This window comes from uncultured Aquimarina sp., assembly GCF_947492115.1.
In the GTDB taxonomy this organism is placed as follows: domain Bacteria; phylum Bacteroidota; class Bacteroidia; order Flavobacteriales; family Flavobacteriaceae; genus Aquimarina.
This window is the reverse complement of record NZ_CANLMM010000010.1, coordinates 1-115,343: the sequence shown is the minus strand read 5'-3', so window position 1 is coordinate 115,343 and position 115,343 is coordinate 1. Positions and strand designations below refer to the sequence as shown.

Annotated in this window: 109 protein-coding genes (1 of these 109 running past the window's edge); 70 read left to right on the top strand and 39 right to left on the bottom strand. The window is 32.8% G+C overall.

Features of this window, described 5'->3' with window-relative positions:
* A protein-coding gene (locus Q1A73_RS22035) for a helicase HerA-like domain-containing protein (RefSeq protein ID WP_299610232.1) crosses the window boundary here: on the bottom strand, positions 1-563 show its beginning. Its footprint begins 973 nt before the window's first position; only the first 563 of its 1,536 coding nucleotides appear in the window; the start codon lies at positions 561-563; the stop codon falls past the left edge of the window.
* A 154-nt stretch (positions 564-717) separates the two neighbouring features.
* Here Q1A73_RS22035 and Q1A73_RS22030 point away from each other — a divergent pair, with 154 nt between their 5' ends.
* Both Q1A73_RS22030 and Q1A73_RS22025 read left to right on the top strand, forming a co-directional pair.
* On the top strand, positions 718-1,173 hold the full coding sequence (locus Q1A73_RS22030) for a RidA family protein (protein WP_299610229.1): 456 nt from the start codon (positions 718-720) through the stop codon (positions 1,171-1,173).
* A gap of 141 nt (positions 1,174-1,314) precedes the next feature.
* Entirely contained in the window at positions 1,315-1,944 is a 630-nt protein-coding gene (locus tag Q1A73_RS22025) for a 7-carboxy-7-deazaguanine synthase QueE (protein ID WP_299610228.1), read from the top strand.
* 1,375 nt (positions 1,945-3,319) lie between these two features.
* Here the strand turns inward: Q1A73_RS22025 and Q1A73_RS22020 are convergent.
* Entirely contained in the window at positions 3,320-3,853 is a 534-nt protein-coding gene (locus Q1A73_RS22020) for a DUF2911 domain-containing protein (RefSeq protein ID WP_299610225.1), read from the bottom strand.
* Between the two features lie 258 nt (positions 3,854-4,111).
* Here Q1A73_RS22020 and asnB point away from each other — a divergent pair, with 258 nt between their 5' ends.
* The gene (asnB, locus tag Q1A73_RS22015; RefSeq protein ID WP_299610223.1) at positions 4,112-5,797 is read left to right on the top strand and encodes an asparagine synthase B; all 1,686 of its coding nucleotides are present in this window, start codon (positions 4,112-4,114) and stop codon (positions 5,795-5,797) included.
* Between the two features lie 121 nt (positions 5,798-5,918).
* On the opposite strand, the gene Q1A73_RS22010 is transcribed toward asnB, so the two are convergent.
* Positions 5,919-7,100, bottom strand: coding sequence for a M12 family metallopeptidase (locus tag Q1A73_RS22010; protein WP_299610221.1), 1,182 nt, complete (start codon positions 7,098-7,100; stop codon positions 5,919-5,921).
* 491 nt (positions 7,101-7,591) lie between these two features.
* On the opposite strand from Q1A73_RS22010, the gene gyrB reads away from it, so the two are divergent.
* Positions 7,592-9,532: a DNA topoisomerase (ATP-hydrolyzing) subunit B gene (gene gyrB, locus Q1A73_RS22005; protein WP_299610219.1), complete on the top strand. Its 1,941-nt coding sequence runs from the start codon at positions 7,592-7,594 to the stop codon at positions 9,530-9,532.
* Positions 9,533-9,923: 391 nt separating this feature from the next.
* On the opposite strand, the gene Q1A73_RS22000 is transcribed toward gyrB, so the two are convergent.
* Complete coding sequence (locus Q1A73_RS22000) at positions 9,924-10,238, bottom strand: hypothetical protein (protein ID WP_299610218.1); 315 nt, start codon at positions 10,236-10,238, stop codon at positions 9,924-9,926.
* A 346-nt stretch (positions 10,239-10,584) separates the two neighbouring features.
* Between Q1A73_RS22000 and Q1A73_RS21995 the strand changes: the two genes are divergently transcribed.
* From Q1A73_RS21995 to mdh, 3 genes are all read left to right on the top strand, one after another.
* Complete coding sequence (locus Q1A73_RS21995; protein WP_299610216.1) at positions 10,585-11,376, top strand: LytTR family DNA-binding domain-containing protein; 792 nt, start codon at positions 10,585-10,587, stop codon at positions 11,374-11,376.
* 287 nt (positions 11,377-11,663) lie between these two features.
* Positions 11,664-12,665 carry a DUF6588 family protein gene (locus Q1A73_RS21990; protein ID WP_299610215.1) on the top strand — a complete coding sequence of 334 codons (1,002 nt, stop codon included), beginning with the start codon at positions 11,664-11,666 and terminating at the stop codon, positions 12,663-12,665.
* Between the two features lie 108 nt (positions 12,666-12,773).
* Positions 12,774-13,700, top strand: coding sequence for a malate dehydrogenase (gene mdh / locus Q1A73_RS21985; protein ID WP_299610214.1), 927 nt, complete (start codon positions 12,774-12,776; stop codon positions 13,698-13,700).
* Positions 13,701-13,761: 61 nt separating this feature from the next.
* Here mdh and Q1A73_RS21980 read toward each other — a convergent pair whose 3' ends face one another.
* Entirely contained in the window at positions 13,762-14,256 is a 495-nt protein-coding gene (locus Q1A73_RS21980; RefSeq protein ID WP_299610212.1) for a TlpA disulfide reductase family protein, read from the bottom strand.
* 152 nt (positions 14,257-14,408) lie between these two features.
* On the opposite strand from Q1A73_RS21980, the gene Q1A73_RS21975 reads away from it, so the two are divergent.
* The 3 genes from Q1A73_RS21975 to Q1A73_RS21965 all read left to right on the top strand — a co-directional run bounded on the left by Q1A73_RS21975 (position 14,409) and on the right by Q1A73_RS21965 (position 22,397).
* The gene (locus Q1A73_RS21975) at positions 14,409-15,026 is read left to right on the top strand and encodes a hypothetical protein (RefSeq protein ID WP_299610211.1); all 618 of its coding nucleotides are present in this window, start codon (positions 14,409-14,411) and stop codon (positions 15,024-15,026) included.
* A gap of 198 nt (positions 15,027-15,224) precedes the next feature.
* The gene (secDF, locus tag Q1A73_RS21970; protein WP_299610209.1) at positions 15,225-18,275 is read left to right on the top strand and encodes a protein translocase subunit SecDF; all 3,051 of its coding nucleotides are present in this window, start codon (positions 15,225-15,227) and stop codon (positions 18,273-18,275) included.
* 435 nt (positions 18,276-18,710) lie between these two features.
* Positions 18,711-22,397 (top strand): starch-binding protein, encoded by a 3,687-nt coding sequence (locus Q1A73_RS21965; RefSeq protein ID WP_299610208.1) that lies wholly within the window; start codon positions 18,711-18,713, stop codon positions 22,395-22,397.
* Positions 22,398-22,477: 80 nt separating this feature from the next.
* Here Q1A73_RS21965 and Q1A73_RS21960 read toward each other — a convergent pair whose 3' ends face one another.
* The 10 genes from Q1A73_RS21960 to Q1A73_RS21915 form a co-directional block, all read right to left on the bottom strand.
* The gene (locus Q1A73_RS21960; RefSeq protein WP_299610206.1) at positions 22,478-22,972 is read right to left on the bottom strand and encodes a DUF192 domain-containing protein; all 495 of its coding nucleotides are present in this window, start codon (positions 22,970-22,972) and stop codon (positions 22,478-22,480) included.
* Between the two features lie 113 nt (positions 22,973-23,085).
* Positions 23,086-25,908: an MSEP-CTERM sorting domain-containing protein gene (locus tag Q1A73_RS21955; RefSeq protein ID WP_299610205.1), complete on the bottom strand. Its 2,823-nt coding sequence runs from the start codon at positions 25,906-25,908 to the stop codon at positions 23,086-23,088.
* Positions 25,892-26,425, bottom strand: a complete 534-nt coding sequence (xrtK, locus tag Q1A73_RS21950) for an exosortase K (RefSeq protein ID WP_299610203.1) — start codon at positions 26,423-26,425, stop codon at positions 25,892-25,894. The genes Q1A73_RS21955 and xrtK overlap by 17 nt, the downstream gene beginning before the upstream one ends.
* Before the next feature lie 22 nt (positions 26,426-26,447).
* Positions 26,448-27,806 carry a cell envelope integrity protein CreD gene (creD, locus tag Q1A73_RS21945; RefSeq protein ID WP_299610202.1) on the bottom strand — a complete coding sequence of 453 codons (1,359 nt, stop codon included), beginning with the start codon at positions 27,804-27,806 and terminating at the stop codon, positions 26,448-26,450.
* Positions 27,807-27,834: 28 nt separating this feature from the next.
* Positions 27,835-28,488, bottom strand: a complete 654-nt coding sequence (locus Q1A73_RS21940) for a DUF1361 domain-containing protein (RefSeq protein WP_299610200.1) — start codon at positions 28,486-28,488, stop codon at positions 27,835-27,837.
* The gene (locus tag Q1A73_RS21935; protein WP_299610199.1) at positions 28,485-28,802 is read right to left on the bottom strand and encodes a hypothetical protein; all 318 of its coding nucleotides are present in this window, start codon (positions 28,800-28,802) and stop codon (positions 28,485-28,487) included. Before Q1A73_RS21935 ends, Q1A73_RS21940 begins: the two co-directional genes overlap by 4 nt.
* Positions 28,799-29,260: a hypothetical protein gene (locus tag Q1A73_RS21930; RefSeq protein WP_299610197.1), complete on the bottom strand. Its 462-nt coding sequence runs from the start codon at positions 29,258-29,260 to the stop codon at positions 28,799-28,801. Before Q1A73_RS21930 ends, Q1A73_RS21935 begins: the two co-directional genes overlap by 4 nt.
* A 56-nt stretch (positions 29,261-29,316) precedes the next feature.
* Positions 29,317-29,610: a transcriptional regulator gene (locus Q1A73_RS21925; protein ID WP_299610195.1), complete on the bottom strand. Its 294-nt coding sequence runs from the start codon at positions 29,608-29,610 to the stop codon at positions 29,317-29,319.
* A gap of 45 nt (positions 29,611-29,655) precedes the next feature.
* On the bottom strand, positions 29,656-30,261 hold the full coding sequence (locus Q1A73_RS21920; RefSeq protein ID WP_299610194.1) for a hypothetical protein: 606 nt from the start codon (positions 30,259-30,261) through the stop codon (positions 29,656-29,658).
* Positions 30,262-30,331: 70 nt separating this feature from the next.
* Positions 30,332-31,816 carry a carboxypeptidase-like regulatory domain-containing protein gene (locus Q1A73_RS21915; RefSeq protein WP_299610192.1) on the bottom strand — a complete coding sequence of 495 codons (1,485 nt, stop codon included), beginning with the start codon at positions 31,814-31,816 and terminating at the stop codon, positions 30,332-30,334.
* Between the two features lie 60 nt (positions 31,817-31,876).
* Between Q1A73_RS21915 and Q1A73_RS21910 the strand changes: the two genes are divergently transcribed.
* A complete protein-coding gene (locus Q1A73_RS21910; RefSeq protein WP_299610191.1) occupies positions 31,877-32,239 on the top strand; it encodes a DUF1801 domain-containing protein in 363 nt (120 codons plus the stop codon).
* Here Q1A73_RS21910 and kdsA read toward each other — a convergent pair.
* Complete coding sequence (gene kdsA / locus Q1A73_RS21905; protein ID WP_299610189.1) at positions 32,226-33,044, bottom strand: 3-deoxy-8-phosphooctulonate synthase; 819 nt, start codon at positions 33,042-33,044, stop codon at positions 32,226-32,228. The genes Q1A73_RS21910 and kdsA overlap by 14 nt on opposite strands.
* Before the next feature lie 320 nt (positions 33,045-33,364).
* Here kdsA and typA point away from each other — a divergent pair, with 320 nt between their 5' ends.
* Together typA and Q1A73_RS21890 are read left to right on the top strand one after the other, a co-directional pair.
* Positions 33,365-35,164: a translational GTPase TypA gene (gene typA, locus Q1A73_RS21900; protein WP_299610188.1), complete on the top strand. Its 1,800-nt coding sequence runs from the start codon at positions 33,365-33,367 to the stop codon at positions 35,162-35,164.
* Positions 35,165-35,853: 689 nt separating this feature from the next.
* Positions 35,854-36,786: a GNAT family N-acetyltransferase gene (locus Q1A73_RS21890; protein WP_299610185.1), complete on the top strand. Its 933-nt coding sequence runs from the start codon at positions 35,854-35,856 to the stop codon at positions 36,784-36,786.
* 50 nt (positions 36,787-36,836) lie between these two features.
* Here Q1A73_RS21890 and Q1A73_RS21885 read toward each other — a convergent pair whose 3' ends face one another.
* Positions 36,837-37,985 (bottom strand): glycosyltransferase, encoded by a 1,149-nt coding sequence (locus tag Q1A73_RS21885; protein WP_299610184.1) that lies wholly within the window; start codon positions 37,983-37,985, stop codon positions 36,837-36,839.
* A 178-nt stretch (positions 37,986-38,163) separates the two neighbouring features.
* Between Q1A73_RS21885 and Q1A73_RS21880 the strand changes: the two genes are divergently transcribed.
* The 4 genes from Q1A73_RS21880 to Q1A73_RS21865 are packed head-to-tail and all read left to right on the top strand — an operon-like array spanning position 38,164 to position 42,103.
* Positions 38,164-39,285: a DegT/DnrJ/EryC1/StrS family aminotransferase gene (locus Q1A73_RS21880; RefSeq protein WP_299610182.1), complete on the top strand. Its 1,122-nt coding sequence runs from the start codon at positions 38,164-38,166 to the stop codon at positions 39,283-39,285.
* A gap of 1 nt (position 39,286) precedes the next feature.
* The gene (locus Q1A73_RS21875; protein ID WP_299610181.1) at positions 39,287-40,576 is read left to right on the top strand and encodes an O-antigen translocase; all 1,290 of its coding nucleotides are present in this window, start codon (positions 39,287-39,289) and stop codon (positions 40,574-40,576) included.
* Positions 40,554-41,690 (top strand): glycosyltransferase, encoded by a 1,137-nt coding sequence (locus tag Q1A73_RS21870; RefSeq protein WP_299610180.1) that lies wholly within the window; start codon positions 40,554-40,556, stop codon positions 41,688-41,690. Before Q1A73_RS21875 ends, Q1A73_RS21870 begins: the two co-directional genes overlap by 23 nt.
* Complete coding sequence (locus Q1A73_RS21865) at positions 41,660-42,103, top strand: FdtA/QdtA family cupin domain-containing protein (protein WP_299610178.1); 444 nt, start codon at positions 41,660-41,662, stop codon at positions 42,101-42,103. Before Q1A73_RS21870 ends, Q1A73_RS21865 begins: the two co-directional genes overlap by 31 nt.
* Here the strand turns inward: Q1A73_RS21865 and Q1A73_RS21860 are convergent.
* Entirely contained in the window at positions 42,086-43,036 is a 951-nt protein-coding gene (locus Q1A73_RS21860; RefSeq protein ID WP_299610176.1) for a glycosyltransferase family 2 protein, read from the bottom strand. The two genes, Q1A73_RS21865 and Q1A73_RS21860, sit on opposite strands and share 18 nt — an antisense overlap.
* Complete coding sequence (locus tag Q1A73_RS21855; protein ID WP_299610174.1) at positions 43,036-43,914, bottom strand: glycosyltransferase; 879 nt, start codon at positions 43,912-43,914, stop codon at positions 43,036-43,038. The genes Q1A73_RS21860 and Q1A73_RS21855 overlap by 1 nt, the downstream gene beginning before the upstream one ends.
* A gap of 59 nt (positions 43,915-43,973) precedes the next feature.
* Here Q1A73_RS21855 and Q1A73_RS21850 point away from each other — a divergent pair, with 59 nt between their 5' ends.
* The gene (locus Q1A73_RS21850; protein WP_299610172.1) at positions 43,974-44,804 is read left to right on the top strand and encodes a 2OG-Fe(II) oxygenase; all 831 of its coding nucleotides are present in this window, start codon (positions 43,974-43,976) and stop codon (positions 44,802-44,804) included.
* 14 nt (positions 44,805-44,818) lie between these two features.
* Here the strand turns inward: Q1A73_RS21850 and Q1A73_RS21845 are convergent, their stop codons facing one another.
* From Q1A73_RS21845 to Q1A73_RS21835, 3 genes are read right to left on the bottom strand one after another with little or no spacing between them, the layout of a single operon-like run.
* A complete protein-coding gene (locus Q1A73_RS21845; RefSeq protein WP_299610170.1) occupies positions 44,819-45,790 on the bottom strand; it encodes a class I SAM-dependent methyltransferase in 972 nt (323 codons plus the stop codon).
* The gene (locus Q1A73_RS21840) at positions 45,790-46,533 is read right to left on the bottom strand and encodes a class I SAM-dependent methyltransferase (protein ID WP_299610169.1); all 744 of its coding nucleotides are present in this window, start codon (positions 46,531-46,533) and stop codon (positions 45,790-45,792) included. Before Q1A73_RS21840 ends, Q1A73_RS21845 begins: the two co-directional genes overlap by 1 nt.
* Positions 46,534-46,536: 3 nt before the next feature.
* On the bottom strand, positions 46,537-47,220 hold the full coding sequence (locus tag Q1A73_RS21835; RefSeq protein WP_299610167.1) for an ATP-binding cassette domain-containing protein: 684 nt from the start codon (positions 47,218-47,220) through the stop codon (positions 46,537-46,539).
* Between the two features lie 132 nt (positions 47,221-47,352).
* Between Q1A73_RS21835 and Q1A73_RS21830 the strand changes: the two genes are divergently transcribed.
* The 41 genes from Q1A73_RS21830 (at position 47,353) to Q1A73_RS21630 (ending at position 88,610) form a co-directional block, all read left to right on the top strand.
* Complete coding sequence (locus tag Q1A73_RS21830; RefSeq protein WP_299610165.1) at positions 47,353-48,774, top strand: MBOAT family O-acyltransferase; 1,422 nt, start codon at positions 47,353-47,355, stop codon at positions 48,772-48,774.
* A gap of 2 nt (positions 48,775-48,776) precedes the next feature.
* The gene (locus Q1A73_RS21825) at positions 48,777-49,706 is read left to right on the top strand and encodes a hypothetical protein (RefSeq protein WP_299610163.1); all 930 of its coding nucleotides are present in this window, start codon (positions 48,777-48,779) and stop codon (positions 49,704-49,706) included.
* A 179-nt stretch (positions 49,707-49,885) separates the two neighbouring features.
* Entirely contained in the window at positions 49,886-52,903 is a 3,018-nt protein-coding gene (locus Q1A73_RS21820; protein ID WP_299610161.1) for a tetratricopeptide repeat protein, read from the top strand.
* Positions 52,904-52,930: 27 nt separating this feature from the next.
* Positions 52,931-54,676, top strand: coding sequence for a TonB-dependent receptor (locus Q1A73_RS21815; RefSeq protein ID WP_299610159.1), 1,746 nt, complete (start codon positions 52,931-52,933; stop codon positions 54,674-54,676).
* A gap of 82 nt (positions 54,677-54,758) precedes the next feature.
* Complete coding sequence (locus Q1A73_RS21810) at positions 54,759-55,577, top strand: M23 family metallopeptidase (protein WP_299610158.1); 819 nt, start codon at positions 54,759-54,761, stop codon at positions 55,575-55,577.
* Between the two features lie 13 nt (positions 55,578-55,590).
* A complete protein-coding gene (locus Q1A73_RS21805; protein WP_299610156.1) occupies positions 55,591-56,280 on the top strand; it encodes a hypothetical protein in 690 nt (229 codons plus the stop codon).
* A 171-nt stretch (positions 56,281-56,451) separates the two neighbouring features.
* Complete coding sequence (locus tag Q1A73_RS21800) at positions 56,452-56,988, top strand: SRPBCC family protein (protein ID WP_299610154.1); 537 nt, start codon at positions 56,452-56,454, stop codon at positions 56,986-56,988.
* 208 nt (positions 56,989-57,196) lie between these two features.
* Positions 57,197-58,222, top strand: coding sequence for a sensor histidine kinase (locus Q1A73_RS21795; protein WP_299610152.1), 1,026 nt, complete (start codon positions 57,197-57,199; stop codon positions 58,220-58,222).
* Between the two features lie 60 nt (positions 58,223-58,282).
* The gene (locus Q1A73_RS21790; protein WP_299610150.1) at positions 58,283-58,981 is read left to right on the top strand and encodes a response regulator transcription factor; all 699 of its coding nucleotides are present in this window, start codon (positions 58,283-58,285) and stop codon (positions 58,979-58,981) included.
* A gap of 452 nt (positions 58,982-59,433) precedes the next feature.
* A complete protein-coding gene (locus Q1A73_RS21785; RefSeq protein WP_299610148.1) occupies positions 59,434-60,078 on the top strand; it encodes a hypothetical protein in 645 nt (214 codons plus the stop codon).
* 29 nt (positions 60,079-60,107) lie between these two features.
* Positions 60,108-60,512, top strand: a complete 405-nt coding sequence (locus tag Q1A73_RS21780) for a DUF6326 family protein (protein WP_299610143.1) — start codon at positions 60,108-60,110, stop codon at positions 60,510-60,512.
* A gap of 352 nt (positions 60,513-60,864) precedes the next feature.
* Positions 60,865-61,458: a hypothetical protein gene (locus tag Q1A73_RS21775; RefSeq protein WP_299610140.1), complete on the top strand. Its 594-nt coding sequence runs from the start codon at positions 60,865-60,867 to the stop codon at positions 61,456-61,458.
* Positions 61,459-62,194: 736 nt separating this feature from the next.
* Positions 62,195-63,925, top strand: a complete 1,731-nt coding sequence (locus tag Q1A73_RS21770) for an AIPR family protein (RefSeq protein WP_299610137.1) — start codon at positions 62,195-62,197, stop codon at positions 63,923-63,925.
* Between the two features lie 221 nt (positions 63,926-64,146).
* Positions 64,147-65,517 (top strand): dGTP triphosphohydrolase, encoded by a 1,371-nt coding sequence (gene dgt / locus Q1A73_RS21765; RefSeq protein ID WP_299610134.1) that lies wholly within the window; start codon positions 64,147-64,149, stop codon positions 65,515-65,517.
* A gap of 115 nt (positions 65,518-65,632) precedes the next feature.
* The gene (locus tag Q1A73_RS21760; protein WP_299610131.1) at positions 65,633-66,079 is read left to right on the top strand and encodes a GNAT family N-acetyltransferase; all 447 of its coding nucleotides are present in this window, start codon (positions 65,633-65,635) and stop codon (positions 66,077-66,079) included.
* Between the two features lie 161 nt (positions 66,080-66,240).
* Positions 66,241-68,331 (top strand): type VI secretion system tube protein TssD, encoded by a 2,091-nt coding sequence (gene tssD, locus Q1A73_RS21755; protein WP_299610128.1) that lies wholly within the window; start codon positions 66,241-66,243, stop codon positions 68,329-68,331.
* Positions 68,332-68,408: 77 nt separating this feature from the next.
* Entirely contained in the window at positions 68,409-69,020 is a 612-nt protein-coding gene (locus tag Q1A73_RS21750; protein WP_299610126.1) for a hypothetical protein, read from the top strand.
* 262 nt (positions 69,021-69,282) lie between these two features.
* Positions 69,283-69,819: a Crp/Fnr family transcriptional regulator gene (locus Q1A73_RS21745; protein ID WP_299610123.1), complete on the top strand. Its 537-nt coding sequence runs from the start codon at positions 69,283-69,285 to the stop codon at positions 69,817-69,819.
* 56 nt (positions 69,820-69,875) lie between these two features.
* Positions 69,876-70,445 carry a DinB family protein gene (locus tag Q1A73_RS21740; protein WP_299610121.1) on the top strand — a complete coding sequence of 190 codons (570 nt, stop codon included), beginning with the start codon at positions 69,876-69,878 and terminating at the stop codon, positions 70,443-70,445.
* 471 nt (positions 70,446-70,916) lie between these two features.
* Positions 70,917-71,369, top strand: coding sequence for a nuclear transport factor 2 family protein (locus Q1A73_RS21735; RefSeq protein ID WP_299610118.1), 453 nt, complete (start codon positions 70,917-70,919; stop codon positions 71,367-71,369).
* Positions 71,370-71,629: 260 nt separating this feature from the next.
* A complete protein-coding gene (locus tag Q1A73_RS21730) occupies positions 71,630-72,082 on the top strand; it encodes a GNAT family N-acetyltransferase (protein ID WP_299610115.1) in 453 nt (150 codons plus the stop codon).
* Positions 72,083-72,215: 133 nt separating this feature from the next.
* Positions 72,216-73,052, top strand: a complete 837-nt coding sequence (locus Q1A73_RS21725) for a LytTR family DNA-binding domain-containing protein (protein ID WP_299610112.1) — start codon at positions 72,216-72,218, stop codon at positions 73,050-73,052.
* A 133-nt stretch (positions 73,053-73,185) separates the two neighbouring features.
* Positions 73,186-73,839, top strand: a complete 654-nt coding sequence (locus Q1A73_RS21720; RefSeq protein ID WP_299610109.1) for a CPBP family intramembrane glutamic endopeptidase — start codon at positions 73,186-73,188, stop codon at positions 73,837-73,839.
* Between the two features lie 131 nt (positions 73,840-73,970).
* Complete coding sequence (locus Q1A73_RS21715) at positions 73,971-74,564, top strand: Crp/Fnr family transcriptional regulator (RefSeq protein ID WP_299610106.1); 594 nt, start codon at positions 73,971-73,973, stop codon at positions 74,562-74,564.
* Positions 74,565-74,617: 53 nt separating this feature from the next.
* The gene (locus Q1A73_RS21710; protein ID WP_299610103.1) at positions 74,618-75,262 is read left to right on the top strand and encodes a hypothetical protein; all 645 of its coding nucleotides are present in this window, start codon (positions 74,618-74,620) and stop codon (positions 75,260-75,262) included.
* A 22-nt stretch (positions 75,263-75,284) separates the two neighbouring features.
* Complete coding sequence (locus Q1A73_RS21705) at positions 75,285-75,737, top strand: DoxX family protein (RefSeq protein WP_299610102.1); 453 nt, start codon at positions 75,285-75,287, stop codon at positions 75,735-75,737.
* 5 nt (positions 75,738-75,742) lie between these two features.
* Positions 75,743-76,288 carry an NAD(P)H-dependent oxidoreductase gene (locus Q1A73_RS21700; protein WP_299610100.1) on the top strand — a complete coding sequence of 182 codons (546 nt, stop codon included), beginning with the start codon at positions 75,743-75,745 and terminating at the stop codon, positions 76,286-76,288.
* Positions 76,289-76,466: 178 nt separating this feature from the next.
* Positions 76,467-76,895: a hypothetical protein gene (locus tag Q1A73_RS21695; RefSeq protein WP_299610098.1), complete on the top strand. Its 429-nt coding sequence runs from the start codon at positions 76,467-76,469 to the stop codon at positions 76,893-76,895.
* A gap of 28 nt (positions 76,896-76,923) precedes the next feature.
* Complete coding sequence (locus Q1A73_RS21690) at positions 76,924-77,406, top strand: MepB family protein (RefSeq protein WP_299610096.1); 483 nt, start codon at positions 76,924-76,926, stop codon at positions 77,404-77,406.
* A gap of 212 nt (positions 77,407-77,618) precedes the next feature.
* On the top strand, positions 77,619-78,143 hold the full coding sequence (locus Q1A73_RS21685; protein WP_299610095.1) for a hypothetical protein: 525 nt from the start codon (positions 77,619-77,621) through the stop codon (positions 78,141-78,143).
* A gap of 80 nt (positions 78,144-78,223) precedes the next feature.
* Positions 78,224-78,817: a TlpA disulfide reductase family protein gene (locus Q1A73_RS21680; RefSeq protein ID WP_299610092.1), complete on the top strand. Its 594-nt coding sequence runs from the start codon at positions 78,224-78,226 to the stop codon at positions 78,815-78,817.
* A gap of 64 nt (positions 78,818-78,881) precedes the next feature.
* Complete coding sequence (locus tag Q1A73_RS21675) at positions 78,882-79,325, top strand: acetyltransferase (protein ID WP_299610089.1); 444 nt, start codon at positions 78,882-78,884, stop codon at positions 79,323-79,325.
* A 64-nt stretch (positions 79,326-79,389) separates the two neighbouring features.
* Entirely contained in the window at positions 79,390-80,028 is a 639-nt protein-coding gene (locus Q1A73_RS21670) for an alpha/beta hydrolase (protein WP_299610087.1), read from the top strand.
* A 117-nt stretch (positions 80,029-80,145) separates the two neighbouring features.
* Complete coding sequence (locus Q1A73_RS21665; protein ID WP_299610085.1) at positions 80,146-80,718, top strand: hypothetical protein; 573 nt, start codon at positions 80,146-80,148, stop codon at positions 80,716-80,718.
* Positions 80,719-80,961: 243 nt separating this feature from the next.
* Positions 80,962-81,912, top strand: a complete 951-nt coding sequence (locus tag Q1A73_RS21660; RefSeq protein ID WP_299610082.1) for an SDR family oxidoreductase — start codon at positions 80,962-80,964, stop codon at positions 81,910-81,912.
* A 10-nt stretch (positions 81,913-81,922) separates the two neighbouring features.
* Complete coding sequence (locus Q1A73_RS21655; protein WP_299610080.1) at positions 81,923-82,435, top strand: hypothetical protein; 513 nt, start codon at positions 81,923-81,925, stop codon at positions 82,433-82,435.
* A gap of 7 nt (positions 82,436-82,442) precedes the next feature.
* Complete coding sequence (locus Q1A73_RS21650) at positions 82,443-83,354, top strand: response regulator transcription factor (protein ID WP_299610077.1); 912 nt, start codon at positions 82,443-82,445, stop codon at positions 83,352-83,354.
* Between the two features lie 86 nt (positions 83,355-83,440).
* The gene (locus Q1A73_RS21645; RefSeq protein WP_299610075.1) at positions 83,441-85,864 is read left to right on the top strand and encodes a penicillin acylase family protein; all 2,424 of its coding nucleotides are present in this window, start codon (positions 83,441-83,443) and stop codon (positions 85,862-85,864) included.
* The gene (locus Q1A73_RS21640; protein WP_299610073.1) at positions 85,857-86,210 is read left to right on the top strand and encodes a hypothetical protein; all 354 of its coding nucleotides are present in this window, start codon (positions 85,857-85,859) and stop codon (positions 86,208-86,210) included. The genes Q1A73_RS21645 and Q1A73_RS21640 overlap by 8 nt, the downstream gene beginning before the upstream one ends.
* A 136-nt stretch (positions 86,211-86,346) precedes the next feature.
* Positions 86,347-86,829 carry a hypothetical protein gene (locus Q1A73_RS21635; RefSeq protein ID WP_299610070.1) on the top strand — a complete coding sequence of 161 codons (483 nt, stop codon included), beginning with the start codon at positions 86,347-86,349 and terminating at the stop codon, positions 86,827-86,829.
* Between the two features lie 155 nt (positions 86,830-86,984).
* Complete coding sequence (locus Q1A73_RS21630) at positions 86,985-88,610, top strand: amidohydrolase (RefSeq protein WP_299610068.1); 1,626 nt, start codon at positions 86,985-86,987, stop codon at positions 88,608-88,610.
* 22 nt (positions 88,611-88,632) lie between these two features.
* On the opposite strand, the gene Q1A73_RS21625 is transcribed toward Q1A73_RS21630, so the two are convergent.
* Together Q1A73_RS21625 and Q1A73_RS21620 are read right to left on the bottom strand one after the other, a co-directional pair.
* A complete protein-coding gene (locus tag Q1A73_RS21625) occupies positions 88,633-89,316 on the bottom strand; it encodes a glyoxalase (RefSeq protein ID WP_299610066.1) in 684 nt (227 codons plus the stop codon).
* Between the two features lie 73 nt (positions 89,317-89,389).
* Entirely contained in the window at positions 89,390-90,160 is a 771-nt protein-coding gene (locus tag Q1A73_RS21620; protein WP_299610064.1) for a hypothetical protein, read from the bottom strand.
* 42 nt (positions 90,161-90,202) lie between these two features.
* On the opposite strand from Q1A73_RS21620, the gene Q1A73_RS21615 reads away from it, so the two are divergent.
* A complete protein-coding gene (locus Q1A73_RS21615) occupies positions 90,203-90,733 on the top strand; it encodes a DUF2059 domain-containing protein (protein WP_299610061.1) in 531 nt (176 codons plus the stop codon).
* Here the strand turns inward: Q1A73_RS21615 and Q1A73_RS21610 are convergent.
* Positions 90,711-91,433, bottom strand: a complete 723-nt coding sequence (locus Q1A73_RS21610) for a class I SAM-dependent methyltransferase (RefSeq protein ID WP_299610059.1) — start codon at positions 91,431-91,433, stop codon at positions 90,711-90,713. The two genes, Q1A73_RS21615 and Q1A73_RS21610, sit on opposite strands and share 23 nt — an antisense overlap.
* A 52-nt stretch (positions 91,434-91,485) precedes the next feature.
* Here Q1A73_RS21610 and Q1A73_RS21605 point away from each other — a divergent pair, with 52 nt between their 5' ends.
* Entirely contained in the window at positions 91,486-92,004 is a 519-nt protein-coding gene (locus tag Q1A73_RS21605) for a YkgJ family cysteine cluster protein (protein WP_299610056.1), read from the top strand.
* Positions 92,005-92,026: 22 nt separating this feature from the next.
* On the opposite strand, the gene Q1A73_RS21600 is transcribed toward Q1A73_RS21605, so the two are convergent.
* The 14 genes from Q1A73_RS21600 to Q1A73_RS21535 form a co-directional block, all read right to left on the bottom strand.
* Positions 92,027-92,503 carry a hypothetical protein gene (locus tag Q1A73_RS21600; protein ID WP_299610055.1) on the bottom strand — a complete coding sequence of 159 codons (477 nt, stop codon included), beginning with the start codon at positions 92,501-92,503 and terminating at the stop codon, positions 92,027-92,029.
* Positions 92,504-92,505: 2 nt separating this feature from the next.
* The gene (locus Q1A73_RS21595; protein ID WP_299610054.1) at positions 92,506-93,150 is read right to left on the bottom strand and encodes a hypothetical protein; all 645 of its coding nucleotides are present in this window, start codon (positions 93,148-93,150) and stop codon (positions 92,506-92,508) included.
* A gap of 50 nt (positions 93,151-93,200) precedes the next feature.
* Positions 93,201-94,070 (bottom strand): hypothetical protein, encoded by an 870-nt coding sequence (locus Q1A73_RS21590; RefSeq protein WP_299610052.1) that lies wholly within the window; start codon positions 94,068-94,070, stop codon positions 93,201-93,203.
* 2 nt (positions 94,071-94,072) lie between these two features.
* Positions 94,073-94,660: a hypothetical protein gene (locus Q1A73_RS21585; protein ID WP_299610049.1), complete on the bottom strand. Its 588-nt coding sequence runs from the start codon at positions 94,658-94,660 to the stop codon at positions 94,073-94,075.
* Positions 94,661-94,849: 189 nt separating this feature from the next.
* Complete coding sequence (locus Q1A73_RS21580; protein WP_299610046.1) at positions 94,850-95,950, bottom strand: DUF6620 family protein; 1,101 nt, start codon at positions 95,948-95,950, stop codon at positions 94,850-94,852.
* Positions 95,951-95,978: 28 nt separating this feature from the next.
* Entirely contained in the window at positions 95,979-97,028 is a 1,050-nt protein-coding gene (locus Q1A73_RS21575; protein ID WP_299610043.1) for an SPFH domain-containing protein, read from the bottom strand.
* A 20-nt stretch (positions 97,029-97,048) separates the two neighbouring features.
* Entirely contained in the window at positions 97,049-97,816 is a 768-nt protein-coding gene (locus Q1A73_RS21570; RefSeq protein WP_299610041.1) for a hypothetical protein, read from the bottom strand.
* Between the two features lie 25 nt (positions 97,817-97,841).
* The gene (locus tag Q1A73_RS21565; protein WP_299610039.1) at positions 97,842-98,042 is read right to left on the bottom strand and encodes a hypothetical protein; all 201 of its coding nucleotides are present in this window, start codon (positions 98,040-98,042) and stop codon (positions 97,842-97,844) included.
* Between the two features lie 127 nt (positions 98,043-98,169).
* Positions 98,170-98,859: a Lipl32 family lipoprotein gene (locus Q1A73_RS21560; RefSeq protein ID WP_299610036.1), complete on the bottom strand. Its 690-nt coding sequence runs from the start codon at positions 98,857-98,859 to the stop codon at positions 98,170-98,172.
* Between the two features lie 32 nt (positions 98,860-98,891).
* Positions 98,892-99,233: a zinc-ribbon domain-containing protein gene (locus Q1A73_RS21555; RefSeq protein WP_299610033.1), complete on the bottom strand. Its 342-nt coding sequence runs from the start codon at positions 99,231-99,233 to the stop codon at positions 98,892-98,894.
* A 124-nt stretch (positions 99,234-99,357) separates the two neighbouring features.
* Complete coding sequence (locus Q1A73_RS21550) at positions 99,358-99,780, bottom strand: hypothetical protein (protein ID WP_299610031.1); 423 nt, start codon at positions 99,778-99,780, stop codon at positions 99,358-99,360.
* A 293-nt stretch (positions 99,781-100,073) separates the two neighbouring features.
* On the bottom strand, positions 100,074-100,718 hold the full coding sequence (locus tag Q1A73_RS21545; RefSeq protein WP_299610029.1) for a response regulator transcription factor: 645 nt from the start codon (positions 100,716-100,718) through the stop codon (positions 100,074-100,076).
* Positions 100,693-102,909 carry an ATP-binding protein gene (locus tag Q1A73_RS21540; RefSeq protein WP_299610027.1) on the bottom strand — a complete coding sequence of 739 codons (2,217 nt, stop codon included), beginning with the start codon at positions 102,907-102,909 and terminating at the stop codon, positions 100,693-100,695. The genes Q1A73_RS21545 and Q1A73_RS21540 overlap by 26 nt, the downstream gene beginning before the upstream one ends.
* Positions 102,910-103,033: 124 nt before the next feature.
* Positions 103,034-104,368, bottom strand: coding sequence for a DUF1343 domain-containing protein (locus Q1A73_RS21535; protein WP_299610024.1), 1,335 nt, complete (start codon positions 104,366-104,368; stop codon positions 103,034-103,036).
* Between the two features lie 8 nt (positions 104,369-104,376).
* On the opposite strand from Q1A73_RS21535, the gene Q1A73_RS21530 reads away from it, so the two are divergent.
* The 9 genes from Q1A73_RS21530 (at position 104,377) to Q1A73_RS21490 (ending at position 115,106) form a co-directional block, all read left to right on the top strand.
* Positions 104,377-105,618 carry an FtsX-like permease family protein gene (locus Q1A73_RS21530; RefSeq protein WP_299610021.1) on the top strand — a complete coding sequence of 414 codons (1,242 nt, stop codon included), beginning with the start codon at positions 104,377-104,379 and terminating at the stop codon, positions 105,616-105,618.
* Between the two features lie 98 nt (positions 105,619-105,716).
* Positions 105,717-107,078: a pyridoxal-phosphate dependent enzyme gene (locus Q1A73_RS21525; protein WP_299610018.1), complete on the top strand. Its 1,362-nt coding sequence runs from the start codon at positions 105,717-105,719 to the stop codon at positions 107,076-107,078.
* A gap of 160 nt (positions 107,079-107,238) precedes the next feature.
* Complete coding sequence (locus Q1A73_RS21520) at positions 107,239-108,219, top strand: AraC family transcriptional regulator (protein WP_299610015.1); 981 nt, start codon at positions 107,239-107,241, stop codon at positions 108,217-108,219.
* A gap of 480 nt (positions 108,220-108,699) precedes the next feature.
* A complete protein-coding gene (locus Q1A73_RS21515; RefSeq protein WP_299610013.1) occupies positions 108,700-109,986 on the top strand; it encodes a DUF2851 family protein in 1,287 nt (428 codons plus the stop codon).
* 23 nt (positions 109,987-110,009) lie between these two features.
* Positions 110,010-110,231, top strand: coding sequence for a PspC domain-containing protein (locus tag Q1A73_RS21510; protein WP_299610011.1), 222 nt, complete (start codon positions 110,010-110,012; stop codon positions 110,229-110,231).
* A 2-nt stretch (positions 110,232-110,233) separates the two neighbouring features.
* Entirely contained in the window at positions 110,234-111,241 is a 1,008-nt protein-coding gene (locus Q1A73_RS21505) for a potassium channel protein (protein ID WP_299610009.1), read from the top strand.
* Positions 111,242-111,340: 99 nt separating this feature from the next.
* The gene (locus Q1A73_RS21500) at positions 111,341-112,942 is read left to right on the top strand and encodes an alanine/glycine:cation symporter family protein (protein WP_299610006.1); all 1,602 of its coding nucleotides are present in this window, start codon (positions 111,341-111,343) and stop codon (positions 112,940-112,942) included.
* A gap of 103 nt (positions 112,943-113,045) precedes the next feature.
* Positions 113,046-113,825: a helix-hairpin-helix domain-containing protein gene (locus tag Q1A73_RS21495; protein WP_299610003.1), complete on the top strand. Its 780-nt coding sequence runs from the start codon at positions 113,046-113,048 to the stop codon at positions 113,823-113,825.
* A gap of 117 nt (positions 113,826-113,942) precedes the next feature.
* Positions 113,943-115,106, top strand: a complete 1,164-nt coding sequence (locus Q1A73_RS21490) for an acyl-CoA dehydrogenase family protein (protein WP_299610001.1) — start codon at positions 113,943-113,945, stop codon at positions 115,104-115,106.
* The last annotated feature ends 237 nt before the right edge of the window (positions 115,107-115,343 follow it).

Here is a 115,343-nt window from a genome sequence, read left to right as displayed (position 1 = left end):
CCTTCTCCAGTAGCATATTGTAATACTTTTTTTAAATCTTTCAGATCTAACAGTGGTAATTTATTATCATCACAATATTTAAATATTATCGAGATAATACCTGCTTGGGTTTCTGTTACATCAAGAATTCTAGAAAATAAAACCGGACCAAATTCACTAACCGTTGCACGTAGTCTAACTCCATCTTGTTCTGATAAACTAAGAATCTCCACAGGAAAATTCTTAGCTTCAAATGGGATTCCTATTTTTTCATGGCGTTCATCAATTTTAGGATGTCCAGGACTAGCAGCAGCCAAACCACTTAGGTCTCCTTTTATATCCATTAGAAGAACTGGAATACCTTGTTCACTAAGGTTTTCTGCTAATACCTGAAGCGTTTTTGTTTTACCAGTACCTGTTGCACCTGCAATTAATCCATGACGGTTTAGCGTCTTAAGAGGAATTTTAACATGTGCATTCGTTACTGTTTCTCCATTATGCATAGCCGCTCCTAAGGCGATAAAATCTCCTTTGGTAGTATACCCCTTAGTTATATGATCAAGGAATTCTTGATTAGTACTCATAGTTGATGTAAATTTTGATAAAAATAGGAATCTTACTTCTTCTATCGAAATGAATGTAGTTTTGTTTAGGTAAATTTATAATTTTTAAATTAATAAGAAGAAGTGAAGAAAATTATAGTTTTCTTTATCTAGAAAATTTCAAATGTTTAAAACAATGAAAAGGATATATTTTTTTGTGATGCTTATTTCGATGATGTTTAGTTGTGGTAAAAACCAAAGTTCTAATACATCTGTTATTTTCCATAAAACTCATGAGCCAAAGAAGTCAAATGCGCCATTTTCTGATGCAGTACAAGTTGGTAATTTATTTTTTCTTTCTGGTCAAGTTGGAATGGATCATACTACTCGAAAATTAGTAAGTGGTGGAATTAAGGCAGAAACAAAACAAACTTTAGAGAATATTAAAGCTGTACTGGCGCATCATGATATGGAGATGAATGATGTGGTAAAATGTACAGTGATTCTTTCTGATATCGCTGATTTTAGTGCTTTTAATGAAGTGTATAAGACATATTTTCCGCAAAAGCCAGCAAGAACTACATTTGCTGCAAAGGGATTGGCTGTAGGTGCTAAAATTGAAATTGAATGTATTGCTACAAAATCTGAATAAATACTTACATCATTTCATATGCGAAATGGTATTAATTCAGATTCCATAATTAAGGAACAGGTTTTATGAAGAAAAACACACTAAATTCGAATGTTGGATAGGGTGTGTCATTCATAATTTATTAGCTACCTTTGCAGCCTTATGCAAAAAAGTGTGGAAAAATTGGTGAATGAGGGTAAAATGCTTCCATTAATGGAAGAGTTTTATACCATACAAGGAGAAGGGTATCATAAAGGTACTGCAGCTTATTTTGTACGAATAGGTGGTTGTGACGTAGGATGTCATTGGTGTGATGTGAAAGAAAGCTGGAATGCAGAGTTACATCCTCCTACAGAAACAGACGTAATTGTAGAGAACGCTGTTAAATATAGCGATGTTGTAGTGGTTACTGGTGGAGAACCACTTACTTGGGATATGACTTTACTTACAAAAGGCTTAAAAGATAAAGGAGCGAAAACGCATATAGAAACTTCAGGTGCTTATCCACTTACTGGAGATTGGGATTGGATATGTCTTTCTCCGAAAAAGGTAAAACTCCCAACACAAGATATTTATCCAAAAGCAGACGAATTAAAATGCATCGTTTATAATAAGAGTGATTTTGCCTTTGCAGAAGAACAAGCCAAGCACGTTTCAGCAGAATGTGTATTGTATTTGCAACCAGAATGGAGTGTACGTGACAAAGTAATTCCAATGATAGTCGATTATGTGATGGAGAATCCTAAGTGGAAGGTTTCGCTACAAACCCATAAATACCTAAATATTCCTTAATTGACTTATTACTTTTACGGTTTTTGACGTTTTTATCGGGTTGAAACTTCTTGATTTTTAAGTAAGTAAGGTTTTTCCGTAAAAATGTAAGAATTTACCCATTGAAAAAAGTAAGAAAAAGTAAGAAAAAACTTTCTTTTGTTTTTTTGTTGTCCTTTTGGTAACAGTTTTTTAACCTATATACATATTATTTTAACTAAAAGTTTAGCGATACCATATTTATTTTTTGATTTTCCTGAAAGTAGTTCTTAATTTTATATAAGTATTTTAAAAACAATATTTTATGAAAAACTTATACTCTATTTTTGGGCTCGATTTTAAAATTGTAATAGATTTTATGAGAGATTTACCTAGTGCTTCTCGATATGCAATGAGAAGATAATAACAAGTTATACTTCGTTTTTAACCATAAGTAAAAGATTACATTATTTTGTAATCTTTTTTTTATGTCTACAAGATGCAAAATTAAGCTTTTGTGAATAGCGTATTTGTTTTGCACCAAGAATAATTCGCTTTTTAGTGATTAAATATTTTCTTTTTAGTAGGTTAGCATTAATTAGGGTGTGGTTTTTAGGGGGATAACCCCCTGAAGACTGTTTGTTTTTTGTAAGTAAAAACGTCAAGTACATTTAGAGTTTTTGTGCTTTTTTGTTCTTTTGGCGATTATAATTATGTTTATAGCTAAAACTTAGATTTTGATATGTTAAAATTTTCATGCCAAGGAGTTTTGCAAGCTATCTTTGTATAAGAAATTAAAAATCAGATTATTATGACAAAATTTTACAATATATTTTCAATAGATTTTAGTGCAATAAGAACATTTTTAAAAGAATTGCCAGCAGCAAGCAGTAATGCAATACACAGGTAGAGGTATTCTAGGTGTAATTTCTAATTAATTGATTTGAGTAAAAAGAAATTATTCTTTAATTGATTCGTAAGTGTATGGGAAGAGGCTTTGTTAAAAAGTAAGATAAATGCCTTTAGAACTTCAAATTAAGTAGGAAAGAAAATACTTGTATAATTGGAAAAATGCGTTGTTAATCGGTAATTTTTTACCAAATATCTAAAAGTACTTACATTTTTTGTTAAAATTGTTGATTTAGAACCTTTTAGATAGTATCTTGTATCGTAATAAATTGGAAATATTATGGGGCTATTTTACACTAAATTCAGATTAACATTTAGGGTTGTCATGGACTTCCTTAAAGAATTACCAGGAGCGTCTAGTCACGCTATACATCGGTAAAAGATTTTTAAACTTATAATCCTTATTATGGTATATATTCATTGAAGATAAGAGATTATTAGGGAAAGATAAAAACGAGATTAATTACTATAATTAATCTCGTTTTTGTTTTATTTCCAATCCGAGGAATTAATTATAAAAAGGAACTTCTACTCTTGTAGTTTCCCATCCTAATACCATATGGTATCCTTTATCTACTTTTTTAAACGCTATTGAAAAAGCTTCTAGTTCATCTCCTGTTCCTGCTGGAACTTTAATTCTAGCTACATCTTTGCCTTCATCATAAGAATAAGCTCCCCATACATCCAAGTCAGAGTTTAATATAATAGTCCACTCTTTTTCACCTGGGATAGTGAATAAAGAATATGTTCCTGCTTTTACAGTTTTTTCTCCTAGTTTCATGTCCTTGAAAAGTTTGATTTCGGTAGCTTCATCAGCTCCTGTTCTCCACACTTTTCCATATGCAACTTTTTCTCCAAGCATCGTTCTTCCTTTTTTCTGAGGTCTACTGTAGATTACTTTAACGTCGGGTTTGGCATTTCTATCCGTTTTAGCATAAGAAATATCGGTTGGACTTTTTTGTAACCCAGCAAATTTCTGAGCATTCATGCTAGTAACAGTTCCTATAAAAAGTAGGATAGCAAATAAGAGTGATTTTTTCATAATTTGTGATTTTATTTTTATAATCGTCGTAAAGATAGAAGCGAACATACATATGAAATGTTAATCACCTCATTAAAGTTCTGTTAAAAGAGAAAATAACAACTTGATACTTTTATTAGCTTTTATTATAAAAAATATTTCATTTTGATAAATAAAAATACTTTTATGTTTTTATTTGAAACTAAAAGAATCTTTTCTGTTTAAATATTGTAACTATTACTTCATCTTTGACTTCTCAATTAATAGAAAAAGAAAGATATGTGTGGAATAGTTTGCGCTTTTGAATTAAAAGAAAAGGCTGAGGTTTTAAGACCACAGCTATTAGAGATGTCAAAAAAAATACGTCATAGAGGACCGGATTGGAGTGGTATCTACTCTGATCAAAAGGCAATTTTGGCTCATGAAAGATTAGCTATAGTGGATCCAGTTTCTGGAAAGCAACCTCTTTTTAGTGAAGATAAAAAATTGGTTCTTGCAGCAAATGGAGAAATTTATAATCATCGTGAAATTCGTAAACAGTTTGATGGTACATATAATTTCCAAACAGAATCCGATTGCGAGGTAATATTAGCTTTATACAAAGAAAAGGGTGTTGAGTTCTTAGATGATTTAAATGGAATCTTTGCTTTTGCGTTATATGATGCGGAAAAAGATTCGTATTTAATTGCGCGAGATCATATGGGTATCATTCCTTTATATATGGGATGGGATCAAAATGGGACTTTTTATGTAGCTTCCGAATTAAAAGCGTTGGAAGGTGTTTGTACCAAAATCGAGTTGTTTCCACCGGGTCATTATTTAGATGGTACAACCGGAGAACTTACAAAATGGTACATTCGTGACTGGTCTGAATATGATGCAGTAAAGGATAATCAAACTAGTATTGATGAGGTTAGAGATGCTTTAGAAGCAGCTGTGCACAGACAATTAATGTCTGATGTTCCTTATGGAGTATTGTTGTCAGGAGGGTTAGATTCTTCAGTTACTTCGGCGATAGCCAAAAAATATTCAGAAAAGAGGGTTGAATCTGGTGATACTAAAGAAGCCTGGTGGCCACAATTGCATTCTTTTTCAGTTGGTTTAGAAGGTTCTCCAGATCTGGCAGCAGCACAAAAGGTAGCCGATCATATTGGTACTATACATCATGAGATCAAGTTTACTATTCAGGAAGGTTTAGATGCAATCAAAGATGTGATCTATAATCTAGAGACCTATGATATTACTACTGTTAGAGCATCTACACCTATGTATTTAATGGCAAGAGTTATTAAGTCGATGGGAGTGAAGATGGTACTTTCTGGTGAAGGTGCAGATGAGATTTTTGGGGGATATTTATATTTCCACAAAGCTCCTAATGCTCAGGAATTTCATGAAGAGACTGTACGGAAATTAAGTAAACTGCATATGTATGATTGTCTAAGAGCTAACAAATCGCTTGCAGCTTGGGGTATCGAAGGAAGGGTGCCTTTCTTAGATAAAGAGTTCATGGATGTAGCGATGAGAATCAATCCACAAGATAAGATGATTAATGGAGAGCGAATGGAAAAGTGGGTAATTCGTAAGGCTTTCGAATCTTACTTGCCAGAAAGTGTAGCTTGGAGACAGAAAGAACAATTTTCTGATGGAGTAGGATATAGTTGGATAGATACACTAAAAGAAGTGGTAGAAAGAGAAGTGACTGATGAACAAATGGCGAATGCTCATTTTAGATTTCCAATTCAAACACCACAAAACAAAGAAGAGTTTTATTACAGATCTATTTTTGAAGGTCATTTTCCAAGTGATGCAGCTGCATTAAGTGTTCCACAAGAACCTTCTGTGGCATGCAGTACGAAAATCGCTTTGGAGTGGGATGAAGCTTTCAAGAATATGAACGACCCAAGTGGAAGAGCGGTAGCAAATGTGCACGACGATGCTTACCTAATGGATGAGGTCGTTCAATAAATAATAATCAAGAAATTTAAGAGTTTCAGCTTGAGTCGCTGAAAGTTGAGTTAATTGAGATGTAAAACCCCAAGAATATTGCATTCTTGGGGTTTTTGTTATGTATAGTGCGTGGTTTTAATTAATTACCGCATCTTCCTTGGTTAGACCATCTCCTATTATCTTGTAAAAGATATAAGTAACCGTTATACGTAACTTGATCACCAGGGGAATAGCTTCTATTACCGCTATAAGGGTCTACACCTTCACAAATATCTGCAGGTTGAGAAGTTCCACATTCTCCTAATCGATTCCATGAGTAAAAATCTCTTTCATATAAGAAACCTTGGTAAGTAACTTTATCTCCAACACTATATCTAATATTTGGAGACCATTCGTCTATACCATCGCAGATGTCATTTTCGTTTCCATCACCATCTCCATCGCCGCCGTCACCGCCATCTCCGTCACCAGAAGGGTATGCTTCATTTGTTCCTGAAATATCTCCAGCGGATAATTCTGCTCGTCTTCTTGGGTGTGTAGTGCCATCTAATTGTACTATGGTTGGCTGACCATTTTTACTAAAAGTGTAAGCTCCGTACATCATAGTAGATTTGATGTCGAACTCTCCAAGGTTCAAGGAGTTTTCATTCTTTCTAAATTGACTTTCTGCTCCATCTTGTATGTTTTCAAACAGTATTCTTACATAATTGTCTCTGTCTGATCTGGTTTGTTCATGAATGTATCCCAGAGTATGACCGATTTCATGGATCATTACAACTTCGCTAGTTCCTGTACCAATATTTATTCTTCCTCTATTTCCGTTTACTCCTAAATTAGCGCTTCCACAGTTACAAGACTGTCCATTATTTATGATAGTAACGTAATAGCTTTCATTAGTACGTTCTTTAAACCGAATATTGGTTTTTGTAGACCATTCTCTCATCGAGTTTAGAGTTACTTGTATCTGATTGTTGGTAAGGCTATTGTCTAAAACGTAAATAATGGTGTTGTTTGGCCATTTTTGTACACCTCTGTAAAAGCCTAACTTTTCATCTAAATCTTCATTGGGTTCTGGATTAGAGTTGTAGCCGACTTTTTGATCAGTTAATTGTCTCGATTCATAAATGATATCTCCACTTAAAAAAGTACCATTTTTTAGATCTTCTACGATAACAACATCATCATTAAAGAATTTTTTTACGACTTCAGTTTCTTGACTACTCGTGATTTCGTCAAAACTTTCGTTTGTACAAGAACTTGCTAAGATTCCAAGACCTATGAAAGCAGCTCTTCCTAAATTGATTAATTGTTTTGTTTTCATTTTAATAAAAGTTGAGTGTGTAGTTATTTTAAAATTATTTGTAGCATTTTGCTATAGCACTTAACGTTACAGAGAGTTTATATTGTAGTAAACAAGGTCGATTTGAAGTGTGTTTTAGTATTCGTAGGTAGTGAATGAGAAATCGTATAAGTTTGCTGAATTTTCTCTTTGTTTTTTTATAAAATCAGCAATTTAAGATTTAATTTTTCTAAGTTTGGAGATGTTGTTTTTTTACAATAAAAAGGAATTAAAATGTTTATTTACAGAGTTTTGTGTTGAATGGTGTGTTAATTGATCAATTATTAATTTAATCTTAAATCCATTTTAAGGCTATTTTTAACGCTTTTAAGAGGTTTTTTGTTTTTTCTGGTCTTGTTCTTAACTAATTGTTGATAACTCTTTAAATCATACTTTCTAAAACGCTTTGAACATTTGACTGTTTTTTTATCTTTGTTTGTTGACCAAAAAATTGTAATTAATATAGCTGATTTATGAGCGAAGAAGCAAAGAAAAATAATTATTCAGCCGATAGTATTCAGGCATTAGAAGGAATGGAGCACGTGAGGATGCGTCCATCGATGTATATAGGTGATGTTGGCGTAAGAGGTTTGCACCATTTGGTATATGAAGTAGTAGATAATTCCATCGATGAAGCACTAGCAGGTCATTGTGATGCTATCGATGTTACTATAAACGAAGATAATTCTATAACGACCAAAGATAATGGTCGTGGTATTCCAGTCGGAATTCATAAAAAAGAAGGAGTTTCTGCATTAGAAGTGGTAATGACCAAAATTGGTGCAGGAGGTAAATTTGATAAAGACTCCTATAAAGTATCAGGAGGTTTGCATGGAGTAGGGGTTTCCTGTGTGAATGCACTTTCTGATCATTTACATGCGATTGTACATAAGGATGGTAAAATATGGGAACAAGAATATGAGAGAGGAAAGCCATTATATCCCGTAAAGTCTACAGGTGATACTGATTTTAACGGTACTATAGTAACCTTTAAGCCGGATGCTACTATTTTTCAGCAGACCTTAGAATACAATTATGATACTTTAGCGAGTCGTATGCGAGAATTGGCATATCTTAATAAAGGAATTACGATCAATCTTACAGATAAACGCCATACAGATGATGATGGTAATTTTGTGTCTGAAACTTTTCATTCAGAAGAGGGATTAAAAGAATTTGTAAAATTCTTAGACGGAAGTCGTAATGCTATTATTGGTGATGTCATTTCTATGGAAGGTGAAAAGAATGATATTCCTGTAGAAGTTGCTATGATCTATAACGATTCCTATGCTGAAAACCTTCACTCTTATGTAAATAATATTAATACGCATGAAGGAGGTACACATCTTTCTGGATTTAGAAGAGGATTAACTTCTACATTAAAGAAATATGCAGATGCTTCTGGAATGCTGGATAAGCTAAAGTTTGAGGTAGCTGGTGACGATTTTAGGGAAGGTTTAACTGCAATTGTTTCTGTAAAAGTAGCAGAGCCTCAATTTGAAGGACAAACAAAAACGAAACTTGGAAACAGAGAGGTTACTTCGGCCGTTTCTCAGGCGGTATCTGAAATGTTAGAAAATTATTTGGAAGAACATCCAAATGATGCTAAGACGATCGTTCAGAAAGTAATTTTAGCTGCTCAAGCAAGACACGCTGCTAAAAAGGCGCGTGAAATGGTGCAGCGTAAAACCGTAATGAGTATCGGAGGGCTTCCTGGTAAGCTTTCTGATTGTTCGGAGCAAGATCCTGCGTTATGTGAAGTGTTCCTTGTGGAGGGTGATTCTGCAGGTGGAACTGCTAAACAAGGTCGTGATAGAATGTTTCAGGCGATATTACCATTAAGAGGTAAAATCCTGAATGTAGAAAAGGCAATGCATCACAAAGTATTCGAAAATGAAGAGATTAAGAATATTTTTACAGCATTAGGTGTTACTATCGGAACAGAAGAGGACAGTAAAGCACTTAACCTGTCGAAGCTTCGTTATCACAAAATTGTAATTATGTGTGATGCGGATGTCGATGGTAGTCACATTTCTACACTGATTCTAACATTCTTTTTCCGCTACATGAAAGAATTGATAGAAGCAGGACATATTTATATAGCAGCACCACCTCTATATTTGGTGAAGAAAGGTGCTAAAAAGCAATATGCTTGGAATGATGATCAACGTGATCGAATTGTTAAAGAGTTTGGTGATAATACTAAGATTCAGCGATATAAGGGTCTTGGAGAGATGAATGCAGAACAGCTTTGGGACACTACTATGAATCCTGAGTATAGAACAATGCGTCAAGTAACTATAGATAATTTAACAGAGGCAGATAGAATATTTTCTATGCTAATGGGGGATGAAGTTCCACCAAGAAGAGAATTTATCGAGAAAAATGCAGTATACGCAAACATTGATGCCTAATATAAATATTGCTAAATAATTTAGAACGAAATCCGTTATACCACGTATAGCGGATTTTTTAATTTCCTTAAGGGAATTGGTAATGATAATTCTGTTGCGGTTTGTGAAAATTTAATTGAGAATAGAAAAGCGTAGGAATTATAGTTGTCATGGATTTGCATTGTGGTTGTAATAACCAAGTGCATCAATATTGATTTAAGTGTTTTGAAATGTATAAAATAAAGTAACTTTCGTAGAAAGGGATGCTAAAACTAAAGCGTGATTATGTGATAAATTGAAATGGAGCTAATTCTAAATATTTTACTGAATATTTATTTTATAAAAAACGCGACTAGGGATACTTTAATTTTCTCCATAGTCGCGGTTTTAAGCTAACTTCGTCTTAAATAGCTTATTCGCAATCGAAGAATGGCTTTAAGAAATCAGGAATAACGTCACAAATATCAAGGTCTCCGTCTCCATTATTCCCGGAAGAGCTACAGCTTGAAGATACACTAGTCCCACAATCCTCTAATCTAAGTAGTACAACTCCATTTTGATTTTTGACAATTAAAGTGGATTCTCCATTTACAGAAGTAACACTAGTGCTGATACTGGTAGCATCTTCAAAAGTGTAAGTTCCACAATCTGTTGTTACTGTACATGTAGCTTGTGCAGACAAAGTAAGTAAGAAAGCGGCAATTAAGGTGAAAAATTTAGTTTTCATGATTTTAAGTTTTAAAAGTTTATTTAATTAAGACGATATAAAGGTATTTTAATCATGCTCCTCTTTTAGGGGGTAATTGACGAATGTCCTATTTCAGTTCATTTATTAATTAATCTAATTCATTTGTTAGAATAATTGATCTATAATTTTACCGAAGATCTGTCTTTTAGCCAGTAAATACATGTCTAACAAGTTGTTATTCGTAAGAAGTTCATACAATGAAAAAAGAATTATTTTTTCTTGTCTTTGAAAAAAAAACTTTAGGTGATTTGATGATATATAGTTTAGTTCTAAAATATTAGGCAATAAAAAGAGACAAGAGTTGTTTTAGCTTTACTTTATCTTTATGCAAAAAAAAAGAGATGTTATTATGTTAAAAATCAGGACTATTATTGTAGATGATGAGAATAACAGTTTAGAGGCATTGAATATATTGTTACTTAAATTCTGTCCAGAAGTTGCTATTATTGGGAAAGCAGAAAATCTAAAAAAAGCAAAAAAGTTAATAGATATAAAAAAACCAGACCTAGTTTTTTTAGACATTCATATAAGAGATGACACTATTTTTACTTTGCTAGATAGTTTAAAAGAAATTGATTTTGAAATCATTTTTGTAACTGGTGATGAGGGGTTCGCTCTAAAAGCATTTAGTCTTAAAGCAACTGACTATTTATTAAAACCTGTATCAATATCTGGTTTACAAGATGCAATTAGGAGAATACAAGAAAAAATAATATATAATCGATCGATTTCTGATTTAGCAAATGATCAGGTTGATCAAAACGTAAATAAAGGTGCTCCAAAAATAGCATTTCCTATTCAAAACGGCTTTAGGTTAGTAGAACCACACGAAATTACCCATTTGATTGCAGATGGTAGCTATACTAATATTCATTGTACTAATTTAAATACTTTATTGGTGAGCAGAAACCTGAAGCATTATGAAGTGAAATTAAAAAAATATGGCTTTTTTAGAGTACATCCTTCAGTGCTAATAAATTTGAGATATCTAAGAGAGATCAATCGACAGGATGGTGGATTTTTGATAATGGATAATAATAAAACATTACCAGTATCCAATTATAGGCGTAAAGAACTAGAAGATTGGATTAAAGGAGATAAAAGTATAAATCAATAAGGGTTTTATATTTTGAGTCAGGAGTTTGTTTTAAGATTGGGTATAATCCGAAAGGAAGTTAATATTTATATATTTTATTATATCAACAGGTATATGAAAATAATCAGATAGTATTTGCTAAATAATTTAGAACGAAATCCGTTATACCATGTATAGCGGATTTTTTTATATATTGTTGCGCCTATTAAAACCCAAATCTAAAGAAATGAACATGCCAGACTTCCATATTTTTAAATGTTTGGTTCTGTTAATTTTATCGGATTATAGAAAACCATAGATACAAACAGATGAAAAAAACTTTACTCTTTTGTTTAATGCTTGTGCTCAAAGTATCTTATGCACAAACTAATGTCGATCAATTACTAGAACTTGGTATACAAAATGCACAGCGCTTTAGTACCGACTATTTTGCTCCAGGAGGAGAGGTATTAGTTAATAGTATGTCTAATGGTTGGTATAAGAGTGCACAGGTTAAAAAACTATGGCGTTTCGAAGTAGGTTTTGTGGGTAATTTGTCTTTTGTGAGAGAAGAAAAACAATCGTTTATTCTAAATACGGCAGAATATGATGGAGTAGCATTTCGAGAAGGGCCGGCGAGTCAGGAGGTAGTCAATGCTTTTGGAGGGAATCGTGGAGACATTGTTGTGGTATTAAATCAAGGACAATTAGCGCAAGTAGAAGTAACGCTTCCAGACGGAATTGGGGGGCAAGAAGTAAATATTGCGCCTACAGGTTTTTTGCAAGGTTCTATTGGAGTTTCTAGAAGTACAGAAGTAAAAGCAAGATTCTTACCAAAAATAGCTGTTAGAGAAAATACAGAAGTATTTCTATATGGATTAGCGGTACAACATGAATTTACAGATTGGATTTTTTCTTGGAAAAGGCTTCCTTTTAGATTCTCTGGACTCGTAGGGTATACCAATGTCAGAGGGTTTTATGATTTTGCTGCAGATAGTGAAACAGAAGGTAATGATCAAGAAATTAGATTAAAATCAAATTCGTGGTTGGTTAGTGGAATTATTTCTACCAAATTTTCCAAAGTTAATCTCTATGGAGGTTTTGGTTTTTATACAGGTAATAGTACTGCCGATGTCTTAGGGTCTTATGAGGTGCAAAGTGGTCCATTAGCATCACAAACTGTTGTTGATCCAATTTCTGTAGACAATAAAACTTCAGGACTAAAAGCAACGCTAGGAGTAAATGTGAAATTAGGTTTCTTTAGAGCTAATTTGGATTACACATTACAGAACTATCAAAACCTTTCTATAGGTATGAATTTTGGTTGGTAATTTAACTAAGAATTCACAAACAAAATCGTTAAAGAATTCGTATTTTCGCGCTGATATTGAAGAAATTCAATACACTAGGATAATATTAATCAAAATTATATTAAAATAATGAAAGTTACAGTAGTAGGAGCTGGTGCAGTAGGCGCAAGTTGTGCAGAGTATATTGCCATAAAGAATTTTGCTTCAGAAGTAGTGTTGTTAGATATCAAAGAAGGATATGCAGAAGGTAAAGCAATGGACTTGATGCAAACCGCTTCTTTAAATGGGTTTGATACTAAAATAACAGGAACTACAAATGATTACTCTAAAACTGCAGGAAGTGATATTGCTGTAATAACTTCTGGAATTCCTCGTAAACCAGGAATGACTAGAGAAGAGTTAATAGGTATTAATGCAGGAATTGTAAAATCAGTTTCTTCTAGTTTAATTGAGCATTCTCCAAATGCTATTATCATTGTAGTAAGTAATCCTATGGATACGATGACGTATCTTGTACATAAAACTACTGATCTTCCTAAAAACAAAATTATAGGTATGGGTGGTGCTTTAGATAGCGCACGTTTTAAGTATCGATTAGCAGAAGCATTAGAAGCGCCTATTTCTGATGTAGACGGAATGGTAATCGGAGGTCATAGTGATAAAGGAATGGTTCCTCTTACAAGATTAGCTACAAGAAATAGTGTGCCAGTTTCAGAGTTTATTTCTGAAGAGCGTTTAGAGAAAGTAGCAGCAGATACTAAGGTTGGTGGAGCTACGCTTACCGGATTGTTAGGAACTTCTGCTTGGTATGCTCCTGGAGCGGCAGTATCTGGTTTGGTACAGGCAATTGCTTGTGATCAGAAAAAGATTTTTCCGTGTTCAGCATTGTTAGAAGGAGAATATGGATTAAATGATCTTTGTATCGGTGCGCCTGTAGTATTGGGTAGAAATGGAATCGAAAAAATCGTAGAGATCGAGCTTAATGATGCTGAAAAGGCAAAACTTGCAGAAAGTGCAGAAGGAGTTAAAAAGACAAATGGATTGTTAGAGTTATAATCTGTTTTAATCGAATATATTAGGAAAGAGCTACTGTCTTAAATAGTAGCTCTTTCTTTTTTTATAAATGTTTATCTAAAAGTTTTTCCAAATTTCCTGATGAAGGTAAAGGACAATTATCAGATAATAATTCTCCATTTTTATCAACGAGGAAGAATTTAGGGATTGACCAAGTAGTGGTAGTTTTATCTCCAGAAGTTTTGGTTTCACTTATAAATTCAACAAGAGGACTGTTTGGAGGAACCCAGAAATGTTTCTTTTTTGATTGTTTTTTTGATATGTATTGGTGCCATCTTTCTTTTTTGAAATCTAATGAAATATAGATGACATCTAGATTAGAACCGTATTTCTTTTTAATCTCCTCCAAAAAGGGAGTCTCGGCGATACAAGGTTTGCACCAAGTGGCCCATAAATCTATGATAGTAAGTTTATTTAATTGACTATTCAGAGAGGAGGTTTTCTTGTCTGTATCAGAAACTTCAAAATCAGGAAATTGTTTTTGGGAATAAGAGCCTAAAAAAGAAAGAAAGAGTATGAATGTTAAGAGGCTTTTCATAAGGATTAGATAAATATGATTATATCCAAATATATAAAATTGCAATAATTAATTACGAGAACGAATGGTTTAATTAAGAGGTTGATAAAGATGCTTCCTATTTATTAAAAATACACTAGACTCAAAGTTTTAATTTTTCTATATTTGCGACCATGAAGAAAGAATGGTACTTCGGAATGTTAATTTCAGCTTTTGCGTTACTAGTAGTAATGCAAGGGCAAACTGTCGTGCCTAATCAAGAGATTGTTCTTGACTTTAGAAATGTTACTGTATCGTCACAAGAAGCTGAAAATGCAGTAAAAACTGTAAAAAAACAGTTAGCATCTATTGGTGTAAAAAACACCCGAATATCCAATGAACTTCATAACGGTAAACTAAGAATTTCTTATTACAGCGATGCCGATGTAGAAAGCATACAGCAAATACTTGCAGAGAATCATATTTCTTGGAATCATATTCTTTTTGATAAAAACGGTTCTAATGATTCTAAAATTCCTTTTGATAAAGAATCTTCAGACTATCACGTAGCTGTTTATAAAATTCAGAAAAGTACCGATAACGATTCGGGTTTTAGTGGGATTCACGTTTTAGAATTAGAACAAAAACAGGATAGAGCTTCTGGTGTTTCTTATAGTTTTGTGAATGAAAACGCTGATGAGGCGATCAACCGATTTATACAATTAGCACAGAAAGTACATAGTGCGATTGCTATCGCAATAGATAATACTTCTCATAAAATTCCAGAGGTAAGAGCAGGACCTATTTCTTAGTTTAGAAATACACTGTTTATCGAATTTCTAAAAAAATAGAAAATAGCTAAATAGTAGATTTTGATACTACACTAGTAGCTAAAACCTAATAACTAAGTCATATTCAGACCTAGTTGAATTACATTTTTAATATACTAACAATTGTCAATCATAGAAGAATGTTCGAAACATTTGGTGGGTTGACTAAAATAAACCACAATGCAAAATAAAGGACTTGTTAGAGTGTTTGCGATTATATTTGGATTGGTATGTCTTTACCAGTTATCGTTTACATATTTAACATACACAAAAGAAAAAGAAGCTGAAGTTTTTGCGATAAATAAGTATCCAGAAACAGTAGAGAATTACTCTAAACTTAGAGAAACAGCTCAAAAAGAGTATTTAGATTCTATCGGAAAGGATCCGATTTTTGCGAATTTTAGTTATAACGAAGCAAAAGCAAAGGAACTAAATAAAGGTCTTGACCTTAAAGGAGGAATCAATGTAATTCTTCAAATATCAGTAAGAGATATTTTAGAAGGATTAGCAAATAAATCTAAAAACCCAGCATTCATTCAGGCATTAGATGCTACTGATGAAACTCAGAAAGATAGTCAGAACACCTATGTGGATGACTTTTTTACAGAGTTTGAAAATATTCCTGATGCTCAATTAGCATCTCCAGATATTTTTGCGAATAAAAACTTAAGTGATGATATCACTTTTGATATGTCTAATGATGTAGTAAAGCCGGTTTTAAGAAGAAAAATCGACGAATCGGTAACATCAGCATTCGAAGTATTACGTAAGCGTATCGATAAGTTTGGTGTTACACAACCAAATATTCAGCGTTTAGGAGAGTCTGGTCGTATTTTGGTAGAACTTCCAGGAGCTAAAGATGTTGATCGTGTGAAAAAACTTTTACAGAGTACAGCTCAGTTAGAGTTTTGGGATGTTGAAAATTCTCAGGAATTAGGAATCTTCTTAGGAAGAATGAATGATAAGCTTAAGAAAGAATTAGAAGCTAAAGAAAATAAAACTACTGAGAAAGAAGAAGTAGTATCTGAAAAAGTTGTAGATACAGTAAAAACTGATAGTACCGAAGTAAATACTGCTCAGGCAGATAGCACTCAGACAGATGCAGATGCAGAAATCGAAAAATTATTAGCGGATTCTGAAGATTCTACGGATGTTGAAGCGCAGGTAAATCCTATTAATGATTTAATCGGTCCTCCTTCTGTTCCTGGAGCTTTAGTTTCTGTAGCGGTAAATGATGTGGAGCAGTTTAACTCGTATCTAGATAGAAAAGATATTAGAGCACTATTACCTCAATCATTAAGATTTGTGAAGTTTGCTTGGAGTAAACAAGCAAAAGAAGGAGAGAGAGTAGATTTATATGCGCTTAAAGGAAATCGTGATAATACTCCAGAATTAAGTGGTGGTGTTATTACAGATGCTGCTCAGTCTTATGATCAGCTTAATAACGTGGTGGTAACCATGCAGATGGATGGTAAAGGAGCTAAGAAATGGGAAGAAATGACTGGAAGAGCTTCTCAAACAAGAGGTCAGATAGCAATTGTATTGGATGATATCGTTTATTCTGCACCAGGTGTTTCTAAAGGTCCGATCTCAGGAGGAAGAAGTGAGATCTCAGGAGATTTTACGGTAGAAGAAGGACAAGATTTGGCAAATGTATTAAGAGCAGGTAAATTACCGGCATCAGCAGATATTATCCAGAGCGAAGTAGTAGGGCCATCATTAGGACAAGAAGCAATCGATAGTGGTATCATGTCTTTCGGAATTGCATTGGTATTGATTTTAATTTGGATGATTTTTTATTACGGAAAAGCAGGTGCTTTCGCAGATGTTGCATTGGTAGTAAATATCTTATTTATATTTGGAGTATTAGCTGGATTAAAAGCTGTATTAACATTACCTGGTATTGCAGGTATTGTATTAACCATAGGTATGTCTGTGGATGCGAACGTACTTATCTTCGAAAGAATTAAAGAAGAGCTAGCTAAAGGTAAATCACAAGTAGATGCTATTAAAGACGGTTTTAGCAATGCTTTATCTTCGATTTTAGATGCAAACATTACTACAGGTTTAACTGGTTTAATTCTTTTATTCTTTGGTACAGGTCCTATTAAAGGATTCGCAACTACTTTATTAATTGGTATTCTTACATCTTTATTCACTGCTATTTTCATCACTAGATTGTTTATCGATGGATATGGTAGAAATGGTAAAGAATTGGCATTCTCTACAGCGGCTACTAAGAATTTATTTAAAAATGTAAATATTGATTTCTTAAAGAAGAGAAAAATCGCTTATGGTATATCTGCTGTTATTGTATTGGCTGGTTTAGGATCTTTATTTACGCAAGGATTAGATGAAGGTGTTGATTTTGTTGGAGGTAGAACATATACGGTTCGTTTTGCTAAAGATGTAGTACCTACAGATGTAGAAAAAGATTTAGTAGCTGAGTTCGGAAGCGCACAGGCGAAAACATTAGGAGCCAAAAACCAATTAAAAATTACAACGAAGTATAAAATTAATGAAACCGGAGAAGCTGTAGATTCGGAAATTTCTAATTCATTATTTAAGGCATTAAAATCACACTTGCCAAGTGGGATGACCTATGATGAATTTTCTAATGGAGATGAAGATAAGCAAGTAGGGATCATGTCTTCTATGAAGGTTGGGCCTACGATTGCAGATGATATTAAACAAGCTGCGTTTATATCCGTTATAGGATCTTTAATTGTAGTATTCTTATATATCTTATTTAGATTTAGAAGATGGCAATTTAGCTTAGGTGCTGTAGCGGCAGTTTTCCACGATGTATTGGTAGTGTTAGGTGTATTCTCACTTACTTGGAAGTTTATGCCATTTAATATGGAAATCGACCAAGCGTTTATTGCAGCTATTCTAACTGTAATTGGATACTCGCTGAATGATACCGTGGTGGTATTTGATAGAATCCGTGAATATTTCGCAGAGCACACTACATGGCCGTTAAATAAGAATATTAATGGAGCGTTAAACAGTACGTTAAGTCGTACATTAAATACTTCGTTAACAACCTTATTAGTATTAATAGCGATCTTTATTTTTGCTGAACCGTTAAGAGGATTTATGTTCTCGTTAATAATCGGTGTGCTAGTAGGAACCTACTCTTCTTTGTTCATTGCTACTCCAGTAATGTTCGATACTGTAAGTAAAGTAGGTTTAAAAGAAAAGAAAAAGACAACTGAAGAAGAATCATAGAAAAGTCTATTTCTAGAATATCAAAAAGCTGCATTTAAAAAATGCAGCTTTTTTTATGGGTTTAAGTTAATCACATTGATAAAAATTTAGGGGATTTTTTAGTTTTTTATTAACACTATATCGTTTGAGTGAATTCTAATTATAGAGTTTACTTTTTTTATTACCTACTTTTGAAAATATCATCAAATAACTATTAAAAAATTGAGTATTTAACAGTCTTGTTGAGAAGTGTTGTTGCTGTTATAGACATGGATCAAATGGGACTGTTTGTTTACTACAATTTTCGTTTGATGGGATCATAATAAATATCCTTTTTATGAATGTTTATTATGGGTATAGAATCTTGGAAAACTATTGTTTGGGAAAATAGTTTTTGGAATATACGCAAGCTGTTTTTACAGCATTTTTTAATTGTATAACACACACACAAGATTCATGAAAAACACTAATCTATTTTTGTTGTTATTGTTCTTTTATTCAGGAATGATAGCACAGCAAGTCCACACTTCTTATTTATGGCACATGCAACAACCCATTTATTGGGCAGAGAAAAGTAAAGAAAACCCTAATCGGTATCAAACAGTTTTAGAATCACATAATTTAAAAGTATCAGGTGATTCCTGGAATGTATATGCTGATGGGATTAGTCATCCACTAAACGATTTAGAAGAAATTTTTGGGAAGTATGATCGGGTAAAAGCCTACCAATACGGTCCTAAGAACTCAGTTCAGACTCTTTTAGGATTGCCAAACGGAGGTGCACAAGTAAATTATTCTGGTTGTCTGATAGAAAATGTAAACAGTCTAGCAAATGCTGGAGTTTGGGGATATAATCAAGGTTGGCAAAATGACTTTATCGAAGCAAAAAGTTGGAAAACTTCTGGTGGTGAACCCAGAATGGATCTAACTGGTTTTACATTTCATCATGCGTTAGCTCCTTTAATTAGTGAGAGAGCCCTGAGAATGGAATTAAAAACACATCGTTATATCACCGATCAAACTTTTGGAGGCGAATATTCTAAAGGGTTTTGGCCTGCAGAGTGTTCTTTTTCTGAAAGAATAATCAAAGTATTGGTAGAAGAAGGTTTCCAATGGTCGGTTATCGCAAATAGTCATCTCTCAAGAACGCTAAATGATTATCCATTAGATTATGGTACTTCTGGAGTTAATATTGACCCACCAAATGCTGCGGATAAAGTAGCTACAAATGGTAATAACTGGTGGAAAGGACAAATAGATGGTAGAGGTGGTACCTTTGCTGCTCCATATTGTTATCAGGCACATAAAGCGCAATACATAGATCCAGAAACAGGACAAACTTATAAGATGGACGTAGTTCCTATGGCTGATTTATTAAGCTACCAAAATGGATTTAGTTCTATGGGTACAGGAGAAATTGATGCTAACATTGCGCCATTTAGTAATGCAAGTCAACCATCTATTGTTTTGTTAGCACATGATGGTGATAATGCTTGGGGTGGTGGTGATAGTTATTATCAGGAATCTGTTCCAGGCTTCGCTAATGAGGCAGCTTCCAAAGGATATGATCCAACTACCATTCAGCAATTTTTAAATTCCTACCCAGTTCCTGAAAATGATATTGTAAAAGTAGAAGATGGTTCTTGGGTAAATGCAGCCAATGATTGGGGGCATCCACAATTTATTAACTGGTTATGGCCTTTATATGATACTACTGATTATCGATTTAATCCTGAAGGATGGACAGAAGATGCTAGAAACTGGGCGGTGATTACAGCTGCAGAAAATTATGTATTAATGGCAGAAGATAATAGTAACGGAGTAGATATAGCAAAAATAATTGATCCATCATTTGGCGCTTCCAGTGCAGAAAAAGCATGGCACTTCTTTTTACCATCGCTGACCAGTGGTTATATGTACTATGGTAAAGCAATCGATATGGAGGTAAAGCAAACCTTAGCTGGTAATATTGCTATTGAACATGCTTTAGATGCGCTAGGAGGATCTATCAATCAGGATAATACGCCGCCTTCTGTTTTTATTCCTCAAAGATTTCCTTACAATCCTGGTGGTAAAGGTTTTGGCCCAATATATGCGTATCAGGAAGTTCAAAATTCTTCTGATTTTCATGTATGGACATTTGCTCATGATGTAAGTGGATTGGCTTCAGTAGTTTTAAAATATAGAACCGATAATGACGGTATAAATCCTATCGCTGATAATGTAAACGACACCTATGCTGGAGGAGAAGGAGTAAGTTCCTGGAATACCATTTCAATGACACAAAAAGAATTTCCAAAAGACAATATTACTCAGGATCCAGAAATAGATCTTTTTATAGAGCCTACAGCAATAGCAGATCTATGTTATGCAGAAATTCGTGGTTTGTCTAATGTATTAGTAGATTACTATGTTGAAGCTACAGACACTCAAGGGAATGTATTTAAGACTCCAATTCAGCATGTGTATGTTGGTGATTTTAATAGTAGTGATGAGGTCACACTTACTGTGGAACCTAATTCTGGAAATTATGATGATACTATCGAAGTAGTTTTAGAAGCATCAACAACTTCTGATAATGATGATGTGACAATTTATTATACGATAGATGGATCGGAGCCTACAACAAATAGTCCGGTTTACTCTAATCCATTTGATTTAGGAAATGAGGATAGTGATCCAATCCAGCTAAAAGTTGTGGCGTATGACGCAGATGGAAATGTTTCTGACGTAATAACACGTTATTATACATTCGGAGACATCCCTTCTTATAAAGTGTACTTTAAGAATACTTCCAATTGGAATGATGTGTATGTGTACGCATTTGACAAGAACAATAATACACCATTACCTGGATGGAATTGGCCAGGAAGATTGATGGCTCCAACACCAAATTCTCCTTGGTTTAGCTATGAAGTTGCAGAATCAGTTGAAGTAGGATTGGTATTTACGAATGGAAGCGGACAACAATCAGATGATCAGTTTAGAAATGTAGAAGGATGGTACGTATTATCAGAAAATGTTTGGTACGATCAATGTCCTTCTGATTGTCCTGGAGAATTAGAATTGCCTGCATTATCCGTAACTCCGCAAGGAGGAACTTATGAAGGTAGCGTAACAGTTAATTTAACCGCTACGAATCAAGGTGTCATTTATTATACATTAGATGGAACCACACCGTCAGATTCAAGTTCTTTGTATTCGAATTCGCTTATATTAACAGAAACCACTACGCTATCTGCGATTGCCTATAATGATACAGGTGCTTCTAGTGTACTATCCGAGGAATATATTATCAATCAACCTCAGTCTTATACAGTTCATTACAGGAATACTCAGAATTGGTCCGATGTTTATGTGTATTTGTTTAATCAAGATACTAACCAGCCATTACCAGGATGGAGCTGGCCAGGACAGCCTATGTCTAGAATGGATAGTTCTCAATGGTATTCCTTTGCGATTCAGGAATCAGGAAATATAGGTATGGTTTTTAATAACAACAATAACGGAAGTCAATCTGATGATCTCAATAGAACTATAGATGGTTGGTATGATCCATCGACAAATCTTTGGTATCCAGATTGCCCAGTGGCATGTCCAGGTGATGTCACAGATGATAGTTTAACAATCTATTACAACAATAACAATACAAATTGGAATACCGTTAGTTTGTATTATTGGGAGACGTCTCCAGCTGCTTTGAGTACTTCATGGCCAGGAGTTCAGATGACAGACGATGATAATGATGGCTGGTATGAATATACATTAACAGGTGTTACTTGTGCCAAAGTAATTTTTAGTAGTAATGGAAGTCAGCAAACAGAGGACTTAGAAATTTGTGGAGAAGGTTGGTATGATAATGGTTGGGTAAGTGCGCCATTAAATAAAGGTCCAGAAAAAGATGAAATCAATGTTTCTGCACCATATCCAAATCCATTTGAAGATACCATTAATTTCAATGTATCTGGAGCAACAGAAGCTGTAAATATTACTGTTAGAGATGTTAAGGGTGCTCTGTATTATTCGGATAGAGTGACGAGTAAAAACGGAACCATATCAATTCCACTGAATGTTTCAAAAGGAATATACTTTATAAAATTCAGTAATAAAAACATCAATAAGGTTGTAAAAATAATTAAGTAGCGGCTATCCTTTTTTTGTACTACCTAGATAAGACCTCTTGGAACACTTGTTTTCCAAGAGGTTTTTCTTTTTTGGGCAATCTAACTTTTCTTAAAACTAATAGAATCACCTTCTTTTAGATTCCATTGATCAGATAACCCTGCATTAATTTCTAAAACATATCTAGCAGGTTTTCCAGAGGGTAACGAGGTTGGATCCAATGGTTTTGCATTTTTCTGGAAACTCACGATTTTAAATTGCTCATCGATATAAATAATATCCAAAGAGATCTCTGTATTTTTCATGTAAAAACTCTGTGGCCTTAAGGTTTCCATAATAAATAGCATTCCTCGTTTTTCTTCCATGGTTTTGCGATACATTAAACCTGTTTCGCGTTCATAATCGTTATCCGCAATTTCGATATCTAAGTTTACTATAGATTTTGGAATAGAATCTTGTATGTTATAGATGGAGAGTTCTCCTTCTTTTTTAAATGTTATCTCTTCAGTAATGATCTTTTTATCATTCTCTTTTTTACAAGAAAAAATGGTTACAGCACTTAGGGCTATGCAGAGTATTAAAATATTCTTTCGCATCAGTCTAACTTTATGAGATAAAAGTAGACAAAAAAGTCGCACTTCAAAAATTCGAAGCACGACTTTTATTTGGAAATCAAGATTTAAATCCTCTGAAAGTAGTTTACTATTAATTAGTGCATATAAGTATGAGACTTACGATGTTTTCGATACCAAATGAACATTCCTAATAGTATAAGTAAGATAAGAAGATGAGGTTCGCTCATTCTAGCAGTATCATCTCCAATATCTAGATTTTTATTACCTGATAGTACTTGTTCTTGTTTCTTTTTAAGAATGGCTTTTTGAGCTTCATTTTCTACGACAATATAGGAGGTAACAGGAGTCATTATTTTAGACATAAAACTGTTTCGTACCAATTGCAACCAATCTTTTTTTTCTTGTGCAGGAAATAATGTTTGGGATAACCACATGCCTTGCATGGCTAATCCGTCGAGCCATTTTTTTTCAGAAATTGGTTCTTTGCTCATATTATAAGGACCATTTTTAAGAATAATACTTGGTGTTTCATCCTCAGATAAATAGGTGACAGAAAGGTCTTTATGTTTGTAGATAAGAACATTTTGATCAAATGTTATAGGAACAGAATCAACTATTTTTTTCTTTGGATTTTCTAAAAGAGAATGCGGTTCGAGAATCCCATTGTTAGAAAGATTATAGAATCTGTTATGGTCTGGAAATGCAATTTTAAAATCTGAAAAATCTTTGTTTAGCACTGCTTTCTCGATTGAATCCGTAACTGCCACAAAAACAGGATAAGAATCTGATGGATTTTGATACGAATCAAACAATGTTTTTTTGATAGCTCTATCTAAATAGTACCCACCTTCAAATGATTGTTGGGAAAACTCTTTTTTCCAGTTTTCTATACCTACGGATGAAGAAGTATAGGTATTCACAAAACTAATTTTAAGCCGAGTACTAATTTGAGGATATTCGTTAATTAACTTTTGAATTCGATTACTATAGTTATTTAAGTACCTCTCTTTATGTGCAGAAACATCTACAAGAAAATGAAAATACGGTTTCCTTTTTACAGATGCCAAATTCTTTTTGCTCTTAGATGAAATGTAAATCAAATTACCGAGGTCCATGGTGCTATATACTTTTTCCTGTACTTCACTTCCTAAAGTGGTAATATGCCCATCAATTTGTAAGGTAACTGGTTCTTTATGTATAAATTCTATCCCAGTTTTTCGAGTTTCATTTTTAGCGAAAGGAAAAACTCTAAAAGCAACTTTATTTCCGGTTAAGTAATATAAAATTCCAGGATCTTTGTTTTCATTTCTTATCTGAGAAAAAACCCACATTGCAGATTTTTTTTCTGCTAATAATCCCATTTCTTTTCTCTCTCCAACATATAGATAATAATCACTGATCCAACAACCGTTCGGTAAGTTTATAGTGGTGGCATATTCTTTAAATCGATCAGAACTATCATTTTTTATTTCGAGATGAACCCAGCTTTTCCATACATTTTGAGTCTTGTCATAGATGCTTTTACTTTGTATGTTAGAAATAGCAACTTGATCGTTTCGCAGTTGATCGTGCCATGGTTCATCTTGTGGTGCTCCAAAAAAGATATGTTCGATTGCGTCTATTTTTGGATTGGATAAGAGTAGATTATCCAAAACAATCCAATTATAAAATGAAGATAAGTATGGAGTTTGATGAGTCTCAAGAAAAGCTCCATTTCTATCATCTTTATGTTTCTTGATCGTTCGTATTGTTTTTTTTAAGGATGTTGTATCGATAAAATATGTTTTGGTATAGTCTGGAGAATATACATAGTCTAAGGTTTCTTCTAAAGTATATCGATCCATTTTATAAGTGATCGTTATGCACGTTGGAAGTACTAAAAAACTTAGAACAGAAATACTTCTTAATAACTTAATGGATATTTGATTTTTTAATGTATTGAAGTTTTTAACAAGTTCCTGAACATGAATAACAAAAAGAAGCAATGGCGAGAGCATTAAAAATCCAGTGCCAACAATTACTATTGCAATAACAGATAATGGAAGGAAAGGGAGAAATACCATAAAGAAATATAAAGTGTAAGAAAATGTAATGCTTCTTCCTATAAATATTAAAAGTTGATATGTTTTATTTTTGATAGTAGGTAAGCATACTAAAATTCCATTGATAATAGCTAAAATATAAAACCAAACATTAGTGAAATTTCCAAAAATCCCTGATTCATTAATACTATATGAATTAAATAATATACCATTGTTGATAGCAAGTCCTAAAAGTGGGAATACAATTGTTATGGGTATTTTCCATATAAGATCATATTTTTTCCAGACAGCTCCTTTTTTAATAGCTAGAATATAAATTCCTCGTACTATAAAGAATAGAAATAATAAGGTTCCAATTATGATAAATATCAATAAAATATGGAACCCAAACTGATGATCGAATGGCTGCCAAAGAGGAATAATAACTTGTGAGAAAATATACCAACAGATTGGAATAGCAATGGCTGCCGCAAAATTTATCAATGCATTATGCTTTTTTTCTTTAGGAGTAAACTGAAGAACGACAATCAATAAAGAATAAAAAAGGGTAGGCATTAAAAAAGTACCCAGATATAGAACAATATTCCCTGATATCATCCATCTTGGTATTGAAAATGGAATAATTTGATCAGCATATTCGCCGTATAGATAGATAAAGGGAATATACACTAATAAAGCGATCCATCCATAAATGGCAGATACTTGTCTTTTTCGTACTATCAAGAATAGTGTGTATGCAAAGTTCAAGAGTCCTAATATAAACAGTATACTTCCAAATATTTTCCAGTATGCAATATGAGAATCTTCTAGAAGACTTTTAACAATGTTAAACTGGCCCCAGAAAAGGAAGAATACCAAAACAATTGGAAGTGTATTTATGATTAGCAACCATTTAGGATTACGTAAGTTGTGCATGGTGCGTATATTTTTTAATTAATGTGTCGGTGATTAGATAAGTGACTATCAAAAATGATAGATTAACGAGAATACCTAAACCTTCATGGATCACATGAGTTTGAAGGTATAATAGTTCACTAAGAGTGTTTTGCGAAATAATTGAAACAAATATTCTAGCAGTATTCACAAAGATAGTAATCACTAAAGAAAACAATAAAATTAGAGGGAATACAATCATTTTTATAAAGTGTGTTTTGGAATGCTCAAGGAATAGATACAATAGCATTAAGAACAGAATTGTCCAAAGATTAAATCCCGCACAGGATTTGTCAATAACAACATCAAGTTTTTGATGATAGTATCCTATATTATCAATATATTCCGAAGAAGAACCTACCATAGCACTCAAAAGAAGATCTGTGGGTTTAAGTAAAAAAGTCAGATCTTCTAAATTCGACTGCTTAAATCCAAATTTTAGTAGCACGAAAAGAACTGTTCCAAATATATAATAGTAGCTATTTTTAGAGATATTCATTTTACTGTTTTTAGTTGTGATTTTATGAACCCCATTCAATTTTTCTGGAGACCATCATGATAGTTCCTAGAATTAAGAATAACCCTATACTTCCTACCAATAATGCATAATCTTCTAGCTGAATTATTACAAAAATAAAAGCGTATAGAGCGATTAATGAAGTAGATATTAAACCCATAAATTTTAGACTTCGCAAGATGGCTTTCGAATATACAGAAATAAGAAGTATAACCGAGGTTCCTGCTATAAGATAAGCGTATAAAAAACTGGAGTGTTCTGATATAGAAATAAGCAAAGTGTAAAACATCGTCAATGCTAATCCGATCATTAGATACTGAAAAGGATGAATATTTATTTTACTAATCGTTTGTATCAAGAAAAATACTAAGAAGGTTAAAGCTATGACCAGATATCCATATTTTGCAGTTCGTTCACTTTTTTGATAATCATCTACAGGAATAAGAAGTTCTACTCCAAAAGCAGCTGAGCTTAGTTGCGGTAGTTCTCCATAAAACTCTTGCTCGAATTCTCTGTTTGTTTCCATTACATTCCAGTTTACTTTAAAACCATCAGGCCCAAGTGTCCTGGTTTTGGAATCAGGTAGATGTGCTCCGTTAAAACTGGGAGAACCCCAATTCGACTTCATAACTACATTGGTTTCTCTACCTACGGGTATAAACTGTAAGTTTTCACTACCATTAATCTTTAGATTGATGGTAAAATTTATAGTTTTTTCTTTTGGGAGTGAGGTTTCTTTTAAAAATTTGGTTTCTAAAGTGTTAGTGTGGTTGTTTTGAGAATAACGTGAGCGTAATGAATAAGTTTCTAAGCCTAATTGGACTTGAAGATTACTTTTAATTCCTTTTAGATTGGTTGAGTTTAAAACTATTGTCGCTTTATTCCATAATATATCTTCTTGATCAATATCCTTAGTTTCGAAGTCAGGGGTTGTAAAAGCTCCTTGGATATCCATATCAGCAGTGAATACAGCGGATTTATAGATCCCCCTTTTTAAGTTTTCCGAATCCACATCTACATCCGAATCAATATTCAAAGTATTAGGAAGAATATAAGCATTTTTGATAGTTATTTTATCTTCTACTATATAACTTTTTGTTTCTTCATTCCATAGCTTTTGTGGATTATGGATTTGATAAGGAATCTTTAGAATAAGACCATATAAAATAACTTCATTTCCCCATTTTTGATTGATTTCACGGATTACTTCTTGTTGTCGTTCAGCACGTTCCTGAATTAGAAGTTTAATGTAGGAAAGTGGAATAAGTAATACCAAAATGAGAATTCCTACCATAAGCATACGGATGGTTACAGAAGTTTTTATCCATTGTCCAAAGTACTTTTTTTGCTTTTGAGTTTCCATAGTTTTCTTGTTTATAATGATGATGTTTTTAAATAGTTTCTTTTTGATAATGGCGGATTAGGTGATAGGTAATAATTAAAAAACCTCCAAAACCTATTGTAAAAGCCCAGGTATTGATATGTTCAATAGGAGAAATAATTCTTCTAAATATATCACCGAGTATATGCATTGGATTTTGTAATAGATCCCAGCTGTTCCAACGAAGTATTCTTCCCATATAAATTCCAAATCCACATAGTAATAGCGTAGTATGGATAATGAAGGAGACAGTCTTTTTTGAAAAATGATAGCTAAGGAATTTTTGCATCGATCTTAACGAAGCAAATCCTATGATCAATCCATTGATGGCAAAGGATAGTATAAGCAAGACATCGAACCAAACGGAATGTAATGTGCTCAAGCGGATATGCTGTAAGTCTGTAAGGATATAAGGAGCATTAGGTAAAAAAGCAAGCCAACTTATGAATCCAATAGCGAGCAAGAATCTATTTTTATATAGCTCATGAAAGCTAAGTAATGTTGTAATTGCATACGGTATACAGGCTAAAAATAGATTCCAGATGAGGAATAGAAAAAAAATAGAATCTAATTTTGAAACTCTAATAAACAATAAACTTAGGCTGAAGATAACAGCTATACTATATCCTTTTATGAATGGTAATTGTTTTTGTAAATACTTCATGCTAGAAAGGTTTTTGGAAATGGATTATTAGCTACGATGAGGAAGTATCCTATAGTAATAGGAATGTTTAGTAAAAAGATCCCAATAGTGGTTAGATTCTCTTTTGAATTGTGATAATTTATAATAGAATTAGCGATTAAACCAATCAATGTAATTCCGTTTAATACAATAGCAATTATGACATAAAAAAGGCCGATTACTATAATTTGATCCCAAGGTATAATGATATGCATTAGTAAAATGATCGTGCCTAATAAGAAACTGCAGGTGGCAATCATAAGTGCGTTCCGATTGATAGATTGTGTTATTTTCATGATGTAGAGATTAAAAATGTGGTTTGTATTGTTTTTAAAGGAGTGTCTAGTAATTTCCTGAAATCCAGTTGGTAAAAAGAATACGCACTTTTACCTTTTTTGAAAGCATTTCGAAATAAATTGAACTTGTCTGGGTAGAGTATAGTTCCAATAAGTATTACCGTAAATAGGTAGGCGCTTTTTTTTCCATTACCCAGAAGATAGTATTGCATTGCAATTTCTTCGGGCACAGTAATTCCAGTAGCTGTAAGTACGTGGAATACATCATGATTCTCAAGTTTAGGTTGAGGTGAAAAATCATGTTTCAATAAAAATGCACCCAAATAAAAACCAAGAGTTTCTTTGGGGTATTGCAGTAATTGTGAGACAGAGATATCCCAAGGTTCTTCACTTTTAAACCATTTTTGATATGGAATCTTACTCCATTCATATAAGGTTTCTAATAAAATTGCTCTCATTATTTAATATTTTAAAAGTACTTTGAAATTCAAAGTAAATGGATAAAAAAATATAGCTACTTTTTTAATAATTTTTCAATAGCTTCAACATGTTTTTTAAAAGCTTCTCTCCCTTTTTTGGTAGCACTATATCTGGTATTTGGTTTACGTCCGATAAATGATTTTTCGACTAGTATATAGGCTTCTTTTTCTAATGCTTTGGTATGGCTTGCCAGATTTCCATCTGTAGCCCCTAATAACTCTTTTAGCATTTTAAAATCAGCATATTCATTAACGATTAGGATAGACATAATACCCAATCGAATTCGATGATCAAATGCTTTATTTATGTTGCCAATTATACTACTCATTCCTTGATTTTTTTAGCGAATACACAGATGTATATTGCTAAGCAATTACCGATCGTGATTAAAGTAAATCATACTTCCGTAAATAATGTGCATCACCCCAAATCCAAGTACCCAAAACCAGAATCCAAAACCGGGATATATGGCACATGCCAAACCTAATATAATTTCAACATATCCCAAATATTTTACATTACCAATTGTATATTTAGAAGCATTTACCAAGGCTAAACCATAAAAAATAAGCATCAACGATCCCGTATGTCCATAGTGATTACTATAGATTTTTATCAGAATGTAAATACCACCAGTTATTAGTGGAATTAAAAAGGCTGCCAGTAATCTTCTAGAAGTACCATTCCATAACGTTTCGTTATTTTTCCTTGCTTTTCTATTACTTAAAACAGCGGCAGTAACAATGCTTAATATAGCTATTGCTGCAAGATCAATTAAAATGTAGTTGAAGATTTTACTATGCAAAATAAGGTAATCTCTACCGCTAGTGCTCACTAGATAGTATGCAATGGCAGCGCCTATAATTGCATATATTCCTGCTAATATTCCTGATAAACCACTTAAAGAGAAAAATCGTGATGATTTATTCATCATGTTTTTAATCTCAGTGATGTCTTTTAAATAATCTTCTGTGCTCATTTTAAAAGTACTTTGAAATACAAAGTAAAATTAAATAAATGATACTCACAAATTTTTTTTCGAGATTAAATCAATTTTTATTCTGAAACTGTGATTCTAAACTTTCCTTGGCTTCTAGATCTTCTAATGCTTTACCAAGGAGAGCTGTAGGGATTAAAGCATTGTAATCTTTCCAGAAACTTGGATCATAGGGGAGAGGATAGGTAAACAAAGAATTAGAGAAATTATTTTTAAATATATTTTCATTTTCAGGTGATGATAGCTTTTCGGTTTTAATAGAGTTTACCACTAATTCTGATTCTGTGGTAGCTTCATAACTTTCGAATAAGTCACCTTTGTTGTCATAAGAATTAGTGGCTTTAATTCTTTTTAGATACCATTTATCACGATACGCAGAGAAATTAACATAGACTTTAAAATCCTTTAAACTAGTAATACGTGTAATAAAAGCTTTTTTGGATTCTTTTTCTACTATCTCAGGTGTTCTTAGTTGTGCAGCAAAGCGTTCATTTAATTTCTTCTTTGCTTTTTTTGTGAGTTCGTAACTATAGGAAATGATACCTTTACTTTCTTCTTCTAATGTTATTTCTCCTATATACGGAGCTTCAATATCATTAGAATCTTTGGGTTTAAATGAGATGATGTATACCAGTTTATCGTTGTAAGTACTCTTTCCGTATAAAGTAAATTTATATTTGTGATTTATCTTAGGATTAAAAAAATCTGCTTGCCGTTTTACTTTGTCAGCTCCCGTAAGTCTCAGTGGGCCTCCGCCTATCTCATTATTTTCTAACCATTTTAAATTGGTAGTATCAATGGATTTTAGATCTTCTGATTGTTCCATAATCTTGTAATCCTGAAGGTTATCGCTTTTTCTTAGAGCAATTATCTTAGTTTTATCCCTCATGTCAGCCACAAACTCTTTGGGTTCTGGAAATGGAACTTGATTTATATTAAATTCTAAACGATTAAATTGCTTATAATTGGTGTTGGATAATAAGTAATCAAAATTATTGTCATATGCAGAATAATATATTTCGGTTGCTGCATCAGCAAACTTGGTATAATTATCATTTATTTTGGTTAGCTCTCTATAATATGTTTCTAGCGTGACAGGTTGTTGCGCATAGTTTTTGGGGATAAGAGAGATTGCTTCATTGATCATTTCCTTGTATTTATTTTTCGCAGTAACCACAATTTCATCTAATGAGGTAGAGATTGATTTTAAAAAAATCTTCTGAGTAGGAGATTTTAGCTTTTTTACTGGGATACTGTTATTCTCATAACCAACGAATGAAAAAATGACTGAAGAGGAAGTATACTTTTTACTAAAAGTTAATTCGAATTTTCCATCTTCATTCGTAATAGTCCCTATAGAAGTATTTTCTAGTAGTACATTTGTAAAAGGCAAAGGGTCTTTCGTTTCTTTATCTAATATGGTAGCTTCAATTGTAATAGTTTCTTGTTTCTTTTGTTGTGCGAAAGAACTAGAGGATCCAAACCCTAACAACAGGATAATAAATACAAATAAAAGAGTAATGTTTTGAGGTTTCAAAGTGATTAGATATCTTGGGGTTACTAATATTCAACAGTCTTTCTAAAATACTATTTTTTATTGAAACCAGCGGAGCAATATATCTTAAATCAACCTGAACCATTTAAAACGATGCTACTTCAAGTTCAGGTGATTGTAGAATCTATTCTTCCTGAAGCCGAATTATTATTTAAATGGAGAGTTCCTTTTTACTATGTTGAAAAGGCACCCATTTGTTATTTAAACGTAACGAAAGGATACTTGGATATTGGTTTTTGGGCTGCACAATATTTTACCGATCACCTAGATAAATTGCAAAGTGATAAGAGAAAGTATGTCAGATCCTTGCGCTACAGAAACCCAGATGAGATAGAAAATGATATATTGATCGAATTACTCGAGCAAGCATATCAACATAGAAATAAGAAAATTATAACGAGTTAACCGTTTGTCTGATTGCGACTAGATTACTTAGTAATTTTTCCAGATACTGTAAATCTAACATATTAGCTCCATCACTTTTAGCATTTGCTGGATCATAATGTGTTTCCATAAATAATCCATCTACACCAGTAACAACACCAGCACGAGCGATTGTTTCTATCATATCTGGTCTACCACCTGTAACTCCACTGGATTGATTTGGCTGTTGTAAAGAATGGGTAACATCTAAAACTGTAGTTGCATATTGCTTCATCGTAGGGATACCTCTAAAATCTACAATCATGTCTTGATATCCGAACATGGTTCCTCTATCCGTAACCATTACTAAATCACTATCACTATCTTTTACTTTTTTCACAGCGTGTTGCATGGCTTCAGGACTCATAAATTGTCCTTTTTTCAAGTTTACCGTCTTCCCAGTCTTCGCGGCTGCTACCACTAAATCTGTCTGTCTAACTAAAAATGCTGGAATTTGCAAAATATCTACATACTCTGCAGCCATTGCAGCATCATCATTTTCATGAATATCTGTTATCGTTGGAACTTCGAAAGTCTCGCCCACTTTGCGTAAAATTTTCAATGCTTTTTCATTCCCAATTCCGGTAAAACTATCAATTCTACTGCGATTAGCTTTCTTAAAAGAACCCTTAAAAACATATGGTATTTTTAGCTTCGAAGTAATTTCTACTACTTTTTCAGCAATGCGCAACGCCATTTCTTCTCCTTCAATAGCACAAGGCCCAGCAAGAAGGAAAAAATTATTTGCATCCAGGTTTTTTAGGTTTTTGATTTTAGAAAGTTCCATGTTTGTAATTTAGAACCGCAAAGATATATCTTTTAGTTCATATTGTTACTTTTATGTGAATAGCTTTATTATAGAAACTCAGAGAAAGAAATAGAAGTAACAGATTAAGAAAAATAATGAAATATTAAATCTCTAATGGATTGTTATAAACATAAGAATTTTAATATCAAATTCTGATTATAATTCCTAATACTGTAAAATATGTTATTTCTTTGATAAAGGTTTTAAGTGCTTGATTTTTAGGTGTTTTTAATATTTTAAAATTAATATACAAACTATTAAAATATAATGTAAATTTGCACCCTTAAAATCAGGCGTATATGACTGCTATAAAAAACATTGCTATTATTGCACACGTTGATCACGGTAAAACTACCTTGGTAGACAAAATTATGTATCACTGTCAATTATTTCGTGAAAACGAAAATACAGGAGATTTAATTTTGGATAACAATGATCTAGAACGTGAAAGAGGAATTACAATTACTTCAAAAAATGTATCTGTAACCTATAAAGGAACAAAAATCAATATCATTGATACTCCAGGTCACGCCGATTTTGGTGGAGAAGTGGAGCGTGTATTAAACATGGCAGATGGTGTACTATTGTTAGTAGATGCTTTTGAAGGACCAATGCCACAAACACGTTTTGTTTTGCAAAAAGCAATTGATCTAGGATTGAAGCCTTGTGTGGTTGTAAATAAAGTAGATAAAGAAAACTGTACTCCAGACGAAGTTCATGAAAAGGTTTTTGACCTTATGTTCGAATTAGGAGCAGAAGAATGGCAGTTAGATTTTCCAACGGTATACGGTTCTGCTAAGAATAATTGGATGAGTGATGATTGGCAGAAGGAAACTGAAAACATAGAACCATTGTTAGATATGGTTATGGAGCATATTCCTTCACCAAAAGTGCAAGAAGGAACATTACAAATGTTAATTACATCTTTGGATTTCTCATCTTTTACTGGTCGTATTGCTATCGGTAGATTACAAAGAGGAACACTTACTGAAGGAATGCAGGTTTCATTGGTAAAAAGAGACGGAACCATTAAAAAGTCAAAAATAAAAGAGCTTCATACGTTCGAAGGATTAGGAAGAAGAAAGGTAGAGAAGGTAGAAGCAGGTGATATTTGTGCCTTAGTAGGATTAGAAGGTTTTGAGATTGGAGATACTGTTGCAGATATTGAAAATCCTGAAGGATTAGAAACGATTGCCATCGATGAGCCAACAATGAGTATGTTGTTTACCATTAATGATTCTCCATTCTTTGGGAAAGATGGTAAGTTTGTTACTTCTAGACATATCAAAGAAAGATTAGAAAAGGAACTAGAGAAAAACCTGGCACTTAGAGTAAATGAAACAGATAGTGCAGATAAGTTTATGGTTTTTGGTAGAGGAGTACTGCATTTATCAGTTTTGATAGAAACGATGCGTCGCGAAGGTTACGAATTACAAATCGGACAACCGCAAGTTATCATCAAAGAAATTGATGGTGTAAAATGTGAGCCTATAGAAGAGTTAACTATCGACTTGCCTGAAACGGTATCAGGAAAAGCAGTAGAGATGGTAACCTTAAGAAAAGGTGAAATGTTAAGCATGGAAGCCAAAGGAGAGCGTATGATTTGTGAATTCTTAATCCCTTCTCGTGGAATCATAGGATTACGTAATCAATTGCTTACTGCTACTGCTGGAGAAGCAATTATGGCACATCGTTTTAAAGAATATCAACCTTTAAAAGGTGACATTCCAGGACGTATTAATGGATCCTTAGTTTCTATGGAAAAAGGAACTGCAATACCATACTCAATAGATAAGTTACAGGAAAGAGGAAAATTCTTTATCGATCCAGGAGAAGATATTTACGAAGGACAGGTAATAGGAGAAAACTCTAGAGGAGATGATATGACCGTAAATGTTACGAAAACTAAAAAGTTATCTAACGTTCGTTCTGCTGGAGCAGACGATAAAGCGAAGATTGTTCCTGCTATTAAGTTTTCTTTGGAAGAAGCTTTAGAATATATTCAAAAAGACGAGTATGTAGAGGTAACTCCTAATCATTTACGTCTTAGAAAAATCTTCTTAACAGAAGTAGAACGTAAAAGAAATAAGATCGTATAGATAGGTATTTATCTTTGTATAAATAATAAAAAATCCCGAGTTGCCTCGGGATTTTTTGTCGAAAATTGGGATAATTGTGGTTTTGGGATCAATTCAATTATAGGGAGATGAATTGGTTTAAGTCATTTTTGTCGGTCAACAAAAGTATATACTGCTATGGATTAAAAACTTGTAAAAAGCCTTTAAAAAAAAGGTACAACAGGTTTTATAAATAAATACATTTAACTATGATTTCAGATCAAAATTTTATCATTGAACTTATTGGGTATTTTGCATCATTTATGGTATTGATATCATTTTTAATGCGAAATATCAGAAAACTCCGTCTTATAAATACTGTGGGGTGTGTGGCTTTTGTAATTTATGGGGTCTTACTCAACTGGTCTTTGCCTATTATCATAACCAATACGGCGATAGCTGGTATAAATATGTATTACCTTTTTATAAGAAAAGAATCGTAACTCACGATCACTTAAGCTAAAAATAAAACTAATATTCCGGATACTCAAACAAATTAACTATTTTCACATTTTAACGTTTTAGTTGTTATTTTATCATAAATAAGTTTTAAAATTGAGAACATTTATAATTGCTTCGTTTTATTATTAAGATTTTTGAATCCTATGCTCAATAGTGGGAAGTGATTGGTAAAACACTTAATATTCGTTTCAACTTTCAAAATATACAATTTGTCTACCTACGTAATTAAGAGATATCATAAAGACCATTATTCAATCTGGAATAGTTTTATCGATACTGCTAAGAATGGTACATTTCTTTTTAAAAGAGATTTTATGGAGTATCATTCGGATCGGTTTCAGGATTTTTCTTTACTGGTTTTTGATCAGGACAAGTTGATAGGAGTATTTCCTGCAAATGTAAAAGGTACAGAAGTATATTCTCATTTGGGGCTGACATATGGAGGTCTAATTTTGAAAAAAAGAATAGGAGGAGAAAGAGTAAAGAATATGGTGCATCAGATCATAGATTTTTTACGATTACATGATATAACAGATCTATATGCGAAATCCATCCCTGTATTTTATCATCAACAACCATCTAATGAATTTCTTTTCTTTCTTTCAGAATTAGGAGCTAAACCTTATAGGAGAGATTTAAATCTTGCGATTGATTATCAGAAACCTTTCACCATACATAAAAGTAAATTAAAGAACTATAAGAAAAGAGCTGAATTAGGTTTTGAAATAAGAGAAGAAGACGATTTTTCTGTTTTTTGGGATCAGGTATTAAAACCAAGGTTGAAAGAAAAGCATGGTACGAAACCTGTTCATACCATAGAAGAGATTCATTTGCTTAAACGTAATTTTCCAAAAGCTATACAGCAATTTGTCATTCTTTTAGATAATGAAGTATTAGCAGGAATAACCATTTTTAAAACCAAAGAAGTGGTGAAATCTCAGTACGGAGCAGTTACGGATAAAGGAGAGACACATAGAGCTTTAGATTTTCTTTTTATTTCATTAATAGAAAAGTATAAAAATGAAGGCTATCGCTTTTTTGATATGGGTACTGTAACTGATAATAACTACGGATTATTAAAGCAAAAAGAAGAGTTAGGTTGCGAAATTTATACGCAAGATTTTTATCGACTTAGTCTTTAAATATCACTTACTCTAGAAGTAGTTTTTGTTTGTCTATAGATGTATTGATATTAACTGCTATATTCTTTCCAAACATCAACATATCTCTTCGCTATCTCCTTATAGTGATGCTCTTCTTCAATAAATTTCCTTGCGTTTTTACCTATTTCAATAATTTTTTCTGGATTGAGGATTAGTTCTTCAAGGTTTTTAGTAATGTTAGCACTGTCTGGAGATGTGTCGATAGCTACGATTTTATTTTTTAAATCGTAGTGCTTTCTAAAATCTTCTCCAGCACCGGTAAAAACAACTTTTCCCATTGCCATAGCTTCTAGTGCATTATACCCTTGATCATGTGCTTGTGCCTGGTCTAAGATAATATGAGCGGATAAGAAATGTTTGATGTATTCATTATAAGGTAGATCTTTTGTAGTGATGATTTCTACTTTATGATTATATTTTTTCGAAATAATTTCTAGTGCTTCTTCAAAATAGCGATTTCCTTTTTTTAAGTAGTTAGCGCTGTTTATGCCATGTAATATTTTGATTTTATCAAGATTTAGTTCTTGCATTTTAATCAAATCACTATTTACCGGATTCGGAATCATGGGTAATACCTTATTAGTATTTCGGTAGGCCATGTTGTATTCTACACTTACAGGAATAACTCCTTTTATATACTTAAATACATAATCGTGTATTTTTTTTTGCTCTTTAGATACAGCTCTAAGTGTATACTTATATTCTTTTTTGAGTCCTGGATTTTTTAGTAAGGGGCTTAATGTGCTATAAGGAAACTTTCCTGCTAAAGAATAAGAAATATACCGATAGTCATCACCACAAGCTAATAAGTATACATGATTATTATTCTCGAAAAGAAATTTTAATAACTTCTTTTCAAAATAGTTTCCAATATTAAATGGAGTTTCATTAATTAATTGAACATAGTCATAATTCTTCAGGATCCCTTTATTTCTATTAAACTTAATAAGTGTTTCTAAAGATGCTAGATCAATTTTAAAAATTAAAAAGAGTAAATGTCTAAGCTTGTTTAAGAAGAAATTATTCTTGATAAAAGTTCCATCAATATTAATATCAATAGGGTATTTTTTAAAGAAATCTCCATGACCTATAATTGTAACTTTATGACCATTTTTTAACAACCCTTCTTTTAGCGAATTGTGTAATCGACTATATTCTCCAACTAGCAATATTTTCATTTATATCGAGTTCATTCTGTAAAAGAAGGTATTAAAAAATATACTCCATTTTTATGGGCTTACATAAAAACAAATATCTTTGCTGTAAAGGTATTTTTAATACTTTAATAAAAAAACAGAAAGCCTACCAAATTATTTTGCTAAGAAGTAATAAAATTGGTTTCATACTTTTTAGATAATGACAAACGCTAAACTATCAATTCCGTTTTTAGATTTACCTAAGATCAATAAGCGTTATCATGAAAAATTTAAAAGTGTTTTTGCGAATTTCCTAGATACTGGTATTTATATAAAAGGCAACTATGTAGAGATGTTCGAAAAGTCTTTTGCCACATCCTGTGGAGTAGATTATTGTATAGGAGTTGGTAATGGGTTAGATGCACTAACTATTATACTAAAGGCGTATATCGAAATTGGTAAATTGCAGATTGGGGATGAGGTAATTATAGCTGCGAACACTTTTATAGCAACGATATTGTCGGTTAAATATGCTGGACTAACTCCAGTATTAGTGGAACCAGATGAGTATACCTTTAATTTAGATGTAAACCAACTAGAAAAGCATATAACTCATAAGACCAAGGTTATTATCCCAACTCATTTATATGGTCAGTTAGCAAATATAGAAGCAATTAAAAGAATAGCTAAACAACATAATGTATTGGTAATTGATGATGCTGCCCAGGCTCATGGCGCTCAACATAACGATACAAAAGTAGCTGGTAGTTTATTTCATGCATCTGCTTTTAGTTTTTATCCTGCAAAAAACCTTGGAGCGTTAGGTGATGCAGGTGCAATAACTACAAACGATGGGGATTTAGCTCATATTACAAGATGTCTAGGTAATTATGGTTCTTCAGAAAAATATCGAAATGAATACGCTGGAGTAAATTCTAGATTAGACGAATTGCAGGCAGCCTTTTTATTGGAAAAGCTGACATATCTTGAAGAGGATAATACATGCAGAAGATCGATTGCTAAACGTTACCTTTCCGAAATAAAAAATGAAAAAATTAAGCTTCCATTCTGGGATCAGTCTAATAACCATGTTTTTCATCTTTTTGTGGTACGAGTAGAGAACCGAAAGGACTTCTGCAACTATTTAGAAGAATCAGGAGTAGGTTATCATATTCATTACCCAATTCCGCCTCATAAACAACGGGCACTGCAGGAGTTTTCTAGGCTTTCTTTACCCATTACGGAAAGAATTCATAATGAAGTAGTGAGTATTCCTCTTAATGTAAGCTTAGAAACCCATGAAATTGATTATATCATACAAGTATTAAATCAATACCAATAGCGTGAACTCCTATTTTCATAAGCTTAAAAACAATGTGTTAATTAAAGTTAGTTCGTTTAATGCTATCGGTGTGGCCGTAAAGATGATTACGGGTATGATAAGTTTAAAAATCGTAGCCGTTATTTTAGGACCAGAAGGGTTAGCGTTAATGGGGAATTTGAGAAATGTACTTACTTCTATTCAATCAGCCGGAACTGTAGGCTTGTATAATGGAATTGTAAAATACGTTGCGGATTTTAAGGATGATAAAGAAGAATTGAATACGGTATTGTCTACTTCTTATGTATTATGCTTATTGGTTACCATTTTTCTTTCTGTCTGGTTGTATATAGATCCGTTTTTTTGGAATAATCTGGTTTTTGGTACCAAATATTCATATGAATTTGTATTTAAAGGAGTGGCTATCGCATTACCTTTTTATACGGTTAATATGCTGTGTCTCGCCATCATTAATGGCAATTCCAAATATAAAGTGTACATAGTGATTAATATTATCGCTAGTATTATTGGGTTGTTGATTACTGTTTTTATGGTATGGAAATACAAGTTAGAAGGTGCTTTTTGGGCAATCATTATAAATCCGGCAGTTGCATTAATTATTACAATGATTTTATATCGGAAAGAACTTTTAGATTTTGTTAGCTTCGATAAACCGTCTACAAAATATACGATAAAGTTGAGTTCTTATGCTATTATGGCCTTAATCTCAACAACAGCATTACCTGCGATTTTAATAAAAATCCGAAACCATATTATCTATAATGAAGGTGTGGCAGAAGCGGGATATTGGGAAGCGATACAGAACATAAGCGCGCAATACATGTTGTTTATTACCACTTTACTCACCATTTATTTATTGCCAAAATTGACGGAGATAAAAAGGAGTAAAGGTTTTAGGACAGAAGTGATCAGCTTTTATAAAATAATATTGCCAGTTTTTGTAGCTATTTTTTTAGTAATTTATATTTTAAGAAATGTAATTATTAAAATTTTGTTTTCTCAGGAATTTGAAGTGATGGAACCATTATTCCTTTGGCAGCTATTGGGTGATATTTTTAAAATAGCTTCTTTAGTGATTGCATATCAGTTTCTGGCAAAGCGAATGTTTTGGTATTACATAATTACAGAAATTATTTCACTTACCTTTTTATATGTGGTTAGTGTATTTTTAATTAATAAATATGGTTTTGTAGGAGCTTCGATAGCGCACTGTTGCAATTATATTTTCTATTTTCTGTTATTGATACTAGTTTTTAGAAAATCATTTTTTGGACCTGATAGAAGTATTTGATATAGAAATGGAGACAGAACGTAAAATAAAGATATGTATTATGGTTTCTTCTCTTGGAATTGGTGGAGCAGAGCGTTCCAGTGCCATACTATCCAGAATGTTATCGGATATTGGGTATGATATTACAATCGTGAGTATTTTAGATCATATTGTATACAATTATAAAGGTGATTTAGTTAATCTAGAGAAACTTACAGCTACTTGTAAGGGATTGCGCAAAAGATGGGATAAATTTGTGATTAGTAGAAAACTGATCAATAAAAACAAGTTCGATTATATCATCGATGCTGCTCCTAGACCAAGCTGGTTTAGGCAATGGTTCATAAATACATTTGTGTATCAGAAAACAGATACGATCTTTGTCGTACATAATTATAACCTTAGTAGTTATTTTCCTAATAGTTCTTTTTTAGGAAAAAAGTTATACCAGAATTCCTATGAATTGGTGGGCGTGTCCAAAGAATCAGTACACCACTTTAAAAAGAAATATCAGCTTCAAAAGGGGAGATGTATCTATAATGCTTTTGATGAGGAATACTGGAATAACTTAGCAGATGAAGAGGTAAAGGTTCCATCTGAGCCATATATATTATCATATGGGAGAATTACTGATGAATCAAAAAATTATAAATTCTTAATCCAATCCTATACAACTTCTCGATTACCACAAAAAGGAGTAAAACTCTATATCATGGGTGATGGTCCAGATAAAGAGATGATACAAAATCTTGTACGTTCGTGTAAGATGGAAGAAAATATCATCTTTTTGGGTTTTTCTGATAACCCATTTCCTTACATTAAAAAAGCGCTTTTTACGACTTTAACTAGTAACTACGAAGGTTTTCCAATGGTTTTAGTAGAGTCTTTAGCCATGGGAACGCCTGTTGTATCCGTAGACTGTAAGTCGGGACCTTCTGAAATAGTGGTTACAGGGGATAATGGTATATTAGTGCCGTTTAAAGATCAAGAATCGTACAAGAATGCTCTGAACAAAATGATAGAGGATGAAGAGTTTTATAATCAATGTGTAGAAGGAACAAAAAAGAGTGTAACAAAATTTAAAATTGAAAATATCGCACCACAATGGCAAGCAATACTTCCTCCGAAAATATAAAAGTAACCAATATGGTTAATGACTGTTTGATTATGGAAATCCCCAATATTAAGGATCCCAGAGGTACTATTGCAGTGATAGAAAAAGAGGTAATCCCTTTTGATGCTAAAAGGGTGTATTATTTGTATGATGTGCCAAGTGATGCAACTAGAGGAGGGCATGCCCACAAAGAATTATACCAATTTCTTATCGCCATTAGTGGTAGTTTTGATGTGATTTTACACGATGGAACAAACCCAAAAAAGGTTACTCTTAATAAACCAAATAAAGGTTTATTGATCAAACCTGGGATATGGAGAGAATTAGAAAACTTTTCTTCGGGTGCTGTTTGTTTGGTTATTGCTTCAGAAGTTTTTAAGGAAGATGATTATATAAGAGATTTTGAAAAATTCAAATTATTCAAAAGCAGATAATTTAATACCTGCATTTAGAAGTATTTTGTTTTTAATTGACCTTATAAAAAGATAAAGATTCTTCGGACTGTATAATAATATTTTCTGCTTTGCACTTAAATTTCGAAGATTAATACCATTCTTATATTTTCTAGCAGTTTTGTGATCTCCAGCAGCTTTATATAGTAAGGATATAGCATACCTGTTTTGGTCTAAATATTTTTTAAGACTTATGTTGTTTATTTCTTCTTGTTTAAATTTTTCGAAATCTAAAAATTTTCTTTTTAATGTATCTGTTTTAGAAATTCTATTGGTAGCATCTAGGTGATATGTAGCTGTGATAAAGGTAGCAAGAGCAACTTCATGTGCTAAAGCGATCCTAATCCAAAGATCAGTATCTTCTCCTGCTCCATGCGTGATTGTAGTGTCAAAAACACCTATATCATCCAGTACTTTTTTGGGAACTGCACATGCCGAAGTCCATATAATTGCATCGATGATATTAGAATGAAAAAAATCTTCTACCAGTTGGAAAGTTTGACCTGTTGAATCTATATTTTTAAAATTGGCAGGAAAAATAGCAGTGGGACTATATCTTTTTTCATAAGAAGTAGCAAATATTCCAGCCTTAGGATAGGTTTGATATAGTTTCGAAAGTATTTCCAGATGATTTGGGTACCAAAAATCATCAGCATCTAAAAAAGCGATAAGGGTACCTGATGCTTTTTCTATTCCTAAATTTCGTGCTTTGGAAACTCCTTGATTAGGAGTTGTATAATATTTTATCCGTTTGTCAGCATATTGCTGTACAACCTTTTCACTATGATCAGTGGATCCATCATTAATGATAATAAGTTCATAATCATCGTATGTCTGATGAAAGACAGAATCTAAAGTGGCAGAGATACTATCTGCTTTATTATAAAGAGGAACGATGATCGAGAAAAACGGCACTATTTTTTGTTTTTGATAAAGCAAAAATAACCTAAACGATAAAAATCATAACATAAAATAGAGGGGTTAGATGATTTTAAGTTCCTTGTAAGACTGCCCCTAAAAGTAAGAAATACCCATTTGACTAATTTATCCAAATGTATTTTGCGAAGTAAATAGTACAGTCTAGATACTTTATATCGATCATGAGTAAGTTTATTCTTGTTAATTAATTGGATTAAATTTTCGATAGCGTATTCTGTTTTAGTAATAAAGGTGTCAGCATCATCGTTGGCATCATGAATCACAGGGTTTTTAATATAGTTGATGGTAAAACCTTTTTGAATAATCGTATCAAAGAACACGACATCTTCACACCCATATTTTGTAAGAGATTCATCAAACAGAACCTTATTAAATACCTCTTTTTGAATTAGAAAATTTGAAGAACATACGATAGGTCTTTTATCATTTTGTTTTTTAATTACAGCTTCTCGTTTTTTTGTATAGACCCATCGAAGTTTATAAGGTTTTTCAGGAGGTTTAGGTAGATATGTCATTCCTCCTGTTACTACTTTATGATGGATATTCTTTAAATATTTTTTAATAAAGTTGTGATGAGAGGGAAAAGTACCTGCATCAATAAATAAAAGATGATCAAAAGTAGCTTTTGAAGCTAGTAAGTTTCGAATAGCACTACGTCCTATATTTTTGGGTAATATTTGATAAGTGCATCCAGCCAATTTATTAATGGTATTGTTTTCTTCAAAGGAAACATTCGAATGATCATCTAGTACAATTATTTCAAAAGCAATATTGCAATCAGAAACCTGTTTATATAGTTCTTGAACTATGGTAAACGCATTATAATTATAAACGGGAATCAAAATTGACAACATTATGGATGCTTTACTAGAAGTTTATAATTATTTTTAGGACAAATTTGTAATTGGGATTAATGAATTACCTTACCAGAGATAAAATTGCCGAATTAATTCTTTTAAAGCTCAAAGATAATGAAGAAGTTTTAAAAACACATTTTGACCAAACAAGTCAGAAAATAGGGTATTTCTATATAGATAATTTACTTCCTGATGATATCGCAAAAGAAATTTTTGAAAAGTTCCCTTTAACGAAAGATGTACAAGTAAAGCGTAGTATTAGAGAGTACAAGTATGTAGCAGCGCAGATGAATAAATATGATCCTCTATTGGAAGAAGTAATTTATGCTTTTCAGGATCAAAAAATTGTTGATTTTATTGCTGAAATTTGTGGATATGTCGATGTAGTACCGGATGAAAACTTGTATGCTGGTGGTATCTCCATGATGGGTAAAGGAAACTATCTCAATCCACATCTAGATAACTCCCATGATAAAGATGTGGAATTATGGCGTGTACTTAATTTGCTGTATTATGTAACACCAAATTGGGAGATGGATAATGGTGGAAATTTAGAGTTATGGCCCGATGGACTCAAAGAAGCTCCTATTACTGTAAATTCTAGTTTTAATAGATTGGTCATCATGACTACCCATAAAACTTCTTGGCATTCTGTAAGTAAAGTTACTGCAGATCATGTTCGTTGTTGTATTTCTAATTATTATTTTTCGACCTCTCCTGTAGGTTCCAAAGGAGATTTTCATGTAACTACCTTTAGGGGTAGACCAGGACAGTTTTTTAGAGATAAAATATTAAAGCTAGATTCTTCTATACGAATGGGAGTGCGTAAAATATTTAAAAAAGGAATTCGAGAAAATCCACATGTATATAAAAAAGAAGATTCTTAATAAGAAGAAATATTCTAAGTATTTTGATAAATACCAAAGACAAAATCACTAGAATGTGTTTTTATGTAGGTATCCTCATATTCAAAAAGTTGATCTAATATATCCTCTTTTTCTTTATTTAATGTCACAAAATGATGTGCAATATCCTTCAGTACATTAGGTAATAGGTTGCCTCCATATGAGACTTCATAAATAGTCTTATAATGTTTATGAATAGAAGGCATGATTTGAGAAGAATCTACACATTCAGACGGATCTGCCAAAACCATCCGTATCATACCAGAACCATAAAATTTATTTTTATAAATATTTAATTTAAACCTCTTTCTATACGATTTAGGAATCGATTGTAATGCAGTGTTCGTGGCCGTTATTTGATGTTTTGGAAATTGTAATCGATCAGCACCAACAAATTCATTGATAATTAATTTTCCATCACTTTTTAAAGTCTTCTTTATCTTCTTGCCTACAAGGTTTTCAATATCTTTAAAATGATGCAAAGAAGCATGAAAAAGAACTATGTCGAAATAATTTTCTGGGAATTCATATCTGTATAGATCCTGAATCTGAAAATGAATAGACTTTAATCCTTTTTCATTAGCTATTTTTCGAGCTTGATCGAATAGGACTTCATTAATATCTAAACATAAGATTTCTTTAAAATTATCATAACCAGCAAACGTAAGTTCATGACTACAAATACCGCTTCCTAGCGAAAGCATTTTTAAATCTTTGTGATCACTTAAATAATTTTGCATCACGAAATCCTCATATTCTAAGTTAGGATCACCGGTAATCAGGAGATTCCACCGTTTTTGTACTTTAGGAATAATCCACCAATTTGCCGAAGAGATATCTAATTCGTTAAACGCACTTTTTGTTCTTTTGATGGCATTTAGATTTAGTTTAGACATGATAAATGGTAGGCCACGTTGTCTAAACTTGGTATAGGTTTCTATAATATCATCGAGAGTAATTAAACGCATTATTTTGTGACTTCTAATATGGTTTCTTCTGTAAGTAAACCGTTCGTGGATGGATCAGCATCATCACTAGTAAATTCTAACGATTGGATGCGTGTAAAATTACTTTCTTTTAATCTATTTTTTAATCCTTCTACAGAATATACGCGTACATGATCTTCTTGTCCAAAATGATGCAATCGTTCATTAGGATCTTTGATGCTCGGATCTTCATAGATCTCACCATCTTTAAAAGGGGTTTGAATTAATAATATTCCGTTCGGTTTTAGAACACGATACAACTCACTCATTGCTTTTTTATCATTTTCTATATGCTCTAAAATGTGATAACAGATGATAAAATCAAAGAGATTGTCTTCTACAGAAATAGCAGTGATATCATATTGAAAATCTGCGATAAACTCATTTTCGAAATCTGTACTAAAATAAGATATGCTTTTATTTTTTTTCAATCTTCTATATAATGATCTGGAAGGAGAGAAGTGTAATACATTTCCTTTTAAATCAAATCTGTCTAATAATATTTTATAAAGCCTTCTGGTTCTGGATAAACTACCGCAGTAAGGGCATATTTTTTCTCCAGTATCTAAAACAATAAATTTTCTAAGATGAGCATTGCAGATATTACACACATGGTTTCTACCATAATATTGTATTGCAAAAGGGAATCGAATTATTTCTTCATACCGAAATAAAAGATCTTTGGGAATGATTTTTTTGAGAACTTCTTTAACACGCTGATACATACACTATCCCTTTCGCTGCACTACTTCAAAAACCTTATTGCCTTCGCATTTTAGGGTTTTCGAAGGATATTTTAGTAGCAATGCGTAATCGTGTGTAGCCATTAATATAGTATTTCCGTTTTTATTGATATCCTGCAAAACTTCCATAACTTCTACAGAAGTTTGAGGATCCAGATTACCAGTAGGCTCATCTGCCAAAATTAATTCAGGATCATTCAATAATGCACGAGCAATAGCAATACGTTGCTGTTCTCCTCCGGATAATTGATATGGGAACTTAAAATCTTTTGTTTTCATTCCTACTTTATCTAATACATCATCAATTTTACTATCCATTGCTTTTTGGTCATTCCATCCGGTTGCTTTGAGCACAAATAATAGATTTTCTTTTACAGTTCTATCATTTAGTAATTTAAAATCCTGAAAGACAATCCCTAGTTTTCTTCTTAAAAAAGGTATTTGACTTTCTTTTAAGGTGCTTAAATCAAAATCAACGATACTACCTTCACCTTCAACAAGAGGAATGTCTCCATAAAGGGTTTTCATAAAACTACTTTTTCCAGTTCCAGTTTTTCCGATGAGATATACAAAATCACCTTTGTTCACTTCTACATTTACATCAGATAAGATGAGATTTTCTCGTTGATAGATAGAAGCGTTTTTAAGACTTAAAACAGGATTAGACATATGATGAAATTCTTAGTTTAGTAATATTTAGTAAAAGTATAAAGTTTATGGAATATTGTATTTATTAAAAATGTTTTTTTATCCACGTTGATTTTGACTAATTTTCCCAAAGAATTTATATGCGTATACATTTTGCAATTTAACACGGTCGATTTTGCGTTATTCTTTCCAATCGTTTTTACATTGTATTGGTTTGTGTTTAATACCAGTATTAAGATTCAAAATGTATTTCTTCTTATTACCAGCTATATTTTCTATGCTTTCTGGGATTGGCGTTTTTTATCCTTAATTTTTTTAAGCTCTATCATTGATTTTTTAGTTGCCAGAAGACTTAAAAATAGTATTGGGATTCGAAGAAAAATGCTTTTTGGAATTAGTATTTTTTGCAATCTGGGAGTATTGTTCGTTTTTAAATATTTTGATTTCTTTTTAGAAACGTTTGTGGATGCCTTTTTGTTATTCGGGAAACCAATTTCTTATACATCTCTACAATTAGTACTTCCTGTGGGAATTAGCTTTTATACGTTCCAAACATTAAGTTATACAATCGATGTGTATCGTAAACGAATAGAGCCAACAGATGATGTGGTCTCTTTTTTTGCCTTTGTTTCCTTTTTTCCTCAGCTTGTTGCTGGTCCTATCGAACGGGCTTCTAATCTTCTACCACAATTTAAAAAGCGAAGAATATTCAATACAGAAAAAAGTGTAGATGGATTGCAACTCATTTTAGGCGGGTTATTTAAAAAAATGGTAATTGCAGATAATTGTGCGTTAATCGTGAATAATCTGTTCGAAAATTATACAGAGTATTCTGGAAGTACGCTGTTTTGTGGAGCTATATTTTTTGGATTTCAGATTTATGGAGATTTCTCGGGTTATTCTGATATCGCAATAGGAACAGCAAGACTTTTAGGGTTTGATTTAATGAAGAACTTCAATTTTCCCTATCTGTCAAAGAATTTGATAGAGTTTTGGAGAAGATGGCACATCTCGCTATCCTCTTGGTTTAGAGACTATGTGTATATCCCTTTAGGTGGAAATCGAGTTTCTAATGTTAGATTAATCAGTAATATTTTGATCGTTTTTGTGGTAAGTGGTTTATGGCATGGTGCTAATCTTACGTTTTTAGCTTGGGGGTTGATACATGGAATATTCTTAATCCTTACGATATTTTTGCTAAAACATTCGAGAATTAAAGCTTTTTTGCAGACTCAGAAATCTGTCTTCTTAGATTTACTTGGGATAGGAACTACATTTTTTATTGTAACGATAGCTTGGGTGTTTTTTAGAGCCGAAACAATAACGGAAGCTTTTCAATACTTACAAGGAATCTTTTCTACTTCATTATTTTCTTTACCTCAGGGAAATAAATGGTTTTTGTTATTCTTAATAGGATATATGCTAATAGAATGGCTCCAGAAAAGAAGAGAACACTTGTTAGATATTCGTCATATTTTTTCGAAATCAATTCGGTATTCTATTTATTATGCCGTAGTGTTTCTAGTGCTGTATTTTGGAGGTAATCTACAAACCTTTATTTATTTTCAATTTTAATGATGAAGGTTTTTCTAAGAAAAATACTCGTTTTTTTTATTCCTATTGTAATCGTTTGGGGAGCCCTAGAATGGTTCTACAGAACGGTGCCTTCTAATTACACCTATAAGCATAAGATCATAAAGGAACGATACAACGAAATTGAGACATTGATTTTGGGAGATTCCCATGCTTTTTTCGGTGTTAATCCTTCTTATATAGATACAGAAACATTGAATCTGGCTAATATTAGTCAGAGTCTGTATATGGATCAATTACTTTTTGAAAAACACAAAGACAGTTTGCCCAATCTTCAAAATGTAATCATTACTGTTGGGTACTATAGTTTAAGTAAATTAAAAAATACAAAAGGAGAGATATGGCGTAAATATTTTTACCAAAATCAAATGGATTTAGAAATACCTCTCATCTCTCCTTGGGATGTGAAACAATATAGTTTAGCATTAACCAGACGACTCAATAAATCCATTTCTTTAGTGCATGCATATCTCGATGAAGGTACGATCATAGGATGTGATGCTAAGGGTTGGGGTGATTATTATGATAGTACCAACGGACAATCCTTAGATGTCCAAAGTTGGGTAGCTGCAAAGCGACATGAAGATTTTTTATTCGATTTTAGTGAAAATATAGGTCGGCTACAAGCAATCATTGATGCTTGTAAAAAGAAAAATTGGAATGTATATATCGTAGATATGCCAGTATATCATGGATACCTATCGTATCTGAATCAAGATAAGTTAGAAAAGGTTACCAATTCATGTAAAGTACTGGAGAATGACAATGAAAATGTTCGATATATTAACCTACGCCAAGACTATAGGATAGAAGATTCAGATTTTTACGACCCAGATCATTTAAATCATAAAGGAGCAAAAAAATACACCCAAATCATAAATCAATTAATATCTACATCAAAAAATGATCGTTGATGTAATTATCTTTAAAATATTTCGTTATTAGTATGAAGATTAGGGTATCTTTAACACAAAATTTATTCGCGGGAAACGATATTTACTTTAAGAAAATTTGGTCAAGGGAAACCTTGAAATTTCTATTAAACAGGAGCGCTGGTAGTTGTCAGGTTCTAAACGTTAAAAGAAATAATTACATGAACAAATACATCACTTTGATGCTTTTTGTGGCAATCCTATCTTCAAAGATTTCTGCTCAGCAATCAGCAATTTACACCAATGAATTAGTGCTTTACAATCAAGCACTAGAACTGTATAATAACAAACAATTTTTGGCTGCTCAAAATCTGTTTGATAAGGTAAGAGATGCTGTAGATGATGAAAATATCGATGCAGAATGTACGTACTACATTGCCAACTGTGCTGTTTGGTTAAATCAAAAAGGAGCAGACGATCTTATGGAGGAGTTTGTGGTGCAATATCCTACCAGTATCAAACGTAACGCAGCGTATTTAGATGTTGCCAATTATTATTTTGATAACGGAAAATATGCCTATGCACGAAAATGGTACGATAAAGTGGATCAGGGTAATATGAGCCGTTCTGAAAAAGAAAAGTTCAATTTTAATAATGGGTACGCCTATTTTAAAATTCAGCGTTTTAATGAAGCTAAAAAATTCTTGACGCAGGTAGAAGAAACTGATGAGTATGGAGCACAAGCAAAATATTACTTAGGTTTTATTGCTTACGAAGGAGATAATTATCAGGAAGCAGACAAACTTTTTGATGAGGTAAAGGACTTAGATAAATACAATAAAAACTTATCGTATTTCCAGAGTGATATGAATTTTAAATCTGGAAAATTTCAAGAGGCGATTAATGACGGGTTAAGTCAATTACCTAGATCGAAACCTTCCGAAAAATCAGAACTTCACAAGATTATAGGAGAGAGTTATTTTAATCTTGGAGAATACGATAAAGCGATCCCACACTTAAAAGCCTATAAAGGAAGAAAAGGAAAATGGAATAATACAGATTATTATCAGTTAGGGTACGCTTATTATAAAGGAGGCGATTATCAAAATGCGATTTCAGAATTTAATAAGATTGTGGATGGGCGTAATGCAACCGCACAGAACGCGTATTATCATTTGGCAGAATCGTATCTAAAGTCAGATCAAAAGCAGCAGGCATTAAATGCATTCAAAAATGCTTCAGAAATGGATTTCGAAGCAAAAATTAAAGAAGATGCATTGTATAATTATGCCAAGTTGAGTTATGAAATCGGAAACTCTTATGAGAGTCCTTCTAAAGTACTTTTGTCATATGCCGAAGCATACCCAAATTCAGAGTTCCAAGATGAGATTCAAGAATTATTAATCAGTTCTTACATCACTTCTAAAAATTATAAAGAAGCGATGGATCTATTAGAAGGTAGTCGTAATTTCGAGGATAAAGTAGTATACCAAAAAGTTGCCTTTTTAAGAGGAGTAGAATTGTATAATGAAGCCAATTATGCGGAAGCAAAAAAGTATTTCGATAAGTCTTTAGCACAACAGACCGATCCTAAATATACTGCCAAAGCTATCTATTGGAAGTCTGAATGTGATTATTTACAAGGTAATTTTGAAGAAGCACTCATCGGGTTTAAACAGTTCAAAGGACAAGAAGGTAGCGCTGGTACGAATGAAAATAATGATATAGATTATAATATTGGATATACTTATTTTAAACTAAAACAATACCCACAAGCCGCAAATTCTTTTGATAGCTATGCTAAAAATAGCGGAATAGACGAAGTTCGATTGACTGATACCTACTTACGATTAGGAGATAGTCATTTTATTTCTAGTAAATATTGGCCTGCGATGGAAGCTTACAACAAAGCCATTAAAAAAGGAGGGGCAGATGCTGATTATGCACATTATCAGAAGGCGATTAGCTATGGGTTTGTAAAAAAGAACGATAAGAAAATCAGCGATTTAGAAATGTTTCTAAAAAAATATACCAGATCTACATATCGCGATGATGCTATGTTTGCTCTTGGGAATACGTATGTAGCGGAAAACAAAACTCAAAGAGGTATTGATGCATATGATAAATTGATTAGAGAGATTCCAAGAAGTTCTTATGTGCCTAAGGCATTGCTAAAACAGGGGTTGATCTATTATAATGGAGACCAAGGTAATAAAGCGCTGTATAAATTTAAACGAGTAGTAGCAGACTACCCAGGAACTGAAGAAGCGATTCAGGCAGTAAATACGGCTAGATTAATTTATGTGGATTTGGGAAGAACAGATGAGTATTCTAGTTGGGTAAAAGGCTTGAGTTTTGTAGATGTAACCGATGCAGATTTGGATAATACTTCATATGAAGCTGCCGAAAAGCAGTATTTAGAGAATAATGATAATGCTGCGATTGCAGGATTTCAAAAATATTTGGATGAATTTCCAAATGGGATTCATGCATTAAAAAGTCATTTTTATCTGGCACAATTATTTTACAAAAAAGGAGATAAGCAAGCAACCATTCCACATTATGAGTATGTATTACAAAAAGAACGAACAGAATTTACGGAGCAAGCATTGGCAAGATTATCTCAGATACATTTAGAAAACCGAAGCTACGAAAAAGCTATTCCGGTCTTAGAAAGATTAGAAAAAGATGCCGATTTTCCGCAGAATATCATTTTTGCGCAGTCAAATCTTATGAAATCACATTATCAGTTAGTGCATTATCAGGAAACGATTGCTTATGCAGAAAAGGTATTAGAAAATCCTAAAATTCAGAATGATGTAAAAAGTGATGCGCAGATTTTTATTGCCAGAGCAGCACTACAAACTGCTGATGATGCCAGAGCCAAAAGAGCCTATGCCGAAGTTAGAAAAATCGCGACTGGAGAATTAGCAGCAGAAGCACTGTACTATGATGCGTATTTTAAAAATAAAGAAGGAGATTACAAAGGTTCTAATGAAACAGTACAAAAACTAGCAAAAGATTTTTCGGGATACAAATTATACGGAGCCAAAGGCTTGGTCTTAATGGCTAAGAATTTCTATGGATTAGAAGATGCCTATCAGGCAACCTATATTTTAGAAAGTGTGATCAAAAACTTTGTAGACTATCCTGATGTGATTTCCGAGGCACGATCAGAACTCAAAAAGATCAAAGCCGAAGAGGCAAAAACAAATTCATCTATCAAAACCGAACAATAATAATCAGTTATAAACGATTTTCCATTTATGTCTAGATATATTAAGAAATTATTTTCTTTTACCTGCGTAATCGCTTGCAGTATTTCATCATTATTTGCGCAGGAAGAAGAAGAAGAGACTATAGAAACAGAACGAGTAGTAATCGTAAAAACATACACGCCTACGATTAGTGATGCGTTTAAGGTAAAATCTACGCCAATTTTAGACGATTCTGTTACACAAAAGAAAAAGCAATTACGATATAGTATTTTTTCGGTTCCTGTTGCATCTACCTTTTCACCCGCAAAAGGAAGAGCTGCTAATATCGATAAGCCTAAAAAAATACCGTTATATGATAATTATGCAACCTTAGGTTTTGGAAATTTTACATCCGTATTGGCCGAGTTTTACAGCAATTTTCAGTTAAACAGAACAGATAATATTGGTCTGTATTTGCATCATAATTCTTCGCAGGGAGGAATAGAAGATGTCGTATTGGATGATAAGTTTTACAATACGTTTTTAGATCTAAATTATACATCACGTACCAAAGATTTTACATACGGAATAGAAGTAGGAGCGGAGCACCAATTATATAATTGGTATGGGTTGCCAGATATTCCTGTATTAACCCAAGAACAAATTGATGCAATTGACCCTCAACAGAATTATTTTGGGGCCAAGTTGGGGGGTAAATTGCAATTCGATGACCTGTATTTTAAGAGAGCTTCTCTAAACTATCGTTACTTTGGAGACGCTACCAGTACTGTAGAGCATCATGCCATTTTTAAACCTACATTCGAGTTTGAAATCGTAGACGAATTAGTAACTACAGATTTTATTATTGACTATTTAGGAGGTGGATTTGATAGACCTTTAAACTTAGCATTACAAACACCAAATGATTTTAGTATCCTAAATTTAGGAGTTCAACCAAGTTTGGTCGTATTACGAGATAATTTAACTTTAAATCTGGGTGCGGCAGTATTTTTTAGTATCGATAGCCAGAATAATGATAATGATTTCTTTATTTATCCAAAAGTTACAGCATCGTATGGATTACTAGATGAGACGGTTATTGCTTATGGAGGTTTAGAAGGAGGGCTACAACAAAACACCTATAGAGATGCGGTGCAAGCAAATCCTTATGTGTCACCAACGCTATTTTTAACTACCACACACAATCAATTCGATGCCTATGTAGGTTTCAAAGGAAAACTATCTGATGTAGTAAGCTATAATTTTAGAGGTGGTTATGCTTCGGAAAATGATAAACCTTTATTTGTAAACAACAGACCAGAAGTTGTACAATTAGAAGGGTTCGATTTTGGTAATTCTTTTTCATACCGATACGATGATATCCTAACCTTAAGTGGATATGGAGAATTAAATTTTAATATCAATAAGAAATTTAAACTAGGCATTACCGGAGAGTATTATAGCTATAATACAGATGATGAACAAGAAGCTTGGAATTTACCAGAATTAAAAGCGTCTGCATTATTGGATTATCAGATGACAGATCAGTGGTTTGCAGGAGCACAACTATTTTATGTTGGCGAGCGAAAAGATATTAATACTGCGGTTGCCTTTGTACCACCAACACCAGAAGCAACGGTAACTTTAGATAGTTATTTTGATGCCAATGTAAATTTGGGCTATCGATTTAATGAGAAACTATCAGTTTTTGTAAAAGGTAATAACCTTGCTGGCCAAAATTACGAACGTTGGGCAAACTTCCCAGTACAAGGAATCCAGGTATTAGGAGGAATTACTTATAAGTTTAATTATTAATATAATCGTTCTACAAAATCGAGATTCTTTATTAGCAATTCCCAAATAAAAGCAGTATTTTATTCTGGTAATTGGAAAAGAAATGAATAGGAAGAATGTAATTTGTTGGGTGCTATCGTTTTACTCGATAGTAGTTTTTTCACAGGAAAATTTTAGAGTGTATTATCAGGAAACAGATGATGGATATAAAATTCTTGCTGATAATGGTGAGTTTTGTCCGGTTTCTGTAGAGATTGATTTTGAGATTGAAAATCTTACTTCTAGTATTGGCGATATTAAAATTATAGAGGTTCCAGAACAAACTACACAATTTTATATTGCAGATCTTACGGTGGTAGATAGAAAAAAGGCGTTACGCTTAGGATTTAGTGTACGCTATAATCATGGAAATCACTTACAAGAAGACTATGATACCGATTATGCGTATCATCTTCCTTTTAAGAAGGGAACGGAGCATATGGTTACACAAGGGTATAACGGTACCATTTCGCATCATAATGAGAATGCGTTAGATTTTAGAATGCCCATAGGAACACCCATTTATGCTGCAAGAGAAGGGAAAGTTGTTTTGGTAGAACAGAGTTTTAACAAGACATGTACCGGAGAAGATTGTGCTAGGTTTAATAATTATATTTTGGTATATCACTCCGATGGTACATTTGCAGAATATACACACATCAAAAAAAATGGCGCTATCGTAGCTCCTGGAGATCTCATAGAAAAAGGACAACATATCGGTTTTAGCGGTAACGTAGGTTGGTCTACAGGTCCGCATCTACATTTTATTGTTTTTCTACAACGGTTTAATGATCGAGAAACCTTACCTACAAAATTTCTGATTGGCAATGGAAAAGAGCTTACCCAATTACAAGAAAGAAAAACCTATCGCAAAGCATATTAGTTAGTGAATATCTATGAATAAATTTATCCTTGCGCTATTAGTAGCGTTTATTAGCCAATCAATAATATCACAACGTGCCTATAATTTTGATTATATGATGGCGTATACATATCAGGAATCTTTAGAAGGTCCGATTAAAGTACAAGCGGTATTTATTAATTCTAAAGATAATAGGTACCATTTAATTTTGCAAAACGACGGAAATCCTGATTTTGAATTTAATTTTGTAGATCACGAAAGAAAGTTTGAAACTTTTTTTTCTTTGGAAAAATCTTCTTTTCTAAATGCCAATAGAATTAATTTAGATTGTGACTTGGTCAAAAGAATTGGTACACCTAAGTACAATACTAAATTTGCCAAAAAATACTTTTTCGAAATACAAAAGGATACTGTAATTCAGGATACAGCATATAACCACATCGTTCTGAAGAGAAGAAATCCTAAAAAACGGAAGAAAAATTGGGAGATACACTACATAACTCATAAGACCGAAAAGTTTGAAAAACCTTTTATAGGAAACCATAAAGTATACCTAATATGGCAACAGATAGTAAATAAAGAAAAATTTAATTTCGATGTTATAAAAGAGGAATATTCTCTTAAAAAAGGGAAGGAAAAAGCGTTTGTGTATAAGTTTACCGAAATGAGAAAGATCACAAATAAGTATATCTATATTCCTGATGATTGTGATTATTCCAACTAATGTTTGTCGAGCAGGTTTGTCATCGTTCGGATGTTTAAGTTCCTTATTAAATATCAACATATAACATTCATTTACTTTTAATCATCATTTCTTCAACCTTCAGAAAATCAGTATATTTATAAAGAGAATCTTTCTTATATAAATCACAACCACTAACCAATACATAACATTATGAAGTATCTAAAATATCTACTGATTGCTGTAGTCGCCATCGTATTGATCTTTTTTGGAATAGGACTTTTTACTTCTTCCGTTTCTTACGAGAATGAAATTGTTGTCAATAAACCGGCAAACGAATCTTGGGCCGTAATGTCTGATGAATCTAATCTACCCAAATGGATCGAAGGTTTTCTAAGAACAGAACATGTAAGTGGCACACCTAATACAGTAGCTGCAGTTTCTAATGTATATATCGATGAAGGTGGAGAAGAAATGATGATGACAGAAACCATTACCGCTATGAAACCCAATGAACTTATGGCCATGGTTTTTTCTATGGATTTTATGGATATGGAGTATGAAATGTCTTTTGATGAGGATAATGGTAAAACCACCATAACTTCTAAATCAATGGTAAAAGGAAACAGTCTTATGGCTAAATCCATGATCGCTTTGATGAAAAGTGGTATGAAAGCACAAGAAGATAAAAACTTAGCTGCGCTTAAAAAACTTATCGATGATAATACCAAAGATTATACTTTAGAATAGTTATACAAACTCTTATTTCCAGTTTTGCAGACAAATAGTGCCACTTTGCAGAATATTATGTATAGTTATAAATTAAAAGATGATTTTTGTAGTAGTAAATCACCTTAGTGGTAAGACCATAAAGAGTTGAATTGAAAAAGATGTAGATGTTAGGCAAGCCTTGGGACATTTAGATCTGGATTATCGAGTAAACTTATAGCTATTCATCGTGAAGAAGTTAATCATCATTGGATTACAAATTGGATTTTGGTTATGCTATTTGGTATTAACCATTATTTTGGTATATCTCTCAGTAGCAAGCGAGGGCAATGAAATTGTGGAGCAAATGATGGTGCGATCTCTTTATTTTTCGATCATTCCATCTGTTATTTCTTATTACTCATTTTATTTTTTGGTATTCCCCAAAATTCGAGAAAAAAGGATATTACTGTCGATCATATATGCTTTTGTTTTTTCGATTGGCGCAGCCTTCATCGGAAATGTATTGATCTATGTATTCTTGGGAAAAGAGAGCTTAACAGGAGCTCAGGAATCGGTTACCGTAGGCATCGTGTTTATTTCTTTTGTCAGTTTGATCATTGGAGTGATCGCATTAGTGACCAAAGGATTTATTACTTGGTATGAAGAATTAAAAGTAAAAGAAGCGCTGAAGCAAAAGAATCATGAAATGGAAATGGCTTTGGTAAAATCACAGCTGGATCCCCATTTTTTATTTAATACCCTAAATAATATTGATATTCTGATTCTTAAAAATGCAGAAGAAGCTTCCAAGTATTTAAATAAATTATCGGATATCATGCGTTTTATGCTCTTTGAGACGAAAACGGATAAAATTTTGCTCACCAAAGAACTAGAGTATATCGAAAAGTACTTGGCACTACAAAAGATAAGAACAGCCAATGAGAGCTATATCAATTATCAGATAACAGGTTCACCAAAGGGTAAAGAAATTGCTCCGATGGTGTTTCTTCCTTTTATTGAAAATGCTTTTAAGCATACTTCTAATAAAAAAATAGACAATGCCATTACGATTCATATCTTTATAGAAAAAGGAAGCATACAGTTTGAGTGTGCAAACAAGTTCAATCCCAATAGGAAAGTAACACATACGAATCATGGATTAGGAAATGCACTGATCGAAAAAAGATTGGCGCTGCTGTATCCCGAAAAACACACTTTAGCTATCGTAAAAGAAAAGGAAGAATATAAAGTACGTTTGATAATCACCGAGTAAACTATTGAGTAGCATGTACAACTCGCTTATCGAGTAACATTTTAAAGAATTGAATCACGAATGACACCATATTCATGCATTATTATCGAAGACGAGCCTTTAGCACTCGAAAGAACTAAAGAATTTGCTGAGAAAATCCCTTTTCTCAGTGTTGTAGCTACTTTTGATAACGCTCTGGATGGTCTCGCTTTTTTAAAAGCAAATACCGTAGATGTAATCTTCCTGGATATCAATATGGATGAATTATCGGGGATAGAATTGTTGGAAAGCTCCAAGATTACGAGTGAAGTAATTATGACTACTGCTTATCAGGAATATGCTTTAAAAAGCTTTGAACTCAATGTTACGGACTATCTATTAAAACCTTTTACCTTCAACAGGTTTTTGCAAGCGGTAAATAAAGCTCAGGAAAATCTAGAAAATAAAACCCAAAAGCAACAACCAGATTTCATTTTTGTAAAGACTGAAAATCGATTAGAAAAAATCAATCTGGCAGATATTTTATATATCGAAGGAATGCGAGATTATCGCCGAATACATACGCCAGATAAAAGAATTATGACGCTGCAAAATTTTAAAGAATTTGAACAGATCATTCCTGCTAGTTTGGTTTGTAGGGTTCATAAATCCTATATGGTTTCTATTAGTAAAATTGATTCCATCGAACGAAACCGAATACGAATCGGCGAGCAACTCATTCCCATTTCCGAAACCTATAAAACTTCCTTTTTTCAGCAAATCAGTACTAGTAAATGGTAAGCTTATGGTGATTAGAATTCATATCAATTCAAGGCTAGAGATAAAAACCCTTTCCAGCGTTGGGATTTGACGTTCCAAAGCAGCGCTTTGTATTTTTTTTCACCAGTGTAAGATTTGTTTTGTGTCTTTATTGCATCCGACTAGGTAACGAGAGGAATGCATCGCAAAAGAAATGAACAAGAGGTTGAATTTAAAACGAATTCCAAATGTTTAATAACTAATTTATAAAAGCGTCAATTCGAGTGATTTTTCGTAATAGAGTGAAGAAAAATTGTATCGAGAATAGCTTTTATTCCTAGTGATAATTGTCATAAATCTCAAAACCTTTTGCAGATAGAAAAACAGCTTTTGCAGAGACATATCTTCGTCTTGCATAGTAAAGTTTTATAACCATTCACTTCACTAGATATTTGCTTCAGTATTAATTGTGTAATCCAGTAAAAAATGAAGTAATGAGAACTTTACGAATCAAATTATTGTTATTCATCATCGCCACAGTATCCGAGATGGCAGCGCAGGTATCAATTCCAAACGGAGATTTTAATCAGTTCGAAATGATCCATTGTCAAGATCAGGAATATGAACTGCCAGTAGGATGGAAAGAGCATCCTAAAAACGAACTATGGAGACAAACCTATAATGAAGGTTTTGCCTATAAATATGAATTGCCAGATGTCAATGGAAAAGCTTTGGCATTGCATAGAGGATATCTAGCACAAACCAACGAAATTCTAACCCGTTTTTTTGTTACTGAGAATATTCAACAACTACAATTGACTGGACGCTATAAATTTTCTGGATCGGATATCGATGAGGCAGAAGACGTATTACGAATCATCGTCATTTCTTCGAAAAAAATAATCCACACGATCTCAGATAAAGATTTGGAAGATGCTCATATTTTAGACATCACCACGCCCAAAGCCCAATTCGATAGGTTCTATTTGGAGATAGACGAGATCCAAAAGAATGCCTATGTCACTATTGCGATTCAATTAATATCCGGTAGTGATGATAGTTTTTATTGGGGGCAATCCAATGCGGTAGTGGATGATCTCAAATTTGTACCCAACCATCGCATCACAGCCATACACTAACATTTTAATCCATTTAAAAAATACAACAGATGAAAACAAACACTATAGACCCAAGAATATTATTATCCACCTTGTGGATTGTCATTCTATTTAATATGATCGTAAGAGATCTACACGAATTTTTACGCGAAGGATATATCGAACATATGATGTCACTTCAAATCCCAGAAGTGAATATGTTGGTATATGGTTTTGTGTCTCAGATTCCTATTTTAATGATCTTATTATCCAGAATATTAAAAGACAAAGCCAATACCTGGTACAATACCATTGCAGCGATCATAACGTCACTAGGTTTTCTAAGCACATTACCTAATGCAGATATGGATGATATCTTTTTCGTGGTCATCGAAAATATCTTACTACTCGTAATCATCAGAGTTTCCTGGAAACTATCCTATCAACCCTCAAAACCAAATAACGAGTTGTTATGATAAACTTAAACAAAATTTACGTCAGTCAGAGTGATCCGCTTTGGGCGGATTGTATCGAAGACAAGTAAATTTTGAAAAACAAACATAAAGTTAGCACTTAGGCGTCACACTTAGACATCCAATAAAAGTTTTATTCAGTATAGGTATTTAACGTAATGAGCTTGAAATGGCCTATCAAAAAGAACTTTAAAACTCAAGGTGTCGCACTGAGCCCTTCGACAAGCTCAGGACAGTGCCTGTCGAAGTTTACACTAAGGTATCACGCTGAGTCTAATATGAAACCGGACACTGAGGTGTCACACTGAGCTTGTCGAAGTGTACTCGAAGTGTAATCAACACAAAAAACAAACATATGATACATATAAAAAAACTACTAATCATCGTATTACTACTATGGATGATAGCAATGAATGCACAGCAACAAGATCGTTCCTCATTTTTTGTAGGATACGAAACCTTTGAAATGACCATGAACAAGTTCCAGAATTTTGCCGGAGAAGTAGGTTATCGTTTTAATGAAAAACACCAAATCCGATTAATGATCGGAGAGGTGAATCTCACCGAAAGACATTTATCTAGCAAATGGGAATCTGCTGCTGTGGATGGTGATAATGTAGAAGGCTATTTTCGGATTTATGAGTTGTACTACGATCGTTATTTTGGAAAGCGCAAGAACTTTTACTACAGTGGTAGTGTAGCCTATGTAAAAGATGAGTATAACCATCTGATCTCTTCCAATCGTTTAGTTAATGAAACCGCCACGGTAGGAGTTGCGATTGGATACCGAAAAGAAAATATATTTGGGATCAAACATTTATATACCAATATCTCCATTCCTTTTCGGTACTATTTTAATAACATCCCAGAAACGCAGTGGGAAGGCGCTACGATTAATGCACACAGATTTGTAAACAACTTTTGGTTCTTTATCGGCTACCAATTCTAACTATAAACCAAGAAGAACCCGAGCACTGAGGCGTCGAGCTGGGATGACACAAAATTTATGTCAGTCAGAGTGATCCGCTTTGGGCGGATTGTATCGAAGACAAGTAAATTTTGAATAACAAAAATGAAGCGTCGTGCTGAGGTGTCACACTTAGACATCCAATAAAAGTTTTATTCAGTATAGGTATTTAACGTAATGAGCTTGAAATGGCCTATCAAAAAGAACTTTAAAAATCAAGTCAGCAGCGTGTGCTTGGGGATGAAAAACTGTTTGAGCGATAGCGAGTTTTTTTCATCCGTGGCTGAAGGTGGCGTAGCATTTTCTTAAGTTGTTTTTGTAAGCCTAGACTTTTTTGTTTCTTTTTTTGGCAATGAAAAAAAGAAAAGAAGCTCCATCAAAGTGAATTGGATAAAATTAAATTCATTGTATCGATTTGAAAAACAATGTTTTATAAAATACGGCAATAGTAGCCAGTCGAAGTGCTCCCGAAGCGAAAAAGCAAAACCCGGACACTGAGCCCTTCGACAAGCTCAGGACAGCGCCTGTCGAAGTGTCGAATCTAAACCACTTACACAACAAAACCAGCAACTCATACAAGCTGGTTTTTTTATTTAGGGAAATTTACGTTTCTTTAGTGAGGTTTGTGGATAAGTACAAACTGGATTGAGATATAGTAGTATGTGCGTAAGTCGATATCTCTATTTTAAAGTTAATTTGAAAAAAGTACAAGAAAAATATGGATGCAATCACTAAAAGTTTTTTAAAAGAATTTGTAGAAAGTAAAAATTATACATCATTGGCTTTGAGTGATCAATTTGAAATGTTTTCTAATTTCTGTATTATAAATAAAGAATATGACTCTGTAAGTTTTGATGAAAAGGAGATTTCTACTGGAAAGAGTACACAAGGAATTGACGGAATTGGAATAATTGTTAACAATAAACTATGTAACTCCATTCAAGAAATTCAGGAATTAATAGAACTTAATAGATTTTTAACCGTAACTTTTGTAATAATACAATCAAAAACTTCATCTAAATTTGATGGAACTCAAATAGATAATATGTTTCGTTGGACAAAAACTTATTTCAATGAGCAATCTGATTTATTTGTAACAAACGAAATGAGGAATTTTATAGAAATGAAAGAGTATATATATGCTAATTCAAAATATATGAAAGATCGTAATCCTATTTGTAATTTATATTTCTGCTCAACAGGTAAGTGGGTTGATGATTTAAACCTGTTAAAAGTTGTAACGGACAATACAAAGGAGTTAGAAGACCTTAATTTATTTGAAAGCATTACATTTTATCCTTGCGATTCTAAGAAAATCCAAAAACTATATAGAAAAACCAAAGAGCCCGTAGAAGCTTCAATTAAATTTGAAAAAAAGGTCACTATTCCAACAATTAATGAAATCAAAGTGGCTTATTCAGGTATGATTCCTTTTTCAGAATTCAAAAAAATAATAGTTGACGAATCAGGGAAAATGAAATCCGTTTTTAACGATAATATTAGAGATTATTTAGAACAAGAAAACAATCCAGTGAATTCAGACATAGCTAATACCTTAAAAGCAGGAAACCTTGATTCTTTTTGTATTTTAAATAATGGAGTGACAGTTGTAGCTGATGAAATATCAGGACCTGGAGATAATATCACTATTACAAATTATCAAATTGTTAATGGTTGTCAAACTAGCAATGTTTTGTATGAAAATAGGAATGTTCCTGATATTGATAGAATGCACATTCCCTTAAAAATAATAGTAACAGATAATTCAACTATTAAAAGTAAAATTACAAGAGCCACAAATAATCAAACAGCTGTTGATGCTGTGGAACTAGAGGCTTTAACTGAATTTCAGCGGAATTTAGAATATTATTATCAAGCTTTACCCAAGGATAATTACAAGCTATATTACGAGAGAAGAACTAATCAATTTAAAAGTTCAGAAATCCCTATGAATAGAATTGTAAATAGAGAAACTCAAATTAAAGTATTTTCATCTATGTTCTTGGACAAACCTCATTTAGTAGCTGGTTATTATGGAAAGTTAATAAAAGATATGGGAGATGATATTTTTAACAACGAACATGATTATCTTCCTTATTATACTAGTGCTTTAACATATTATATTTTAGAAAATTTATACAATACGAATAAATTAGACAAGACTTCAAGACGTTTTAGATATCAAATTATATTAATTTTTAGATTTATGGTATCACCTCAAACAGTTCCAAATCCTAAAGACAAGAAAAAAACTGAAGCTTTTTGTAATAGAGTTATTGAAGTTCTTAAAAATGAAATAGAAGTCATTTCAAAATTTAAGGAGTCAATAAATTTCTTGAGAAGCGAGTTTTTAAATTTGGATTTTAAAGATAGGAAGACAGTTGAAAGAAAAGCAACTACCGATATAATTACAAATGGATTAATAGAAAAGTATCTAAAACAGACATAAAAACCAACCTATAATATTGTGTCTGGGACATAGCTAATAAGAGCTTAACCGAAAGGTTTGCGACTATTTAGTAAACCAGTCAAATTTTTAATTTGACTTTTAAAAGAGAAAATTAAAAACAAAATATAAAATTAGGCTCTTTTTTGACTGGAAAGTTGGGCTCTTTTTTAACACTATTCTCTATACACCAGACCGATTGAGTGTATTAAAATTTTAAACTAATGAAATGGACAAATTGCTTTAGTAACAAAAGATTTGGAGTTGACTTCAAAAATAGAGGACCTAGAACGGAATATGAAAGGGATTATGATAGACTTATTTTTTCTTCAGCTTTCAGAAGACTTCAAAATAAAACACAAGTTTTTCCACTACCGAAAGATATTTTTGTTCACAATAGGCTTACTCATTCATTAGAAGTAGTAAGCGTTGGTAGATCTTTAGGGAAAATTGTGGGAAGTGAACTTTATAAGTTACCTGAAATAAATGAAAATGAAGAAGCAAGAAAATTCTACAGGAATCACTTAAAAAACGTAATAGGATCTGCTTGTCTAGCTCATGATATGGGAAATCCTGCTTTTGGACATTCGGGAGAAAACGCTATATCTAAGTACTTTAACGAGAGAGAAGATGATGATGAATTCAGAAAGCTTTTTTCTGATGAACAATGGGAAGATTTAACGAATTTTGAGGGAAATGCCAATGCGTTAAGATTACTAACGAAACAATTAAATAATCGTTTAGAAGGTGGTTATAGATTAACATATTCAACATTGGTCAGTATTCTAAAATACCCTTGTGAATCACTTGCCGTTAATGAAAAGAAAGGTAAACACAGAAGTAAATTTGGTTTCTTTAATGATGATATAGATACTTTTAAAAAAATTGCAAAAGAAGTCAACTTAATAAAGGAACAGGATAAGCCTTTAGTCTATTCTAGACATCCCTTCGTTTATTTAGTTGAAGCGGCAGATGACATTTGTTATAATATTATTGATTTTGAAGATGCTCATAGACTGGGAATACTAACAACGAAGGAGGTAGAAAGTAATTTTTTGAATTTAATTAAGTTAAACAAAGATGAGGATATTGATAACATTAAAAGGACATTGAAGATTCTTAAGAAAGATCCTAATGAAAAAATCGCTTATCTTAGGGCAAAAGCAATAAATTTTTTAACTATTGAAGCATCAAAGGTTTTCATAAAGAATAGGGACCTAATAATTAAAGGAGAATATAAAAGCTCATTAATAAAAGACATAAAGGAGGCTCAGCCTATTATAAAAAAGATAAAGAACACTTCTATAAAAAAATTATATAATCATTATTCAGTCGTTAAAATCGAGCTAGCTGGTTTTAATATTATGTCTGGTTTAATTGAGGACTTTGTCGAAGCTTTATTAATTAATAAAGATGATAGAAAAAAAAGACATCATAAAATACTGAGTTTGATTCCTGAACAATATAGATTTAATGAAAAACAAAGTACTTACTCTAAAATTATGTGCGTATTAGATTTTATGTCTGGTATGACTGATTTATTTGCTTTACAATTATATAAAAATATCAAGGGTATTGAAATACCTAGAATATGAAACGCATCTTAACGATGTGAATGTATAAGAAAAAATAAAGTTTCATTCTTAATCGAAAGAATCTGGTCTAACAAGTTTACAAGATTATAGTTCCCCAAAAACCGTAATCAATAAAATGCAAATATCGTTTACAACCTATACAGACAATGACAAAACCGAGGTTTTGGAAATGATGGCTTCCTTTAACAAAATGGAGGGCTATGCTTTTGATCCAATGGGTAGACAAAAGAATCTATTAGAATTTACTTCAAACGGATCTTTGGGGAGGCTTTATGTAATGAAACTCCATCAACAAATCATTGGATATCTAGTGCTGGCATTTGGATTTAGTTTTGAGTATAATGGTCGAGATGCGTTTATAGATGAGTTCTATATAAAACCAACATATAGAAACAAAGGAATTGGCGCCTTAACACTAGATTTTATAGCCTCAGAATCCAAAAAACTTGGTATACAAGCTCTACATCTAGAAGTAGAACCTCATAATGTACACGCTAACAAATTGTATCTAAGCAAAGGCTATCGTTCTAATGATCGAAAATTGTTGACCAGAAAAATATAAACTGTCATTAATAACTTCAAATAACCAGCAACCCTTGCACAGGAAAAATTTAAAAAACTGGGGTAACATTTTGCTCTTCCAAGACACATATATATAACGTTATACATCATAGCCAAACAATACCGAAAATTCCGTATTTTTAAAACATAAACAAATATGAAATGAGCTTCAAAGCTACTCTTTATATCTTTGAAAAAGAATATCCTCTATTGGATTTAGATTATAACCTAATCCAAAATACCGATGATACGGGTCGTCCTAATAGTAGAGTACATGGTGGGAAAATTAATGTTTCTGTCCAAGCAACAAAGGATGATTCTGGAATTGAAGGAACAATGATTTCGGCAACTCAAATGGTAGAAGGGAAAATTGTAGTTTATAAAAGAGATGGTATGCAAAAAGACTTTGAAATCAAATTTGCAAATACCTACCTTTCATTTCTAAAATACCGTTTTAATCATCAGAGTACAGATAATCTTGTTATGGATATCACTTTTAGTGCTTTGATTATGGAAATTAGAAATTCCATTTATGAATCTCCTGTAAACCCTAATAACCCCTTTAGTCAAGAAAACATTCCCGTAACGGTTAAGGAAACTCCTCAAACAACAATTACTAGAATAGTTTGGATGAATGCTGATGACCAAGAAGAAGGGATCTCTGAAATTGGAATTACCCAAAAAGCAAGCCTGTTCGCAGAAATTAATAATCCAGAAGGTTCGACAGTTAATATTACCATAGAAAAAGAGGATGGTACTGAGTTTGAAAATGGGAAAAAACAACTTCTTTTTACAGAAACCGTTTCTCATGACGGACGGGTAGAAATCTCACCTTTCGAGATCAAAGAACAATGGGAAGAATTTAAAACTGCAGATATTGACAAGCTTATTGCAAAAGTTGAACATAATGGAGTGAGTAAAAAAAGTAATCCTTTACAAATTATTCCAAAACCTAAAGCAACACTGCACTTTAGACCACATAGTGGATGGAGTGGTGAATTTGGATTTGACTGGATGAGAATAGAAGATACAAGTATCGATGGAGATGTGGATTACGAACAAAACGTTGGTGAATATGGGACAGTATATGCAACCCAACCAGGAGCAGTATTTACTCCAAAAGATTATTCCGTTTTAGAGAATGAATACAACCCTACCAATATTAATAATAGAAAAGATGCAGCAGGAAATCCTATACAATATTATACACCTTGGTTAACTATTTATAGAAAACCTAATGTAGTCAATGCACCTTATGCCGAATTAGAATTATTGACAGAAGTAGATGTGCAGCCTGATGAACTTTATATTGAATTTCCTAAAAAGCATTTTGATATTACTGGAGCTATTGATGATCCTAATGATGCGACCTTAAAACACTATAAATTAGGTGCCGCAATGATGGGAGTAACGAGCACAGGAAATCCAAACAAAACAACCATACAACTACAATGTATTCATACACTCTCCAAAGATGAAACTATTAAAGTTTGGGCAGCAAAGAAAAAAACGAATGGAACATTAGATACTCCTGTACTTTCCGGAATGCTAAAAGTTAGAGCTAATAATAAAATTAATAGACGAGTTAGCAAAATTGTATTTGTGAATGTGATTACAAATATCAATGGTTTGAGAAACCCAGTTAATGGAATTATAGCTGCAAATACAACAACTCAAGAGAATTATTTGTCTCCTTTCCTAAAACAGGCTTTGATAAGATCTGATGTAGAAAATGAAAATTTAGATTTATTTGATGCTTCTTTACCAGAGGTACAAACTTTAAATACAGATTATACCCTAGCTCGTGGAAGGAATAAAATTTTTAATAAATATAGTAATAGTGGAGGGACTAGTTTGGTGAACTTTTTAACACAAAAGTTTAATGCTAAACCTGCATTTACAAAATATGCAAATTATTACAAGGTATTCTTTTTAGGAGAAGCTGGTGGTCGTATGAATGGAAGGAATATAGTGGGACTTGGAGGGCATGCAAATGGAATCCCATCTAAAGAATGTGTTATGTATGCTAACCCGATGCCTTTTTTTGTGGCACATGAATTGATGCATTGTATGGGATTATATCATAGTTTTGATAATAATGGAACGCATACTTTTAAGATAGGGCAAACCGAGAATATTATGGATTATTCACACGTAGCTCGCTACGCAACACCAAATGGAACTTTAACCCAGATCAGTACTTGGAAATGGCAATGGGAAATCTTAAAAAACAGTAATGAAAACGAGACTTGATGATGAGAGCACTTATTATTTTATTTTTAGCATTCTGTTTTACAAACTGTAACTCACAAATACAAAAATCTAAAAAGATGCAACTTACAGATAAAGAGATCAAAGAAAGAGGTTATCAAATAAAAAAGGAAGATACGATCTTTATGAAGGATGGAAAATTAGATATTACTAAACTTAAAGAAATCGGTATATCTAGTGGTAGCAGTGAACCAGCTTATTATCAATATGAAGGTTATGTAAATGATACATATGTTTACATATCAGGTAATACAAAAAACGGATTTGGGAAGAACATAAAATTTAAAACGGAAGATTCATTTAGATATGGTTTTAGTTACTTTCCGTCAGGTGAATTAAAAGGATATGGTATCGAATATTCCAATTTTTTTAAAAAGGGTATTTGGTATGATTACGATATTCAAGGTACTATAGAAAAATATGAAAATTATGATGCTCCTTATGAATTCAGTTGGGAAGATGTGAAACAATTTCTTAAAGAACAAGATATTAAGGAAAATCAGATTCAAAATATTTTTAGAGGAGAACTCAATGGAGTTCACGGTTGGGAAATCATATATAAACCAGAAGAGTTTTTAAAAACCGATAATGTAAAAGTGTTGACCTTAGATCCAAAAACTGGTAAAATCGTAAAAACTGAAATTAGAGACGTATCGAGACAATTGGATTAATCACATTTTGACATCAAAATTATTCGTACAATGAAGAAAAATAGTATCGAAATTAGGCTTTTACCTAAAATTTACTTGTCTTCGATACATCTCACCTTCGGCGGACACTCTGATTGACGTAAATTTTCTTAGGTCGAATTCACGTTAAATAGGGGAATTTGCGTTTCTTTAAGGAGTATATGCAAAATAAGTACAAATAAAACAACATATTATACCCATATATCCATAGACTGATATCATGCTATGGTACCTGCAAGCTAATATGAATCCTATTTCAAACTTAATTGATAAAATAAACAACCAAAAGCTTTGGGATAGAGAAATAGTATTAGAACGCAATGAATACCTAAAGGTAAAGGGGACTATCGATACCAATATTTATTTAATAAAAAGTGGAAGTTTACGAATATTTGTAATCGATGAATACGAAGAACATACCATAAGATTTGGGTATAAAAATAACTTAATAGCATCTTTAGATTCTTTCTTAAATGAACAACCGTCAGATTTCTATATACAAGCATTAAAAAAAACGAATGTTAATGTCATCAGTAAGAAAAAGTATATATCCTTTATCGAATCATCATCTGAGAATAAAGAACTATGGCTTTCTGTTTTAGAAAATTTTGTATTGCAGCAAATGGAAAGAGAAAGAGATATTCTAACATCATCTCCTGTGGAGCGCTATAAGAGAGTTTTAAAACGAAGTCCACAACTATTTCAGGAGATACCGAATAAATATATTGCTTCGTATTTAAGAATGACACCAGAAACACTTTCTAGAATTAAAAAATCTTAATTTCAATCAATTTTTTTTTAAAAATCTCTGTTGACATTTGTAATAAAATAAAGGTAATGGCAATAGCGACTAAAAAATTATTACAAGACTTATTAGAAATTACACGAGCGAACTTAAACGGTGCAGAACAATTAAAAAAGGAATCTTTCACTGATCTAAATTGGAAGCCAGCTTCAGAAAGTTGGAGCGCTTTAGAATGTATCGAACATCTAAATAGGTATGGAGATTTTTATATTCCAGAAATCACTGTCAAAATACAAACTTCTACACACAAGCCTTCTGAAATTTTTAAAAGTAATTGGTTGGGTACATATTTTAGCAAGTCCGTTTCTTATAATGAGAATGTAAAGAAAATGAAAACCTTTACATCTATGAATCCTCTGCACTCAGAATTAGATCTTAAAACTATAGACAAGTTTATACAACAACAACATCAGATACTAGCACTTTTAGATCAGTCCAAAGATGTAAATCTTGACAAAACGAAAACTGCAATTTCGATTTCACGATTCATCAAATTGAGATTAGGAGATACGTTTAGAGTGGTCATATATCATAATCAAAGGCATATAAAGCAAGCAGAAAAGGCAATAAACATGTCGATAGGTAAGAAGTTGCATGTTTAATTGAAGTGAATTTGATGTAATTTTTAAATTCTTAAAAGCCGTCAAATTGAGTGATTTTTCGCAATAGAATGAAGAAAAATAGTATCGAAATTAGGCTTTTACCTAAAATTTACTTGTCTTCGATACATCTCGCCTTCGGCGGACACGCTGACTGACGTAAATTTTCTCACGTCGAATTCATGTTAATTACTGCAGCGCTACGAAGTTTGCAACTTCATAGTTTCTTAAAAACTGCAATTAGAAAAATGTAAACAAAGGTTATCATTCCAACGACAGCAAACTTTAACTAAAAAAATAAATGAACGTTAATTTTTAGCAAAAACCAGCAACTAACAACTGCTGGTTTTTTGTATGTAGGGGAATTTGTGTTTCTTTAGTGAGTAAGTACACATAGAATAACATACAGTAAGAATAAAACGATAGCTTGGTATATAATCAACCTTATAGCGCATTGCACAAAAAAATAAAATGATGAAAAAAAGCATAGTTACTTTCAGTTTCCTATTCTGTCTAATGAGCATTTCTTTTTACGGACAAAACAAAAAGGATTCTCTAGAAATCAAGCAAGTGGCATTAGATTATATTGAAGCTCAGCATAATGTAAAACCTGAGCAATTCGAACAAGCTGCGCATCCGAGAATGGTAAAAAGAACTTTTTGGACGAATAAAAAAACGGGAAAGGAATATTTAAGAGAAACTTTCACCGATGCCATGATCCTACTAGCAGAAACCTATAATCAGGATAAAGATAAGTTTCCCGAAAACCCCAAAAAGGAAGTTGTGATTTTGGATATTTATGACAAAGTAGCTTCTGTAAAACTCATTGCAGATGATTGGATTGACTATATGAACATTGTAAAACTCAATGGCAAATGGCAATTGGTAAATGTGTTGTGGCAGTTTAATGACGCTAAAAAGCACTAAAATATACAATCCGACCTTACATTATTTAGAAAGGTTAGCATCTTTTTTCTTGCTATGTTTCATATACAAATATGTTCTTTTAGTTACAGGTATCTGTAAGAGTTTTGCCTAAATACATACCAATAATGCATAATAGATCTGTGCTGAAAAGTCTACAATTTCGTAGCAATACATCATCAGGAACTCATATATGCTGGTTTTTTTATCTAAGGGAATTTGCGTTTCTTTAGAAGAAGGTTTATAAATGAGGATAGATACCAATGATATTTAGAAAAGCTACAAAAAATGATGTTGCCAAAATCGTAGAAATGATTTCGGATGATGAGCTCGGAAAAAGTAGAGAACAGTACCAAATACCATTACCCAATGAATATCTACGTGCATTCCAAAATATAGATGCGGATCAAAACCAGGAATTAATTGTTGTAGAAAATGAAAATGCAGAAATCATTGGAACGCTGCAATTGTCATTTATTCAGTATTTGACATATCGTGGTGGAATTAGAGCACAAATAGATGCAGTAAGAATTAAAAAAGACCAAAGAGGACTTGGAATCGGAAAAGCTATGTTTGAATGGGCAATTGAGCGAGCAAAAGAGCGAAAAGCATACGTGTTGCAACTTACCAGTGACAAAAGAAGACCTGATGCTATTAGATTTTATCAAAGTTTAGGATTTAAAGCTACCCATGAAGGGATGAAATTACATTTCTGAATAAAAAAGCTCATTATTAATATTCCATACCTACCTTACTGATCGTATAGTACGACCAAGAATAAAAAATAAATGAATGACAGCAATTGATATTATTCCTTACTTTTAAACCTGTACAAAAAGGTTTTCATACGTGTCTATTAAACAAGTAAACAAACATAAAAAAGGAACAGTATGGCAAAAATTTCTGAGCAGTTCAGCATGGCGTTGGTTACAGAAAGCCATGGTGTTAATCCTCTTCTCATTAGTCGTAAATCATATAGCAGCAAGCGATAATTTTCAGGATGATACGGCATATAGATTTCCTATAGAAGGTTTTCTGTTCACTATTATTTTTTCTACTCTAGTAGCCATAATTGCACATTTCAATTTTAAGTTTTACAAGAAAAAGTATTTTTCCATAAAAGTAGAGATCGCTAAAGTAATAAGGTTTATGGCGACGACTTTGGGATATATTACACTAATTTATATTCCCGCAAATGTTACTATAGAGGCTCTTGCAGATGGAGATATACATATCTATTATATCGTAATTGGTTTACTGATTACCTTACTAATATGCTTTATTTTAATAGGTTTATGGTATGCTCAGGATATCTACGAGTTATATAAGTTGTCTCTAAAAGATGCTGAAATTACGATTGATAATGGTATAAAAATGACAAAGCTGAGTTATGAAAATATTGCTTGTTTTTACAGCGAAAACAAAATTGTATATACCGTTAAGAATGATGGGACAACCATGAATACAGATTTTACCTTAAATGAGCTCGAAGAAAAAATAAATGATCAGTTGTTTTTTAGAGCCAATAGGCAAATGATCGTTCATAAAGATACCATAGATCAAGTTGAAAAGATTGAAAACGGCAAGTTGCGTATTTTATTAAAAACCTGTATTAAAAACGATGCAATTGCTAAAATCACCATCAGTCGTTACAAACGAAAAGCATTCATGGATTGGTTTCTATAAATGATGGCTAAAAATTATCGACTATTCAGTTGTAATTTACGACCATTCAGTAAAAACATAAGTATTTAAAGGGGTTTTCAGAGATTTTGTTCATTATTTCGTTTAGAATTTAAAATCAAAAACAATGAACAAAATGAGCTTACGACAAATAGTAATTCCATTAATTACTACTGCAATTATCTTCTTTTTATGGTTTGGACCGATTACCCTTAGTTATTTAGAAAACATCGTTATTTCGATATTAATCATTATTGCTAATTATATAGAATACCAAGGGAAACCATTTTTGGCGCTTGGGTTTCAACGAGAAAAATTTACAACCAAAAGTATATTCGTACTTGCTCCATTGGTAGCACTAGGTCTTTTTGTTTTTTATGTGTTTTTATTAGTTCCTGGAATTACAAAACTCACAGGAGCTCCGATAGACTATTCGAGTTTTAATGAATTAAAAGGAAACCTTCCAGCTTGTTTGGTGGCTTTATTGATCGTATGGGCATCAGCAGGATTTGGAGAAGAAATTATCTTTCGAGGTTATTTTATGCGACAGTTGGTGAAATTCTTTGGCGAAAGTAAAATGAGTATACTACTTAATATATTGCTTCTGGCTTGTTTTTTCGGATTCATGCATAGCTATCAAGGAATCACAGGACAGCTTGTTACAGGTATTGTCGGAGCAATTTTAGCAACGATATTCTACTTACGTAAATACGATTTGTGGTTCCTTGTTGCAGTACATGGTTTTTTTGATACCATAGCCTTAATTTGTATTTACTTTGGTTTATTCTAAAAAAATACAAAGGAATAGCACCTATAACTTTTTATGATCCTTGTGCATAGTGAGTGCGTTATGGGTGCTTTTTGAACTTTGCTATATACCAATTAATTCTTTACATTGAAGTCATTGAAACTTAGCGCACTTTGATATATAAAGAATCACATACACTGATACTTAATAATATAGCCAGGTTTATTGATTTAACTGAGCTGGAAAAGCAAAAATACCTCTCTTTACTCACCGAAATAGAAGTAAAAAAGAAAGAGTTTTTGATGCAGGCGGGTGATATCACGACCTACGAGTATTTCATCACCAAAGGATGCTTAAAAGTGTATACATTAGATGAAGATGGAGTGCCTCACATATCTATGTTTGCCGTAAAGGATTTTTGGACAGGTGATATGGCTAGTTTTATGACTAAAGAACCGACGCGTTATTTTATTAAGGCTACCGAGCATTCGGAATTATTAGGGATTTCTAAAGCTAATTATGAATTGCTGTTTCAGGAAATTCCAAAGTTCGAGAAGTTTTATCGTATGCTATACCAAAGATCGCTAGTAAGTTATATAAGACGTTCTAATCATGGTATCTCTTTAACTGCCGAAGAACGATATATTGAGTTCAAAAAGAAATATCCACAAATCATTAACAGGATTACCCAAAAAGACTTGGCAGCTTATATTGGCATTACTCCAGAATTTATGAGTAAAATTATTTCGAAAGTCAATCGAATGTAAAAGTCTTAAACTAGTTCATTTTTTTTCATGCATTCCTGTCGGAATTTTGAAGCATGAAAAAAATAAGCATCATTACTTCGATTTTAATAATTTGGTTTTCAAATGATTCGCAAGCACAATTCGCGCAAATCGAACTGTTTTCTGGATTAGATAAAACAGACTTTACCATATACTCCAGTTATACGATTAATGAAAGCAAAACGCTAAGCATTAATACACTTGCCTTTTTCCAGAAGTTTCATAACCAAGAAAACCAAGATTTTGATGAGATCGGTGTGCAGCCCACACTATTCTGGAATGTCCACAAGAATGTGGGCATTGGTCCATCGATATATTACAACAGCTTTGCTGGGTTTTCAGAACGTTTATCGGCATATATTACGTTCAAGAATTCGCAGTTTTTATTCGTAGCGATTCCTACCATTGCCTATTCCGAAGAAAAAGCTGCTAGCTATGCGGAAGCATTTCTACAGTTCCAATACAATATACCTATAAATGACAATCTCTCTTTTTGGTTAAACGGACAGGTTGTAACGATCTGGGACAAATTTAAAACACACTCCAGAAGCTACCAGCAATTACGAGCTGGAGTATCATGGAAAGGACATCAGTTTGGTATCGGTTTCGACTTTGATCAGTATGGGACGGATCCGAAAGAAGTAACATCTTTTGGCATGTATTATCGAAAAACTTTATAAACATTTTTAAATCTTAAACAGTATGAAAAATTTAGTAAACAAACTTTTAACAACAGATCCGAATATTGGATTTAGCATCGCACGACTCACATTAGGTTTAGTCATATTTCCGCATGGTGCACAAAAACTATTCGGACTCTTTGGCGGGTATGGATATTCAGCTACTATGGAATCCTTTACTACCCAAATGGGCTTGCCAAGTATTGTGGCTGGCTCCGTAATCATGATTGAGTTTTTTGGATCTATCTCATTACTACTGGGAATCTGCAGTAGATTTTGGGCATTAGCACTAGCAGGAATGTTTACAGGTATTATTGTCACTACACAACTAGAACACGGGTTTTTTATGAATTGGTTTGGCAATCAAGCCGGTGAAGGGTATGAGTATTCGCTTCTAATCATTGGTCTGGCACTAAGTATTGTCATAAACGGTAGCGGAAAATGGTCCGTAGATCATCTAATCTCTAAAAAATAAGAATCATGAAAAAAATAATCACAATTGCAGGAACCAATAGTCAAAAATCTATCAATAAGAGTTTACTATCCTACACCACTAGCTTCTTAGAAGAAGTAGAATTTATTTCTATTGATTTAAACGATTATGTTTTACCTATATATGGTGTAGATTATGAAGCAGAAAATGGAATACCTACAGCGGTTAAGAGACTAGATGAACTAATCAATCAGGCAGATGGTTTTATTATTTCTCTTGCAGAACATAATGGAGCCTATGCAGCAGTATTTAAAAATGTGCTCGATTGGTTGTCTCGAGTACATATGAAGATATGGAGAGAAAAGCCCATGTTGTTAATGGCTACTTCGCCTGGTGATCGAGGAGGTATAACCGTTTTGCAATCTGCAAAGATGTATTTCCCATATCTGGGTGCTCATATTGCTGCAGATTTTTCATTGCCTAGTTTCTATGATAATTTTTTAGAAAATGAAATCGCTGATCACGAATTAAAAGAAGAATTGAGGGAGAAAATCCAACTTTTTGAACAACAATTAAGCCCTTCCATAAGATGAGGATAGTGTCTTTGGAAGTGTAAATAAGTACAATCAATCTCACCCAAAACCAGTAGATATTCATACTGGTTTTTTTATGTATAGGAATTTATGTTTCTTTAAAAGAACTTTCAAGATGATCACAAAATAAAAGTGAGTGTTCGGATACAGATACAATCATTAGAATTAACTTTATTAGATGGAAATGACATTAGAATATTGGAATGAATTAGGAAAACAAACGCTTTTAATTACTTCGTTGTTAAGCGGTTTTTCGATTACTGTGGTAGCAAACCTATTGGTTGCTGATAAAAATGATAAACTCACCAATCGTATTTTAAAATCTGCAACACTGGCAGCTGGATGTTTTTTAGTGAGTGTATTTGCTATGGTCAATATTGTGATGACAACCACACCAGGAGGCTATATTAAGGATGTGTCATTAAACGATTTTCAAGTTGCTAGAGTAGTGGGGATGATCACTTTTATTATCGGACTTTTTTCTCTTACCACTATGATTGCCTTATCTGGTTGGACTAAATCTAAAAAAGTAGGCCTTTTTACTACGATCATTGGTATCTTAACTTTGCTACTAATTTTTATAACCATGACCAGATTTGGGAGTTAATTCACGAAACACAAAACGCAATAAAAACTTGCTCTCGGTACAAAATATGGTCTATGAGCATTGTGATTTGGAAATTTCTGATCTTAGTATTGAATCTGAAGGTACTGAATATGATGCTTGTACCTTTTTATTAAACGGAAAGCGAGTGATTAGTAGAAGCGCAAAGATCACTCCTAAAAAAGTTGGGCAGTTTGTAACCTTTTGGAAACGAAATAAAGAAGGGATCACAGCACCTTATGAAGCTAGTGATCCTTTTGATTTTTATATCATACAAGTTACCAACAAAGACCGATTGGGACAGTTTGTTTTTCCAAAACAAGAGTTGGTGAACAAGGGAATAGTAACTACTGAATCAAAAGATGGGAAAAGAGGTTTTAGAGTATATCCAATTTGGGATCACCCACAGAACAAGCAAGCTATCAAAACCCAACAGTGGCAACTACATTATTTCTATGAAATTACCAATAAAACCGATGTACAAAAAGTAATCGAATTATACCATTTCAAATAAATCTAAAGGTTACGCGAAATAGTTCGAGGGCAATCAAACATTTATAGAGATCAATTAGAGCACATCTAGTTTTTTTATCTGGGGAAATTTGCGTTACTTTAAAGAAGGTTTGATGATTCTTGCAATGGGGAATAAAATAGAGCAAGAATATTTTCGGTGGGAGATATATACCTACTATACAGGTAATTGATCAAATTCTAAAAGGGCATACTATGAATACTCACGCTGATAAAACACAAGAGCATACATCGGTGACAGCTTCTAGCGCTAAGGAACAGAGCAGTGGAGAATCTACATTGCAGTTTGTAAATAATAAACCAGAGGCTTCGGCACAACGGAAATTGCAAGAGATGGCTAATACTAGTCCAAAAGTAAAGCAATTGAAAACTCTTCAAAAAATGGCTTTTCAAACAGTACAAATGAGACGAGTAAGTGTTAGTCAATTAAGAGGTGGCGGGTTAACTGGACCCAACAAAGGAAATACTTACAATTATAATCCTGGTAATGGGATTCATATAACTGTTCGGAAAAGTGGCCCTGATGTTACTCATTTTCATGTTCGCAAGGATACAAAAGGAGGCGTCTATAATCGAATAGATTATAATGAAGATGATAAAGGAGATTGGATTGAAAGCAACGTAAATGTTCCAGCAGGAGGTGATTTAGAGACTCAAATGAAGAATGCTGCAGCCGATATGATCGCTTGGCTTAAAGGTTTGCCAACACCTCCTAGCTAATCAAAAATGTTGCTAAAAAATTAAAAATAAAGGTAACATTTTACTCGTCTGGGATACCTATATTAAATCAAATCATAGATATGAAAACTATACTACCATTCTTACTTGTTGTTGTATTAGGATGTTTTAGTTGCAACAAGGCTATAGAAACAAAGAATACCAAAACAGAGCAAAGCGAAATAGCCTCTATAAGCGATGAGCAAAAACTAGAGATGGTTGAAGAAGGTAAACAAGTTGGTAGAGCAATAATTACTAAAATAGATAGTACGCTTGTGGAAACAGATGCTTTTAAAGGCAAATTACTAGTAATTGATTTTTGGGCGACTTGGTGTTCTCCATGTATAAAAGAAGCTCCAATGTTCAAGCAGATCGCTAAGAAGTATAAAGATGAGAATGTAACATTCATCTCTATATCCATTGATAGTGATTTCTCCAACTGGAAAGAGTATGTTACAGAAAATAGTTGGGAAGGAAATAACTACTGGTATGGTAGATTTAACAAAGATTCTTTCGCATATTTAATTTATTCAAAATTTAACGTGAAAGATGAGGAAGTAGTAGGAATAAGTTTGCCTAAATATGTGATCATATCTCCTGAAGGCAAGATCCTGAGTAATGCAGATTTAAGACCGAGCAAACCAGGCTTTGAAACTGAAATTAAAAAATATTTGTAGTTAAAAACGTATGATTCATATGTCGATCTTAATTAAGGATCAATTCATATTCAAATAGAACAAAATGAAATACAACATAGATACGATTAACACATCCGAATATCAAGAAGTAGTAGAGGTGTGGGAATCATCAGTAAGAGCGACACATCACTTTTTAAAAGAAGAAGATATAGCATATTTTAAACCACTGATCTTAAATACGTATTTGGATGCGGTAACGTTAAGATGTGTACGAAACGAGAATAAGAAAATAGTTGGTTTTCTGGGAGTAGCAGAACAGAATTTAGAAATGTTGTTTATTGATCCCGATTATCGCGGTAAACGGATAGGAAAATCGTTACTAGCATATTCCATTGATCAAATGGAAGTAATTAAAGTTGATGTAAATGAACAAAATGAGCAAGCTGTTGGATTTTATAAGCATGAAGGGTTTGAGGTTATTGGCCGTTCTGAGTTGGATGGTACCGGAAAACCATATCCTATACTTCATATGGAATTAAGAAAGTAGATAAAAAAATGTATTTATTGAGTTTCAATATTGTTAATACTTGCTCAGTTATACATAGAAATTTATGAAAACAAATAGATTCTTAGGAATACTATTTTGTGTTATGTTTTATGCTTGTAAAGCACAAAAAGATGATCGTATTATATTCTTTTTACATAACCGTTTTCTAGAAGAGCATACATTACAAGAATCTCATCCGCAATATGGAAAGGTAGCGTATAAAGAGATTTTAGACGCTTTTAAAAAGAGTGGGTTCAAGGTGATGAGCGAACAAAGGAATGGAAATGTGAATGCACGTACATATGCGATTGGAATCGTGAATCAAATCAATAGTTTACTAAAAAAAGGAGTCGCACCTGATAAAATAACGGTTGTTGGTACTTCCAAAGGTGGTTATATTGCACAATATGTGTCTACTCTAGCCAATAATCAAGATCTAAATTTTGTATTTGTAGCAAGTTTTCGGGATAGTGATATCGAGCAAATTCCTGAAATTAATTATTGTGGAAATATTTTAACTATTTACGAAAAGTCGGATCCTTTTGGTGTTTCTGCAAGTAAACGAAAAGAAAACTCCACTTGTACGATCAAGAATTTTAAGGAAATAGAATTAAATACAGGAATGGGGCATGGATTTTTATTCAAGCCTTTACAAGAATGGATAACCCCTACGATTCAATGGGCAAAAGGAAATTATAAATGAAATAAGGAATCACTTGTAAGAGTATTAAAATCATAATTTATAAAAAAAGATTCTTTTCTATGTTAACCTTTTTAAAAGTAGAAAGATTAATAGGAAAACACTTTTAAATATTAAATTATGAAAACTTTAAAAAAGCTATTTTATTTTTCGTTTATAATCTCTTTATCACTATTTGTTTCTTGTGAAGGAGAAGATGGTATGGACGGATTAAACGGGGAACAAGGAGTACAAGGAGAACCTGGACAAGATGGGAATGCAAATGTAACAGGTGTAACAGTAGATCCTTTTCCTTCATGGACATCAGGATCTTACTTAGGTCAGGAAGCAAATTTTGTAGAAATTACAGAGACCTCATTAACAGAAGCAGTTATTGACGATGCTTTAGTTTTAGTTTATTTCCAACTTTTTGGTGATAATGTTTGGTATCCTATGACGTATGCATTTCCATTTGATAGTGGTAATGAAGAAGTAATCACCTATACTTATGAACCAGATTTGGTTACCATTTATGCTCTTTCCACTACGGGTCCATTAAATGCTAGTATTTCGAAAGTTCGTTATTTCATTATTCCAACAAGTGATGCAACTGCACGAAGTGCTTCTACTAGAGAGATGAAAGTACAGCAATTATGGGATAAAGGGATTGATATTAATATCTACGAAGAAGTAGTGAATTACCTTAATCAATAGTAAATCATTAGTAATACAAATATCTATAAAAACCGAGATGTTCATAAACATCTCGGTTTTTTGTATGACAAGAATTTGTTCATCTGCTTTAAATAATGGAAAACGTAACATATTATTCATATTGTTATAGAATTCAATTATTCCTAAGCCTAAAAAATATACAAGATTCGAAATTTTGTATACGAAAGTAACATCCTGTGACACTTAACTTTGCAGTATTCTTTTTAATAAAATATTAAAAAAATGAGTACAGAAGCGTTTGGTAAAAAAGGGTGGACTCCCAATAGGATTAAAGATGTAAGCGGACGAACATATGTCATCACTGGCACTACAAGTGGTACTGGTTTTGAAGCAGCGAAAATATTGTTGTCAAAAGGAGCGAAAGTAGTGATGCTTAATCGAAATCCTAAAAAATCAAAAGATACCATTTCAACATTAAAGACAGCATTAGGAAGTCATATAGATGTAGTAAACATTCGTATGGATTTGGCAGAACAAACTTCTATTAAAAAAGCAGCAGCAGAAGTATTAAATACAGTTCCGCGTATTGATGCTTTACTTTGTAATGCTGCCATTGCTCAAGTACCACAACAAAAGTTGACCGTTGATGGTTTCGAAAGTCAATTGGGAGTGAATCATTATGGAAACTTTTTGCTACAAGCCCTATTATACCCGAGAATAGAAGAATCGAAAGGTCGTATTGTTGTTGTAGGTAGTATGGGGTACAATATGGGTATTAAAACCATACAATTTGATGATATGAATTGGGATAAAAATTACAATCCTAATAGCGTATATAGCCAAAGTAAATTGGCGCAGATTATGTGTGTGTACGAATTACAAGATCGACTAAAGGAAGCTGGAAAAACAGATGTTAAATCATATGCTTGCCATCCAGGAGCTTCTAGAACTTCACTCATAAAAACAAGTGGAGGTCTCATGACACGATTTGTTTGGCAATTGATGAAGCTTTCACCATTTGTACAATCTGCAGAAAGAGGAGCCTATCCGCAATTGATGTGTGCTACAGAACCTGATTTAGATCAAAGAGGTTTTTATGGTCCTACTGGAAGAGGTTACTGGACAGGTCCCGTTGGAGCATGTAAACTAGAACCTCACGCAAAAGATAAAGTAGTGGCTGAGAAGTTATGGGAAGTCTCGGAAAAAGCAATTAATTTTAAGTGGAATTTTTAAATTTAAGGACATGGAAATTTTGAAAGCAGCAATGAATTGGGCAAAAGCTGAAGTTTTTTCATCAGTATTTTTTATTCTGTTAGGAATGATATTTTTATGTGCTACCATTGGTTTCTGGCAATTAGGGAAAACCGAATTCTCAAAAGCTTTTATTATACCAACATTAATAGCTGGTACGTTACTTTTGATTATTGGATTTGGACTCGTATATTCTAATAAGTCTAGGATTTCCAGTTTTCCAGATGCCTATGAAAATGACGCTTTTACCTTTGTACAATCAGAAATTTCAAGAACTGAGAAAACCATGAAAGAGTATCAGCTAATAGTTTTCAAAGTTATTCCAATAATGAGTATTGTTGCTGCTTTGTTGATTATTTTTATCGATAAACCAGGTTGGAGAGTGGGTAGTATGGTCACAATCGCATTATTAGCTGTGGTGGTACTTATTGATAGTAACGCCAATTCCAGAATTGAAGCATATCACCAACAATTACTACAGGCCGAAAAAGAACTAAAAAATTAGAACTGGGATGCAACATTTTAAAACACTTGCGGAGTATTTAGAGTATATGGAACTACCGCGTCCAGAACATCCGATGCTGAGCGTATTGTTTGCCCATGAAGAAAGTTTTCTCCCATGTCCGAGAAAAAGTTCTGCTCCCATTACAAACGAATGTTATACTATAAGTTTAAAGAAAATTGTAAAAGGAGATTTAAACTACGGACGAACAAAATACGATTTCACTAATGGAGCATTAATCTGCTTAGCACCCAGACAAGTTTTGCAATGGGATAGTAGTGTAGTTTTCGAACAAAAAGGTTTTTCGATAAATTTCCATGAAGATTTTATCAAAGGAACAGAATTAGTACAGCAAATAAAAAAATATGGTTTCTTTTCATATTCTGTAAATGAAGCATTACACCTTTCTCCAAAAGAAGAAAAACTCATAGAATCCATAGTCGAGAATATAGAAACCGAATATCATAATAATCAGGATAAGTTTAGTAAAGAAATCATCATTTCGCAATTAAGTACCCTTTTAAAATATGCCAATCGTTTCTATGAGCGACAATTTATACATAGAAAGGAGCTGTCGAATAATCTGTTAGAACAATTTAATGATCAGTTGACAGCATATTTTGAATCCGGGCGATTACAGGAAGAAGGAATTCCAAGTATCGAGCAAATAGCAGAAAAGTTGTCCATTTCCCAACGTTACCTTAGTGATACCTTAAAAAAAGAAACGGGTAAAACCACTACAGAACACCTACAATTATATCTTATTGATGAGGCGAAAAATATTTTATTGAAACCGAATAAAAGTATCTCTGAAGTAGCCTATGATTTGGGATTTGAATATCCACAATATTTCTCAAGAGTATTTAAAAAGAAAGAAGGCATGAGTCCGTCAGCCTATAGAGAAAAATATAGAATGAATTAATAGCAAATAAATATTGAAGAGATCCAGCTATTTCATTAGGTTACAATAATATTTGGTATTTTTAAGTACTCATAACAATACACTTAATGAAATACTTTAAACTTCTCATTTCCTTTGGTCTCACCATTGGAATTTTTTACGTTTTAAATACACAACTTGGTAACATTCCGCCTTTGGGCAAGTTTTTAAATCCTGTATCTGGAATTTGGCAAAACGAAACGAATGAAGCTATAATAGGTGATATTTCTATTCCTGGATTAAAAGATGAAGTAACAGTTCATTATGATGAATTGATGATTCCGCATGTATTTGCTCAAAACGAAGCAGATTTGTACAAAGCCCAAGGCTATATTACTGCAAAACATCGGTTGTGGCAATTAGAGTTTCAAACCCACGCAGCCGCAGGACGAATATCAGAACTCTTTGGAGAAAGAGCTTTGGACTACGATAGATCAGAGCGAAGGCGTGGAATGGTTTATGGAGCAGAACAAGTGATGGAGTATCTAGAAAAATATGATCCAGCAACCTTAGGCTTTATACAGAATTACTCAGATGGAGTAAATGCTTATATCGATCAACTTAATCCTGATGAATATCCAGTAGAATATAAATTGTTAGATTACAAACCTGAAGCATGGACCCCTAAAAAAACAGCCTTGCTTTTGATGTATATGACTAAGATGTTAGCAGGTTATGATGATGATCTAGAATATACTAATGTTTTACGACTCGTAGGAAAGGAAAACTTTGAGTTATTATTTCCAGACTTTTTCGATATCACGGATCCAGTAATTCCTAAAGAGACAGACTGGAGCTTTATAGATGTACCACAAACCCCCTTGCCTGCTAGCAAAGCTGTATTGGATACGATTACAGAAACTATAGAGAAACCTCATCCAGATAATGGAAGTAATAATTGGGCAGTTTCTGGAGCAAGATCTGTAACGGGTAATCCAATACTCGCCAATGATCCGCACTTAGGTCTCAAGTTGCCATCCATATGGTTTGTAATGCAATTAAGTACACCAGATCATAATGCTTTTGGAGCCACCATTCCAGGAGCATTGGGTGTTATCTCTGGATTTAATCAATATATCGCTTGGGGAGAAACAAATGCCACGAGAGATGTGATTGATTGGTATAAAATAGCATTTAATGAAGACCGTTCGAAATATAAATATGATAACCAATGGAAAGATGTTATTACACGTGTAGAAGAGATTAAAATAAGAGGAAAAGAAAGTTATAAAGACACCGTACTTTATACGCATCATGGTCCTGTGGTATATGATAAAAACTTTAAGTCAGAAAATCAGCGTTCTGGCTATGCGATGCGTTGGATCGCACATGACGGAAGTAATAATCAAAAAACCTTTATTGAGCTTAATAAGGCAAAAAATTATGATGATTATGTCAGCGCTTTACAATACTGGAATGCACCGGCGCAGAACTTTGTATTTGCATCAACAGAAGGCGATATTGCATTATGGATACAAGGGAAGTTTGCAAATAAATGGGAAGGACAAGGGAAATTTTTGATGGATGGGAGTAATCCGGAAAATGACTGGCAATCCTTTATACCACAGCAATTCAATGCGCATACTAAAAACCCTGAACGTGGTTTTGTGAGTTCTGCCAATCAACATCCTGTGGATGAAAACTATCCTTATTATGTTTTTAATGATGGATATGAAACCTATAGAAATCGAGTGATTAATGACTTTTTTAATTCTAAAGATAAGTTTAGCGTACAGGATTTTAAAGAGTTACATAACAATAATTACAATTTGAAAGCTGCAGAATTAGTTCCGTATATGCTGGAACATATGGAGACCTCATCTCTATCCGAAGAGGAAAAAGCAATATATAAAGAAATAGAAGCTTGGAACTTTAATAATGATATCGACGAAGTAGGTCCGAGTATTTGGAGACAGTGGTACGGGAAATTATACAATATGCTTTGGGACGAGTTGGATGTGGAGGATATGGCATTGACTTCGCCATACACCTATCAGACCATTTATTTATTAAAGAATTGTGGAAATCATAAATTTATGGATATTGTGGAAACAAAAGATAAAACAGAATCATCCAAAGATTTGTTTCTATTAGCTTTTAAAGAAGCTGCCAAACGTTTAAAAGAAATAAAAGAAAGAGATGGAGATTACACTTGGGTAAACTATAAAGGCACTTATGCGGGACATTTGTTACAAAGCTTGCCAGCCTTTTCAAGATTTGATATTCCAATCGGTGGTGATCGTAATATCGTTAATGCTACTTCCGAAGATCATGGACCTTCTTGGAGAATGATTGTAGAGATGACCTCTCCACCAACTGCGTTAGGGATATATCCAGGTGGTCAATCTGGGAATCCTGGCAGTCAATATTATGATAATTTTATCGATGATTGGGCAGCTGGAGACTATTACAGTCTTAACTTTTTACAATCTAACGAAGCTACGGATGCCATTATAGGAACACAAACTTTAAAGCCAACTCATCATGACTAAGAATAGTATCAACTTTATTATAACCATTATATTAGCGTTTGTATTATCCCTTTTTCTGCCATGGTGGTCTATAATGATTGCAGCTGGTATTACAGCTATAAGTATTCCGTTAAAAAAGGCAGCGGTGTTTTTTATACCTTTTTTAGCCATATTGGTATTTTGGTCTATCTATTGTTTTACGATTAGCAGTGCTAATGATTTTACCTTAGCCAAAAAAATCTCTCAATTATTGCAAATGGGAGGAAATCCTTATATACTCATTCTACTTACTGGAATTATTGGAGGATTGGCAGCAGGTATTGCTGCTATTTTTGGAAAACAAATTGCTGTCCTTAGAAAGCAATAATAAAGACTTTAGGGATATAGTAAGAAGTATTTTATAAAATAAAAGATAAGAATATAGCATGTGTCGATATTCGATGGCAAATTATAAACCTCATTATGCATGTTTTAACTGTAGAAAAACATTTAAAAGAAGACTTTTGAGGGATATTAGAAAAGGCACTCAGAAAGATGAGAACGCATCGTTGGCAAGATGTCCCGAATGTGGTAACTTAATGGCTAATATGGGGCTAGATTTTAAATCTCCAAAGAAAACAGATGTAAAAGCTTGGAAACATATGTGTACACTGTATGAAGTAGGAATTACATTTCATTCTTGTGGTTGTAATGGACCTGGTTACATTCCAAATGATTCTAAAGCTTTGGTGAATTATTTTGAAGAAATTAAAAAACAGTATTTAGCACATCAACACTTTTGGGCACAACGACAAGAAGATCCAGATGAACAAAGTGAGATTGCTAAAGATCAAAATCAAAATTGGAGCTTTCTCAGTCGTATTCCAAAGGAATTAAAGACCGGTTCCCAAAAGAAACCCGAATACGATTCTCAAAAAGCACAAATATACTGGAATAAGAAAGTTAAATTAATAGAAGAGAACCTACGGAAATTAAGAAGAAAATAGATTGCTTTAAAAGGAGGAAGAAAAGAAATAGTTTGATTAAAAATTAAAACAACTAACTTATTTATTTTCTAACAAAAGTTAAGAAAACGATAAAACCTTTACAAGATCATTTTTATATTTATTTTTGGTCTTTCGCACATTTCAAACTCAACATTATGAAAAAATTACTTCTAAGTACACTTTGTGTCGTTCTTTTTATTTCTTGTGAAGAACCTAAAGAAGCAGCAGATTTACTCGTTTTTAATGCCAATGTCTATACAGTCGATGAAGCACAACCTAAAGCAGAAGCCTTTATAGTAAAAGATGGAAAATTTAAAGCCATTGGAACTTTAGAAGCATTAAGTAAAACATATACCGTTGCAGATTCTATTGATGCAAAAGGTAAAACTGTGCTACCAGGATTAATCGATGCGCACTGTCATTTCTATGGATTAGGAATGCAGCAACAAAAAGTAGATTTGGTAGGGACTACCAGTTATGAAGATGTAATAAAGCGTATCATAAAATTTCAGGAAAAGAAAAATGTACCCTTTATAACAGGTAGAGGTTGGGATCAGAACGACTGGGAGATACAAGAATTTCCTACTAAAGAAAAATTAGATAGTCTTTTTCCTAAAACACCTGTGGCATTAACACGTGTTGATGGTCACGCAATGTTAGCAAACCAAGCTGCATTAGATCTGGCAAAAATAACTATAGATACTGAAGTTTCTGGAGGAGAAATTATTAAGAAAGATGGAGCGTTAACAGGAGTGTTAATCGATAACCCTATGGAATTGGTAGAAGCTATCTTTCCTAAACCAACCGTAGCAGAGCAAGTAACAGCATTAAAAGATGCGCAAGCAATTAACTTTAGTTATGGATTAACCACGGTTGATGATGCAGGATTAAGTCCACAAGTGATTTCAGTAATTGATAGTTTACAGAAAGCCGAACAATTAAAAATCAGAATGTATACTATGGTAAGTAATGTTCCTGAATATGTGGATTACTATTTGAAACAAGGAGTATATAAAACAGAAAAGCTTAATGTATCATCTTTTAAGGTATATGCAGATGGAGCTTTAGGATCTAGAGGAGCTGTACTTAAAAAACCATATTCGGATAAGCATGATCACCATGGAGCGATGGTCATAGGAAATGAAGAATTTAAGAATCTTGCCAAAAGATTAGCAGCATCTCCTTTTCAGATGAATACACATGCGATCGGTGATTCTGCAAATGCTGTTGTAATGAATACTTACTATGATGTGCTAAAGGATAAAAAGGATAGAAGATGGCGTGTAGAACATGCCCAAGTGGTAGCACCTGAGGAGTTTGAAATTTTAAATGATAACTTGGTAATGAGTGTACAACCTACACATGCTACGAGTGATATGTATTGGGCAGACGAACGATTAGGAGAAGAGCGAATCAAAGGAGCATATGCCTATAAGCAGTTATTGGATAAAACAGGTAAATTAGCATTAGGAACCGATTATCCTGTGGAAAATGTAAGTCCTTTTTATACATTTTACGCAGCCGTAGCTCGTAAAGATTTGAAGCAATATCCAGAAGGAGGATTTCAGAAACAAGATGCGTTAACCAGAGAAGAAACCTTAAAAGGAATGACTATCTGGGCTGCTTACAGTAATTTTGAAGAAAATGAAAAAGGAAGTATCACCGCTGGTAAATTTGCTGACTTTGTTATCCTAGAAGAGAATATCATGGAGGTAGCAGAAGACAGGATACCCAATATCAAAGTACAAGCCACATATGTTGGCGGAGAAAAAGTATATTAAGTTAAACACGTAACACCTTTTTCTATAATGAGAAAGGTGTTATGCTTAATTCCTCATTTTTATAAGATAATCGAGAAGTTGTAGTCCCATGTTGAATAACAGCTTCAAATGGGTTTGGTTCTATTTTTAAATCCGTAGGAAACCAAATATCTTTCACCTCATAGTTTGGCAGTAATAAGATTCCTTCCTGAGAACCATTGGTGCCAAATCTATCAATATCTCCTTTCCAAAATTCAGTATTTAACTCACGTTCTAATTGCTCATTTATTTTCCTTACATTATTGGTAGGCATTCCCATTTCATTAATGCCTAGAACTTTAGAAATGTCGAAAGTAGACTGATCATCATTTTTTAAATCATATCGAACTATAAATTCAGCAATATTTCCACTTGCATCATAGAAGTAAAAGGAATCAGCGTTCCAGGATTCGAAATTTTGCGTTTTTCTACCATTTTCAATATCAATAACTTCTGTTCTTTTTTCCATCCATTCCAATGCAGTAAGTAAATGATTCGCAGGAATGAGAAAACAATAATGATACGTATAAGATGTTTCTGATTTTTCGAAAGTTAGTTCACTCCAGCCTATTTTAACCGTAAACGATGTTGGATTAGAATGTAGCAATTCGAAACCTAAAGTTTCTGTATAAAATTTTAATTCGGAAGATAATTGTGTAGTGAAAAGTTTTAATTTTTTAAATTTCATTATTGTGTAACAAAAGATATTTTGATTAAAAATGGATTCGTTTTATTGGGAAAGTAGAAGCTAGGGTTAGTTATTACCTTCCTCCATTGGCTTGTAAATCTGCTATGCATAAAGGATCTAAAGTAGGAACACTATTTCCTATTAGTCCCATCATACCTGTTTCGAATTCTATGGCCGCTTCCATTAAACAGCTTGCCACATTACAATGTCCTCTTGATACTGTGTTTTCATGGGGCGATTGTAAAGGAGTTCCAATATTTACCAATCCTAATAAATGTGCAAATTCGTGATTAAGAGTAGCAGCTTCTATGGTGGAAAGCATAGGAGCATTTGGATTACTGCTTAGGTTTCTTAGCGTACTTTCGTAGATTACTATAGAGGTGTTTAAATAAGCAGCTCCTAAGGTTACTCTATTGCCATTATCGGTATCACTGGTGCCATCTGCAAAATAAATATATACTGTAATTTCATCACCTGCATTAAAAGCAGTTCTTTCTGCTGTTTCTATCTCTCTAATTTTTTCAATGTTAAAAGGGGATAACCCTGAAGAAGCTACTGTTCGTTGATTGATGGTAATACCATCTGGTTTAAATAATCTATCTTCTAAAAAATTTCTAAAAGTATTTACAGCAGTAGAAGTTGGTGCAAATCCTTCTACCGATACAATTTCTACCGTTAATCCTCTAAAGTTAGTGTCACTTAGGAGATCGTTCGCAGAGGTTCCTAAAGGCCGAGTATTACTTGTTTCTCCATTAGGTACAAAAGTGTTTTCATCATCGTCAGAACATCCGACAACTATAAAAGATAAAAACAAAAGAATGCTTAAGAATTTTGTAATTTGCATAAAATATGATTTTCTAGAGGTAGTTAGTAAATAAACGAATTTATGAGATATTTAGTTTTTGTTTTAACTTTATTTTTAACAGTTACTGCAAATTTTGCACAAAGATCATACCACGAAGATGCTATGAGATACTTTTCTTTAAACGGAACGGAGCAGCAATATGATATAGCAATTGATCAGATGTTTACATTACTAAAACAACAGTATAGCGCACAGCAAGTTCCAGATACCGTTTGGGAAGAAGTAAGAGGAGATAAGAAAGAATCATTAAATAATATCAAATCTTTATTAGTATCTGCCTATCGCAGTAATTTCACTCATGAAGATATCAAGCAATTAATACGTTTTTATGAATCGGAGACGGGTCAGCAAATGGTAAAAGACAGGTCAAAACTTAGCGATAGTCAGAAAGTTGAGTTGTCTGATTTCTTTACTTCTGAAGTTGGCCAAAAAGTCCAAAATCAAAGTAATTCTTTACGTACTATGGTTGCTGAGGTTAGTGAACAATGGAGTAGGGACTTATATCAGGAAACCGTGAAGAAGTTGAAATCTAAAGGCTATCAGTTGCCATAGTAAGTTTTGCTAGATAATCATTACTTTCTCCTTCTAGTATCAGTTCACATAATAATCCATTAGAGTTAGCAGCGTTTTGTAGGGTATTGTAATCTATATATAACCAATCAAACCAATCAGATGAATGGTTTTTATAGTTCATTTTGTATTGCATTTCTCCATAATATCCTTTGGATGCATCTATCCAAAAACTACCATCTTCTTCTGCGAATAGATAAGAAATATCCGAGGAATCCATTAAAATCTGGCCATTTGGTTTAAGTAATGTTTTGAGATGAGTGAAAAACCGATCAATATTACTTAATTTTCCTATAATTCCACTACCGTTCATTAAAAACAAAAGTGTGTCATATTGTTTTTTTTGAAGCTTTAAAACATCTTGAACACTTGCTGTTTGAATCCCTCTTTTTTTGCAAATTTCTATAGCTCCTTCAGAAATGTCAATCGCATGAACCTTGAGTTTTTTATGTTCCTGAAGGTACAAGCTATGACTTCCTGCACCACAACCTACATCAAGAACTTCTCCATCAACGAGGTCTAATGCTTTTTGTTCTATTAGCGGCATTTCCTCATAGGATCTGAATAAGTACGGTATAGGAATGATATCATCATCGAAGTCTGGAGCTTGTACTACGATATCCTCTTTATATTCATTATGATAAAAGTCTTTGATCGCTTCTCCAAAAATATCTTTACTCATGATTGTAGTTCTGAATTCAAAATTCGTTGTTCATAATTTGTAATTTTGCACTATGCAAGAATTCATAGATCAATTACCAGAACTCGCCAAAGATAAGCAGAACGAGAATAAAAAGTATTTTGCCAAATTAAAAAAGAAACCACCAAAGCATTTAGATCGTTTTATGCAAGATCTACATGATGAAGAGTTTCAAAAAACAGATTGCTTAGAGTGTGCTAATTGTTGTAAGACAACAGGTCCTCTTTTTACTGATATTGATGTGGATAGGATAGCGAAGCATTTAAAAATGAAATCACATCAGTTCGAGGAGCAATATCTTAGAAAGGATGAGGATGGAGATTTTGTACTACAACAAACACCTTGTGCTTTTTTAGCGGCAGATAATTATTGTTTGATTTATGATGTAAGACCTAAGGCTTGTAAAGAGTTTCCGCATACGGATCGGAAAAAGTTTTATCAGATTTCTAATTTAACTATGCAAAATGTGGCAATTTGCCCTGCAGCCTATAATATTGTAGAAAAAATGAAAGCTATCATGCCTTTGGAGCACAAAAGTAATAGACGTGCTTAGATTAAAATAATATAGTTATTTATTATTGGATTTTGGTAATTATAATTTTAATAAATCGGTCATATTCAAACTCTTTTAATTGAATTTGGTAACCCTTCCAAAAGATAAATCGAGCATTATTATGGGAAGTTACCGAGACCGAAGTTCCATCTTTTTGCTCTATTACTTTAGTATATTCAAACGAATTTAATTCTTCTTCAGATTTTAGATGATCATTACTATATACAGATAAGAATTGTAATATCTCTTCTTGTTTTCGCCTTAATGTGATGTTTGCAGATGCTTTTGTAATACCTTTAAGCGAAGTTTTATGCGAAAAAGATTCCAAAGTAAGGGATAAATTATCTTTGAAAATAATCGTTTCATCCGTTTTGACTTCGATTACGGTTCCATATTTCATTTCTAGTGATTTCTCATGAGAGGATATTTTTTGTGCGTATATAGAACTCCCTAATAGTATTACATGAATTAGAAAACATGTTTTTTTTAGAGTGTTCATTTCTAATTATACGTTTCAGAAAAATAATCGGCATCCAAAATGTACTCTGCAATAACTCTTAGCAAAACTTGTCCCATTTCTAAGTTTTGTGCTTCTTCAATAAGTACAGCTTCACAATCTCCATGTGATACAAAATATAGAGTTGGCTCTCCTAATTGGTTCATTTTTCCTGGATGGGCAATAACCCAGTTTTGGCCATAATCGATAACGCCTTCAGTATCTTCAATACCATAACCACTATCCTTTAGTGATGTAATGAATTCTTCATTTTCTTCTTCGGCTTCTTCCAAAAAGTAATACTCCCAACTTTGTTCGATTGCGGATCCTCCTGTTTGAATACCATTAAACCCAAGATATCCTCCACCTAATGATTCCCAAGATATTCCATTATGAATTTTCGCAACTTCAATCCAAGATTTTGGACCTTTTTCAGTTTCAAATGGTGCATTACATTCTAATATTACTTCTTCATCCTCGTATTCTTTATGCTGAAATGTAAGTAATAGTTGATCATTACTTATTTCAGCTTTTAAAAATTGCGCTATAATAAGATCAAGAATTTCTTCGTCTTCTTTATTTTTGGTCATAAAACTTAGATGTTCTCTAATTGACATTGGATCTTGCTTTTCTATTAGATGTTGCCACATAGTTTTGAATTATTTAATTGAGTATGAATTTATGTTTTACGTAATTATTACTAATGATAGAATTTCCAAACTCCGTTTTTACGCCCTATTATACTCTTAAAGCCTACTGGAAATTCGTTCTTCTCTGATGTTCTAAATAACCAACTTCCATCGTCTCTCGTAACTTCTAATAGTTTTCCATTGGCTACAGGAGTCAATCGGATAGATATGGAATCAATATTATCATATATGTTTTGATCTGTAAAAACCATTTTTAAACCTTTAATCCATTCGTTAATGAGATCTTCCTTAGAAATTTCTGGTTTAGACAAGACTTCATATTCTATAATGGGATCTGCGGCAGTAACCATTGCATTTATATTCCCTTCTTCCATAGTTTTATAAAATGATTTTGCAAAAGCAATGGCTTCTTCTTTACTGCTTTTATCTGTGATTATATCTGTATCCATCCATGACCACTTTTTTAAATTAGAAGGCAATGTCACTTGCTTATGAACAGGCGTGTCATCATTTTTAATGTTTATTTTTAGTAAAGTTTTACCATTATTCTCTCCTGTAATTTCACCTTTCTTATAAGTTGCTAAACGAATAGTCGCGGATCCTTTTTTCGATAATGGATATACCGAAACTGTATTGATATTTGGAATTGCATAATAGTTAGCTAGCGTAAAAGCGTTTCCGTACCCTTCTTTATTTTCAATCAAAAGCTCACATACTGGAATATCATTTAATCGAACCTTAATATTACTACCTTTTTCACCATATATTTCTATGCTCAAAAATTTTTCTATCTCTCCTTGATTCATAGATGTATCAATATGATTGTTGCTTTGGGGAAATACCAAAGTGTTAAAAATGAATATAAAAAAGCAGGTAAGTTTTAGGTTGCTCTTTATTGAGACTAAATTTTTGGTTTTCATTTTTAATTGGTTATTTCAATAAACTCTTCTTTATGCTTATCATCATCTGGTAGGATTGGAGCGGGTTCATAATGACCGTTTATTGATGAGATTACTTCTCCAGTTTTTTTATCTATTTCTTCTTCGCTAAACACACCACCTAAGTAGGGATCTCGCGAGGAAAAAACTACTAAATAGCTGTTTTCCATTTCTTTGATTGTGGTTAAAGGATAGACAATTCCTTTTTTGAAAACATCAATATTAGTGCTATCAGGATTCAAAATCTCATTTATAATTTTCAGATCTTTATGTGTTGGTAAATAGAAAGATGAATATGCCGTATCATTACTTTCAATGTTTTTAGTGATAATGCCTGAAGGTAATTCTACAATGATATCAGAATAATAAGCAGTATTTTTTGGAAGGTATATTACATTGTATCCGAATTGCACTAGTACTCTTTGATTACTAGCTTTTACCGATATAAAATGGAAATCCTCTTTACTTATTGTTGTCTGTTCTTGCCTTTTTAGTTCTTTTATGGCCAAACTTATTATATGATTCCTACCACTATTGAGCAGCTTTTTTACATCTTTGTTTGGTTCACTCATTTGAGAATGCATTATAGAGACACAACATAAGGCAAATAGAAAGAGAGATTTCATTTTGGAATTAACAGTTTTTATGATATAGGTTTTTAATTATATAAATGACCCGATTTTCATCGTTGTCTTATCTAAATCTAATGTCATGGAATTATTGATGTCCATCGGGTCATTCCTCATCTAAAAAGAAAAATCCTAAAAATCAATATCATCTCCTGCTCCTGCAGTTGCAAATTCTGCGTTATATTTTTCCATTAACTCTCCCATTTTTAAGGCGAGTCTTGTATCTGTAGCCATTTTGGTAGTCCATTGTGCGCCTATAGTACTCCAATCGTTCACATTAAGCCCGTATTCATTAAGAATAGAAACCGCATCTTTTCCTTGAGTAGCGCCCATATTTTGGTGACACATAATTTTTATGTATAAATCAAAATCTTCCATTACATTATCTAACGAACTACTACTACTTGAGCTTGTAGTATCCGATGCTTCATTAGTTTCAGCAGCGGCAAATTTACCAATGTTAGAGTTCATGAAAGCATCTCCATAAACTTTTGAAATAGCAAAAGTTGTATCCTGGGACATTCTTGCTGTCCATTCTGCAGAAACTTCATCCCAGATTGGCTTTTCAGTTCCTACAACTTTCAGTACTTCTTCTAAATCCATTCCACCTGCAATTTTGGCATTGGCTGCAGCCCAGGTTTCCATATCAATTCCATTAATAGGATCTAATAAGCCTCCAGCCTCAGCAGCTTCGATATGAGCGTCCATCTGCGCGTCTAGCTTAGCTTTTTGTTCTTTTAGGAAGTCATCAGCAGCATCGTAGGCTTTTCCTTCGGCTTTTTCAATTTTTATTAACGAAGACGCTACATGATCTTCTAAAGAAAAATGCTCGTTACTTTTAAAACCATATTGAGCGGCAATTTCTTCAAAGTTGTCATTGTTATTGATTTCATCTAATATTTCTCTTGCTCTATCTGTAGTAGTGTTTAAAGCTTCGGGATAACCAAGAGTTTGTAAACAAGCATTTAATTTTCTTTCCTGACCATTGGCATATTGATTTAGATCTACCCATCCTCCTGTAGTTCCGTCATTGTTTTTACTATAACATAACCAAGGTTCTATATGCCCGATTTGATCAGGATCAATATCAGGCCAGCTAAAATCTGCAGCTTCTTGTACCGTATAATCGTAGCTATTCTCTGCTGAGGATTGCTTATTTTTTATTCCTAATGCAATAGCCTTTTGACCTTGTTCTGTTTTATCGTGATCTGTGAATTTATGTAAATTACTCATTGTATTTGGTTTTTAAATTTGTGGTGAATTAAAATTGAGATAAGATCTCTTGTTTTTTTTGTTTGTACTCTTGCTCATCGATAAGTCCTGCTTCGAACATCTTTTTTAGTTTTTCGAGTTTTTGAATAGGATCATCTGGGTTTGGAGTAGATACAGGAGGGTTATTTTGTGGTTGATATGGTTGCTGTGATTGCTGAGGTTGTTGATTTTGGTTGTGCATCATATTACCCATCATTTGCCCCATTCCTAAACCAGCACCCATTTGCATTCCTAAATTTCCTCCACCTTCATTTTTTGCCATGTTTTTTAGCGCTTCAAGCTGTTGATAATCCTGATAACTTACTCCAAGCTCTCTCATTGCTTGTGCTTCTGCACTCATATCTGCTATTCTGCCGATTCTTGTTTTGGTATCTTCATCGAAATTGGTTCCTTCGATTCTGAAATCAAGTAGTTGAAATCCTAAATCATTGAAAATAGATTCACAGGAGTTTCTGGAAAATTCAGCAATTTCATTTCGGTGTTTGTCGATATCGATGTAACTAAAAGAAGCCTTGGCAAGAAAATCACTAATTGGCTGAGTGATTCTGGATAAAATTACCTTTTGAATGGATCTTACCGGATAATAATCCTCACCAGCAATTACATTAGAGAAAAAATCCACTGCTTTAGTGATTTTAAATGAAAAGTTTCCAAAAGCGCCTAAGCCAACAGGAAAATTATATACTGGATCTTTATAGGTAATAGGTGATGGGGTTCCCCATCTAATGTTTTGCATTTCTGCTTTTCGATAAAAATAGATACCTACTTTATGAGCAGATTCAAATTTATACATGATATTCTTAATAGTTGTCCAAAAAGGAATGTTTCCAGTTTTAAGATCATACAGCCCTTCTTCTTCAAAATAGCCTTCTACTTTTCCCTCGTACACAAAAAGGCATCCTTGTCCCGGACCTACAATAAGTTTGGAGGCATTTTTTATTTCATCTCCATCCTGAGTCCATTTCTCAAAAAGAGTATCTGGTTTTGGATTGTTCCATTCGATTACCGAACGTAATTGATTTCTAAATGAATTTGACATATGTTTTCCTTTTTTTCGAATTATGAATAATCAATTATAAATGACATTTTCGCACTGAGATCCTTCTCATATCGTTCCTCATAATCGGGAATTACTTCGATACGTTTTTTTAGATAGGTTTCTATGTATTTGCGGTATGGAATTATTAATTCATCTTTGCTAAAAATGTCTCTATCTGATAGATAGTTCTGGAACTTTAGATGTTCATATTTTAGATAATGTTCTAACGCAGCTTCTTCTCCCAATGCATTAATTGCAAAGTGTTCTACATTTCTCGCTTTTGTTCCTGGTTCGAATGTGTTTACTGTCTGGCAATAATCACAAGTGGTGTAATACGATCGAAAGAAATTATCTCTAATTGGTAGTTTGGCTTGACATTGTGTACAACAAAAATCTTTGGATAAGGTTTCTTTTGCCTGAGATACTAATTTTTTTGCAGCATCCGCAAAAATTCGTACTTCATAAGATTTCAATTCTTGCTGTAATTCATGCTGCAATTGAAATCCTTTGTTACGTTCCTGAATAAACCTAGAAGTGTCATAATCTATATTAAGATCTAAAAATGTTTGTTCTACCTTATCAAACCAAGTGTTTTCTATTTTATAAATCAGATCAGAAGCCTGCGAATATATCCCCTGCCAGGCATTTTGAAAAGTAATAGTTTCGAAGTCCGTAGCCTCAAATAGTAGCGGTAATGCTGCTTCTGTTTTATTCAGTACCTCATAAAAACGACCTTTTATTTTGGCTAAGAATGTGTCCCATCTTTGTTGTGTGGCAATAAAAGACATGGTAGAGTTTTTAGGTTATAATTTTTTAATAAAACTGGTTTCCACAGAAATCGCAGTATTGAAGATCAGTATCGCTAGGTCTTGCTGCTCCACAGCTTTTACATTTTTTGGTTTCAAGTCCGGCAGTAGCTTCGTCAAATTTGTTGGTAGAAGAAATTGCATTGCCTAATATGTCATCTAGCAGACTTTTCTCTTTGTTATCATCTTTATCGGTTTTATCTGTCATTTTGTAAAATAGTTTATGATGTTTTCAAGAAAGAGAGCTAGTTGCTATTATGGAGATAGAGATAGCTATTCCAATAATTTGATTAGCCTAAGGAATAACTATCTCATTCATCTCTATTAAAAGAAAATTATTTGCTCATTCCTGCTTTTAGATCTTTGATCGTTTTAGCCATTACTACACCAGGAAGTTTTACAGGTGCTGCAACTTCTGCTAAGAAAGTACCCTTTACTTCACCAGTTTTGTAGGTAGTAAAACCGATTCTGTATAATCCAACGGTAAGTGCTTTTAAAGGATCGTTGATGTCACTTTTGTATCTTAACAGAGAGTTGTAAGAACTACCACTTGGTTGTTTTGGCATTTCTCCGCTATCATCATTACGTTCTAGTACTACCCAATTTGCACTATCCACAGCATCTTGGCTGATATTGTCAGCGCTAATAATGTCTGATCTTTCTAACGTAATATATGTGTCAAAATAATCCTTTGATTTAGCATTCTTTGTATATGCTTCAGATTTTATAGGATTTTTAGTTTTAGCTTTCCCTACTGGAGACATCATTCTTACTCCTAGTTCTGGAGCAACAGCAGGAACCCAAACATATATGTAATAAAATTTCTTTCCGTCTTTTACTTCATCCTCATTTCCTGGAGCAGCGTATCCAAGGTATGATACAACATCCGTATACGGAACTTTAATTGTTTTTGGTCCAACTTTTTTCTCAATAGAGCTTCCAAATTTCTTAAGCTTTTGTGCTTCTATTGTTGACGTAGTTCCAAGTACAATAATGCTTAAAAGAAATAAAATTTTTGTTTTCATAATTTAATAATTTGTGTGATTTGATAATTTATTTAGTTTAAAAATGGTATTACTGAAATCGATGTGATTAGTAATAAAAAGATGATAATACCTGTGAAATGATACCACGGGATTTTGACTTTGTTTTTTTCGAATTCTTCAAAATTGGAGATAAGCTTTTCGCTAGTGATCTCTTGTTTTTCAAAGGCTCCTTTGCAATGACTACAGACTACATATAGTTTCTTCCAAAGAGGAAAAAAAGGAATCCAAAACACATGGAAATATTTTCTGTATCCTTGCACCCACATTTGATTTTCTGTCTTGCAAAAAGGACAATGGCCGCCATCTAATTTCGATGGATTTATTGTGGAAGAACTGGTCCCGAATATAATCATGACGTTCTTGGTTTATGTTAGTGGTTATAGAGTATTTTGTTTATTGATTTTTTGATTAGAATGGGAGAGAGAATACAACGGTTCAATGTTCATTTCTCCCTCCATTCTTCAACTAACTAACATATTACGTGAAGAAAAGGAATGATGCCACTATCATCCATCCTCCAACGATAAGTCCAAATACTCCTAATTTTCCTTGTTTAGGAGCAAGCTTTGCTCTTAATTCGTCTGCTTTTTCTTTTGCTGCTTCGTTTTTTGATAAGAAGAACTTATTGATAAGTCCAAATCCTAACATAAACCCTAGTGCAGCAGAGATTATATTTCCTGCTAATAATGTTACCCACCAAATTGGATAGGTAGTAAGCCAACCTAGATTTAAAATTGCTGAAATAATTCCCCAAACTCCCCAGAAACAGAATATAAACCCAATCCATCCTTGATATGGTTCAATTTTTTCTAAAAGTTCCTTTGCATTTGGTTTTTTGGAAAGTAATAATGATGGTACTGCTAAAATACTTAATAAAATTAATGAGATTCCCCAGATCATGTCTTATGGTTTTATAGGGTTAGTAATTAGTTTATTTTGGTAAAATTTGATTTGTTGTTTATCAAAAACTACAGTACAAAGATGTCACTTAAATACACCCTTAGAAACACCTTTTCTGGTGAAAATGAGTACCCTGAAAACAGTGAGAATACGTCTAGAAATACGATTGATTTAAAAAAAAGCGTGTTTTGTAAAGAATTTACAAAACACGCTTTTACTAAAATTTATCTCCTAAAATTAATTAGTTGTTGTTTGTTCTATGTATAGGAAGATATATGGTAATCCGAGGTCTCTTAATGCTCTATATACTTCATTTTTAAAGCATATTTAGTAAGACCAGCAAGGTTTCTTACATTTAATTTAGCGATTAAATTTTTTCGATAACTTTCTATGGTATGTTTACTTAAGAATAATTTGTCCGCAATTTCTTGAGTAGTAAATTCCTGAGCAATTAAAGTAATCACATCAATTTCTCTTTGTGTAAGTTTCACTTCTTCATCTTTCTTTTTAGAGAACTTATTCTCCATATAAATATCCTTGATTTCTCTAGAAAAATACTTTTCTCCATTAAGGATAGTTTGTATTGCTTTTAGTAACTCTTCTTTTTCTGCATTTTTAGGCACATATCCATCTACATCATGCTCGATAAGCGTATCAATCATATCAGGATTATTGTGCATACTAACAACCAAAGTTTTAATATTTCTATTTCTTTCTTTTACAATTTTGTTTAGCGCAATACCATCCATTTCTGGCATTGTAATATCTGTAATAATCAAATCAATTTTTTCGTCGGGATTGATCTCTACATATTTTGCAATATGTTTACCATTTTTTGCAGTTAAAAGAATATTGTAATCATTCTCGGAATTTAGAATACTTAATAACCCATCTAAAAACATTTTATGGTCATCAGCTATAATTAGGTTGTATTTCATGTATCGTATTGTTTACGTTGGTTATTTCTATATTAATGATGGTACCTCTTTTTAATCGCGAATCGATATCAATGGTACCATTTATTTTTTTTAATCTGCTTTTTATATTTCTAAATCCAATACCTTCTACTTTTTTATCCACATCAAAACCGACACCATCGTCTTCAAAAAGGATATTGAGTTCGTCTTTAACTAGATTTAATTGCAATTCGATAATAGAACCCTTTGCATGTTTGATACTATTAGTTACTAACTCCTGTATGATCTTGAAAGCTTCTACTTGCAAGTTTTCGTTCAGACTATCTATGTTTTTTCGGGGATATGCATGAAACGAGGTTTTTAAATTACTTGCTCCTTCGATATTACTAATATACTCCTCTAATACGTCACAAAAATTATTTTTAGTAAACTTTTTTGGAATGAGATCATGAGAAATGTCACGCACCAATTCATAGGTATCATCAATTTGTGCATTGATTCCTTTTAGTACTCCATTATGATTATCATAAGAATTATTTAAGCGGAGCTTAATAGCAGCTAAATTTCCACCAATACTATCATGTAACTCTTGAGCGATACGTTTACGCTCTTTATCCTGTCCTTCTACAGCGGCTTTTATTACCTGTAATTCTTGATCTTTTAATAGTGATGAAATTTTTTCTTCGTTTATTTCTTTTTGTTTTTGACTTAATTCACTCTGTACCTTAATTTTTTGGTAATACGTAATTAATAATCCAATTACAGGAATAAGTAAGATTAAAAAGGAATATAAAATGATGTTTTTGAATGTTTTTTGTCTGCTAATTTCATCTTGTTGAATTTTTAGTTCAGCATCTTTTAGTTCCTGATTTTTTTTAAGAATGATATTATCATTTAATGCTTTTTCTGTAGTATTTTGAAAGGAAAGTAATTTGTTTTCGTTTTCTTTTCTAAGAAGCTCATTCTCTTTCTTCTCGATTTCTTGTTTTAGTTTAAGATTACTAATAGCTTCTTCTCGATTGGCTAATTCGAGCTTCTTATTAGTATTTTCAATTTGTAAAAACTTTATTTCTTTTTCTTTTTGAAGCGTTTTGTATTTTACTTCCAATTCACTTATCTCTTTATCTTTATCAAGAGCTCTTGTAGAGTCATTTATTTTATCATATTGTTCATGATAATCTAATGCTTTTTTAAAATCATTTTGGGCAACAGCTATTTCTCTTAATCTGTAATATATTCGTTCCTGTTCATTTAGAAAACCTATTCTTGTTGCAATTTCCAAGGTATTGAGTAATAAATCCTCTGCTTCCTGATTTCTGTTCAGTTCACTTAACAAACGACCCTTTTCTACACCACCGTAAATTTGCATTCTATCAAAGTTGTTTGCTTTTGCTATCGCTAAAGCATTATCAAAAGAGGCTAAAGATTTCTGGTAATTACCAAGTTTTTTGTAAGTAATACCAAGATTGACAGAGATTGTTCCAATACAACTCTTTCTATCAGCTTTTATACAAAGTTCTCTTCCTTTTTCTAGATATTCTATAGTTTTACCATATTCTTCTTTATATCCATAAATGTTAGCAATATTAACGATAGAACCAAATACCATTTCTTCATTCTTTTTGAATTGCTGACATTTTTTGTAAAGTTCTAGCGCTTGATCATATTCATGAGAACTCAAGAAGGAACCTGCTAAGCCAAATGCATTTACATAATAAACTTTTTCGTCATTATATTGTTGAGAAATTTCAATCCCTTTCAAAAACCACTTCCTTCCTTTCTTGTTTAAGCCTGTGTAACTATTTGCTTGGCCAAGTGTGAAGTATGCAAGTCCATGAATATTGTTCTTTAGTGTGTCATTTTCAAATTCATTAAGTTCTAAGATTTTATTAGCATAGTACTTGATGGAATCAATTTTGGAGATACTTCTGAAATAAGAGCATAAAATTAAACTTAGATCAGCTTTAAATCTGTTGCTTTTGACTCCAGGTTTTTTGAATTCTTGATGAGCTCTTACATAACTTTCTGAGCGTTTTTCAGGAGTATTTGCCAATACTCTAAGTTCATCTACAATTGCTTTTTCAGTTTTGTTGGGATACGGGAAAGTTCGTTTTGTATCGATTTGACTATGAGCTTTAAAGCTTAGTAATAGCAGAAGAATTGCTATAGTACTTCTTAAAAAGACTAGTATGTTATTGCGAACAGGTTTCATTTGTTACTCTAAAAATAACCCAAGATTTGATTTTAAAAATGTAAGCCCAAGAGTACTCAAAGGTATTAATTTCGGAAGTTTCCGATATCCCTGAAAACAGGGGTCTTAGCATCTTAATTCGGGGTTATTTATAAAGTAGATATTGTGCTCTGATTTTTTTAAAGCTTTCGAGATCTTTTCTCCACGTTTTTTTGATTTCCTGTTCTGTATACCCTTGGATAATTTGTTCTTGCAGGTCTTTAGTTCCGGCATGAGAGGTGAATGACTTGGTATTAAAAAAGCCTTCTTTGTTCTTAGAATTACGGTAAGCATCGATAAGCCATTGTAATCGAATACTGGATAATCTTTCTGTTTCTCTAAGGTCTTTTCCATAGCATACCTCTCCTTTATGCTTAGGATATTTGGCACCAAAATTGGGTTGTGGCGTATACGCAAAGTCATATTGCTCTATTGGAAAATCTGGTGATCCAAAAATCTGAAATTGCATTTCTGTACCTCTTCCTGCATTGATAGTAGTGCCTTCAAAAAAACCTAGACTTGGGTATAGATTTATGGATCGATCGTTTGGTAAATTTGGAGACGGTCTTATGGCCAAACTATAGTAGGTTTGATGTGTATAGTTTTTAACTGGGATAATATCTAATTTACATTTTAGATCACTTCCTAACCAACCTTCACCATTGACCATTTTAGCATATTCTCCTATAGTCATTCCGTGAACTAATGGAATGGGATGAACTCCTAAAAAACTACTATGTTCTGGTTTTAATGTAGGACCATCGATATAATGACCATTAGGATTAGGGCGATCCAATATTAACAAAGGAATATTATTCTCTGCACAAGCTTGCATTACGTAATGTAATGTAGAAATATAGGTATAAAAACGAGCTCCTACATCTTGGATATCAAACACTACAATATCCAGATCTTTAAGTGACGAAGCTGATGGTTTTTTGTCTTTACCATGTAGAGAGATAATAGGTAACCCTGTTTTTATATCTTTTTCATCTGCAACCAATTCTCCAGCATCCGCCTTACCTCTAAACCCATGTTCTGGGGCAAATACCTTTTGTATATCAATTTTTCGTGCTAGTAGAGAATCTACCAAATGTGTGTATTGGCTTAATGAGTTCGGAGCAACTTCCTCCGTTTGTAACAGAGGTTTTAAATTTGGGTATTTAAAAATTACAGAAGTTTGATTCCCAACGATAGCTACCTTTTTGTTTTGTAATAATGGGATATATAAATCAGTCTGATTTGCCCCTATTATTACTGGTGTAAGAACATCTAGAGAATCTTGGATATGAGTTTCTGCAATTACACTTTTTTGATTTATGATCGATTTTTCATCCTCTTGTGATGGAGTAGAAGAAGGTTTTGTTCCGCTTCCACAAGAAATAAACAGAATAAAAAGGAATAAAAACGTATTTTTGAATGTATTTCTTATTAAAACCATAAGTAACATTGAATTTCGAATATTTTATTGCCAAACGCCTTATCAAAGGTAAGGAACATAAAAGTAGCATCTCATCTACGATCATAAAAATTGCAATATTTGCGATTGCCATAGGAATGATCATGATGTTAATTACCGTTGCCACTGGTATAGGATTACAACGTAAAATTAGAGAAAAAGTTGCCGCATTTAATGGACATGTGATTATTACGAGTTATGATAATAACAATAGCTTGGAATCCTTGATACCAATTAAGAAAGAGCAACATTTTTATCCCAATTTCACGGATGTAACAGGAATTAAGCATGTTCAGGTATTTGCTACAAAAGGTGGTTTAATAAGGACAGAGAACGATTTTGAAGGAGTAGTAGTTAAGGGTGTTGGTGAAGATTATGATTGGTCTTACTTTAAGGAATATATTATAGAAGGTACCCTACCGGATTTTACAGATCCAAGAAATAATCAGATACTGATTTCAGCATATACAGCTTCCCGATTAGGTTTAGGGATAGGCGATAAGGCAAATACTGTTTTTTTAAAGAAAAACTCTAGTTCTAAAATACCTGCTAATATTAGAGCATTTGAAATTGTAGGTATTTATGATTCAGGTTTTCAGGAATTTGATGAGAAGTTTATTCTAGCAGATATTAGGCACATCCAAAAAATGAATAAATGGAAAGATGGAGAAGTTGGAGGTTTCGAAGTGTTTATAGACGATTTTAATCAAATTGATAGAAAAGGATTACAGATTTTTGAAAATATACCTTCCGATTTAGAAGCTGTTACGATCACATTAAAATATGGAAGCATTTTTGAATGGTTAAAGTTATTTGATCTTAATATTATTGGTATTATTAGTATTATTATACTAGTTGCAGGAATTAATATGATCACAGCATTGTTGGTTTTAATTCTAGAAAGAACATCAATGATTGGTATACTTAAATCATTGGGTTCTAATGATTGGTCCATTAGAAAAGTGTTCTTATATAATGCTGGTTATCTAATACTAATTGGTTTGTTTTGGGGAAATCTCATAGGAATTGGCTTGCTTTTCTTGCAGAAGCATTATGGGATTATTGGTCTTAATCCGGCAACATATTATGTTAGTACAGCTCCAGTTTATATCAATATTGGGTATATACTGTTGCTTAATATCGGAACTATGATTTTATGTTTATTAATGTTGCTGATACCTTCTTATGTAATTGCGAAGATCTCTCCTTCTAAAGCGATTCGTTTTCAGTAATATGAAATACTAAATCTTACCATTACTAAATAGCTTTGTATTCGTATCTTTGCACGGCATAAAAAACATATATTAAGACTATATAAATTAGTAAGCTTGTGAAGTACGCAAATAATATCTTAGAAACTATTGGAAATACTCCAATGGTAAAAATGAATGCTTTAGTTGAAGATGTAGATGCTTTGGTATTAGCTAAATATGAAACGTTTAACCCAGGAAATTCTGTAAAAGATCGAATGGCGTTAAAAATGATAGAAGACGCTGAAGCAGATGGAAGATTAAAACCTGGAGGAACCATCATAGAAGGTACATCAGGAAATACAGGGATGGGACTAGCCCTAGCTGCCATTGTAAAAGGATATAAGTTGGTATGCGTAATGGCAGATAAACAGTCCAAAGAAAAAATGGACATTCTAAGAGCTGTTGGTGCTAAAGTAATGGTTTGTCCTACTAACGTAGAACCAGAAGATCCAAGATCTTACTATTCAGTGTCTAAACGATTAGCAGAAGAAACTCCGAACTCTTGGTATGTTAATCAATATGATAATCCTTCGAATGCAAAAGCACATTATGAAAGTACAGGACCAGAAATTTGGGAACAAACGGATGGTAAAGTAACTCATTTTATTGTTGGAGTTGGAACTGGAGGAACTATTTCAGGTGTTGGAAAATATTTAAAAGAGCAAAATCCTAATGTAAAAGTTTGGGGAATTGATACATATGGATCTGTTTTTAAAAAGTATCATGAGACAGGTATATTTGATGAAAATGAAATATATTCCTATATCACAGAAGGTATCGGAGAAGATATTTTACCAAAAAATGTCGATTTTTCTATTATCGATGGATTTACTAAGGTAACAGATAAAGATGCAGCTGTATATACACAACGGTTGGCAAAAGAAGAAGGAATGTTTCTTGGTAACAGTGCGGGAGCCGCTATAAAAGGGTTACTGCAACTAAAAGATCATTTTACAAAAGATGATGTAGTAGTTGTACTTTTCCATGATCACGGAAGTAGATACGTAGGTAAGATGTTTAATGATGATTGGATGAGAGAACGCGGATTCTTAGAAGAAGAAGTTTCTACAGCCGTAGATTTGGTAAAGAACCATATTGATAAACCGTTGGTAACAGTAAAAACCGAGGAGCTAGTTTCTCATGCAATAGAGCGTATGCGTAAGTTTCAGATATCGCAAATTCCTGTAACGGATAGTGAAGGTTTTGTAGGGTCAGTAGACGAAAGTGCATTGTTTTCTGCTTTTTTAGAAGATAAGAATAGTGCAGACACACCGATTAAAGATGTTATGAAGGATCCTTTTCCAATAGTAAAAGCTACAACCTCTTTAGATGAAATTTCTGGAATGATCAAAAATGGTAATCCTGCGGTACTAGTTGAACTTGAAAACGGTAAGTATCATATCATTACGAAATATGATGTGATCAGCAATATAAAATAAATTATTTATATTTATATCATTAAAGGTTTCCCCTTTATTAGTTTTAATAGCTAATACAGGGGTTGTTTTTATACTTTATTCTGATTAAAGAATTATTTAACGCAACTTTTTGTCGAAAATGGGATCTTTAAGAAGAAGAATCGTATAAAATCGAAGGGTTATGCAAAAATATTCATTTGACTTTTCTGATATAGATGTATTAAGGAACTACTTTAGATCCCAATTAGATCCTGAGGGAACTTCAGATCGTATTTATTTTCCACCACATATCGGTGAGGGATATCTTTGTTATTATAAAATCTCACCAGAGGTATTCCTTTTTATAAATAACTATAAAGCTCATGTGGATATCGAATATGTAAGAGAACCTATTGAAGAAAAAGATATTATCCTCCATTTTAGAAAGTATTCCTTAGATCATCAGATAAAGAAAAATGAAATCATAAGCTCCTATTCCGATGGATATACACCTGGTAATATGAGGTGTATGAATTCTCAACAAGGCGAAAGAGTGTATATTAACAAAGGAGCAGTTGTAAAATCTATTATGATTGTTCTAAAAAGTAAGTACACAAAACCATATTTCCTTAAAAACAATGATATGGCTGAAAAGATGGATCAGTATATCCGACATTCTCATCAACATATCAATAAGTTTTATCTGTCTTACAAACAATCAATTTTGTTTGATCAAATTGTTTCTCCGAATATAAATAAGGTAGAAAACTACCTGTTTTTTATTGCCAGAGGTATTCGGTTATTAGAGACGTTCTGGAAGGATGTTCTTATGTGGGAAACAGAAAGTAATCCATTTAATATTAATAGTACACAGGTAGGTAATATATATAAGGTAAGTACTTATTTAGAAGATAATTTACACGAGCCTTTTGTAGGTGTGGATCATTTAGCCTCCATGGCACATATGAGTAGAACTAATTTCTTTAATATGTTTAAGGAGATTCATAACCAGACTCCATTAGAGTTTTTTAACAATAAAAAATTAGAAAGCTCGTATAATATGATTTTTACCGAAAGACTATCGATTAAAGAAGTTATGGATAATCTTAATTACTCTAATTCCTCAAAATTCAAAAAAGCGTTTTTCAATAAATTTGATATATATCCTGATATCCAAATTTAAAATACTTTAAATCATTTATTTCATATATAAAATAAAGATGGTTGCCATCTGACAACCATCTATAACCTAACACAAACTCAACTAAGCTTAGGATTTTAAAATCTTTATATATGTTTTTGAAAAATTTTCTTCCCTTTTGTTAGAACAAAGTAAAGAAATGATAACGTTGAAATAATTTCCATTAATACATAAAATCTTACCAATAGTACATTTTTACTGTTTTTAAGGCTTTTTTAAGAATAAAATGGAGAAAATAGCACTATTTCTATGTGAAAAGAGTAATTTTTTTAGGGAATTATTCCAGTTTTTGGGTAAAATGCCATCTAGGTCATTAATTTTCAAAGTTCTAAAACAATAAGCAATAGTTGTGTGAATATTTTAACTATTCACTAATTAGAGGTAACAATTCGGTTTCCAGAAACACAATATGATAGGAACACACTAGATGTTTTTGATCAGTATATTAAAATTGTTACTCTTATGAATGAAGATTTTCTGCATTATCTCTGGAAATATAAAAAAATAGATTTTTTACAACTTCTCACCACTGATTCCCAGAGATTGGTCATACAAAGGGTAGGAGATCATAATCTTACTAGATCTGGTCCGGACTTTTTTAATTCACAAATAATTATTGATCATCAAAAATGGGCAGGAAATGTAGAAATTCATTTAAAATCAAGTGATTGGTATGTGCATCATCATGAGATAGATCCAGCATATGATAATGTGATCTTACACGTAGTTTGGGAACATGATGTAGAAGTTTTTAGAAGAGATAACTCCAAAATACCAACCCTACAATTAAAAGATTATACAGAAAAAGATTTATTACATAAGTTTAGAAAATTTTTTCTTCATAAAGAGTCCAATTGGATACAATGCGAAAAGTTATTGCCCGAAGTTTCTGCTTTTACAATAGCAAACTGGCAAGAGCGATTATATATAGAAAGATTAGAACAGAAATCTAAACTAATTCATAAACTGTTGATCTCTTCTTCTAATGACTGGGAAGCAGTACTTTTTAAATTATTGGCAAGAAGTTTTGGATTGAATGTTAACAACGATGCTTTTCTAAGTCTCGCTAATTCTTTTGAGTTTAAAATAGTAAGAAAATGTAGTGAGGATGTTGAAAATATGGAAGCTTTGTTATTCGGTCAAGCAAATCTATTAGATGACAAATCTGATAACCCTTATCAACAAAGATTAGTCAAAAAATATGAATTCCTGAAGCATAAATACACTCTAAAAAATCATGGTGTATCTCCTTTTTATTTCTATGGATTAAGACCATCAAACTTTCCAACTATTCGCATATCGCAGCTAGCGAACCTTTATGTAAAGAATAAACAACTTTTTAGTGAAATCATAAAAACTAATACTCTTACAACATTCTACGAGTTATTTGATGTAAGTGCTACTGATTTTTGGAAAACACATTATACTTTTGATAAAGAATCTACCTTTAGAAACAAGAAGTTGACAAAGTCTTTTATCCATCTAATTTTAATTAATACGGTAATTCCACTTAAATTTTTGTATGCTAAAAAGTTGGGGTATGATAGAGAAGAAGATATTTTTAGTTTAATATCACAATTGCCTTATGAAAGAAATACCATTGTCAACAAATTTATATCATTACAAGTACCTATGGAAGATGCTTTGCATTCTCAGGCGATGATTCATTTAAAGATGAATTATTGTAACCAAAAAGCCTGCTTAAAATGTGCTATTGGTAATTATTTGTTGAATAGAAGAGGTAATTAAAGAGAATATAATTATTTTGCATTATGCTTTATAATCTAAGACAATTTTTAGAAAGAAACGGTTTTTATGTTTCAAGCAGACTAGCAGATCGTTTTGGAATGCGTGCAAAAAATGTACGACTGTTTTTTATTTATTTAACCTTCGCAACTGCAGGGTTAGGTTTTGTAATATACCTGAATATGGCTTTTTGGTTAAAAATAAAAGATTTGGTATATACAAAAAGAACTTCAGTATTTGATTTATAAGTATGTTCAAAAGGTTTGGGTCTAAAATATATATAGCCTTAACACTACTAGTAACGGTTATAGCTGTTGGAGTACTAGGTTTTCGTTTTTTTTCAGATTATTCATGGACAGATGCCTTGTATATGACTGTCATTACGGTATCTACTGTAGGTTTTGGCGAAGTACAACCACTGGACGATACAGCAAAGTTGTTTACCGTATTTTTAATAACTACAAGTGCTTTAATATTAGGATATTCTTTATCTGTAATTACCGAATATATCGTCGGGAAGAGTGATCCCGAAAGAGTGCAATATAGAAAACTGCAAAAAATGATTAGTAAATTAGAAAATCATATCATTATTGTTGGATATGGACGTAATGGTAAGCAAGCTGCTGATAAATTATCGGCATACAATAAACCATTCTTAATTATTGAAAATGATAAAGCGGTTATCGAAAAATATCAGAGTGATGAACGTTTCTTTTTAGAAGGAAATGCTACCGAAGATAGCGTGTTGATAGAAGCACAAATAAAAAAAGCATCATGTCTAATTTGTACATTGCCCGAAGATGCGGATAATTTGTTCATTGTATTATCCGCTAGACAAATAAATAAGGATCTTAAGATTATTAGTAGAGCATCGCAAGATGCGTCTTATAAAAAAATAAGATTGGCAGGAGCAGATAATGTAATCATGCCAGATAGAATAGGAGGTGATCATATGGCATCGCTAGTAGTAGTCCCAGATTTGATTGAGTTTTTAGATAATTTATCTATTGTTGGTAAGCGATCCATAAATATCGAAGAAGTTTCATTTGAAGATTTGTTTGATGATAATAAGGAAAGGACTATCAGAGAAATAGCAATGAGATCTAGAACAGGATGCACTATCATTGGTTATAAATCTCCTGAAGGTGAATATATCGTTAACCCTGAAGCTGACACTGTGCTAAAGCCCGGTTCTAAGGTTGTTGTTTTAGGGCGACCGGAACAAGTAAATCAACTAAATAAAGAATTTAATATTTAGATGATTACCTAAGATTTAACCGTTAAATTATTGTAAACAATTGTTTTTTTTAGCATCTTGCTCACTTCTAAAAAATTAAATTCAATTAACTCACACATTATGAAGAGAATTCTTCTTTCAATTTTAGCAATAACAATTCCATTTTTAACTTTTGCACAAGAGACAGCAGAAAAAGGTCTGGATCAAAAAATAGATGAGGCGTTTCAACCTGTATCTGACTTTTTCTCAAAGGTTATATTTTTTGAAGTCTTTTCTGGAGCACCTTTTGTAATTATATTATTGGTACTAAGTGCTTTGTTTTTTACGATTTATTTTGGATTTCCTAATATTCGATATTTTGGTAAAGCAATTAACGTAGTTAGAGGTAAGTATGATGACCTAGAAAATCATAGTTTAGGAGACCCTGATGCTGGAGTCGATGGAGATATTAGAGATACTATTAGAGACGAGAGTAAAGAAGGAGAAGTTTCGCATTTTCAAGCATTAGCAACTGCAGTTTCTGGAACTGTTGGAAACGGTAATATTGCTGGTGTGGCGTTAGCTATCGCATTAGGAGGGCCTGGAGCAACTTTTTGGATGATTATCTGTGGATTACTCGGAATGTCTACAAAATTTGTAGAATGTACGCTTGGTGTTCAATATCGTGATGTTGGAGAGGATGGAACTGTATATGGAGGACCAATGTACTATCTAAGTAAAGGATTAAAAGATAAGGGGTTTGCTACATTAGGTAAAATTGCAGCCGTTATTTTTGCTATCTTTTGTATCGGAGGATCTTTCGGAGGTGGTAACGCAGCACAATCCAATCAAGCAACAATCGTTCTAAAAGAATTAATGGGACTTGAGAGTACAGGAGCGGGTACTGTGATCGGAGTTATATTAGCAGTATTAGTAGGTATCATTATTATCGGTGGTATCAAAAGAATTGCTTCTGTTACGGAAAAAGTAGTTCCGCTGATGGCCGTAATGTATATCTTAGCTTGTTTATATATTATCTTCAGTAATTTTTCATTTATTGATGATGCTATTGGAATGATAGTAACCGAGGCATTTAACCCAAAAGCAATTGGAGTTGGAGGACTTATTGGAGTTTTATTAGTTGGATTTAAAAGAGCCGCCTTTTCAAATGAAGCAGGAGCGGGTTCTGCTTCGATTGCGCACTCTGCAGTAAAAACAAAATATTCTGCATCAGAAGGACTGGTTGCATTATTAGAGCCTTTTATTGATACCGTAGTAATATGTACAATGACAGCTTTAGTAATTATCATTTTTAACTCTGGAGGAGCTTTTCAATATGGAGGAGACGGAAGTGGATCAGTATTAATCGATGGAGTTTCATACGAAGGAGCAGGAATCACAGCACAAGCATTTGCTAAGTATATACCTTATTCTAATGTCTTTTTAACGATAGCGGTAGTGTTATTTGCTGTTTCTACCATGATCTCTTGGTCATATTATGGATTACAATCATGGAAGTTTTTATTTGGTAGAGGTAAAACTGCTGATTTAGTATATAAACTGTTGTTCTTAACGTTCATTATTATTGGTGCTGCTGCTAGTATGAATTCTATATGGGCATTTTCAGATGCGATGATTTTTGCGATGGTATTTCCAAATATGATAGGATTGTATTTCTTATTCCCAGTAGTTAAGAAACAATTGACAAGGTATTTTGATGCTATAAAAGCATCTAAAGAATAAGACTTTTACAAATATGAAATTTATAAAATCCCATTTCGAGATACATAAAAGGTTCCGGAATGGGATTTTGCTTTTAGCGTTATTAATATTTAGTCTAATTTTATTGATATACTTTTTTCCTACTAAAGGGGATGCAACAACTAATTTTGTTGCTTTAACAGAATACCAGTCGCAATTGGATGAGTTAAAAAAGGAAGCTGATGAAAAGAAAATATCATATCAATCAAAACCTTTTAATCCCAATTTTATAACTGAATATAAAGGGTATGTTTTGGGGTTATCTACTGTGGAGCTTAATAAACTATATGAATATAGAAAAAAGGGGGAATGGATCAATTCCACATCAGATTTTAAAAAGGTTACAGGAGTCTCCGACTCTTTACTAAAAGTAATTTCTCCGTTATTTAAATTTCCTGAATGGATTATTACACCAAAAAAATATAAATCCTATAAATCAAAATATCCCAAAAGGTCCTTTGAGCAGAAAAAAGATCTAAACCTGGTTATATCCAAAGAACTTCAGGAAGAAATAGAAGTTCCAGATTTTATTGCGGAAAGAATTATAAAGTATCGAGATCGACTAGAAGGTTTTGTAAATGATATACAATTGAAGGATATTAAAGGATTGTATGATAATCAATATCAAAAAATACTATCGCTATATACTGTGAAGACACCGAAAAAAATTACTAAAATCAATATTAACAAAGCATCGGTAAAGCAATTAATGGAGGTGCCATATTTCGACTTTGAAACCGCTTTGGAAATAAAAGATTTTATAGATGAGAACAATGGTGTGTCTAATTTTGAGGAATTAGGAAAAATAGAAGGGTTTTCTTTAGAAAAAATAGATAGAATAGCATTATATTTGACATTAAATTAAAAATCGGAAAAAATTGCTGTGAATTTTGATAATATGTGAATTTGGTTGCAAATTTTAAATATCTTCTATTTACAGTGATATGTTAGCTATATAAATCAAAGTTATCATTTAAACAACATGTATTTTACAGAAGAGCACGAATTATTTAGAGAGAGTCTGAAAGACTTTTTACAAAAAGAAGTAGTTCCACATATTGAGAAGTGGGAAAAAACTGGAGATATCGAACGCTTTATTTGGGAGAAATTTGGCGAAATGGGGTATTTTGGTATTGCCTATCCTGAAGAGTATGGAGGATTGGGACTAGATCTTTTTTATACAGTTATATTTTTAGAAGAATTACAGAAAATCAATTCAGGTGGTTTTGCTGCAGCAATGTGGGCTCATGTGTATCTGGCGATGACTCATGTAAATAAAGAAGGTGATGCTAGAATAAAAGAAGCCTATCTAAGACCTAGTATTTCAGGAGAAAAAATAGGATGCTTATGCATTTCAGAGCCATTCGGAGGTTCTGATGTAGCGGGTATGAGAACCACAGCTGTAAAAGATGGAGATTCCTATATAATTAATGGATCAAAAACATTTATTACCAATGGAGTGTATAGTGACTACTTGGTGGTTGCTGCTAAAACTTCTCCAGAATTAGGAAATAAAGGGATTAGTATCTTTATAATGGATCGAGATACTCCTGGAATTTCGGCAACTAAATTAGATAAACTCGGTTGGAGAGCTTCTGATACTGGAGAAATTGCTTTTGATAATGTAAAAATCCCGTTAGCAAACCTGATGGGTGATGAGGATAAAGGTTTTTCCTACATCATGCAACATTTTGCGTTAGAAAGATTAATTATGGGGATTAATGCACATGCTAGAGCGGAGTTTGCTCTGGATTATGCTATACAATACATGGGAGAGCGTGAGGCTTTTGGAAGAACCATTGATAAGTTTCAAGCACTTAGACATTCGGTAGCAGATATGGCTAGTGAAGTTGAAATGTGTAAAGAATTCAATTATTCTATTGCCAAAAGATTAAATGATGGTCAGTATGTAGTTAAGGAAGCTAGCATGTCTAAATTATTATCTACAAAAATAGCTGATGAAGTTATCTATAAATGTCTACAGTTATTAGGAGGTTATGGGTATATGGAAGAATATCCTTTGGCTAGACTTTTTAGAGACAGTAGATTAGGTCCTATTGGAGGTGGTACTTCTGAAATCTTAAGAGAGATTATCGCCAAAATGGTAATCGATAAGAAGGAGTACAAACCAGCTGTAGAGGCCTAACTGAGATTCGTATTTTGGCGAAAATGTTTTTTCATTTTCCAAAATGATAATCGATAAGAAGGAGTATAAACCAGCTGTAGAGGCCTAACTGAGATTCGTATTTTGGCGAAAATGTTTTTTCATTTTCCAAAATGGTAATCGATAAGAAGGAGTACAAACAAGCTGTAGAGGCCTAACTGAGATTCGTATTTTGGCGAAAATGTTTTTTCATTTTCCAAAATGGTAATCGATAAGAAG

Coding starts and splice junctions, on each gene's coding strand:
- Q1A73_RS22000 (WP_299610218.1), bottom strand. CDS start 10,238: ATGAAAACTAAATTTTTCACCTTAATTGCCGCTTTCTTACTTACTTTG.
- Q1A73_RS21745 (WP_299610123.1), top strand. CDS start 69,283: ATGAATCCTATTTCAAACTTAATTGATAAAATAAACAACCAAAAGCTT.
- Q1A73_RS21620 (WP_299610064.1), bottom strand. CDS start 90,160: ATGCAAATTACAAAATTCTTAAGCATTCTTTTGTTTTTATCTTTTATA.
- Q1A73_RS21695 (WP_299610098.1), top strand. CDS start 76,467: ATGGAAATGACATTAGAATATTGGAATGAATTAGGAAAACAAACGCTT.
- Q1A73_RS21780 (WP_299610143.1), top strand. CDS start 60,108: ATGAAAACAAACACTATAGACCCAAGAATATTATTATCCACCTTGTGG.
- Q1A73_RS21670 (WP_299610087.1), top strand. CDS start 79,390: ATGAAAACAAATAGATTCTTAGGAATACTATTTTGTGTTATGTTTTAT.
- Q1A73_RS21675 (WP_299610089.1), top strand. CDS start 78,882: ATGAAATACAACATAGATACGATTAACACATCCGAATATCAAGAAGTA.
- Q1A73_RS21545 (WP_299610029.1), bottom strand. CDS start 100,718: ATGAAATACAACCTAATTATAGCTGATGACCATAAAATGTTTTTAGAT.
- Q1A73_RS21650 (WP_299610077.1), top strand. CDS start 82,443: ATGCAACATTTTAAAACACTTGCGGAGTATTTAGAGTATATGGAACTA.
- Q1A73_RS21550 (WP_299610031.1), bottom strand. CDS start 99,780: ATGATCTGGGGAATCTCATTAATTTTATTAAGTATTTTAGCAGTACCA.
- gyrB (WP_299610219.1), top strand. CDS start 7,592: ATGAGCGAAGAAGCAAAGAAAAATAATTATTCAGCCGATAGTATTCAG.
- Q1A73_RS21750 (WP_299610126.1), top strand. CDS start 68,409: ATGCAACTTACAGATAAAGAGATCAAAGAAAGAGGTTATCAAATAAAA.
- Q1A73_RS21535 (WP_299610024.1), bottom strand. CDS start 104,368: ATGGTTTTAATAAGAAATACATTCAAAAATACGTTTTTATTCCTTTTT.
- Q1A73_RS21865 (WP_299610178.1), top strand. CDS start 41,660: ATGGCAAGCAATACTTCCTCCGAAAATATAAAAGTAACCAATATGGTT.
- Q1A73_RS22010 (WP_299610221.1), bottom strand. CDS start 7,100: ATGAAAACAAAACAATTAATCAATTTAGGAAGAGCTGCTTTCATAGGT.
- Q1A73_RS21845 (WP_299610170.1), bottom strand. CDS start 45,790: ATGCGTTTAATTACTCTCGATGATATTATAGAAACCTATACCAAGTTT.
- Q1A73_RS21560 (WP_299610036.1), bottom strand. CDS start 98,859: ATGAAAACAAAAATTTTATTTCTTTTAAGCATTATTGTACTTGGAACT.
- Q1A73_RS21685 (WP_299610095.1), top strand. CDS start 77,619: ATGAATACTCACGCTGATAAAACACAAGAGCATACATCGGTGACAGCT.
- Q1A73_RS21640 (WP_299610073.1), top strand. CDS start 85,857: ATGACTAAGAATAGTATCAACTTTATTATAACCATTATATTAGCGTTT.
- Q1A73_RS21930 (WP_299610197.1), bottom strand. CDS start 29,260: ATGAGAGCAATTTTATTAGAAACCTTATATGAATGGAGTAAGATTCCA.
- Q1A73_RS21835 (WP_299610167.1), bottom strand. CDS start 47,220: ATGTCTAATCCTGTTTTAAGTCTTAAAAACGCTTCTATCTATCAACGA.
- Q1A73_RS21955 (WP_299610205.1), bottom strand. CDS start 25,908: ATGCACAACTTACGTAATCCTAAATGGTTGCTAATCATAAATACACTT.
- Q1A73_RS21700 (WP_299610100.1), top strand. CDS start 75,743: ATGAAAAAAATAATCACAATTGCAGGAACCAATAGTCAAAAATCTATC.
- Q1A73_RS21510 (WP_299610011.1), top strand. CDS start 110,010: ATGCTTTATAATCTAAGACAATTTTTAGAAAGAAACGGTTTTTATGTT.
- Q1A73_RS21565 (WP_299610039.1), bottom strand. CDS start 98,042: ATGACAGATAAAACCGATAAAGATGATAACAAAGAGAAAAGTCTGCTA.
- Q1A73_RS21505 (WP_299610009.1), top strand. CDS start 110,234: ATGTTCAAAAGGTTTGGGTCTAAAATATATATAGCCTTAACACTACTA.
- Q1A73_RS21520 (WP_299610015.1), top strand. CDS start 107,239: ATGCAAAAATATTCATTTGACTTTTCTGATATAGATGTATTAAGGAAC.
- Q1A73_RS21575 (WP_299610043.1), bottom strand. CDS start 97,028: ATGTCAAATTCATTTAGAAATCAATTACGTTCGGTAATCGAATGGAAC.
- Q1A73_RS21610 (WP_299610059.1), bottom strand. CDS start 91,433: ATGAGTAAAGATATTTTTGGAGAAGCGATCAAAGACTTTTATCATAAT.
- Q1A73_RS21730 (WP_299610115.1), top strand. CDS start 71,630: ATGATATTTAGAAAAGCTACAAAAAATGATGTTGCCAAAATCGTAGAA.
- Q1A73_RS21980 (WP_299610212.1), bottom strand. CDS start 14,256: ATGAAAAGCCTCTTAACATTCATACTCTTTCTTTCTTTTTTAGGCTCT.
- Q1A73_RS21965 (WP_299610208.1), top strand. CDS start 18,711: ATGAAAAACACTAATCTATTTTTGTTGTTATTGTTCTTTTATTCAGGA.
- Q1A73_RS21820 (WP_299610161.1), top strand. CDS start 49,886: ATGAACAAATACATCACTTTGATGCTTTTTGTGGCAATCCTATCTTCA.
- Q1A73_RS21815 (WP_299610159.1), top strand. CDS start 52,931: ATGTCTAGATATATTAAGAAATTATTTTCTTTTACCTGCGTAATCGCT.
- Q1A73_RS21570 (WP_299610041.1), bottom strand. CDS start 97,816: ATGTCTTTTATTGCCACACAACAAAGATGGGACACATTCTTAGCCAAA.
- xrtK (WP_299610203.1), bottom strand. CDS start 26,425: ATGAATATCTCTAAAAATAGCTACTATTATATATTTGGAACAGTTCTT.
- Q1A73_RS21705 (WP_299610102.1), top strand. CDS start 75,285: ATGAAAAATTTAGTAAACAAACTTTTAACAACAGATCCGAATATTGGA.
- Q1A73_RS21995 (WP_299610216.1), top strand. CDS start 10,585: ATGCAAAAAAAAAGAGATGTTATTATGTTAAAAATCAGGACTATTATT.
- Q1A73_RS21630 (WP_299610068.1), top strand. CDS start 86,985: ATGAAAAAATTACTTCTAAGTACACTTTGTGTCGTTCTTTTTATTTCT.
- Q1A73_RS22025 (WP_299610228.1), top strand. CDS start 1,315: ATGCAAAAAAGTGTGGAAAAATTGGTGAATGAGGGTAAAATGCTTCCA.
- Q1A73_RS21855 (WP_299610174.1), bottom strand. CDS start 43,914: ATGTTGTCAATTTTGATTCCCGTTTATAATTATAATGCGTTTACCATA.
- Q1A73_RS22020 (WP_299610225.1), bottom strand. CDS start 3,853: ATGAAAAAATCACTCTTATTTGCTATCCTACTTTTTATAGGAACTGTT.
- Q1A73_RS21680 (WP_299610092.1), top strand. CDS start 78,224: ATGAAAACTATACTACCATTCTTACTTGTTGTTGTATTAGGATGTTTT.
- Q1A73_RS21625 (WP_299610066.1), bottom strand. CDS start 89,316: ATGAAATTTAAAAAATTAAAACTTTTCACTACACAATTATCTTCCGAA.
- Q1A73_RS21770 (WP_299610137.1), top strand. CDS start 62,195: ATGGATGCAATCACTAAAAGTTTTTTAAAAGAATTTGTAGAAAGTAAA.
- Q1A73_RS21805 (WP_299610156.1), top strand. CDS start 55,591: ATGAATAAATTTATCCTTGCGCTATTAGTAGCGTTTATTAGCCAATCA.
- Q1A73_RS21740 (WP_299610121.1), top strand. CDS start 69,876: ATGGCAATAGCGACTAAAAAATTATTACAAGACTTATTAGAAATTACA.
- Q1A73_RS21720 (WP_299610109.1), top strand. CDS start 73,186: ATGAGCTTACGACAAATAGTAATTCCATTAATTACTACTGCAATTATC.
- Q1A73_RS21605 (WP_299610056.1), top strand. CDS start 91,486: ATGCAAGAATTCATAGATCAATTACCAGAACTCGCCAAAGATAAGCAG.
- Q1A73_RS21515 (WP_299610013.1), top strand. CDS start 108,700: ATGAATGAAGATTTTCTGCATTATCTCTGGAAATATAAAAAAATAGAT.
- Q1A73_RS21785 (WP_299610148.1), top strand. CDS start 59,434: ATGAGAACTTTACGAATCAAATTATTGTTATTCATCATCGCCACAGTA.
- creD (WP_299610202.1), bottom strand. CDS start 27,806: ATGGAAACTCAAAAGCAAAAAAAGTACTTTGGACAATGGATAAAAACT.
- mdh (WP_299610214.1), top strand. CDS start 12,774: ATGAAAGTTACAGTAGTAGGAGCTGGTGCAGTAGGCGCAAGTTGTGCA.
- Q1A73_RS21880 (WP_299610182.1), top strand. CDS start 38,164: ATGACAAACGCTAAACTATCAATTCCGTTTTTAGATTTACCTAAGATC.
- Q1A73_RS21540 (WP_299610027.1), bottom strand. CDS start 102,909: ATGAAACCTGTTCGCAATAACATACTAGTCTTTTTAAGAAGTACTATA.
- Q1A73_RS21710 (WP_299610103.1), top strand. CDS start 74,618: ATGAAAAAAATAAGCATCATTACTTCGATTTTAATAATTTGGTTTTCA.
- Q1A73_RS21885 (WP_299610184.1), bottom strand. CDS start 37,985: ATGAAAATATTGCTAGTTGGAGAATATAGTCGATTACACAATTCGCTA.
- Q1A73_RS21615 (WP_299610061.1), top strand. CDS start 90,203: ATGAGATATTTAGTTTTTGTTTTAACTTTATTTTTAACAGTTACTGCA.
- Q1A73_RS21585 (WP_299610049.1), bottom strand. CDS start 94,660: ATGAGTGAACCAAACAAAGATGTAAAAAAGCTGCTCAATAGTGGTAGG.
- Q1A73_RS21825 (WP_299610163.1), top strand. CDS start 48,777: ATGAAGGTTTTTCTAAGAAAAATACTCGTTTTTTTTATTCCTATTGTA.
- Q1A73_RS21660 (WP_299610082.1), top strand. CDS start 80,962: ATGAGTACAGAAGCGTTTGGTAAAAAAGGGTGGACTCCCAATAGGATT.
- Q1A73_RS22030 (WP_299610229.1), top strand. CDS start 718: ATGAAAAGGATATATTTTTTTGTGATGCTTATTTCGATGATGTTTAGT.
- Q1A73_RS21490 (WP_299610001.1), top strand. CDS start 113,943: ATGTATTTTACAGAAGAGCACGAATTATTTAGAGAGAGTCTGAAAGAC.
- secDF (WP_299610209.1), top strand. CDS start 15,225: ATGCAAAATAAAGGACTTGTTAGAGTGTTTGCGATTATATTTGGATTG.
- Q1A73_RS21850 (WP_299610172.1), top strand. CDS start 43,974: ATGAATTACCTTACCAGAGATAAAATTGCCGAATTAATTCTTTTAAAG.
- Q1A73_RS21595 (WP_299610054.1), bottom strand. CDS start 93,150: ATGTGGCAACATCTAATAGAAAAGCAAGATCCAATGTCAATTAGAGAA.
- Q1A73_RS21600 (WP_299610055.1), bottom strand. CDS start 92,503: ATGAACACTCTAAAAAAAACATGTTTTCTAATTCATGTAATACTATTA.
- Q1A73_RS21760 (WP_299610131.1), top strand. CDS start 65,633: ATGCAAATATCGTTTACAACCTATACAGACAATGACAAAACCGAGGTT.
- Q1A73_RS21940 (WP_299610200.1), bottom strand. CDS start 28,488: ATGAAGTATTTACAAAAACAATTACCATTCATAAAAGGATATAGTATA.
- asnB (WP_299610223.1), top strand. CDS start 4,112: ATGTGTGGAATAGTTTGCGCTTTTGAATTAAAAGAAAAGGCTGAGGTT.
- Q1A73_RS21810 (WP_299610158.1), top strand. CDS start 54,759: ATGAATAGGAAGAATGTAATTTGTTGGGTGCTATCGTTTTACTCGATA.
- Q1A73_RS21580 (WP_299610046.1), bottom strand. CDS start 95,950: ATGAGTAATTTACATAAATTCACAGATCACGATAAAACAGAACAAGGT.
- Q1A73_RS21935 (WP_299610199.1), bottom strand. CDS start 28,802: ATGAAAATAACACAATCTATCAATCGGAACGCACTTATGATTGCCACC.
- Q1A73_RS21800 (WP_299610154.1), top strand. CDS start 56,452: ATGAAGTATCTAAAATATCTACTGATTGCTGTAGTCGCCATCGTATTG.
- dgt (WP_299610134.1), top strand. CDS start 64,147: ATGAAATGGACAAATTGCTTTAGTAACAAAAGATTTGGAGTTGACTTC.
- Q1A73_RS21555 (WP_299610033.1), bottom strand. CDS start 99,233: ATGATTATATTCGGGACCAGTTCTTCCACAATAAATCCATCGAAATTA.
- Q1A73_RS21975 (WP_299610211.1), top strand. CDS start 14,409: ATGAAGAAAGAATGGTACTTCGGAATGTTAATTTCAGCTTTTGCGTTA.
- Q1A73_RS21840 (WP_299610169.1), bottom strand. CDS start 46,533: ATGTATCAGCGTGTTAAAGAAGTTCTCAAAAAAATCATTCCCAAAGAT.
- Q1A73_RS21735 (WP_299610118.1), top strand. CDS start 70,917: ATGAAAAAAAGCATAGTTACTTTCAGTTTCCTATTCTGTCTAATGAGC.
- Q1A73_RS21920 (WP_299610194.1), bottom strand. CDS start 30,261: ATGAGCACAGAAGATTATTTAAAAGACATCACTGAGATTAAAAACATG.
- kdsA (WP_299610189.1), bottom strand. CDS start 33,044: ATGGAACTTTCTAAAATCAAAAACCTAAAAAACCTGGATGCAAATAAT.
- Q1A73_RS21960 (WP_299610206.1), bottom strand. CDS start 22,972: ATGCGAAAGAATATTTTAATACTCTGCATAGCCCTAAGTGCTGTAACC.
- Q1A73_RS21655 (WP_299610080.1), top strand. CDS start 81,923: ATGGAAATTTTGAAAGCAGCAATGAATTGGGCAAAAGCTGAAGTTTTT.
- Q1A73_RS21665 (WP_299610085.1), top strand. CDS start 80,146: ATGAAAACTTTAAAAAAGCTATTTTATTTTTCGTTTATAATCTCTTTA.
- Q1A73_RS21590 (WP_299610052.1), bottom strand. CDS start 94,070: ATGAAAACCAAAAATTTAGTCTCAATAAAGAGCAACCTAAAACTTACC.
- Q1A73_RS21925 (WP_299610195.1), bottom strand. CDS start 29,610: ATGAGTAGTATAATTGGCAACATAAATAAAGCATTTGATCATCGAATT.
- Q1A73_RS21645 (WP_299610075.1), top strand. CDS start 83,441: ATGAAATACTTTAAACTTCTCATTTCCTTTGGTCTCACCATTGGAATT.
- tssD (WP_299610128.1), top strand. CDS start 66,241: ATGAGCTTCAAAGCTACTCTTTATATCTTTGAAAAAGAATATCCTCTA.
- Q1A73_RS21990 (WP_299610215.1), top strand. CDS start 11,664: ATGAAAAAAACTTTACTCTTTTGTTTAATGCTTGTGCTCAAAGTATCT.
- Q1A73_RS21775 (WP_299610140.1), top strand. CDS start 60,865: ATGATACATATAAAAAAACTACTAATCATCGTATTACTACTATGGATG.
- Q1A73_RS21500 (WP_299610006.1), top strand. CDS start 111,341: ATGAAGAGAATTCTTCTTTCAATTTTAGCAATAACAATTCCATTTTTA.
- typA (WP_299610188.1), top strand. CDS start 33,365: ATGACTGCTATAAAAAACATTGCTATTATTGCACACGTTGATCACGGT.
- Q1A73_RS21790 (WP_299610150.1), top strand. CDS start 58,283: ATGACACCATATTCATGCATTATTATCGAAGACGAGCCTTTAGCACTC.